The sequence below is a fragment of the Roseivirga thermotolerans genome (genome assembly GCF_014653175.1).
In the GTDB taxonomy this organism is placed as follows: Bacteria; Bacteroidota; Bacteroidia; order Cytophagales; family Cyclobacteriaceae; genus Roseivirga; species Roseivirga thermotolerans.
Window position 1 is genome coordinate 230,687 of record NZ_BNAG01000001.1, and the last position, 115,343, is coordinate 346,029.

108 protein-coding genes and 2 tRNA genes (2 of these 110 running past the window's edge) are annotated in these 115,343 nt (G+C 44.4%); 52 read left to right on the forward strand and 58 right to left on the reverse strand.

All coding sequences use genetic code 11. The annotated features are described in order from the left end of the window. The 8 genes from IE164_RS00995 to IE164_RS01030 form a co-directional block, all read right to left on the reverse strand. Positions 1–1,019 carry the 5' portion of a complex I subunit 4 family protein gene (locus tag IE164_RS00995; protein ID WP_189628319.1) on the reverse strand. 679 nt of this gene lie to the left of the window's left edge, so only the first 1,019 of its 1,698 coding nucleotides appear in the window; its start codon is at positions 1,017–1,019; the stop codon falls past the left edge of the window. A gap of 3 nt (positions 1,020–1,022) precedes the next feature. Then, entirely contained in the window at positions 1,023–3,155 is a 2,133-nt protein-coding gene (gene nuoL, locus IE164_RS01000) for an NADH-quinone oxidoreductase subunit L (protein ID WP_189628320.1), read from the reverse strand. Further along, complete coding sequence (gene nuoK, locus IE164_RS01005) at positions 3,152–3,454, reverse strand: NADH-quinone oxidoreductase subunit NuoK (RefSeq protein WP_189628321.1); 303 nt, start codon at positions 3,452–3,454, stop codon at positions 3,152–3,154. The genes nuoL and nuoK overlap by 4 nt, the downstream gene beginning before the upstream one ends. Then, the gene (locus IE164_RS01010; protein ID WP_189628322.1) at positions 3,444–3,971 is read right to left on the reverse strand and encodes an NADH-quinone oxidoreductase subunit J family protein; all 528 of its coding nucleotides are present in this window, start codon (positions 3,969–3,971) and stop codon (positions 3,444–3,446) included. Before IE164_RS01010 ends, nuoK begins: the two co-directional genes overlap by 11 nt. A gap of 1 nt (position 3,972) precedes the next feature. After that, positions 3,973–4,872, reverse strand: coding sequence for a 4Fe-4S dicluster domain-containing protein (locus IE164_RS01015; RefSeq protein WP_189628323.1), 900 nt, complete (start codon positions 4,870–4,872; stop codon positions 3,973–3,975). Beyond that, a complete protein-coding gene (locus tag IE164_RS01020; RefSeq protein WP_189628324.1) occupies positions 4,869–5,966 on the reverse strand; it encodes a complex I subunit 1/NuoH family protein in 1,098 nt (365 codons plus the stop codon). The genes IE164_RS01015 and IE164_RS01020 overlap by 4 nt, the downstream gene beginning before the upstream one ends. 193 nt (positions 5,967–6,159) lie before the next feature. Next, positions 6,160–6,960 carry a glutamate racemase gene (murI, locus tag IE164_RS01025; protein ID WP_189628325.1) on the reverse strand — a complete coding sequence of 267 codons (801 nt, stop codon included), beginning with the start codon at positions 6,958–6,960 and terminating at the stop codon, positions 6,160–6,162. 196 nt (positions 6,961–7,156) lie between these two features. Continuing rightward, positions 7,157–7,229 (reverse strand) — tRNA-Lys (locus tag IE164_RS01030). Positions 7,230–7,302: 73 nt separating this feature from the next. Here IE164_RS01030 and IE164_RS01035 point away from each other — a divergent pair. Further along, the gene (locus IE164_RS01035; protein WP_189628326.1) at positions 7,303–8,040 is read left to right on the forward strand and encodes an SH3 domain-containing protein; all 738 of its coding nucleotides are present in this window, start codon (positions 7,303–7,305) and stop codon (positions 8,038–8,040) included. 6 nt (positions 8,041–8,046) lie between these two features. Here IE164_RS01035 and IE164_RS01040 read toward each other — a convergent pair whose 3' ends face one another. From IE164_RS01040 to IE164_RS01090, 11 genes are all read right to left on the reverse strand, one after another. After that, on the reverse strand, positions 8,047–9,264 hold the full coding sequence (locus IE164_RS01040) for an NADH-quinone oxidoreductase subunit D (RefSeq protein ID WP_189628327.1): 1,218 nt from the start codon (positions 9,262–9,264) through the stop codon (positions 8,047–8,049). Further along, positions 9,264–9,746: an NADH-quinone oxidoreductase subunit C gene (locus tag IE164_RS01045; RefSeq protein ID WP_189628328.1), complete on the reverse strand. Its 483-nt coding sequence runs from the start codon at positions 9,744–9,746 to the stop codon at positions 9,264–9,266. The genes IE164_RS01040 and IE164_RS01045 overlap by 1 nt, the downstream gene beginning before the upstream one ends. After that, positions 9,736–10,257: an NADH-quinone oxidoreductase subunit NuoB gene (gene nuoB / locus IE164_RS01050; RefSeq protein ID WP_189628329.1), complete on the reverse strand. Its 522-nt coding sequence runs from the start codon at positions 10,255–10,257 to the stop codon at positions 9,736–9,738. Before nuoB ends, IE164_RS01045 begins: the two co-directional genes overlap by 11 nt. A 1-nt stretch (position 10,258) precedes the next feature. Further along, on the reverse strand, positions 10,259–10,723 hold the full coding sequence (locus IE164_RS01055; protein ID WP_189628330.1) for an NADH-quinone oxidoreductase subunit A: 465 nt from the start codon (positions 10,721–10,723) through the stop codon (positions 10,259–10,261). Positions 10,724–10,725: 2 nt separating this feature from the next. Next, positions 10,726–11,358 (reverse strand): LON peptidase substrate-binding domain-containing protein, encoded by a 633-nt coding sequence (locus tag IE164_RS01060; RefSeq protein WP_189628331.1) that lies wholly within the window; start codon positions 11,356–11,358, stop codon positions 10,726–10,728. Positions 11,359–11,403: 45 nt separating this feature from the next. Then, positions 11,404–12,630, reverse strand: a complete 1,227-nt coding sequence (gene icd, locus IE164_RS01065) for an NADP-dependent isocitrate dehydrogenase (protein WP_189628332.1) — start codon at positions 12,628–12,630, stop codon at positions 11,404–11,406. Positions 12,631–12,702: 72 nt separating this feature from the next. Continuing rightward, the gene (gene panB / locus IE164_RS01070; RefSeq protein WP_189628333.1) at positions 12,703–13,521 is read right to left on the reverse strand and encodes a 3-methyl-2-oxobutanoate hydroxymethyltransferase; all 819 of its coding nucleotides are present in this window, start codon (positions 13,519–13,521) and stop codon (positions 12,703–12,705) included. 66 nt (positions 13,522–13,587) lie between these two features. Continuing rightward, complete coding sequence (locus tag IE164_RS01075; protein ID WP_189628334.1) at positions 13,588–14,409, reverse strand: mechanosensitive ion channel family protein; 822 nt, start codon at positions 14,407–14,409, stop codon at positions 13,588–13,590. Between the two features lie 26 nt (positions 14,410–14,435). After that, a complete protein-coding gene (locus IE164_RS01080; RefSeq protein WP_189628335.1) occupies positions 14,436–14,939 on the reverse strand; it encodes a phosphoribosyltransferase family protein in 504 nt (167 codons plus the stop codon). 5 nt (positions 14,940–14,944) lie between these two features. Continuing rightward, positions 14,945–15,415 (reverse strand): Lrp/AsnC family transcriptional regulator, encoded by a 471-nt coding sequence (locus tag IE164_RS01085; RefSeq protein WP_370298768.1) that lies wholly within the window; start codon positions 15,413–15,415, stop codon positions 14,945–14,947. A 94-nt stretch (positions 15,416–15,509) separates the two neighbouring features. Beyond that, positions 15,510–16,754, reverse strand: coding sequence for a tetratricopeptide repeat protein (locus IE164_RS01090; protein ID WP_189628336.1), 1,245 nt, complete (start codon positions 16,752–16,754; stop codon positions 15,510–15,512). A 65-nt stretch (positions 16,755–16,819) separates the two neighbouring features. Here IE164_RS01090 and IE164_RS01095 point away from each other — a divergent pair, with 65 nt between their 5' ends. Both IE164_RS01095 and IE164_RS01100 read left to right on the forward strand, forming a co-directional pair. Next, a complete protein-coding gene (locus tag IE164_RS01095) occupies positions 16,820–17,464 on the forward strand; it encodes a hypothetical protein (protein ID WP_189628337.1) in 645 nt (214 codons plus the stop codon). A gap of 94 nt (positions 17,465–17,558) precedes the next feature. Then, the gene (locus IE164_RS01100; protein ID WP_189628338.1) at positions 17,559–20,549 is read left to right on the forward strand and encodes a glycosyltransferase family 117 protein; all 2,991 of its coding nucleotides are present in this window, start codon (positions 17,559–17,561) and stop codon (positions 20,547–20,549) included. A gap of 108 nt (positions 20,550–20,657) precedes the next feature. On the opposite strand, the gene IE164_RS01105 is transcribed toward IE164_RS01100, so the two are convergent. Both IE164_RS01105 and IE164_RS01110 read right to left on the reverse strand, forming a co-directional pair. After that, positions 20,658–20,960, reverse strand: a complete 303-nt coding sequence (locus IE164_RS01105; RefSeq protein WP_189628339.1) for a hypothetical protein — start codon at positions 20,958–20,960, stop codon at positions 20,658–20,660. Positions 20,961–20,984: 24 nt separating this feature from the next. After that, positions 20,985–21,188 carry a hypothetical protein gene (locus IE164_RS01110; protein ID WP_189628340.1) on the reverse strand — a complete coding sequence of 68 codons (204 nt, stop codon included), beginning with the start codon at positions 21,186–21,188 and terminating at the stop codon, positions 20,985–20,987. A gap of 174 nt (positions 21,189–21,362) precedes the next feature. On the opposite strand from IE164_RS01110, the gene IE164_RS01115 reads away from it, so the two are divergent. Then, complete coding sequence (locus IE164_RS01115) at positions 21,363–21,797, forward strand: helix-turn-helix domain-containing protein (RefSeq protein ID WP_189628341.1); 435 nt, start codon at positions 21,363–21,365, stop codon at positions 21,795–21,797. A gap of 7 nt (positions 21,798–21,804) precedes the next feature. Here IE164_RS01115 and IE164_RS01120 read toward each other — a convergent pair whose 3' ends face one another. Further along, the gene (locus tag IE164_RS01120) at positions 21,805–22,578 is read right to left on the reverse strand and encodes a class I SAM-dependent methyltransferase (protein WP_189628342.1); all 774 of its coding nucleotides are present in this window, start codon (positions 22,576–22,578) and stop codon (positions 21,805–21,807) included. 96 nt (positions 22,579–22,674) lie between these two features. Here IE164_RS01120 and IE164_RS01125 point away from each other — a divergent pair, with 96 nt between their 5' ends. Both IE164_RS01125 and rlmB read left to right on the forward strand, forming a co-directional pair. Then, the gene (locus IE164_RS01125; protein ID WP_189628343.1) at positions 22,675–23,886 is read left to right on the forward strand and encodes a GWxTD domain-containing protein; all 1,212 of its coding nucleotides are present in this window, start codon (positions 22,675–22,677) and stop codon (positions 23,884–23,886) included. Continuing rightward, positions 23,883–24,629, forward strand: coding sequence for a 23S rRNA (guanosine(2251)-2'-O)-methyltransferase RlmB (rlmB, locus tag IE164_RS01130; protein ID WP_189628344.1), 747 nt, complete (start codon positions 23,883–23,885; stop codon positions 24,627–24,629). The genes IE164_RS01125 and rlmB overlap by 4 nt, the downstream gene beginning before the upstream one ends. A 107-nt stretch (positions 24,630–24,736) precedes the next feature. Here rlmB and IE164_RS01135 read toward each other — a convergent pair whose 3' ends face one another. Continuing rightward, positions 24,737–25,807: a mannose-1-phosphate guanylyltransferase gene (locus IE164_RS01135; RefSeq protein ID WP_189628345.1), complete on the reverse strand. Its 1,071-nt coding sequence runs from the start codon at positions 25,805–25,807 to the stop codon at positions 24,737–24,739. A 2-nt stretch (positions 25,808–25,809) separates the two neighbouring features. Continuing rightward, positions 25,810–26,778: a KpsF/GutQ family sugar-phosphate isomerase gene (locus tag IE164_RS01140; RefSeq protein ID WP_189628346.1), complete on the reverse strand. Its 969-nt coding sequence runs from the start codon at positions 26,776–26,778 to the stop codon at positions 25,810–25,812. 73 nt (positions 26,779–26,851) lie between these two features. On the opposite strand from IE164_RS01140, the gene recQ reads away from it, so the two are divergent. From recQ to IE164_RS01160, 4 genes are read left to right on the forward strand one after another with little or no spacing between them, the layout of a single operon-like run. Next, the gene (gene recQ / locus IE164_RS01145; protein ID WP_189628347.1) at positions 26,852–29,050 is read left to right on the forward strand and encodes a DNA helicase RecQ; all 2,199 of its coding nucleotides are present in this window, start codon (positions 26,852–26,854) and stop codon (positions 29,048–29,050) included. Between the two features lie 35 nt (positions 29,051–29,085). After that, positions 29,086–30,378 (forward strand): phosphoribosylamine--glycine ligase, encoded by a 1,293-nt coding sequence (gene purD / locus IE164_RS01150; protein WP_189628348.1) that lies wholly within the window; start codon positions 29,086–29,088, stop codon positions 30,376–30,378. A 27-nt stretch (positions 30,379–30,405) separates the two neighbouring features. Beyond that, positions 30,406–31,680 (forward strand): PSP1 domain-containing protein, encoded by a 1,275-nt coding sequence (locus IE164_RS01155; RefSeq protein ID WP_189628349.1) that lies wholly within the window; start codon positions 30,406–30,408, stop codon positions 31,678–31,680. Continuing rightward, on the forward strand, positions 31,664–32,131 hold the full coding sequence (locus tag IE164_RS01160; RefSeq protein ID WP_189628350.1) for a gliding motility lipoprotein GldH: 468 nt from the start codon (positions 31,664–31,666) through the stop codon (positions 32,129–32,131). The genes IE164_RS01155 and IE164_RS01160 overlap by 17 nt, the downstream gene beginning before the upstream one ends. 74 nt (positions 32,132–32,205) lie before the next feature. On the opposite strand, the gene IE164_RS01165 is transcribed toward IE164_RS01160, so the two are convergent. The 3 genes from IE164_RS01165 to IE164_RS01175 form a co-directional block, all read right to left on the reverse strand. Further along, a complete protein-coding gene (locus IE164_RS01165) occupies positions 32,206–36,213 on the reverse strand; it encodes an AAA domain-containing protein (protein ID WP_189628351.1) in 4,008 nt (1,335 codons plus the stop codon). A gap of 102 nt (positions 36,214–36,315) precedes the next feature. Beyond that, positions 36,316–36,492, reverse strand: a complete 177-nt coding sequence (locus IE164_RS01170) for a hypothetical protein (protein ID WP_189628352.1) — start codon at positions 36,490–36,492, stop codon at positions 36,316–36,318. A 397-nt stretch (positions 36,493–36,889) separates the two neighbouring features. After that, positions 36,890–37,702 carry an SDR family oxidoreductase gene (locus IE164_RS01175; RefSeq protein ID WP_189628353.1) on the reverse strand — a complete coding sequence of 271 codons (813 nt, stop codon included), beginning with the start codon at positions 37,700–37,702 and terminating at the stop codon, positions 36,890–36,892. Between the two features lie 74 nt (positions 37,703–37,776). Between IE164_RS01175 and IE164_RS01180 the strand changes: the two genes are divergently transcribed. Further along, positions 37,777–38,670: a peptidase associated/transthyretin-like domain-containing protein gene (locus IE164_RS01180; RefSeq protein WP_189628354.1), complete on the forward strand. Its 894-nt coding sequence runs from the start codon at positions 37,777–37,779 to the stop codon at positions 38,668–38,670. On the opposite strand, the gene IE164_RS01185 is transcribed toward IE164_RS01180, so the two are convergent. The 3 genes from IE164_RS01185 to IE164_RS01195 form a co-directional block, all read right to left on the reverse strand. Further along, entirely contained in the window at positions 38,667–40,256 is a 1,590-nt protein-coding gene (locus IE164_RS01185) for a SulP family inorganic anion transporter (protein ID WP_189628355.1), read from the reverse strand. The two genes, IE164_RS01180 and IE164_RS01185, sit on opposite strands and share 4 nt — an antisense overlap. Before the next feature lie 227 nt (positions 40,257–40,483). Next, positions 40,484–41,884, reverse strand: coding sequence for a RagB/SusD family nutrient uptake outer membrane protein (locus IE164_RS01190; protein ID WP_189628356.1), 1,401 nt, complete (start codon positions 41,882–41,884; stop codon positions 40,484–40,486). A gap of 20 nt (positions 41,885–41,904) precedes the next feature. Beyond that, positions 41,905–44,922 carry a SusC/RagA family TonB-linked outer membrane protein gene (locus IE164_RS01195; protein WP_189628357.1) on the reverse strand — a complete coding sequence of 1,006 codons (3,018 nt, stop codon included), beginning with the start codon at positions 44,920–44,922 and terminating at the stop codon, positions 41,905–41,907. Positions 44,923–45,273: 351 nt separating this feature from the next. Here IE164_RS01195 and rlmD point away from each other — a divergent pair, with 351 nt between their 5' ends. From rlmD to IE164_RS01210, 3 genes are all read left to right on the forward strand, one after another. After that, the gene (gene rlmD / locus IE164_RS01200; protein ID WP_189628358.1) at positions 45,274–46,680 is read left to right on the forward strand and encodes a 23S rRNA (uracil(1939)-C(5))-methyltransferase RlmD; all 1,407 of its coding nucleotides are present in this window, start codon (positions 45,274–45,276) and stop codon (positions 46,678–46,680) included. Positions 46,681–46,734: 54 nt separating this feature from the next. Next, on the forward strand, positions 46,735–47,688 hold the full coding sequence (locus IE164_RS01205; protein ID WP_189628359.1) for an aldo/keto reductase: 954 nt from the start codon (positions 46,735–46,737) through the stop codon (positions 47,686–47,688). A 61-nt stretch (positions 47,689–47,749) separates the two neighbouring features. Then, on the forward strand, positions 47,750–48,574 hold the full coding sequence (locus IE164_RS01210; RefSeq protein ID WP_189628360.1) for a hypothetical protein: 825 nt from the start codon (positions 47,750–47,752) through the stop codon (positions 48,572–48,574). A 68-nt stretch (positions 48,575–48,642) separates the two neighbouring features. Here the strand turns inward: IE164_RS01210 and IE164_RS01215 are convergent, their stop codons facing one another. Next, positions 48,643–48,834, reverse strand: a complete 192-nt coding sequence (locus tag IE164_RS01215) for a cold-shock protein (RefSeq protein ID WP_189628361.1) — start codon at positions 48,832–48,834, stop codon at positions 48,643–48,645. A 73-nt stretch (positions 48,835–48,907) separates the two neighbouring features. Between IE164_RS01215 and IE164_RS01220 the strand changes: the two genes are divergently transcribed. Continuing rightward, positions 48,908–49,399, forward strand: coding sequence for a SixA phosphatase family protein (locus tag IE164_RS01220; protein ID WP_189628362.1), 492 nt, complete (start codon positions 48,908–48,910; stop codon positions 49,397–49,399). Positions 49,400–49,720: 321 nt separating this feature from the next. Here the strand turns inward: IE164_RS01220 and hslU are convergent, their stop codons facing one another. From hslU to lon, 3 genes are read right to left on the reverse strand one after another with little or no spacing between them, the layout of a single operon-like run. After that, positions 49,721–51,115 carry an ATP-dependent protease ATPase subunit HslU gene (gene hslU, locus IE164_RS01225; protein WP_189628363.1) on the reverse strand — a complete coding sequence of 465 codons (1,395 nt, stop codon included), beginning with the start codon at positions 51,113–51,115 and terminating at the stop codon, positions 49,721–49,723. Continuing rightward, positions 51,108–52,145, reverse strand: coding sequence for a type IX secretion system protein PorQ (gene porQ / locus IE164_RS01230; RefSeq protein WP_189628364.1), 1,038 nt, complete (start codon positions 52,143–52,145; stop codon positions 51,108–51,110). The genes hslU and porQ overlap by 8 nt, the downstream gene beginning before the upstream one ends. A 31-nt stretch (positions 52,146–52,176) precedes the next feature. Next, the gene (lon, locus tag IE164_RS01235) at positions 52,177–54,639 is read right to left on the reverse strand and encodes an endopeptidase La (protein ID WP_229838477.1); all 2,463 of its coding nucleotides are present in this window, start codon (positions 54,637–54,639) and stop codon (positions 52,177–52,179) included. A gap of 165 nt (positions 54,640–54,804) precedes the next feature. Here lon and IE164_RS01240 point away from each other — a divergent pair, with 165 nt between their 5' ends. Next, positions 54,805–56,820: an OmpA family protein gene (locus tag IE164_RS01240; protein ID WP_189628365.1), complete on the forward strand. Its 2,016-nt coding sequence runs from the start codon at positions 54,805–54,807 to the stop codon at positions 56,818–56,820. Here the strand turns inward: IE164_RS01240 and rseP are convergent. Further along, on the reverse strand, positions 56,817–58,118 hold the full coding sequence (gene rseP, locus IE164_RS01245) for an RIP metalloprotease RseP (RefSeq protein ID WP_189628366.1): 1,302 nt from the start codon (positions 58,116–58,118) through the stop codon (positions 56,817–56,819). The two genes, IE164_RS01240 and rseP, sit on opposite strands and share 4 nt — an antisense overlap. After that, positions 58,118–59,278, reverse strand: coding sequence for a 1-deoxy-D-xylulose-5-phosphate reductoisomerase (locus IE164_RS01250; RefSeq protein WP_189628367.1), 1,161 nt, complete (start codon positions 59,276–59,278; stop codon positions 58,118–58,120). Before IE164_RS01250 ends, rseP begins: the two co-directional genes overlap by 1 nt. A 344-nt stretch (positions 59,279–59,622) precedes the next feature. On the opposite strand from IE164_RS01250, the gene IE164_RS01255 reads away from it, so the two are divergent. After that, positions 59,623–61,086 carry a S1C family serine protease gene (locus IE164_RS01255; protein ID WP_189628368.1) on the forward strand — a complete coding sequence of 488 codons (1,464 nt, stop codon included), beginning with the start codon at positions 59,623–59,625 and terminating at the stop codon, positions 61,084–61,086. 231 nt (positions 61,087–61,317) lie between these two features. Here the strand turns inward: IE164_RS01255 and IE164_RS01260 are convergent, their stop codons facing one another. After that, positions 61,318–62,193, reverse strand: coding sequence for an AraC family transcriptional regulator (locus IE164_RS01260; protein ID WP_189628369.1), 876 nt, complete (start codon positions 62,191–62,193; stop codon positions 61,318–61,320). A 226-nt stretch (positions 62,194–62,419) separates the two neighbouring features. Here IE164_RS01260 and IE164_RS01265 point away from each other — a divergent pair, with 226 nt between their 5' ends. Next, the gene (locus tag IE164_RS01265; protein ID WP_189628370.1) at positions 62,420–63,013 is read left to right on the forward strand and encodes a T9SS type A sorting domain-containing protein; all 594 of its coding nucleotides are present in this window, start codon (positions 62,420–62,422) and stop codon (positions 63,011–63,013) included. A gap of 598 nt (positions 63,014–63,611) precedes the next feature. Here the strand turns inward: IE164_RS01265 and dnaA are convergent. Next, on the reverse strand, positions 63,612–65,042 hold the full coding sequence (gene dnaA, locus IE164_RS01270; protein WP_189628371.1) for a chromosomal replication initiator protein DnaA: 1,431 nt from the start codon (positions 65,040–65,042) through the stop codon (positions 63,612–63,614). A gap of 257 nt (positions 65,043–65,299) precedes the next feature. Here dnaA and IE164_RS01275 point away from each other — a divergent pair, with 257 nt between their 5' ends. The 5 genes from IE164_RS01275 (at position 65,300) to IE164_RS01295 (ending at position 71,033) form a co-directional block, all read left to right on the forward strand. Continuing rightward, the gene (locus IE164_RS01275) at positions 65,300–66,436 is read left to right on the forward strand and encodes a methylmalonyl-CoA mutase family protein (protein WP_189628372.1); all 1,137 of its coding nucleotides are present in this window, start codon (positions 65,300–65,302) and stop codon (positions 66,434–66,436) included. Further along, positions 66,436–68,547, forward strand: coding sequence for a methylmalonyl-CoA mutase (gene scpA, locus IE164_RS01280; protein ID WP_189628373.1), 2,112 nt, complete (start codon positions 66,436–66,438; stop codon positions 68,545–68,547). The genes IE164_RS01275 and scpA overlap by 1 nt, the downstream gene beginning before the upstream one ends. After that, positions 68,544–69,434 carry a hypothetical protein gene (locus IE164_RS01285; protein WP_189628374.1) on the forward strand — a complete coding sequence of 297 codons (891 nt, stop codon included), beginning with the start codon at positions 68,544–68,546 and terminating at the stop codon, positions 69,432–69,434. The genes scpA and IE164_RS01285 overlap by 4 nt, the downstream gene beginning before the upstream one ends. Further along, positions 69,424–69,834, forward strand: a complete 411-nt coding sequence (locus IE164_RS01290; RefSeq protein WP_189628375.1) for an NUDIX hydrolase — start codon at positions 69,424–69,426, stop codon at positions 69,832–69,834. Before IE164_RS01285 ends, IE164_RS01290 begins: the two co-directional genes overlap by 11 nt. A gap of 71 nt (positions 69,835–69,905) precedes the next feature. After that, entirely contained in the window at positions 69,906–71,033 is a 1,128-nt protein-coding gene (locus IE164_RS01295; protein WP_189628376.1) for a GNAT family N-acetyltransferase, read from the forward strand. Here the strand turns inward: IE164_RS01295 and IE164_RS01300 are convergent. Genes IE164_RS01300 through IE164_RS01310 form a run of 3 tightly spaced genes read right to left on the reverse strand, consistent with a single transcriptional unit; the run spans position 71,008 to position 74,505 of the window. Next, positions 71,008–72,342, reverse strand: a complete 1,335-nt coding sequence (locus IE164_RS01300; protein WP_189628377.1) for an MptA/MptB family glycosyltransferase — start codon at positions 72,340–72,342, stop codon at positions 71,008–71,010. The two genes, IE164_RS01295 and IE164_RS01300, sit on opposite strands and share 26 nt — an antisense overlap. Beyond that, positions 72,335–73,798, reverse strand: a complete 1,464-nt coding sequence (locus IE164_RS01305) for a cellulose synthase family protein (RefSeq protein ID WP_229838479.1) — start codon at positions 73,796–73,798, stop codon at positions 72,335–72,337. The genes IE164_RS01300 and IE164_RS01305 overlap by 8 nt, the downstream gene beginning before the upstream one ends. Before the next feature lie 23 nt (positions 73,799–73,821). After that, entirely contained in the window at positions 73,822–74,505 is a 684-nt protein-coding gene (locus tag IE164_RS01310) for a glycosyltransferase family 2 protein (protein ID WP_189628378.1), read from the reverse strand. A 577-nt stretch (positions 74,506–75,082) separates the two neighbouring features. On the opposite strand from IE164_RS01310, the gene IE164_RS01315 reads away from it, so the two are divergent. The 4 genes from IE164_RS01315 to IE164_RS01330 all read left to right on the forward strand — a co-directional run bounded on the left by IE164_RS01315 (position 75,083) and on the right by IE164_RS01330 (position 77,853). Next, positions 75,083–75,793 (forward strand): pirin family protein, encoded by a 711-nt coding sequence (locus IE164_RS01315; RefSeq protein WP_189628379.1) that lies wholly within the window; start codon positions 75,083–75,085, stop codon positions 75,791–75,793. Between the two features lie 172 nt (positions 75,794–75,965). Further along, complete coding sequence (locus IE164_RS01320) at positions 75,966–76,454, forward strand: DinB family protein (RefSeq protein WP_189628380.1); 489 nt, start codon at positions 75,966–75,968, stop codon at positions 76,452–76,454. Position 76,455: 1 nt separating this feature from the next. Then, the gene (locus tag IE164_RS01325; RefSeq protein ID WP_189628381.1) at positions 76,456–76,872 is read left to right on the forward strand and encodes a hypothetical protein; all 417 of its coding nucleotides are present in this window, start codon (positions 76,456–76,458) and stop codon (positions 76,870–76,872) included. 246 nt (positions 76,873–77,118) lie between these two features. Next, entirely contained in the window at positions 77,119–77,853 is a 735-nt protein-coding gene (locus IE164_RS01330; protein ID WP_189628382.1) for a hypothetical protein, read from the forward strand. Between the two features lie 9 nt (positions 77,854–77,862). Here IE164_RS01330 and IE164_RS01335 read toward each other — a convergent pair whose 3' ends face one another. Continuing rightward, a complete protein-coding gene (locus IE164_RS01335) occupies positions 77,863–79,290 on the reverse strand; it encodes a 4Fe-4S binding protein (protein WP_189628383.1) in 1,428 nt (475 codons plus the stop codon). Between the two features lie 10 nt (positions 79,291–79,300). Further along, positions 79,301–80,635, reverse strand: a complete 1,335-nt coding sequence (locus tag IE164_RS01340) for an NAD(P)/FAD-dependent oxidoreductase (RefSeq protein WP_189628384.1) — start codon at positions 80,633–80,635, stop codon at positions 79,301–79,303. Between the two features lie 183 nt (positions 80,636–80,818). On the opposite strand from IE164_RS01340, the gene IE164_RS01345 reads away from it, so the two are divergent. Then, positions 80,819–81,526: a head GIN domain-containing protein gene (locus tag IE164_RS01345; protein WP_189628385.1), complete on the forward strand. Its 708-nt coding sequence runs from the start codon at positions 80,819–80,821 to the stop codon at positions 81,524–81,526. 164 nt (positions 81,527–81,690) lie between these two features. Here the strand turns inward: IE164_RS01345 and meaB are convergent, their stop codons facing one another. Continuing rightward, positions 81,691–82,671, reverse strand: coding sequence for a methylmalonyl Co-A mutase-associated GTPase MeaB (gene meaB, locus IE164_RS01350; RefSeq protein WP_189628386.1), 981 nt, complete (start codon positions 82,669–82,671; stop codon positions 81,691–81,693). A gap of 248 nt (positions 82,672–82,919) precedes the next feature. On the opposite strand from meaB, the gene IE164_RS01355 reads away from it, so the two are divergent. The 8 genes from IE164_RS01355 to IE164_RS01390 all read left to right on the forward strand — a co-directional run bounded on the left by IE164_RS01355 (position 82,920) and on the right by IE164_RS01390 (position 88,082). Continuing rightward, the gene (locus IE164_RS01355) at positions 82,920–83,309 is read left to right on the forward strand and encodes a rhodanese-like domain-containing protein (protein ID WP_189628387.1); all 390 of its coding nucleotides are present in this window, start codon (positions 82,920–82,922) and stop codon (positions 83,307–83,309) included. Between the two features lies 1 nt (position 83,310). Continuing rightward, positions 83,311–83,922 carry a TIGR04282 family arsenosugar biosynthesis glycosyltransferase gene (locus IE164_RS01360; protein WP_189628388.1) on the forward strand — a complete coding sequence of 204 codons (612 nt, stop codon included), beginning with the start codon at positions 83,311–83,313 and terminating at the stop codon, positions 83,920–83,922. Continuing rightward, positions 83,919–84,743, forward strand: coding sequence for a hypothetical protein (locus tag IE164_RS01365; RefSeq protein WP_189628389.1), 825 nt, complete (start codon positions 83,919–83,921; stop codon positions 84,741–84,743). The genes IE164_RS01360 and IE164_RS01365 overlap by 4 nt, the downstream gene beginning before the upstream one ends. Next, complete coding sequence (locus IE164_RS01370; RefSeq protein WP_189628390.1) at positions 84,740–85,567, forward strand: MOSC domain-containing protein; 828 nt, start codon at positions 84,740–84,742, stop codon at positions 85,565–85,567. Before IE164_RS01365 ends, IE164_RS01370 begins: the two co-directional genes overlap by 4 nt. Positions 85,568–85,892: 325 nt before the next feature. Continuing rightward, entirely contained in the window at positions 85,893–86,435 is a 543-nt protein-coding gene (locus tag IE164_RS01375; protein ID WP_189628391.1) for a CopD family protein, read from the forward strand. Between the two features lie 2 nt (positions 86,436–86,437). After that, a complete protein-coding gene (locus tag IE164_RS01380; protein ID WP_308440952.1) occupies positions 86,438–87,073 on the forward strand; it encodes an SCO family protein in 636 nt (211 codons plus the stop codon). Next, on the forward strand, positions 87,063–87,506 hold the full coding sequence (locus tag IE164_RS01385) for a c-type cytochrome (protein WP_189628393.1): 444 nt from the start codon (positions 87,063–87,065) through the stop codon (positions 87,504–87,506). Before IE164_RS01380 ends, IE164_RS01385 begins: the two co-directional genes overlap by 11 nt. Positions 87,507–87,539: 33 nt before the next feature. Continuing rightward, complete coding sequence (locus tag IE164_RS01390; RefSeq protein ID WP_189628394.1) at positions 87,540–88,082, forward strand: hypothetical protein; 543 nt, start codon at positions 87,540–87,542, stop codon at positions 88,080–88,082. A gap of 39 nt (positions 88,083–88,121) precedes the next feature. Here IE164_RS01390 and IE164_RS01395 read toward each other — a convergent pair whose 3' ends face one another. From IE164_RS01395 to IE164_RS01410, 4 genes are read right to left on the reverse strand one after another with little or no spacing between them, the layout of a single operon-like run. After that, complete coding sequence (locus IE164_RS01395) at positions 88,122–88,550, reverse strand: hypothetical protein (protein WP_189628395.1); 429 nt, start codon at positions 88,548–88,550, stop codon at positions 88,122–88,124. After that, entirely contained in the window at positions 88,537–89,004 is a 468-nt protein-coding gene (locus tag IE164_RS01400) for a hypothetical protein (RefSeq protein WP_189628396.1), read from the reverse strand. The genes IE164_RS01395 and IE164_RS01400 overlap by 14 nt, the downstream gene beginning before the upstream one ends. Next, on the reverse strand, positions 89,004–90,248 hold the full coding sequence (locus tag IE164_RS01405) for an ABC transporter permease (RefSeq protein WP_189628397.1): 1,245 nt from the start codon (positions 90,246–90,248) through the stop codon (positions 89,004–89,006). Before IE164_RS01405 ends, IE164_RS01400 begins: the two co-directional genes overlap by 1 nt. Then, the gene (locus IE164_RS01410) at positions 90,245–90,880 is read right to left on the reverse strand and encodes an ABC transporter ATP-binding protein (protein WP_189628398.1); all 636 of its coding nucleotides are present in this window, start codon (positions 90,878–90,880) and stop codon (positions 90,245–90,247) included. Before IE164_RS01410 ends, IE164_RS01405 begins: the two co-directional genes overlap by 4 nt. A gap of 175 nt (positions 90,881–91,055) precedes the next feature. Between IE164_RS01410 and lepB the strand changes: the two genes are divergently transcribed. From lepB to IE164_RS01430, 4 genes are all read left to right on the forward strand, one after another. Next, positions 91,056–92,234, forward strand: a complete 1,179-nt coding sequence (lepB, locus tag IE164_RS01415; protein ID WP_189628399.1) for a signal peptidase I — start codon at positions 91,056–91,058, stop codon at positions 92,232–92,234. After that, positions 92,234–92,668 carry a hypothetical protein gene (locus tag IE164_RS01420; RefSeq protein ID WP_189628400.1) on the forward strand — a complete coding sequence of 145 codons (435 nt, stop codon included), beginning with the start codon at positions 92,234–92,236 and terminating at the stop codon, positions 92,666–92,668. The genes lepB and IE164_RS01420 overlap by 1 nt, the downstream gene beginning before the upstream one ends. Before the next feature lie 10 nt (positions 92,669–92,678). Next, complete coding sequence (locus IE164_RS01425; RefSeq protein ID WP_189628401.1) at positions 92,679–94,052, forward strand: M28 family peptidase; 1,374 nt, start codon at positions 92,679–92,681, stop codon at positions 94,050–94,052. A gap of 121 nt (positions 94,053–94,173) precedes the next feature. Further along, positions 94,174–95,178, forward strand: a complete 1,005-nt coding sequence (locus IE164_RS01430; RefSeq protein ID WP_189628402.1) for a DUF4407 domain-containing protein — start codon at positions 94,174–94,176, stop codon at positions 95,176–95,178. A 225-nt stretch (positions 95,179–95,403) separates the two neighbouring features. On the opposite strand, the gene IE164_RS01435 is transcribed toward IE164_RS01430, so the two are convergent. From IE164_RS01435 to IE164_RS01460, 6 genes are all read right to left on the reverse strand, one after another. Continuing rightward, entirely contained in the window at positions 95,404–95,901 is a 498-nt protein-coding gene (locus IE164_RS01435) for a hypothetical protein (RefSeq protein ID WP_189628403.1), read from the reverse strand. Between the two features lie 384 nt (positions 95,902–96,285). Beyond that, complete coding sequence (locus IE164_RS01440; protein WP_189628404.1) at positions 96,286–96,723, reverse strand: PaaI family thioesterase; 438 nt, start codon at positions 96,721–96,723, stop codon at positions 96,286–96,288. Next, the gene (locus tag IE164_RS01445; RefSeq protein ID WP_189628405.1) at positions 96,710–97,192 is read right to left on the reverse strand and encodes a hypothetical protein; all 483 of its coding nucleotides are present in this window, start codon (positions 97,190–97,192) and stop codon (positions 96,710–96,712) included. The genes IE164_RS01440 and IE164_RS01445 overlap by 14 nt, the downstream gene beginning before the upstream one ends. A 541-nt stretch (positions 97,193–97,733) precedes the next feature. After that, positions 97,734–99,365, reverse strand: coding sequence for an L-glutamate gamma-semialdehyde dehydrogenase (gene pruA, locus IE164_RS01450; RefSeq protein ID WP_189628406.1), 1,632 nt, complete (start codon positions 99,363–99,365; stop codon positions 97,734–97,736). A 77-nt stretch (positions 99,366–99,442) separates the two neighbouring features. Then, the gene (locus IE164_RS01455; RefSeq protein ID WP_189628407.1) at positions 99,443–100,138 is read right to left on the reverse strand and encodes a YjjG family noncanonical pyrimidine nucleotidase; all 696 of its coding nucleotides are present in this window, start codon (positions 100,136–100,138) and stop codon (positions 99,443–99,445) included. A gap of 2 nt (positions 100,139–100,140) precedes the next feature. Further along, positions 100,141–100,524, reverse strand: coding sequence for a metalloregulator ArsR/SmtB family transcription factor (locus tag IE164_RS01460; RefSeq protein ID WP_189628408.1), 384 nt, complete (start codon positions 100,522–100,524; stop codon positions 100,141–100,143). A gap of 139 nt (positions 100,525–100,663) precedes the next feature. On the opposite strand from IE164_RS01460, the gene IE164_RS01465 reads away from it, so the two are divergent. Continuing rightward, positions 100,664–101,305, forward strand: a complete 642-nt coding sequence (locus IE164_RS01465) for a peptidase associated/transthyretin-like domain-containing protein (RefSeq protein ID WP_189628409.1) — start codon at positions 100,664–100,666, stop codon at positions 101,303–101,305. 8 nt (positions 101,306–101,313) lie between these two features. On the opposite strand, the gene IE164_RS01470 is transcribed toward IE164_RS01465, so the two are convergent. Beyond that, positions 101,314–102,039, reverse strand: a complete 726-nt coding sequence (locus IE164_RS01470) for a DUF6503 family protein (RefSeq protein ID WP_189628410.1) — start codon at positions 102,037–102,039, stop codon at positions 101,314–101,316. A 172-nt stretch (positions 102,040–102,211) separates the two neighbouring features. On the opposite strand from IE164_RS01470, the gene IE164_RS01475 reads away from it, so the two are divergent. From IE164_RS01475 to IE164_RS01500, 6 genes are all read left to right on the forward strand, one after another. Further along, positions 102,212–102,928: a CPBP family intramembrane glutamic endopeptidase gene (locus tag IE164_RS01475; protein WP_189628411.1), complete on the forward strand. Its 717-nt coding sequence runs from the start codon at positions 102,212–102,214 to the stop codon at positions 102,926–102,928. Further along, positions 102,928–103,914: an SDR family oxidoreductase gene (locus tag IE164_RS01480; protein WP_189628412.1), complete on the forward strand. Its 987-nt coding sequence runs from the start codon at positions 102,928–102,930 to the stop codon at positions 103,912–103,914. The genes IE164_RS01475 and IE164_RS01480 overlap by 1 nt, the downstream gene beginning before the upstream one ends. Continuing rightward, positions 103,904–104,698, forward strand: coding sequence for an SDR family NAD(P)-dependent oxidoreductase (locus IE164_RS01485; RefSeq protein WP_189628413.1), 795 nt, complete (start codon positions 103,904–103,906; stop codon positions 104,696–104,698). The genes IE164_RS01480 and IE164_RS01485 overlap by 11 nt, the downstream gene beginning before the upstream one ends. Positions 104,699–104,855: 157 nt before the next feature. After that, the gene (locus IE164_RS01490) at positions 104,856–106,313 is read left to right on the forward strand and encodes a Na+/H+ antiporter NhaC family protein (RefSeq protein WP_189628414.1); all 1,458 of its coding nucleotides are present in this window, start codon (positions 104,856–104,858) and stop codon (positions 106,311–106,313) included. A 1-nt stretch (position 106,314) separates the two neighbouring features. Beyond that, a complete protein-coding gene (locus IE164_RS01495; RefSeq protein ID WP_189628415.1) occupies positions 106,315–107,493 on the forward strand; it encodes a trans-sulfuration enzyme family protein in 1,179 nt (392 codons plus the stop codon). Between the two features lie 3 nt (positions 107,494–107,496). Then, positions 107,497–107,847, forward strand: a complete 351-nt coding sequence (locus IE164_RS01500) for a hypothetical protein (RefSeq protein ID WP_189628416.1) — start codon at positions 107,497–107,499, stop codon at positions 107,845–107,847. Positions 107,848–108,095: 248 nt separating this feature from the next. Here the strand turns inward: IE164_RS01500 and IE164_RS01505 are convergent, their stop codons facing one another. The 3 genes from IE164_RS01505 to IE164_RS01515 all read right to left on the reverse strand — a co-directional run bounded on the left by IE164_RS01505 (position 108,096) and on the right by IE164_RS01515 (position 109,920). Next, the gene (locus IE164_RS01505; RefSeq protein WP_189628417.1) at positions 108,096–108,815 is read right to left on the reverse strand and encodes a pentapeptide repeat-containing protein; all 720 of its coding nucleotides are present in this window, start codon (positions 108,813–108,815) and stop codon (positions 108,096–108,098) included. Between the two features lie 214 nt (positions 108,816–109,029). Continuing rightward, positions 109,030–109,545, reverse strand: a complete 516-nt coding sequence (locus tag IE164_RS01510) for a DUF4920 domain-containing protein (RefSeq protein ID WP_189628418.1) — start codon at positions 109,543–109,545, stop codon at positions 109,030–109,032. A 63-nt stretch (positions 109,546–109,608) separates the two neighbouring features. Further along, on the reverse strand, positions 109,609–109,920 hold the full coding sequence (locus IE164_RS01515) for a hypothetical protein (RefSeq protein ID WP_189628419.1): 312 nt from the start codon (positions 109,918–109,920) through the stop codon (positions 109,609–109,611). Between the two features lie 107 nt (positions 109,921–110,027). Between IE164_RS01515 and IE164_RS01520 the strand changes: the two genes are divergently transcribed. From IE164_RS01520 to IE164_RS01540, 5 genes are all read left to right on the forward strand, one after another. Next, positions 110,028–112,679 (forward strand): WG repeat-containing protein, encoded by a 2,652-nt coding sequence (locus IE164_RS01520; RefSeq protein WP_189628420.1) that lies wholly within the window; start codon positions 110,028–110,030, stop codon positions 112,677–112,679. A 6-nt stretch (positions 112,680–112,685) separates the two neighbouring features. Further along, entirely contained in the window at positions 112,686–114,305 is a 1,620-nt protein-coding gene (pafA, locus tag IE164_RS01525; RefSeq protein WP_189628421.1) for an alkaline phosphatase PafA, read from the forward strand. Positions 114,306–114,310: 5 nt separating this feature from the next. After that, the gene (locus tag IE164_RS01530) at positions 114,311–114,913 is read left to right on the forward strand and encodes a hypothetical protein (protein WP_189628422.1); all 603 of its coding nucleotides are present in this window, start codon (positions 114,311–114,313) and stop codon (positions 114,911–114,913) included. Positions 114,914–115,062: 149 nt separating this feature from the next. Then, complete coding sequence (locus IE164_RS01535) at positions 115,063–115,302, forward strand: GIY-YIG nuclease family protein (RefSeq protein WP_189628423.1); 240 nt, start codon at positions 115,063–115,065, stop codon at positions 115,300–115,302. Further along, positions 115,293–115,343: transfer RNA gene (locus IE164_RS01540), tRNA-Ala, on the forward strand; it runs 23 nt beyond the window's last position. Before IE164_RS01535 ends, IE164_RS01540 begins: the two co-directional genes overlap by 10 nt.

The following is a 115,343-nucleotide window of genomic DNA, read 5'->3' on the forward strand; positions in this document are numbered from 1 at the left end:
AGCCAGGCGTAATGATAGGCTGCATCAGGAAACATGGCAAAGGCCGTTCTGATCAGGCCATATCCACCCACCTTTAGGAGTACTCCGGCCAGCACCACCGAAATGGGCGTGGGAGCTTCCACGTGAGCATCGGGCAACCAGGTATGAAACGGGAAAGAAGGCAACTTAATGGCGAACCCAATAAAGATTGCAAGAAAGGCCATCCAGCGGATAGGCTCACCAAACAAAGTACTTAACCCACTGCGCTCCAGCAATGAACCCGGAATGTAATTGGCCGGGTTAGCCATATAAAGCATATTGAAAGATTTGACCAATTGTCCCTCTTCAATTCGTCCCTCAGCCACCAGAGCCTGAACCTCTTCAATGCTTAGCTCTGTGCCGTTAATGCCCGCCAGCTCGGCCGTTTTCACAGGGTCATACACTGAGTTGTACAGCCCAATCATTACAATGAGTATTAGGATAGATCCTACAAGGGTATAAATGAAAAACTTAATGGCCGCATATTCTCTTCTGGGACCACCCCACAACCCCACCAAAAAATACATGGGCAAGAGCATAAACTCAAAAAAGAGATAGAACAAAAAGAAGTCTAAAGCCACAAAGCACCCCAACACAGAAGTACTTAGAAGCAAATAAAGCCCAAAATATGCCTTTTGTTTTTCCTTTATCTTCCAGCAGACTATAGCTCCAATAAACAATACAATAGAGGCCAGCAAAAGCATGGAAATATTCAGGCCGTCTGCCGCCAGCAAATAGTCTACTGAAAAAGTACCGAGCGACCCCAGACTAAGCCTAAACCACTCCACCTTCTCGACCAATTGCAGATTGGCTTCTCCCGATATTTGAGGCACAAGCCCCCCATCGAACATATGCACGGCATATAAGGTAAGTAAGAGTGATAAGCCTGTGAAACCAATAGCCAGCACTTTATACAAATGCTGATAGGCCTTTGGTGTAAGAAGCACTACCAGAGCGCCAACCAGAGGAATAAATACGATATATGATAGTATGTGCTCCATAGGCTAAAGTACTAGCAGCAAAATTAAGGTTAACAAAAATATAAAGGTCACGAGTATTTGCGCCTGAATGTTACCCGATTGGATACTTCGGGTTAATTGCCCCACTTTTCCAATAGAATGAGCTGTAAGATTAACCAGACCATCGACAAACACACGATCGAACCAGCGGGTAAGGTAGGCTATTACCACTTGTAACCTGGCCAACAGATTAACCGCTTCGTCTACAATCCACCTATCGAACCAGGCCACCCCTCTGGCTTTGGCCAAAATACCTTTTAGAATAATCTTCTCGTAGAGGGCGTTGAGATACCAATGATAGAACGACACTTGCCCAAATACACCCACAGGCTCTCTTTTCTCAATAAATGACTTTTGTAGCTTTCCTCCCGGCCTATACACCCAATAAGCCAACACTAAACCGGCCAAAGCAAGACCAATGGAAACCGCATTGACCAAACCATGTAAAACCTCAAAGGTTTCATGAGGAATATCCAGCAGGCTTTGTGCAGCATACGCGACCGGAACCACATACATTGGAGTAGGCAAAGCCTGCATAAGCCAGGAATCCTCAGGGTTTAAGGTAAACCCAAATGGAATGGAAAGCGATAGCAGGGCAAAAATAACAGCCGGCACAGTAAGCCACCCGTTGCCTTCGTGCAGTTCATTTTCCAACTGATTTCTACCCAGTATACCCGCCAGCCTAAACTCTCCGAAAAACACCAGAAGTATCATTCTAAAGGTATAGAAAGCGGTAAAAACCACCGTCATAAAGGCCAGTACTTCCGGAATGTAAAAGCCTCCGCCTTTCTCATCGGCCCACACTGCCAGGTCGAGCAATATGGCGTCTTTAGACAAAAAACCCGAAAAGCCGGGAAGCCCTACCAACGCCAAGGAGCAAAGCAGGAAGGCAAAAAATGTGACGGGCATTTTTCTACGTAAGCCTCCCATCACACGCATATCCTGGGGGTCAAACTTTTGTCCACCCTTTTCTAGATGGTGCAACTGATGAATAATAATACCGGCACTGAGAAATAGGCCAGCCTTAAAAAAAGCGTGAGTGATTAGGTGGAATATACCGGCACTAAAGGCCCCAACCCCCATGGCTAACACCATGTATCCCAATTGAGAAATAGTACTATAGGCCAACACCTTCTTTATATCGAACTGAGAAAGAGCGGCTATAGCCGCCATAAAAGCAGTTACCGCCCCCACAATAGCCACGACTTCCAGAGCTTGGGCATCCAGCAGCACAAAAATTCTGGCCAGCATAAATACTCCGGCTGCTACCATGGTAGCCGCATGAATCAATGCCGAAACAGGGGTTGGTCCCTCCATGGCATCCGGCAACCAAACTTGTAGAGGAAATTGAGCCGATTTACCCACTGCTCCACAAAAGAGGGCTATGCCTGCCGCACTCAACCAGCGCCCATCAAGGCTGGCCATTACTTCCTGACCCGCTTTTTTGAACGCTACCACCCAATTGCCATCTTCAATTTCAGAAATGGCCATTAAACTCTTTACTGCGTCCAAATCCAGGGTCTGAAATTGGGTGTACAGAATCATAAGCCCCGTAATAAAGCCCAGATCGCCAATTCGGTTTAGGATAAAGGCCTTATTGGCCGCCAGGGATGCCGACTTTTTTTCGAACCAAAACCCAATGAGTAAAAAGGATGAAAGCCCCACCAGCTCCCAAAAAATGAACATAAAGAGCAGGTTGTGAAAAAGCACTATGCCCATCATGGAAAACGTGAATAACCCCAAATAGGCAAAATACCGCGGTTTAGAGGGGTCTTCCCTCATGTATTCTATAGAAAACAGGTGCACCAGCAAGGCCACAAAATTGACTATGACAGACATAGCCAAAGCCAACCGGTCTAAAAAGAAGGAATAGGTAAAATCATTGCCTGCTAAACTAAACCATGAACCCCGAATACTGACCGGCTCATCCCATAGTGACAGGGCAAGAAAACCTGCTACTACAAGGTTTAGCCCAATCAGAAAGCTCGAACCATAGGGTGCCTGTTGTTTTAAGAAGGCAGAAATCAGACCTGAAAGCAAAGGCAAAGTCAGCAGAGCCACAACCCATAGGGTGTATTCCGACTGTTCTGGTGCTATGAGGTGGTCTAACTCAATCATCCCTTCATTGATTTTACTCGATCCAGATCGGAGGTCTTGAAGTACTTATACACCTTAACCACAATGGCCAAAGCCACGGCAGCCTCTGCAGCGGCCACAGTAATCACAAACAGACTAAATACCTGCCCTTGAAGAGCCTGCGGGTCGAAGCGGCTAAATGTAACGAGATTGAGGTTGGCTGCATTAAGCATTAACTCAATACCAATGAGCACCATTATGGTGTTTTTCTTGGTGAGTACCACAAACAATCCTGAGCAGAACATAAGCGCTCCCAATACCAGCATTGTGTTAAGCAGCATCGGCTCCCTCCTTTCTGGCATTTCCTGCCACACGAACCGCCCCTATCAGAGCTAACAAAAGCAATATTCCAATCACCTCAAAAGCCAATACATAGTCTGTCATCAGGCTCAGCCCAAAAGAAGACAGTTCTACCTGTTGGGTGTGTTCCTGGTCTACCCACGGTAGCTGGCTAAAGGAACCCTTATGAATAGTTTGTATCAGTAGGCCCAACAGACCTGAGGCCGTTAAAAAACCAAGCAATAGCTGATACCTGCCCGTTTGTACCCGCTGGCCTTTGAGCCTTTGGGTAAACATTACACCAAACACCAATAGAATGAGAATACCTCCTACATAAACCAATATTTGCGTAATGGCTATAAATTCTGCTCCCAAAAAGACAAACAAACCAGCTACTCCTATAAAAGTGAGTATAAGGGCGAATGCCGCATACAATATATTTTTGGTAATGGCCACAAAAAGAACCGAGCAACCTGTGAGCGCAGCAAAGAAGTAAAAAAGTATAGTTTCCAACTCCATATTACTCCTCCTCGTTTTTGTCTCTTTTGGGTTGAACTCTTGGCTTCAATACCGGCCTTGCCGCTTTTTTAGGAGCCTCATCTTTGGCCTGCTGTTCGTTCTCTTCTCCTGAAGGACGCCTGGGCTGCACCTTTGGTCTAAATACAGGTTTTGGCTTAGCTTTTGACTCTTCAGAACTGCCAGTCTCTTTGGGTTCTTCCGTTTTCTTTTGAGGTATTTGCGGTTTTACTGCCACTTTGGGCTTAGCCCCCTGCACTCTTGGCTTAAAGGCAGGCTTTGCACCTCCTATTTTCGGCTTGGCCGGAGTTTCCGCTTTGGGCACAGCCTCTTTGCTTAAGGCTTTAGCCGCCTCCTTTTGTTTATTAAACTCTTCAAGCTCCTTCTTTTTCTGCAGTATCTCCATGGGAGTCATGGTGGCAAATGGCACGTTATGCTCAGCAAAATCGAAAGCACTAAAATCATACTCATCGGTCATGGTAAGGCATTCGGTAGGGCACACAGTAGTACACAACCCACAGAAACAGCATTTGGCCATGTCTATATTAAACTTAGCCGCATAAATACGTTTTGGGGTACCATCCGATGTTTTGCCGATTTCCTCAACCGATCTGAGAGGTTCAATTTCAATGCAATTAACCGGGCATACTTTGGCACACTTATCACAGACTATGCAGTCATCGATCTCGTTGTGCAATTTGTATCTCCCATGATCCGGCACAGGGAGCTTCTCTTTAGGATACTGCGTGGTGAAAATGGCATTTTGCTTCTCAAAATAGTTCTCGGCCAGAGGAACTATGGCTGTACGCTGGTTACGGGCATCTTTCATATGCCGGGCAGTAACCTTAAGCCCTTCTTTGAGGGTTTTAGTAGCCGTTTTTATATTTCTCCAATAACCTTTCATAGCATGAGCAGCCTCCAAACTGCACATAACAATACCAAAAGTATAGATGCGGGAGTTAAATACTTCCAACTCAGGCTCATGAGCTGATCCAAACGCAATCGCGGGTAAGTCCAGCGTATCCACATTTGAACCGCCACTAAAAACAAAGCTTTGGAAATCATCCAAAAAGCTCCCCAAAGATGCCCCGGCCAGGTGCCCGGAATCCCGCTCGTCCACTCGGCAAGTCGTACGCCCCCTATATTGGGGAAAGGACTATTCCAGCCCCCCAAAAACAGAATGCTCGCCAAAAATGCCACCAGAAGCATCATTCCATATTCGGCCAGCATAATCATAGACCAACGAAAGCCCGAATACTCTACATGAAAGCCCGCCACCAGTTCCGATTCGGCCTCAGGAATATCGAAAGGAGCCCTGTTACTTTCTGCCAAAGAGGCAATAAAGAATATTACAAAGCCAATGAGAAGAAGTGGAGAACGCATAATGTTCCAGGTTAAAACTCCTCCAATATGAGTAGTTTCTATACCCAAAGCTTTTATGCCAAACAGGTAGTTGGCCGCCTCGGCCTTTTGATGCCCCCACCAAATGCCCTGCTGGTAAGTAATTTCCTGTAAGTTGAGTGTTTGGGCAATAAGCACCACACAAACCACCATGAGTCCAAGGGGTATTTCGTATGAAATTATTTGTGCCACAGAACGCATTGCCCCCCAAAGCGCATACTTACTATTGCTCCCCCAGCCGGCCATGAGTATCCCCACAACATCAAGCGACACAATAGCCAACAAATAGAAAATACCAATTTGGGCCGAAGAGCCTGAAAAACCGGAGGTAAGTGGCAGAACTGCGAATCCGGCAAATACTGCGGTGAAAATAATGACTGGAGCCGGCTTAAACAGTTTTCTGTCGGCCTTTAGAGGCACAATATCTTCTTTTTGAATAAGCTTTAGTAAGTCGGCCACTGTTTGAAGCAGGCCATAGTAGCCTGTTTCCATTGGCCCATACCGATCTTGAATAAAAGCAGATATCTTGCGTTCAGCATAGACGGCAAATACGGTATAAACCAGTAAAAAATTAAGGAAGAATAGAAATGCGTACACGCTGAACGAAGTCCTTGGTTAATGCAAATTAAACACTTAATTCTTAGATCGGATAATCAATAGCCTACCATTTTAATAGACTACTAACACCTGCTTGTAAAATTAGTTCATGGAATCTGTAAAGAACACTTTATAATCGCTTTTTTGAGCTTATAAAAGTCCTCCTTACCCAAGCCTATTCAAGGGTTACAACTTACTCCCAAAGGATATGTTTTTCCAGAGGCACCTTTCTGCCAAAGAACAGTTCGGCCGCTTTTTCAAAAGAGGGGGTAATGTCTGACACCAGAAACTCATGCTCTCCCTGCCGCTGAGCAGAAGCCAGCCCATGCTCGGCCAGGTAGTGAGCCAGGGCTTTAGCCACAATCATAGAAGAATCAATTACCTCTATACGCCCTTCATAAAACTTATCGATCTGACCTTTAATAAGTGGGTAGTGTGTACACCCTAAAATCAGCGTATCAATATTTTCCAGAAGCGGGTCGGCCAAATACTGCTCAATGATGGCCTCAGAAATATTATTGTTATGAAACCCTTCTTCAATCATAGGCACGAGCAGAGGAGTTGGCAAAGCGCAAAACTGTATGGAAGGATCTTTAACCTTTAGTTGATACTCATATACACCTGACCCCACTGTTTGCTTAGTGCCAATGAGCCCTACTTTTCGACCGGCATATTTGTGGGCCACATAGGCTACCACCGGATCAATCACATTGAGCACCTTGGCTTTGGATCCCACATACGCCTTCACCAGCTCATAAGCTGCTGCCGAAGCTGAATTGCAGGCTATAAGTATGAGCTTGCAGTGTTTTTGCAAAAGCACATCGCAAATTTTTACGGAATAGGCCTGAATGGTAGCGGCCGACTTATCGCCATAGGGCAAATGAGCGGAGTCTCCGAAATAAACCATGCGTTCGTTGGGGAGGTGCCTATACACGGCATTGGCCACGGTAAGGCCTCCTAGTCCGCTATCAAATATTCCGATGGGTCGATTCATTCTTGCTAAACTTGAAAAGTAGGTACTCAAAGAAAGCGTTAAATATTGTAAACGGTAAAACTAAAGCTAAAATGCTTTCTAACTTCGTGAACCATGAGACCCAGTTTCAAAAGGTGGGTAAAAATGAAAACCAAGGCAATAAAATCAACGCTTTTGAACATAAAAAAAGCCTCAGAAAATCTGAGGCTTTTGAGGGTGATCTGGCTGGGGCTCGAACCCAGGACCCTCTCCTTAAAAGGGAGATGCTCTACCAACTGAGCTACCAGATCAAGAAGTTTTTCATTGGGCAATTAAGGTCGTTTTCCTTAATTGCGGTTGCAAAGGTAAGACCTTAAAAACAAAATGCAAAAGAGAGGATTCAATTTTCTGAATTTAATATTTCTAGCTTTATTTTTAGCTCCACAACTATCTAATAGTCAAGACTTTAAAAAAGAGCTAGAGAAGGCAGATTCATTATTCAGCGTAAGAAAGTACACACAATCGCTAAGTATTTACGAGAAAATCTATCAAGAGCAAAATGAAGCATCGCCTGCCATGTTGCTCAAAATGGCCTATAGCAATGAAGCCATGGGCAACATTGCCAAAGCCCTGCTTTACCTGCACGACTATTTGCGGATTACCGGAGACGAAGAAGTGCTGGACAAGATGAAACAACTGGCCAGTGTTAACGGACTGGAAGGCTACAACATGAGCCAGTTTGAAAAAGCCAAAAAAGCAGTCGAAGATTATAAACTAGAGGTGCTGGGTGTACTCTTTGCCCTGGCGGTGTTGATCGTTGCCATGATCTATAGAAAAATCCAAAAGCACGGAGCGAAATCGCCCAGCCTGGCAGCCAGTTTGCTAATTGTTCTGGCCCTTATTTTTTATGTGGTGAATCTTAACCAAGCCAAAACCAGAGGGCTGGTAATGCAAAATAAAGCCTATCTCATGACCGGCCCTTCAGCTGCAGCCGAGTTGGTGGAAATCATCGATCAGGGGCACAAGGTAGAAATCATTGGCAAGAAAGACATCTGGTACGAAATTAAATGGAGAGGACAACGGGCCTACATTAGAGAAAACAACCTTAAAAAGTTGCTTTAACTGAAGCTATCGATCTACCTCTCCCAGCACAATATCTATTGAACCAATTACGGCAATAAGGTCGGCAATTTGCCCTCCTTTGGCCAACTCATTAATGATGGAAAGGTTCACAAAACTGGCCCCTCGTGCTTTGCAGCGCAAAGGGATATCAGACCTCCCATCGGCCCGGAAATAAAAGCCCGTCTCCCCTTTCGGGTTCTCTGCCCGAACGTACATATCTTGTGCCTTGGGGCGAATCTTTTTCGGCACCATAGCTCGTGGGTCAAAATCCCGATCTCTCTTGTGCTCCTTGGTAAGTTTTTCCAGAGCCTGTTCTATAATACGAATAGACTCATAGCACTCTTGCACCCTCACCCAGGTTCTATCCCAGCAGTCTCCCAACTGCCCCATTTGGCCTTTACCCACAGGAACATCAAAATCAATTTCGGGATACACAGAGTAAGCATCTACTTTACGTAAGTCGAACCGAAGACCGGAACCCCTCAACATCGGTCCTGTAATGCCATAGTTGATGGCCAAATCTAAGGGTAGTACTCCAACATTGGCCGTACGATTTACAAAGATGGTATTGTCAATCACCACTTGCTCCAGCTCTTTTAGTTTGGGCTTGAGGTAGTTTACAAACTCGAGGCAACGCTCTTCAAAACCTACCGGTAAATCATAAAAAAGCCCTCCAATCCAGATGTAGTTGTACAGCATACGAGCACCCGAGGCCCATTCCAGCAACCTGAGAATATGCTCCCTGTCGCGCATCATCCAGAAGAAAGCGGTTACAGCTCCCAGATCCATGCCATAGCTACCTAAAGCAACAAAGTGCGAAGCCAGTCTGTTAAGCTCGGCAACTACCACCCGAACATATTCTACTCTGGCCGGAATATCCTTTTCAATCCCCAACATTCGCTCAACTCCCATGGCAAAGGCATGCTCTGAATTCATCGCAGCCAGATAGTCCATGCGGTCTACAAATGGTATGGTTTGGTTGTAGGGCAGATTTTCCGCATGCTTTTCAAAACAGCGATGCAAATAACCAATATGCGGAACAACCTCTACAATCTCTTCTCCGGAGGTAATTACTTCAAGGCGAAGCACACCATGAGTAGAGGGGTGTTGCGGACCAATGTTCACAATCATTTCGTCTCGCTTCAGGTCTTCCGGCCTGAACTTCTGAGGCTCTGATTGCCTGAGATTCTTATTGTCGAATATGTATTGTACTTGATTAGCCACTAGTATTCTACTTTCATACCCCGGTAATAAGTTTGTTCCTTATAATCTTTGCGCAGTGGGTAACCTTCCCAATCGGCAGGCATTAGAATTCGCCTCAAATCCGGGTGATTGTTGAAATGAATTCCAAACATGTCGAAAACTTCCCGCTCTTGCCAGTCGGCCGTTTTCCACAAGTCTACCAGCGAATCAATAGTCGGTTTGTCTCTATTCAATACCACCTTCACCATAAGATGAATATTGTTAGGGATTGAGTAGAGATTGTAAATCACCTCCATAGTTCCGGTTTCGGGGCCATTATCGAGGCCCGTAATACAGGAAAGCATATCGAAGTAAAGCTGGTTATGGGTATGCAAAAAATCCATCACCTCTACCAGATCTTCGGCAGACACCGCTAAACCTTGAGGTGTAGCGTTTTCAATCAGCTCGAATGCCTTTCCCGGAAAGCTTTTTTCAAGGAGTATTTTTATTTCTTCAGCCTTCATGCGTACCAAGTATTTTTTCTACGGCTTTCGGGGCAACAATAGTCTCACTTCTTATTTTGTCCTGAAGTTTAATAAGTCCTCCAATCAATGCTTCGGGCCTAGGCGGACATCCGGGCACATAAACGTCAACAGGGATAATGCGGTCGACCCCTTTTACCACGTGATAGCCATGCTCCCAATAAGGGCCTCCACAATTGGAGCAGGATCCCATGGAAATGACATAACGAGGCTCAGCCATTTGCTCGTAGAGTCTGCGTACTCTATCGGCCATTTTGAATGTAACTGTGCCGGCCACTATCATTACATCGGACTGCCTGGGGCTTGCTCTGGGTATTACACCAAAACGGTCCAGATCGTATGGAGTGCTCTGCGCGCTCATAAACTCTATGGCACAACAGGCGGTACCAAACCCCATGGGCCACATAGAAGATAATCTGGCCCAATTGATAAGGTCATCTAACTTGGAGATAATTACCCCTCCGTGCGTAATCTTTTGGTCGAGCAATCCCATATTACAAATACTTCTTATAGGCTTCTGCCGGAATTTTTGACTTAAAGGAGGCTACCTTCTGTGGTGGGCGCACCCAATCGAGATAGCCCTTTCGCCAGGCATAGGCCAAACCCAGTGCCAAAACTCCAATAAAAATGAACATCTCTGTCATGGCAAACCAGGCCCATTGCCAGTCGGTTCCACGCACAAGGGCTTCATCGCCAAAAACCAGCGCCCAGGGAAACAGGTAAATAATTTCTACCTCAAACAGAATAAAGATGAGCGCAACAATATAGAATCTCAGGTTGAATTGCCCCCAGGCAGAACCTACGGTATCTTCGCCTGACTCATAGGTGGTGAGTTTCTCAAAATTCGGACGGTTGGGCCGAATGAACCGAGAGGCCAGAAGTCCAACTACAGCAAAGAGAAGTGCTCCTAATATGAAGATGAGCAAAACACCAAATTCAGAAAGATTGCTTTCTATCATGTTTAAAAATTCAGTGGGTCATGATGCTGAAAATGCCCATTCATTCGAATTCGTTCCTTAGCCCGCTCCATTTCTTTGACCAACGGAAGCGCACGGGTTAAATGGTTAATCATATAAGTCTGTCTTTGTGACTCTCTCACCATTTGCAGCATATCATACTCCTGCTCTAAAGATAAACCTAATTTATGAGCCAATTCAAACGAATCGGTGACCAAATCTACATCTAGTTTATCTTCCATTTTCAATACCTGCACTAATTCTTTGGCCAATGTTTTTAGCTCGTTCCACTGCTCAGTGCTCGGGTCGTTAATGTTTTCTAAGCTTTCTACCTCTCCTCCTGCATAAAGCTTGTCGCCCAGTTTGTCATTAAAGGATAAAACCTGCACTGCGCTAATACAACGGGTAATAATATCCATTTCGCCTGTGGTGTAGCGCTTCACCAAACTCACTATCTCCATTTCGCTACCAAAGTCTAATACCCTATTCTGAAAAACCGGAATGACAAAGGTGCTGCCGTTGTCCAGACACTCCTGGATTAACTGTTTGTAGCGTGGTTCGAAAATATGAAGGTTGACCTGTTCGCCAGGAAAGGCCACCAACTGAAGCGGAAAGAAGGGAACAACGCGTTTTACCATCGGAAAAAGCACTTTACTAAAAAAGCCCCTTAAAGGGGCTTTTGTTTACATGTTCTTTACAATTTCTTCTCCAAATTCGGAGCATTTGAGAAGGGTGGCTCCCTCCATTAATCGTTCGAAATCGTAAGTGACGCGTTTAGACGCTATGGCTTTTTCCAAACCGGAGTATATTAGGACTGCAGCTTCCTGCCATCCAAAATACTCAAGCATCATGGCTCCTGAAAGAATTACAGAACCCGGATTTACCTTATCCTGACCGGCATATTTTGGAGCTGTACCATGAGTTGCCTCAAAAATGGCGTTGCCCGTAGCATAGTTAATGTTGGCTCCCGGAGCAATACCAATGCCTCCTACCATGGCGGCAAGAGCATCAGAAACATAGTCTCCGTTGAGGTTGAGTGTGGCAATAACCGAGTATTCGGCAGGTCTCAACAATATTTGCTGCAAGAAGGCATCGGCAATCACATCTTTAATAATTACTTGATGACCATCCTTCTCAATAATTTGCCATGGGCCACCTTCATAGTCTTGCGCACCATACTGATCTTTGGCGAGGGCATAACCCCAAGACTTAAAGGCTCCTTCAGTAAACTTCATAATGTTGCCTTTGTGCACCAAAGTCACTGAATCTCTCTTTTGAGCAAAAGCATAATCAATAGCCGCTTTCACCAGTCTGTGGGTTCCTTCTTCAGAAACCGGTTTAATGCCGTATCCGGCCGTATTGGGGAATCTTACTTTTTTGAATCGGGCCGGGAAATTTTCCTTCAGAAGGGCTGCAAACTTATGGGCATCGTCTGAGCCTTTTTCGAACTCAATACCGGCATAAATATCTTCTGTATTCTCTCTGAAAATCACCATGTCGCATAAGCCGGGCTCTTTTACCGGTGAGGGTGTACCTTCAAACCAGCGCACCGGACGAACACAGGCATACAAATCGAGCTCTTGTCTTAGAGCAACGTTTAAAGACCTGATCCCTCCACCAACGGGAGTAGTCAAAGGCCCTTTAATTCCTACCAAATATTCTCTAAATGCATCTAATGTAGCCTCAGGCATCCATTCACCTGTTTCATTAAAGGCTTTTTCTCCTGCCAAAACCTCTTTCCACTGAATGGCCTTTGCGCCATTGTAGGCTTTGGCCACTGCACTGTCGATCACGTTTTTGGCGGCAGGCCAAATGTCTACACCAGTTCCATCGCCTTCAATAAAAGGAACAACGGGTTGATCGGGAACATTTAGCACACCATTGCTAATGGTTATTTTTTGTTCACTCATGGTTAAGTTTTTGAATTTTCTTCACTAAAAAATATGGATGCGCAATGTAATAAAATCTACTTTTTTGATAGACTAATAGCTTTCCTTTTCATTGGGGAAGTCGCCCGACTTTACATCTTTGATGTAATGACCTACCGCATTGGTAATTACCGTCCCCAAATCGGCATATTGCCTTAAAAATCGAGGCTTAAACTCGGCATTAATGCCGAGCATATCGTGCATTACCAATACCTGACCATCGCAATCAGGCCCGGCTCCTATACCAATGGTTGGTATGTTAATTTCTTGCGAAACTTTTCTGGCCAGCTCGGCCGGTATTTTTTCCAGCACTATGGCATAGCAGCCACACTCTTCCAGCAGTTTGGCATCGGCAATGAGCTTTTCGGCCTCCTCTTCTTCCTTGGCCCTTACCGCATAGGTACCAAACTTGTATATGGACTGTGGAGTGAGTCCCAGATGACCCATTACGGGAACCCCGGCACTAAGCACGCGTACTATGGACTCTTTTATTTCGGCACCGCCCTCCATTTTTACAGAGTGGGCTCCGGACTCTTTCATTATACGAATAGCAGACCTCAGCGCTTCGGAGGAGTTTCCCTGGTATGAACCAAACGGAATATCTACTACCACAAATGCTCGGCTAACCGCTCTTATTACTGAACTGGCATGGTAAATCATTTGATCCAGAGTAATGGGGAGTGTGGTTTCGTGGCCGGCCATGACGTTTGAGGCAGAGTCGCCCACCAGTATTATATCCACCCCGGCAGCATCTATAAGTTTAGCCATTGAAAAATCGTAAGCCGTGAGCATAGATATTTTCTCTCCGCGCTCTTTCATGGCCTGCAACTGATGTGTGGTTACCTTCTTTATTTCAGATTTATGGATGGACATGTCAGGTAAAATTAAAGGGGTAAATATAAGCATTTACCCCTTGGTGATACGTTTTGAATGGACTATCTACTTTTCGTTGTAGATGTGTACATCTCGCTGAGGATATGGAATAGAGATTCCTTGTTTGTCGAATTCTTTCTTCACTTTTTCGATCATATCCCAGTTAACGTTCCAGTATTCTGAGCTATCTACCCAGGCCCGAACCGTAATATCTACACTGCTGTCGCCAAGATTGCCCACTCTCACAAAAGGAGCGGGGTCTTTATGCACTCGTTCATCGGCTTGCAAGAAGTCTAAAATGATTTGCTTGGCCTTATCGAAATCATCGTCATAACCAATACCAAAAACCTTATCCCATCTTCTTTTGGGCTCCAAAGTAAAATTGGTAATGTTGGCTCCGGCCACAGCTCCGTTGGGCAAGAAAATGGTTTTGTTATCGGGGGTTTTTAACACGGTATTAAAAATGGTTACTGAGTTTACTGTGCCCGACTGACCATTTACTTCTACAAAATCTCCCGCCTTGAAGGGTTTAATGGTAAGGATTAGAATTCCTCCTGCAAAATTCGAAAGTGACCCTTGAAGTGCCAAACCTATGGCCAAACCTGCAGCTCCAAATACTGCAATAAAACCGGAAGTTTCTATACCTACCTGTTTTACAAAAGCCAGAATAAGGGCCGCCCACAAGGCTACTTTTACTACGCCTTTTAGCGTAGGAATAAGTGTGGGATCTACCCCTTTTTTGGTGAGTGTTTTGCCAAAGGTTTTTACCAGTTTTTTAATAACCCACGACCCAATAATGAGGGTAATTAGTGCTCCTAATACCTTGAGGCCGTAGATTAAGACTGCTTCATTAATACTATTCCAAAGTTCCTGTAAAGAGGTTTCCATAATTCGTTTTTAGTTAAGAAATGGGTTTAATACAAGTAAGCTGAATAGTCCTCGTCTGTCAATTGCACGTGGATATGCTCTTCGATGGTTGTGCCAAGTTCAAACCCTTTGTAGTCTACTGCAATAGGAAACCTTTTGTGGCTTCGGTTCACTAAAACGGCTGTCTGGATTTTCCTCACTTTCATTTTCAAAAAAGGATCCAGAGCATAAATCATGGTTCGGCCGGAGTTAAGCACATCATCTACCACAATAAGGGTAAAATTGGGCACATCGGGCTCTTTGGAGAAGCTCACCGTAGGCTGGCTTTGAGCCTCTTTGTCTATATCGATTCTAATAAGCTCGACAGGAATCTCTGAAATGGCTCTCACCTCACGGGCCAGCATTTCAGAAATTTTTACTCCGTTGTTATCAATACCGGCCAGGAAGATTTTCGAGGCATCGTAGTTTTGCTCGTAAATCTCGTAAGCCATTCTCCGTATGATCTGCTCTATTTGAGCTTTCTCCAGAATGCGTTTCTCAGTTGTTTGCATAAGGTCTATTCAGGGATTGGCATCACCTTACTATCCTTAAAGGTAGAGAGGATCACCATCGACTGCAAATTATCAACCACTGAGATATCGCTCACTTTTTCTAGCATAAGCTGCTGATAGGAGGCAATATCTTTGGCAATAATTTTCAAAACGAAATCGCCAGACCCGGTCACGTGGTGGCACTCTATTACCTCGTTAATCTTATTTATGGCCTCCAGAAATATCTCTATATTCTGCTTGTTGTGGCCTTTAAGGGTAACGTATACAAAAGTGCTCACTCCCATACCAATCTTATCTGTATCGAGCTTGGCATGGTAACTTTTAATAATTCCGGAGTTTTCCAGTTTTTTCACCCGCTCCAATGTAGGTGCAGGAGAAAGACCAATTTCTTTAGAGAGCTGCGCGTTAGTAATCTTCGCGTTCGACTGAAGAATATCAAGAATCTTCCGGTCGATTTTATCAAGTTTGAGGTTCACAATACTTAAGATTAACTGCAAAATATAATTCGGCACAAATGTACAAAGATCAAAGAATATTTTACCAAAGAATCTAAAGAAAGCTTAAGCCGAATTATTTCCGTTTTCTTATTTCTTTTTTCAATTCCCTGGCTTGTTCGTTGACACCGTCTCTACGTTTGGAGTTGTCCCGAATGATATCTATTCTTTCGAGGGCCTCCTCAAAACGACCGGCCTGTGCAGCATACTGTGCCAGATACAGTTGAGCGTAGAGATAGTAGCCCGACTCTTCCTCATCGACCAACTGCTCTGTAAAGCGTATTGCTTGCCTCAGATACTTCTCTGCCTCTTGGTGACTTCCCCTTTTTCGGTGAATGTGCCCCAGAAAAAAGCTGGCGTATCTTCCGCTTACTTCTTCATAACCAACCTGTCCCTTGTCTATTCTGTTTAGAATTTCTTCAGATTCTTGCTGAGCCTGGGCGTCCTGCCCCAAAGTGTATAACATTCGGGCATAAAATCTGTGAAAGTAGGGGTTGTCAGGATACTTTTTATAAACCATTTCGGCCAGTCGGAGCGCATCAAACGTTTCGTTGGTTTCAAAAGCCTTGATGCGCATCAGGAAATAAGTAGCTTCTATTCGGGTATAAAAAGCGTTTCGGGAAACCTCATTGAGCTGCCGAAGCCCCAATTCTTTATCGCCTTTGGGAAAGAACACCAGCATGGGTCGGAGCATCGGATAAGTTTCGCGAATCCAAATGGAGTAGTAGTTAAAAAGGGCATCTCCGAACAGAATTTCCGGGCTAAAACTTTCGTTGCCCTGGGTTATCTCCAGGTACTTGAGGGCGTTCTTTCCGGCCCCGGCTGCTCTGAACCAATTTTTCTTCTCTGAATGGTAGCGCCCTACAAAGCCATGAGCACCAGCTAAAAAGAAAGCAGCTTCTATGTTGTTTTCATCGGCCTTAAACATGGCCTCAGCTTTAACAATGGCCGTATCCATATAAGCCAAAAACTCATCTCCCAGCGGGCTTTCTTTGTCCAGATTGGGCATCATTTGCCACCAGGTGCTAATGCCAAACAGAAAGTATGGCAATGGGTGATCAGGGTAGTTGAACTTCATCCAGTTGAACTCAATTTCTGCTTCCCTGAATTTAAAATTGTACATGTTATCTACCGCATCTGTAATTTGCAGCTGCAGTGCCATGTTCAACAAAAGGTATTGAGTACTATCGGCCTTTGCCTGGGTGGCTTCTGCCCTGGGTAAGGCTACAAAACAAAACAGCAGGAGCCCTAAAATTTTGGTGTTCAGAAATTTCATAAGTGCAGTTGAAGCAAAATTACTGCCGCTTAGTCCAATAGCCATGCATTGATACAATTTAATTCTAAGCTTCGTCCTTAAATCGTAGTTTTACTCAAAATAGTTTCCCCATGCCCAGAGAATTCAGCAATCTTGAGCTTCAGGCCCGAAGTTGGTTTGGCTTTAACAAGCCATTGTTTTTTATACTTCTCTGTGTTGTATACCTACTGCTTTTTTATGTTCAGCAAAACTTTATTGTAGACGAAATTGCGGCTTTCAAGTTTCTGGAGGGACCTCAGGCCCTCATATTTAAAATAATCGCAAGCCTTAACATGCTGTCCATCCCTGTGGTTTATGCAATCAAGTTTACCATTGTGGGCTTTGTGCTATGGGTTGGATGCTTTATGTGGGGCTATAATGTAAACTTTTACAAATGCTGGAACATTGCCATGATTGCCGAACTGGTCTTTTTTGTACCTACAATTATTAAAATTTTCTGGTTTATGTTTATTGAAACTGACCCCACCTACTGGGAATATGACAGTTTTTACCCCCTTTCACTCATGAATTTTTATGAATACAGTGAGGTACCCAAGAAGTACTGGTATGTAAACCAACAACTCAATGTGTTTGAGTTGGCTTATTGGGTTGTGCTCACCTATGGGGTCGACTTTACGGCCAGAAAAAAGAAATCAGTAGCCAATGCCATTGTGGCCACCTCATATGTACCGCTCTTTTTGCTTTGGCTATGGTTTTATTTGGGCGTTGCGGAGTAATTTTCAGCCACAGACAAGAGGCCATGGCTATTAATAAAAATTAACCGTTGCCCTAGTATATTTTTACTATTTTCACGCCTCAAATTGGTGTTAAATGACAGATTTTAAGAAGATAAACAACCTTACCGGGTGGGCTGTATTTCTGGTTTCTCTGATCACATATGTGCTCACTGTAGAAGAAACTGCAAGCTTTTGGGATTGTGGTGAATTCATAGCCATTGCCTTTAAATTAGAAGTATCGCACCCTCCGGGGGCACCACTCTTTATGCTGATTGGCCGCTTATTCTCTTTCCTGTCGTTTGGAGATGTTACCAAAGTGGCCTATTGGGTAAATATGTCGAGCGTATTGGCCTCGGCCCTTACTATTCTTTTCTTATACTGGTCTATTGTAATGCTGGGCCGCAAAGTGCTGCAGGCCAAAGTTGGCGAAGAAACCGATCTGCAAAAGATACTATTGGCTGGTGCGGGTGCTGTAGGTGCTCTTGCCTTTACTTTTACAGATTCTTTTTGGTTCAGCGCTGTAGAGGGTGAGGTATATGCCATGTCTTCTTTCTTCACGGCTGTGGTTTTCTGGGCCATTCTAAAATGGGAGCTGGTAGAAGATGAAAGCAGAGCCAATAAATGGCTTTTATTCATTGCCTATATGATGGGTCTTTCTACCGGGGTTCACCTTCTCGGCTTGGTTACTCTACCCGCTATGGGCCTTATTTACTACTTCAAAAAATATAAAAATCCAACTTGGCAAGGTGTATTAGTGGCCTTGGGCTTCAGCTTATTCCTTGTACTGTTTATCAACTCATTTATTATTCCCGGACTACCAACAATTGCGGGTAAATTCGAAATTACCTTTGTCAATACGTTTGGGCTTCCATTTGGCTCAGGAGCTCTTTTCCTTACCATTTTGGTGATAGCCGCTATTGTTTTTGGGTTACGCTTTACCGCCAAAAAAGAGATGGTAAAGCTCAATACACTTATTCTTTCTATGGCCTTTGTGCTCATTGGTTATTCTTGTTATGCCGTCATTCTTATTCGTTCGCGAGCCGACCCACCTATCGACCAAAACAATCCGGAAGATGTAATGACTTTTGTTTCCTACCTGAAAAGGGAGCAGTATGGTAGCCGCCCACTCTTGCACGGACAGTACTTTAATGCTCCAATAATCGACTACATTGAAGGAGACCCTATTTATTATAAGGCCGAAGACAAGTACAAAATAGCTGACTATAAAATTGGCTATGAGTATGACCCGGAATATACAACCCTGCTACCAAGAATGTATAGTAGCTCCCCGAGCCATGAGAGAAAGTACATGGAAGTAACTGGCCTAAGACCTGGAGAAAAACCCACTTTCTCTGATAACCTGCGCTTTATGTTCCTACACCAAATTGGGCACATGTACCTGCGGTACTTCATGTTCAACTTTGCCGGTAGAGAAAGTGACATTCAGAATGCCAGTTGGCTTAAGCCTTTTGAAACCGATAAGAATGTGCCGGAGACTATAGCAAATAACAAAGGACGTAACCAGTATTACATGATTCCTCTGGTGCTGGGGCTAATAGGCTTATTCTTCCAATTTAACCGAGATCCTAAAGGGTTTTCGGCTACATTTATGCTCTTTATCCTCACCGGGGTGGCGCTGGTTATTTACCTGAACTCTCCCCCTATAGAACCTCGCGAAAGAGACTATATCTATGCCGGTTCTTACTACGCATTTGCCATGTGGATTGGCCTATCGGTGCTGGCACTGGGTAGCGCAGTAGCGAAAAAAGGAAAAAGCCTTGTAGCAGGAACCATTGCTTTGTGCATGATTGCTCCTGTAATTTTAGCTAAAGAAAACTGGGACGACCACGATCGTTCGGGCCGTTACTTCTCTGTAGATTCGGCAAGAAACTTTTTGGCCTCTTGTGCCCCCAATGCCATACTCTTTACAGGTGGTGACAATGACACCTTCCCACTATGGTATGTGCAGGAGGTTGAAGGCTTCCGTACAGACGTGCGTGTGGTCGTGTTGAGCTACTATGCCACCGACTGGTATATTGACCAAACGGCCACAAAAATGAACGACTCTGAGGCCTTTCCTTACTCACTCACAATAGACAACTATCGCCAGGGCACCAACGATGTGCTCTATGTACAGGAATTACCTCAGTTTCAGGGACAAGCCATTGACCTGAGGGAATATTTGGATGTGGTGCGCAGAGATGTGCCACAATTCAAACGCACCTTTGCTTCCGGTAGCGAAGTAATGCTTATTCCGGCCGAAACCTTAACCATGCCGGTAGACACGGCTGCTGTATTGGAAAAGGGTATAATACCGGATGAACTTAAGCCCTACCTGGTAGACCGAATGTTCTTTGACTTTAAACGCAACGATAACGGTGAATTACTGTCGAGAACGGTAGACAAAGGGCAAATGATGCTTCTCGATTTAATTGTACAGAACAACTGGGAACGCCCCATTTACTTTAACTACACTTCTGTAAATGCGCTGAGCTGGAATGCCGACCCTTACCTGGTGCAGGAAGGAATGGCCTACAGACTTTTGCCGGTTCGTAAACCATCGGGTATGAGGGAGCTGGTAAACACTGAGGTGATGTATGACAATGTAATGAACAAAATGCAGTTCAGAGGACTGGACAACCCAGATGCCAATCTGAACGAAGATTACAGAGGCTTTGTACAAAATCATCGCTCTATGATTACCAGCCTGGCCGATGCGCTGGTACTAAAAGGAGACACCGCCAGAGCAAAAGAGGTGCTTGATTTTGGAATGGAAAGAATGCCGGTAGAAGCCGTGCCATACGATGTTTCTTCAATAGGTTTTGTTCAAGGCTATTTCGATGTGGGCGAAAAGGAACTGGCCGCAAAAATGGCTATGGAACTGGCCGAGCAATTCAACTCAGAGCTCAGCTACCTTCAGAACAAGCAACGATGGGGCGACTACAACTTTAGCAACAAGCTTAGAGGACTGCGCTACTTACAATTGGTATTGCAAGAAGAAGGCAAAAATGATGAAGCCAAAAGAGTAGAAGAAATGCTGAACGAGCAAAACATAAGGCTCAACATAGACCGAAGTAATTTCTAACAACATGTAAAGGCCGCCTGAAAACAGGCGGCCTTTTTTCACACACACTTGCTCGGTTATTTGCCTCTGCGAGTCTCTTCATCTCAAGACAGTACAACCGTGCCGCAATCAGTCTTCTTTGCGTGCTTTGTAGTAAATTGCAGCGTAGCACTTCGTATGCACCCAGCCATTGTAATTGCTTTTTCTGAATAACTCACGAGCCGCCTCTATGGGCTTTTTAGTTCCCATTTGCCTCATTTCTGCCTCAATGAGTTTCCAGGTTTCTTCCATTTGCTCTTGCGCCTGCTCTTCGCCCAGAGTGCGAATGAGCTGCTCGTAGCAGTCTTGTTGCAAAAACTCTGTAATGGTAGACTCAAATGGTTTGTCATTGGAGCGGAGCCTCCTTTGAGGCCATGCTTTAAACGTGTTCATGTGTGTAGTATTAACATCTGATCATTAGCTTTTTTGAATGGCCTTTAACCCCGCCTCGAAAATTTGCCTTACATATTCCGATGAATTTTTGGGAGGCAAACCCTCATTGACCAATCGCTTATTTTCATCCCTTACAAACTCATCCAGCCTCTGTCTTTGGTCTTCAAATAGCCTAATAACCAAAGGTTTACTCAGGTTACCATTGTGTTCTCTAACGTGCTTATTCATAGGCTTTGCTTTCCTGGGTTAAATGACACAACACATATCAAAGACCCTTTGGAGCGAACATCACTTTTGTGCCGCCAGTTTTGTATCATTGTATGCGTGTATTCACATAACAAAAATATAGATAATTATCTATGTTTTCAAAACTATTGTAGATTTTTTTCTAAATAAATTTCAATGTCTCAAATCGTCAGTCGGCTGAGTGACTACATAAAACATAAAAAACTGTCGGTCAGACAGTTCGAAAAGAGTGCCGGAATGTCCAACGGATCACTCGGAAAGGCGATTAAGAACGGAACAGACATTCAGACGAAATATTTGGATAATATCATTAAAGAGTTTCCTGACCTTAACCCAACCTGGTTGCTCACGGGCGAAGGAGACATGTTGCTCCCACCAACAGCCAATGAGCCTGAGCCCCAGTATACCAAGGGAAGCTCATCTACTGAAAACTTGGTACAAATTCTGGCCAGCCCAAGCCAAACTGGGCGCGAACAGATTTTAAAAGAAGAGGTATTAAGACTTAAGCAAACCCTGGAAGAAATTCGGGAATTGCATGACAAAGGCATTATGGATACCCTAAAGGATTTGCTTCGAAAATCAGATCATTGATTACGCACTACTTCTCCACCACAAGAAATAAATCGAGTGCCTCATCGGCCTCATCTATCAGTACATAATCCGTATGCTTTATTTCAGCAACAAGTCCTGTATTGGCCGTATTGAGCTTGTTTCGGTTCAGGCGATTGAGTATATCGTACGGTATTCTTAACAAAGGAGCGGGCAGCCTGTACTGCAGATTGAAAATATCGAACCGGGTTATTTTTTCCACGGCCTTCTTATTCTGCTCGTAGTAGGCCATAACCTTATGGTTGCCGCCAACCCCCTTCATGGTGACTTTCGGAAAAATGGTCTGTGCCAATTGGGTTAACTCCTGAGCCGTATATTCTCTCACATGCCAAGGGTTACGAGTGAGGGTTTTCTTAATATTTGGGGTTGTCAACACGGCTTTGCCCCCCGGCTTCAGCACCCTGTATATCTCTTTTAAAAAGGCTTTATCTTCTTTTACATGTTCAATTACCTGAAAACTCACTATGGTATCGAAACTATTGTCGGCCAGGCCTTTGAATGGCGGAAAAACGGCTTGCCTAAAATCTACTCCGGGATATTTCTGCTGCAGACGTTCGATCACCTCACCAATCTTATCCAATGCCACATATCCATCAGCCAGTGGACTTAGCAATTCTACTCCACGTCCTTCGCCACACCCCAGTTCCAGCAACTGTCCTTTTATAGACGGCATGGCCAAATAATAGGCCTGAAGCAATCGTTGGTGAATGGGATTGTCTGAAGGAATTTTGTCAGAGGCAATTTCTGTAGTGTAAGTAGCCATGTGTAAAATTTGGCCAAAATTAGGGGAATATCCCGAATTCGTTCAAATTTGTTCCGGCTAAGCACATATCTGCTATTTTTGATGGAAAGCAACGGCATGAAAACGCTATGTTCGGCACTACTACTCCTATGGAGCAGCCTGGTCTGGGCTCAGGGAAGGATGAGCTCATCAGACCTCAGCTTTCTCTATGATGAGGAGCATGAGTTTCTCGTTCGACACAAAACAGTGTCTCAGGGCAACCAGTTTAAGGTATACTTCAACTTCATGCTCAACAGTGGCAACGTGCGCATCTCGGATTTTCAGCTTAGCTATGATGTTCGCGGCAGCTACATCGATGAAAAGTCGGTAACAGAAAACACCCGAATTGATACCAGCCAGGTGGTTGACATTGCCTTTAGACAGTATACTTACGAGCTAAACTTCGAACGAGAAGAAAACGACAAGCTTCTGGTGGTAGATGTGTACAACATCATTAAAGACACCCACTACTACATTGATATTCCCTTGATTGAGGCAGATACTCCCCCACCATCTTTTTTATTGATGGAGGTAGACAAAGACATTCCTTACTTTGCCCGTTACCTGAACCGGAACAGAGCGGTGCGGCTGGTAAACCCTTTTGGTACTCCTCTCAATTACGAAATCAGTGGCATTGAAAACAACAAAGCGGTGGCTATGCCTCCGTTTGACGAAACGGAACAACCCCAACCTTCCGAAGTATTGCTAGACACACTGTATGGTGTAAATGAAGGTGAGGTTTTTGAGTTTTACAACGAAGGTTTTTACACCATCAGAGCAGCACAAGCTCCCAACCAATCGCTCAAAATTCTTGTGGCCGATGAATTTTATCCCTATTTCAATGATTACTCAGAGCTTGTTCAACCCCTTATTTATGTGACAACCAACGATGAATACAAAGCATTGAGAGGGCCGGAAGAAACCCGGTTGGTATTCGAAGAGTTTGTAAACAATACCATTTCGGCTAACGAAAGAATAGCCAAAGACTTCATAAAGTTCTACTACAGAAGAGTTAGAAAGGCAGCCAGGCTCTTTACCGAGAATAAGGCCGGTTGGAAAACCGACCGCGGAATGGTCTACATAATTATGGGAGATCCCATACAGGTATTTCGTAATGAACGGACAGAACTTTGGGTTTTTCCGGATAGTGAAGGAGGCCGAATACGTTTTATATTCGATATAGTGCAGGAAGACGGAATTACAAAGCACAAGCTCATTAGGGGCAAAAGATATAAGGAAAACTGGCTATTGGCCGTATCTCAGTGGCGCAACGGAAGAATAATTGAATGAATCAGCAACATAAAACAGACTACATCTATGGCACAAGGGCTGTCATAGAGTCCATACAGGCAGGCAAAGAAATCGATAAGTTGCTCGTGCAAAAAGATTTGCGAAACGAATTGATTTTGGAGCTGTTGCAGCTGGCAAAAGGCCACTCTATTCCCGTTCAGAAAGTGCCGGTAGAAAAACTGAACCGCATTACCAAAAAGAATCATCAGGGGGCAATAGCCTACTTATCATCGGTAGTCTATGCCTCGCTTGATCATGTGATTTCCGAAGCTTACGCCAAAGCAGAAACCCCATTGCTGATTATTCTCGACAGGGTTACGGATGTGCGCAATATTGGAGCCATAGCCCGAACGGCCGAATGTGCCGGTGTTGACGCCATTGTGGTACCCAGCCGTGGTACCGCCCAACTGGGTGCTGATGCCATGAAAACTTCGGCAGGAGCACTCAATCATATACCTATTTGCCGGGTAGAGAATCTAAAAACTACCATTCGGGAAATTCAGGATAATGGCATACAGGTGGTTGCCTGCTCAGAAAAAGCAGATGCATTGGTGTATTCGGCAGACTTAAGTGTACCTCTGGCTATTCTCATGGGTTCGGAAGAGGATGGTATTTCGCAAGAATATTTGAAACTGGCCGATAGCCATGTGAAACTGCCTGTAGTAGGCCAAATTGAGTCTCTTAATGTTTCGGTGGCCACGGGAGTGATTGTTTACGAAGTACTGCGCCAGCGGTTAAGCTAGGGGGTAGGTGGTCCACTGTTGGTATACCCAAGACAAAACAAAGCCCTGGTTTGGCTGTAATCATTACCAGGGCTTTATTATTCAGAGCCTCAATTCAATGATCGACCTCAGGCAAAACCTGCTCCCCGCTCTTTGGCGTCACTTAAGAACTCTCTGAATTTCTTTTCAGCATCTTTTTTACAAATGAGCACCACGTTGTCTGAGTGGGTAACCAAATAGCCATCGAGCTCCTGAGCTACAATTAGCGTATCCTTTGGTCCTTTTATATAACAGTTGGTAGAGTCATACAACAAGGCGTTGGCATCTACCACATTACCATTTTTGTCTTTTTCTTTAATCTCGTGAAGTGAATCCCAGCTACCAAGGTCAGACCAATCGAACTTTCCCTTAACCATGTATACCTCATCGGCCTTCTCCATTATTCCATAATCAATGGAAATACTTTTGCACAGGGTGTAAGCCTTATCGATAAACTCCTGCTCTCCGGCAGTATAATACTTATCGGCTCCTTCTTCAAAAATGACAGCAATATCTTCCAGATACCGATGAAAGGCGTTTGTAATAGCTTCTATAGACCAAACGAAAATGCCTGCATTCCACACAAAATCGCCACTTTCAATAAACTTTTGAGCCAACTCCAGCTCTGGTTTTTCTGTAAAGGTTTTTACCTTCTTAACCTTCTTTAGCGGGCTAGAGTGGTATTGTATATAGCCATACCCCGTTTCCGGTCGGCTAGGTACTATACCCAATGTTATCAGTTTTTCAGAGCCTTTGGCCGCTTTGGTAGCAATGGCAATATTCTCTTCAAAAATCTTTTCCTTAAACACCACGTGATCGGAAGGAGCCACAATCATAATCCCTTCAGGGTCTCTCTGCTTAATCTTAAAAGCCGGATAAGCCACCGCTGCAGCCGTGTTTCTCCCAATGGGTTCCAACAAAATCTGATCGTCAGACAAGTCGGGCAACTGCTCCTTCACCAGGTTGTAGTAGCTCTTGTTGGTAATTACATAAATGTTTTCATTGGGGCATATATTCAGAAACCTGTCGTATGTCATCTGAATTAACGACCGGCCTGTGCCCAGTACATCCAGAAATTGTTTGGGTTTATTTGCACGGCTATATGGCCAGAATCTACTGCCGATTCCGCCCGCCATGATAACTACATAATTTTGTGCCATGATTATACTATTCCTTCATTCAGCAGGTCACTGATGTGCAAAAAGCCTACTACCCGCTTCTGATCTACTACTATTAATTGGTTAATATCATGCTCACGCATTTGATTGAGTGCCCGTAGGGCATACTCCCCTTTCGCAATGGTTTTAGGGTTGCGCGTCATTACTTCTGCAATAGTCAGTGCCGAAAAATCATCGTACTTCTCGAGCATCCGTCTCAGGTCGCCATCGGTAAAAATACCCACCAATTCGTTCTGTGCATTGACCACTGCAGCGGCTCCCAGCCTCTTTTTTGAAATTACTAAAATACTGGCTTTCACCAAGTCAGTTTCTTGAACAACGGGCAATTCGTTCTTTGGATATATATCATCTACCTTTAAGTAGAGTTGTTTACCCAGCGAGCCACCGGGATGATACCGCGCAAAATCTTCTGAAGTAAATCCTCTGGCCCACAACAAGGCCACAGCCAGAGCATCGCCCACAGCCATATGTACCGTTGTGCTGGTGGTTGGCGCCAGGTTGTTAGGATCGGCTTCTTCGGCCACTATGGCTTTCAATACATAGTCGGCATGTTTGGCCACATAACAATCTTCATTACTCACCAGCCCTATTATTTTGGCTCCAGTGCGTTTCAGGAGAGGAAGCAACACTTTTATTTCTTCCGTATTTCCGCTTTTGGAAATACACATCACCATGTCTTCCTCCCTTATCATTCCCATGTCGCCATGAATGGCATCGGCCGCATGCATAAAAATGGCCGGAGTACCCGTAGAGTTGAGTGTGGCCACAATCTTGTTGGCAATTATGGCGCTTTTTCCCACCCCGGTAATCACCAACCTACCTTTCATGGAAAGTATTTCGTGAACTACTTGCTCAAAATCTTGGTCTATATACTCAATAACCTTAATTATGGCGTCAGCTTCTTTGCGAAGCGTCTCTTTGGCTATTGTTTGAATATTTTTATTTAAATTCAATGGAAGCGCACATTAATTTTGTGCGACAAATATAAGTAATGGTCTCATTCCAAATGGGTTTAGCCTAATTAATATGGTAAGTGTTGATGTACTACGATCTAAGCTGAAGGAGGTATTCGGCTATGATCAATTCAGGGGGAATCAGGAAAAAATAATACTGAACTTATTAGCAGGTAGAAACACCTTTGTGATTATGCCTACAGGCGCAGGAAAGTCCATGTGCTACCAGATGCCTGCTATTGTGCAAGAGGGCACCGCTATAGTTATTTCCCCGCTTATCGCCTTAATGAAGAATCAGGTAGACCAGCTCAATGCGGTTGGCATCAAAGCCCGGTTCCTCAACTCAACACTCTCAAAATCTGAGATAAACAAAATAAAAAAGGCTACCCTTGCCGGTGAACTCAAGTTACTATACATAGCCCCTGAGTCGCTTACTAAAGAAGAAAATGTAGACTTCCTCCGCCAGGCCAAAATATCGTTTGCGGCTATCGATGAGGCCCACTGTATTTCTGAATGGGGCCACGACTTCCGGCCTGAATACAGGCGAATAAAGTCTATAATCGACCATCTGGGCCAAATCCCTATCATAGCCCTTACGGCCACAGCCACCCCTAAAGTACAGCTTGATATTCAACGCAACCTGCAAATGGAGGGAGCCGATTTGTTCAAGTCTTCTTTTAACCGGGAAAACCTTTACTATGAAGTTCGCCCCAAAAAAGGCATTAAAAAACAGCTTATTAAGTTCATCAGGGAGAATCAGGGCAAGTCGGGGATTATATATTGCCTGAGCCGCAAGAAGGTAGAAGAAATTGCCGAGTTCTTGCGGGTGAACGGATTTAAGGCGGCTCCATATCATGCCGGCTTCGACCCGGCCGTTCGAATGAAGAATCAGGACGATTTTCTCAACGAGGAAGTGGATGTGATTGTGGCCACCATTGCTTTCGGCATGGGAATAGACAAACCGGACGTACGGTTTGTAATTCACTACGATGTGCCCAAGTCATTAGAAGGATACTATCAGGAAACCGGTAGGGCAGGTAGAGACGGACTGGAAGGTCAGTGCATCATGTTCTACAGGTACAACGATATTCTCAAACTCGAAAAATTCAACAAAGACAAGCCTGTTACTGAAAAGGAAAACGCCAAAATATTGCTTGAGGAGATGGCTTCCTATGCGGAGTCGGCCGTATGTCGTAGAAAGCAACTCCTCCACTACTTTGGTGAGGAGTATGACGATACACACTGCAAAGAATCGGGAATGTGCGACAACTGTCGCTATCAGAGAGAAAAATATGATGGGCAACAATATGCCCAAACGGTTATTGAAGCCGTACTGCAAACGGAAGAACGTTTTGGCATGAGTCATCTGGTCAACGTGATCAGAGGCTCCAGCAACCAGTATGTAAAAAGCTACAAGCACGACAAGTTGCCCGTTTATGGCAAAGGAAAAGGTGAAGACGAAAGCTTTTGGAAGTCGGTAGTAAGACAAACGCTACTCAATGAGCTTATTGAAAAAGACATAGAAAACATAGGTCTGCTCAAATGCACGCAAAAAGGCCGAAAGTTTGTTGAAAAGCCCGAATACATTGAGTTCACCAAAGACCTGGATTTTAGCGATGTAGACGAAACGGAGGATGAAAGCAATGAAACTCCTGCTTCGCCAAACCCCGGTAGTTCTTACGACAAGGTGCTTTTTGACCTTTTGAAAGCTGAAAGAAAGAAAATAGCCAAAGAGAAAAATCTTCCACCCTATGTGATTATTCAGGATCCCTCGCTGCAGGAGATGGCTACCACCTACCCCACCACTCCGGAAGCTCTGGCCAACGTAAATGGCATTGGCATGGGCAAAGTACAAAAGTTCGGAGCCTCATTCATGCGACTCATTAAACAGTATGTAGAGGATAATGAGATTGACATTGAAGATGTAGTAGTTATTAAATCTTCGGGCAATAAGTCCAAAAACAAAATTTACATTATTCAGCAGGTAGACCGAAAAATAGACCTGGAAGAAGTAGCCGAACAAAAAGGGTGGTCTATGGAAGAGTTGATAGACGAAATGGAAATTATCTGTTTTGCAGGCACCAAACTCAACCTGGACTATTACCTGGATCAAATTATGGACGAAGACCTGCAGGACGACATAATGAACTACTTTATGAATGCCGAGTCTGACGACATTAAAGAAGCCATGGACGAATTTGATGGGGAAGACATTACTGAAGAAGACCTACGATTGATGCGTATTAAATTCCTTTCAGAATACGCAAATTAATTACCTTTGAGGCTTTCAAAAAATCCTTATAATCTATGAAAGTCCTTGTTCTTGGTAGCGGTGGCAGAGAACACGCCCTCAGTTGGAAAATTGCTCAAAGCAAACAATGCGAAGCCCTGTTTATTGCTCCCGGCAATGCGGGCACAGCACAAGTAGGGACTAACGTGGCCCTGACCGTGACGGATTTTGAAGGCATTGGCCACTTTGTAAAACAAGAACAAATTGATTTGGTAGTTGTAGGGCCAGAAGACCCTTTGGTAAAAGGTATTGCCGACTACTTTGCCAAAGATGATGAACTAAAGAAGGTCGGACTGGTAGGCCCTTCAGCTAACGGGGCTCAACTAGAGGGGAGCAAGGATTTTTCTAAGCGCTTTATGGAACGACACGGCATACCCACCGCCCGTTCCAAAACATTTACCCGCGAAAATCTTGAAGAGGGACTCAATTACGTTTCGAGCCACCCACTGCCGGTAGTGCTCAAAGCTGACGGACTAGCAGCCGGTAAGGGAGTAATTATTGCAGAAACCACCGAGCAGGCCCGCGAAACCCTACAAGAGATGCTGGTGGAAGCCAAGTTTGGCGATGCTTCCAGCAGGGTGGTTATTGAGCAATACCTTCAGGGTATTGAATTGTCGGTTTTTGTACTTACCGATGGGCATAGCTACAAAATTCTGCCCGAAGCCAAAGACTACAAACGCATAGGAGAAAACGATACGGGGCTGAACACTGGCGGTATGGGAGCTGTAACTCCAGTACCCTTTGCAGCAGGAGACTTTATGCAAAAAGTAGAAGAGCGCATTGTAAAGCCAACCGTAAAAGGCCTGAAGGAAGAAAATATCGACTACAAAGGCTTTATTTTCATTGGCCTTATGAATGTTGGTGGAGACCCTTATGTAATTGAGTATAACGTTCGAATGGGAGACCCTGAAACCCAGGTTGTCATACCTAAGATTAAATCGGACTTATTGGAACTACTGCAAGCTACTGCACAAGAACGGCTGGCCGAGGTGGATTATACGACACACAATGAAGCTTTTACTACAGTGGTAATGGTTTCCGGTGGCTACCCAGGCAGCTACCCCAAAGGTCACCCCATCAGCGGATTGAACGAGGTAAATGGGGCTTTGGTGTTTCATGCAGGAACCAAGCTGAACGACTCGCAAGACATCGTTACCAATGGTGGTCGGGTGCTGGCCATTACCGGAAAAGGCGAATCGGTAGAAAAAGCCCTCGAAAATGCTTATAATGGTGTCAGCAAAATTTCCTGGACAGATGAGTATCATCGTAGAGACATTGGCCAGGATATTCTAAGATTGCTTAAACAATAGACTTCTGGCCTTGGGCTTAGTAAATATATGAGTTGTAGTTGTGGAACAAGTGTAGCAGGCAAAACAGCAGGATGCAATAACAATGGTGGCTGTGCCACGGGTGGTTGCAATAAGCTGAACGTTTTTGATTGGCTCTCCAATATGGACGTGCCGGTTCAGGAGAAGTTCAACATAGTGGAGGTACGTTTTAAAAACGGCCGCAAAGAGTTCTTTAAGAATGAAAACCACCTGGATCTTGTTACCGGAGAGGCCGTAATTGTAGATGTTCCCGGAGGGCATCATCTGGGGCACGTATCCATGCAAGGCGAACTTGTAAGACTTCAAATGAAAAAGAAGAGTGTTGAAGTCAACGATGAAATTCGCCAAATCTATCGCAAAGCCACACTCAAAGACCTCGAAAAATTTGAGCAGGTGAGAAAGCGCGAAATGCCTGCCCTCTATCGCACCCGAAACATTATTCTGGAACAAAAGCTGGAAATGAAACTCACCGATATTGAGTTTCAGGCCGACAACACCAAAGCTACTTTCTACTATTCTGCCGATGACCGGGTAGATTTTCGGGAGTTGATTAAAGTGCTGGCAGCCGAATTTAAAATTCGGGTAGAAATGCGACAAATAAGCCTGAGACAGGAGGCTGGTCGCCTTGGTGGCATAGGATCTTGCGGACGCGAACTGTGCTGTTCTACCTGGCTCAGCGAGTTTAAAAGTGTATCTACAGCCGCAGCCCGCTACCAAAACCTTAGCCTCAATCCGAGTAAACTTTCCGGCCAGTGCGGCCGACTCAAGTGCTGCCTTAATTATGAGCTGGACACTTATATGGAAGCTCTGGAAGATATTCCTGAAGTGACCAAGCTTAAAACCAGTAAAGGGGAAGCGCGACTACAAAAAACTGATATTTTCAGAAAAATAATGTGGTTTAGCTATGGCGATGAAAACAGCTGGCATCCCATACCCACAGCGCGTGTAAAAGAAATTCTTGCCCTGAATCAGAAAGGTGAAATCCCCGAATCGCTAACCGAAGACAAAGCGGCTGTAAGCCCGGTAGAAGCTACCATTAATAGTGACCTGGAGCGCATGGACGAGCGGTTTAAGAAAAAAGATGCTCGAAAAAAAGCCAAGAAGCGCAGAGGCCCCAGAAACGACAAAGGCAAAACAGGTGCCCAAAAAGGCCCGAAAAAGCCCGAGGCAAAAGCGGCTCCACAAAGCGGCACAGTAGCAGCCAAAGGCAAACCAAAGCCCCCTCGTAAAAAGAACCGAAACTTTAAGAAGCGGAATCGCCCGGACAATGACCAGAAAAGCTAAGTTAGCCATTGCAACCCTTCTCCTCTTCGTGTGGGCATGCGATGCCCAAAGGGTATTTGAAGACGACCAAAGCTTTGAACAGAAAAGCTGGCACATGAACGAAATGCCGGAGTTCAGCTTTGAAATAGAGGATACAACTCCCAAAAACATTTACTTCAAGCTCAGAAATGACCTTGAATATCCGTTTCAAAACCTTTATGTGACTTACTACCTGCTCGATGAACAAAATGAGCAGGTTACCTCCGACCTCATTAATATTTCCCTGTTCGATGAGGTAAGCGGCAAACCTCTTGGTAAAGGCAGCAGTATTTACCAGTCTTCTGAGCGCATTTTGGAAGGATACTCCTTTCCCCAACCTGGTAAATACACTTTTAGGGTGGCTCAATATATGAGAAGTGAATCCCTGGCAGGTGTGCATTCGGTGGGGGTAAGAGTAGAAGAAGCCAATTAGATCTTAATCCTTGCTAAATCAAGAATAGAGGTCTACAGCCCCCTAAACCTTATACCGTGCAGCAAGATGTGTGCTTACCTCACACTATCTACCAACTCAATAAATCGGCTGATTTTATCTTTTACATTGGTACCATTTTGCCAATAGTCGCGAGAGTGCATTAGGCGATAGGGCCAGGCTTTAGCACTAAGCAGTGCCGGTCTGTAAACAAAACTTTCTTTCACTGAGGTACTCACGTAGAAGGAATTATCGTCCGTAAAGATCAGGCCCAGATACTTATTCCTACGCATCAAGGCAATATCTGCATAAACAGAATCGGACTTCATTTTTACGGGCAACTCCCCTTCCAGTGCTATAAGCTTATTCTTTAAATACCACTCTTGTTCAAACCCCTTATCTATAGTAAGTGTAATATCCATTTCTTTGTCAGAGACCTGCTTGGCATATTTTAAATAGGCCTTTAACATTTTGGGGCCTTCATTCCTGGTATCTTCTACCTTGAGCTGCGAAGGCAAAATAGAAGTAACGATCACCACCTTTTGTCTGGCCCGGGTAATGGCCACGTTCAATCTGTTTTCTCCCCCCACCTGATTGAGGCTACCAAACTGTACATTCATCTTGCCATTCGCGTCTGGTGCGTAACCCGTACTGAAAATGATCACATCGCGTTCATCGCCCTGAACATTCTCTATATTTTTCACAAACAGGGATCCTTTATCCATTAACCCTTCTTCTTCCAGTAAGTCTATTATCAGTCCTTGCTGAACCCCATTGAATGTAACCACCCCCAAACTGTACTCTGTCTTCTTTCTCAGAAAAGACTTTACCACTTCTACCACTTCGCTGGCTTCCTCAAGATTACTTTGTTTTTCCCACCGGCCTTTCACCTTGATATATTCTATGGCAGGTTCAGTTCCATTGGCCACATCAAAATGAGGAAGCATAGTGAGTTTATTTTGGTAGAAATGCTCATTAGAGAATTGAATTAGCTCTTGAGACTGACTTCTGTAATGACCTCTCAGATGCACCTGCATAAGGAAATTACGGCTAAGCTCTAAAAGCGATTCTACCTCCAGAGCCATCTCTTCCGAATCGTCTTCCCAGCGCACTCTGTACAAATCGTTGGGTTTCAATTGCTGATCGTCACCAGCCACCACCACTTGCTTACCTCTGTAAATGGCCGGCAAACCTTTCTCCGCAAAGCATTGGCTGGCCTCATCAAAAATCACCAGATCGAACACAGACTCCATGGGAAAAATAGCCGAAACAGATTCCGGAGAAGCAAGCCAGCAGGGCACCAGGTTGAACAACTCTTGATAAAAGTGATTAATAACTCTGCGAACAGGCCATATCTTTCGCTTTTTGGTCACCTGATGGAGCAACTCGCGATAAGTGACCATGTTATTCAAGCGATTGAATTCAATACCCTCATAAGTTCTTTCACGCGCCTTTTGTAGTAATATCTGATTGCTGGCTTCAGCCTTTTGTTCCACAGCCTCCCGGAGTTCAGAAATAAGTCGGTCGAACTTTAAAGTGGATACAGCTCTTAGAATGGGGTTTTTACTCTCAATATGGTCTATCCATGCCAGTCGCAAGCTGTTATCAAACACTTGCAGTACTTCTTTTTTGTGGGCAAGGTGCAAATCAGCCAACCGATCTACAATGGCCAACTCTTTATCTGAGAAGGACTCCCTCAGTTTATCTAACTCACAGAGAGTCTCAAAATCTCGTTTCACACTTTTTCGCAAAGCCTTCAAAAAATCCTCATCAACGAGAAGTCTGTCGATTTGAGGCGGCTCAATGTACTTGTTCCACCGGCTGCGCCTAGCCGGCAGTGGCTCAAGAGCCTTTCTTAGCTCTTTAATTTTAGACCGGAACTCTTTAGCAGAAAGCTTATTGAGCTTAAAATACTCGTTGAAATTGGCAAATGAATTGAATCGCAGTTTACCGTTTACGGCCATCTCCAAATGGTCGATCCATTGATTTATTTCTTCCTGAGACAAGGTCTTGGGTACAGAATTTATCCAGCCCACGCTGCGAAGCTTGGTAAGCTGATGTTGCAGATTGAGGCGATTATCGATTCGCTCTGTGAGTATTCTAAGGGCGGCCTTATCATCTCGCAAACCATTGGCTACCAGTATTCTGGCCAATCGCAGTTTTTCTTTTGAGAAACGCCATTTAAACGATTTCCAAGCCGAATTTTTGGCATCGGATCTCTGCTTAAGTATTTGCTGTACCTCTCCTATTTCATTGGCCGGAATGGTCTGCTCTACGCCATTTCCCTCAAAACATTTGTTCAGAAGGTTACGGGTATTTTTTAACCACAGCAATTCTGTCTGAGCGTTTGGGAAAGCCGTCATTGGCCTGAAAAGCCTGTAAATTTCCTCGTTTTTTAAGTAGGCGTTTATCTCTCTAAGGCGCTCAAGGTTTTCACTAATGGTTCGGCAGGCATCGTAGTCTACTTCTTCTCCTATAATTTCAGAGACCTGCCTGGCAATAGCTCGCGCCTCTTTAGGGATTTCATCCAAGCAGCTCAAAATTTCCTGCAAATCGCTCGCCCTGAAACCGGCAAAGCTTACCCGATCGGACCAGGGGTGCTCATCACTGTCCAATTCATTGGCATAGTCAAAATAAAGCTCCAGTTTCTTTAAAAACTTATCGAGCTTCTTAAAGTGAAAATCGGAATACTCCTGTACCATGGATATGTGAGCAGCCTCCGGACTCGAAGTGAGGTATAGTTCCTTTACCGAGAGTCCACATTCCGAATTATCGAACAAAGCCGCCTTGTATTCCTCCAGTTGCTCTACATTCTCCTCAATGGTAAGGCTGGCCTGCCTAAACTGCCGGTCGAGTTGAAGGGCATCCAGATTGTTGTTACTCCTTTTGTATTCTTGAAGCCGATCGATTTGGCGAGCAATTTTATCGTAAATGTCTTTTCTGTCGGCTTTAAAATCATGAACAAGGGCTGCAAATTCATGAATTTCGTGTTCTTTAAGCCGGTGATATACTACATCCAGAGCGGCTCTCTTTTGGCTGACTACAAGCACTTTTTTGCCCCGGGCTATAAAATCAGACACCAGGTTACAAATGAGTTGTGACTTGCCAGTGCCGGGAGGGCCCTGAACTACTATGGAGCCACCTTTCTTAACAGCCTTTAGGGCATTTTCCTGATGAGCATCGAGCGGAAAGGGAGTGTAAGTTTCGTCTTCTTTTACTGAACTTAGAAAGAAAGTTTCGGGGTCAAAATTGGCAGAATCGGGTGTCTCGGCTCTGAGAACACGATCTTCGAAGAATTGCTCTAACGACTCATACGGATTGGTTTCCAAAAGAAAATCATAATCGGGAACCAAGTACGAATCGGCCTGAGGAAATAGTCCAAGAACAGCCTGCATTTTTAGACTTAACTCACCTACATCGTAAGTTTGCTCTAATTGATCTTTGACTTTATTGGGGAATGGTTCTAACTGTTCTGCATAAAACTCCCGGCTAAAAGGAATATCTATACTACTGGCTGAAATCTGCTCGTATAGCTGGTTTTTGAAGGTGGTGGCATGACGGTCGTAATCATCGAAACTATGTTCCACCAATTCTTCTTTAACCTCAATTTGATTGTAATGGCTAAAAGCCAACAGTAAGCTTTTGTTGAAACTGATGTTTACATCTTTCTTTAGGCTCAATGCCCAATGGTCCTTTTCAAGTTGAAGCTCTACCGGAAAGAAGCAAAGCGGAGCACGAAGGATGGTACCATCATTGAACTTGCCTTCCACAAAAGGCCAGCCTACATACATGTCTCTGGCACCGGATTCCTCAAACAAAAACTTTTCCCTGCGATTAAGCTTCTTAAGTCGAGCTGCGATTTTATTGGAAAGCTCATCCCTGGCGTCCGACTGAGGCACCAGTTTTACCTGACTTTTTCTGGTAATTAAGTGCTCCATAATTTGCCAGGAAGGCACTCCATTCACATGATCCAGATCGTGCAGGTCGATAAACTGCTCTACATTCAGCTTCAGCAAAAGCAACGACCTGTTGTTACCTGAAAGGTTAGTGAGCCGTTTGAGGTATGATTGGAGGATGTCCTTCATTGGTGCTGTTAATGGAGTTACAGACTTATCCGAAAATAGAGAAAAGTGATTAGTTATCAGTATAACAGTGATCAGTTAATCGGAAAATAGAAAGAGGTTGATCTATCCTACTTTTTTACTATTTAAATAATAGGAATAATATCCTCCTATAATCTGAGCTGTCTTACGAACATCTGGCCCAACTCCAGTTAAAAGCACCTGCCTCTTTTCTCCATACTTATCAATGGCTGTTAACCTATAGTCTTTGCCATATTTAGTAGGCACCTCTTCGATATACATATTGACAACATATTTGAAAGATATATAAGTATTCTTCGATTCAATACCCAAATGACCTTAGGCCTTTTGTCCAGTAAGGGAAGTGCAATGAGTCCGCAAATACCCAGCATAATTAGCCCTAGCCAGACCAAATCAATTAAAACCACATTATGCCCCAGAATAAATTTCGCCAAAAAGAAAACCACGGCAAATAAATAAATTGCACCTATGACCTTTACTCCATTAAGTATGTACTTCTTTGAATTATATAGTCTTATCTCTTCAGGTTTAGAATCTACTGAAAGATCAACTGGGATTTCTAGATACTTGACCCCATTTATCTTATCCCAAAAGTTTCTATTCCTTCCCTCTAGCACTGATTTCTAATTGACCGTTCACTGATTCTCTGTTCAACTGTTTACTCTCGCCCAAAGGGCGAGTCCGGTTCTTTTGCGAAGACATTGAAAACGATCTTGTCCATTCGGCCGGGCATCCATTTATTAAGGAAAACAGCCAGTTTACCTTGAGTGGTGAAGACAATGTCTCTCTTGCGCTTTTTGACGGCTTTGATAATACCATCAGCCACTTCTTCTGCTGTCATCATTTTGCCTTCATCGCGAGGGGACTCTCCTTGAGAAGTGCCGTCTGCCGTGAGCGCAGCATTACGGATATTGGTTCCGGTAAAGCCTGGGCAGGCCACCAAAACATGAACGCCTCTATGCATCACTTCTGTACGCAACGATTCAAAGAAGCCGTTCATCGCATATTTAGAAGCCGTATAAGCCGTTCTGGCCGGAGTTCCACGGTAGCCATTGATGGACGAAATACCCACTATCGAACCTTTAGATTTAAGAATATGAGGCAGTGCATACTTGGTGGCATAAAGCGTTCCATAGAAGTTAATGTCCATCACCTTTTTGAAGACATCGAGCTCAATTTCCTCTAACAAAGCACGCATGCTAATGCCGGCATTGTTGATGAGGATATCCAGACTTCCGAATATCTTCACGGTCTCATCAATAAGGAATTTATTGTCCTCCTCGCTGGCCACATCCAGCTTCAGGCAAAGGTTAGGCGCCTTGAGCTGATCTAGCTCTTCGGCCACCTCATTGAGCCTGACTTCATTGCGCCCGGTGATGACCACCTTGCTGCCCATTTTGGCGAATGCCATAGCCAGGGCCTTTCCAATTCCCGATGATCCCCCTGTGATAATGACTACTTTGTCTTTCATGGTTTGTAGTTGATTTACAAAGATATTGTCAATCTTTAGACTCGGGCCATCTCGGTTAAAGTTGTTCTTCTAATATGCGATTGAAAATCCTGACTTGCTTCATTTTTATTCTTCTTGCTCAGGAGGCGATGGGTCAGGGAAATATTAATGGAAGAGTTTTTGATTTAATGGACAGCCTCTATTTGCCCTATGTTACCATTATAAACCTAGACACAAAAGATACCACTAAGTCCAACTTGGAAGGCTATTTCTATATAAAAGCCGACAATGGGGATCAATTGCTATTTCGTTATCTTGGTTTTGTTGAAAGGACTATTACATTACAGAACCTAAAATTCCTTGAAGTAGGACTTAAACCGTGGTCAAGCGAAGATGATTTAGGACAAAATAGAATTCACATATATGCGGGAGTAGAAATAAATTACAAGCTGATCGGGGGCAAGCTTAAGTATGTATCAGACTACTTCGGATCATTCACCTTTGAATCATCAGCTTCCTATTTTTTCAATACTGAGACCAAGCTTACTGATGCAAAGATTCGGTTCCCGAGACTGATTTATTCCTATCCTAACGTCAGTATCGGAACGTCAATAGCTTATCAAAATCTTACTTTTGAAGATAACAGTGGATACGAGAGCTACATGCTTTCTTTTCAACCCAGGCTGAGATATTTTGAAGCAAATATTGGTGTAGGCAGAAACCACTTTGAACTTGACTCTAAAAAGACCTTTGGTGTCTTAGTTGGCATTAAAAAAGAAGTCCCTTTAGGTAATTATAATTACCTGCCATTTGAATCGTCTGTAACCTTTTGGGGTAAAAACCTTCAATTCAATACAGCTCTAAATTATCGCATCTTTAAAAGATTCGAGATCGAACTCGGCTACCAGTACTTCAGAGGTATTGATTTGATTCAATTCACACTAGGAAATTCCATCAGGCTCTGGAGATACAATAAAAACGAATACTAACCCTCCACAGCCTTATACTTATTGAAGTTATCGATGGCCACAAAGTAATCCGGATCTTCCAGCACGTTGACATCGCAGATGCTTTCTGCCTTTTTGATCATACGGATACAGTCTTTACTCAAGTGTCTCAGATGGATATTCTTCCCTTCTTTCTGATACTTCTCAGCCAGTTTGTTGATGGCTTCTATAGCCGACTGGTCCATAATTCTGGACTCTTTGAAATCGATGATCACTTCTTGAGGGTCTTCCTTTACATCAAACTTCGAATTAAAGAGGCTTACGGAACCGAAGAAAAGCGGGCCATAGATTTCATAGTGCTTAATACCATGCTCATCGATAGATTTTCTGGCACGAATTCTCAGCGCATTCTCCCAGGCAAATACCAAAGCCGAAACAATTACTCCGGCAAATACGGCTATGGCCAAGTCAAAAATTACGGTCAGACCTGTTACCAAAACGATCACAATCACATCTGATTTCGGTACTTTATTCACAATCTTGAAGGTACTCCAGGCGAAGGTGCCAATTACCACCATAAACATTACTCCCACCAAGGCCGCGATGGGAATCATCTCGATATATTCCGACCCGAAAAGAATGAAGGCTAGTAGAGCCACCGCTGCGACTACACCTGAAAGCCTCCCTCTACCACCGGACTTTACGTTGATGATACTTTGACCAATCATAGCACAACCTCCCATACCTCCGAAGAATCCGTTAGTCAGGTTGGCCAGTCCCTGCGCCACGCATTCACGGTTACCACTACCTCTTGTTTCTGTCAGTTCATCGAGCAGGTTAAGGGTCATTAAGGATTCAATCAGACCAATAGCAGCTAAAATCAGTGCGTATGGAAATATAAACCGGATGGTCTCCCAATTGAGAGGAATAACAGGTACATTGAAAGTTGGCAGACCGGCTTTGATGCCGTCTCCGCCACCATCCTGAATAAAGCTTTTTACAGTGGCTGTTTCCACTCCACCAAATATTACAATGGCCGAAACCACCAAAATAGCAACCAAAGCGGCTGGAATTCCTTTATTAATACGCGGCAAGAAAACCATTATAGCCATGGTGAGCAGTACCAGGCCTAGCATAATGAAGAGAGAACTGCCTGTCAGCCATTCGCCCCCCGATTTGAACATGCCCAATTGCGACATGAAGATCACAATGGCCAGACCATTCACAAAGCCCATCATTACCGGATGAGGCACCATTCTGATGAACTTTCCTAGCTTCAGAAAACCGGCAGACATCTGGATAATTCCCGTAAGAATGAGCGTAGCAAAGAGAAACTGCAATCCTTGCCCTTCTCCCATGGCTTCACCTTCGGCCACCAAATGAACCATTACCACAGCCAATGCTCCCGTAGCACCGGAAATCATACCCGGCCTCCCCCCGAAAATGGAGGTAATAAGCCCCATCATAAAGGCTCCGTATAGACCAATGATTGGAGAAATACCTGCCACAAAAGCAAAGGCAACTGCCTCCGGCACCAAAGCCAAAGCCACTGTTAAGCCTGAAAAAATATCGCTCTTGGTACTTACTCTATTCTTATCAATAATGGAAAAAGCCTCTCTGAATGTCATGCCTTCGAATTTGAGCCTGCAAAGGTAGGGCTTCTCATGAAAATTACCCGACTGAGTAAAAAGACTTTATGAAAACTATTGGGCAAAAAGAAACCGTTCCGAAGCTTTCTAACTCTCTCATAGTTAATGGAAGAGAAAGAATGAACCTTCGGAACGGCTGTTAAGGAGTTGGGCTCCCTAGGTTGTCGGGCTTAGCTCTTCAACCTGAGGAACCCAGTATTTACCTTTTAGTATCCGGGGTTTGGCTGCATGTTTGGATTCGCATCCAACTCAGCTTCCGGAATAGGCAGAATGAATCTGTTGTTCGGGTAATTGATAGTACAGATAGAAGATGTACACTGGTTTCGAACTACATCTTGCTTATATCTCATCAAGTCCCAAAGTCTTTGTCCTTCAAAGGCCAATTCCTTTCTTCTCTCCAAAAGCACCTCATCCAAAAGCGCAGGTCCCACTGCAGTTACAGGAGGGGCCGTTGCATCGGCACGCTGGCGTATGGCATTCACATCGGCCTGGGCAGTATTATCGCCCTGATTGGCCTTAGCTTCTGCACGAATAAGGTAAACTTCTGACAAGCGGATTACTTTGGTATTGTCTGTACCGTTAATGCTCGGGTATTTATTCACTCGATAAGGAGCATAGTCTCCGGTCAGGAAGTTATCTTCCTTAAACCATCCTCTTCTCACATCATCATTAGAATAAAGAGAAACCACATCGTTAGAAGGAAGGTAGTCTCCATAACCTTCTACAATGTACATTCTACCGAGGGCATCAGAGCCTCTATTGTCATTTTCGGTCATTGCAATCTCAAAAATCGATTCTGACGAGTAATCAGAAGACCATGAGCTCAGGTAGTTTCCGTTAGAAACCAAGGTATACTCTCCACTGTTAATCACTTCTGTAGCCAAAGCCTCGGCATTGGCCCAGTCTTCTTTATACAGATACACTCTGGCTAGCAAAGCCTTGGCAGCTGTATTGTTAAGCGTTGAAGTTCTACCGGTTCTAGGGTTGTTGCTCAACATGGAAATACCCTGATTCATATCGGCAATAATCTGGTTATACACCTCCTCTACCGTATTTCTGGATGGCTCATTGAACTGATCGAACTCTAACACCAACGGCACACCCAAATGCGAGGCATCGCTGGTATAAGTATAATGCTGAGCAAACATGCGCACCATATCGAAGTACACCAACCCTCTGAGAGCGTAGGCTTCACCAACAATATGGTTTCTGTCGGCCTCAACTGCAGCAGGCAGTTCTACATCTGCATTGATAATGGCGTTCAGGGCATTGATGTTTTGCCACATCTCTTGCCACATACCCAGTGCAATACCATCGCCTACTGTGGCAATGTACTCTGCATAATCTTTGGCTCTGTTGGCCGAAGGGTGCTGCTTTACATCGTCAGACATTACATCTGGAACTAGTAAGAAGTATCGTCCATAATAGTTGGCAGAAGACAAACCGTTGTATACTGCCGTAATGGAAGAATTGTAGTCATCTATTGTGGTCAATGCTTGTTCGTTGGAAACGGACTGATGTGGAGTCAATTCCAAAAATTCGTCAGAACAAGCTGCTACAGCCAGTAGTAAAAATGCTGCAATATTTATTTTATATATAAGTTTCATTTGTTCTTCTTTTTTCTCTCTTAAAATCCGAAATCTACACCAATCGATACAGTTTTGATGGCCGGGGTAAGACCACCCGCCACACCATTGATAGCCTGCTCAGGGTCAAGGAACAAGTCTTTTTCTCTGGTAATGGTTAGTAGGTTGGTACCTCTAACATAAGCTCTCAATGAACGGATCTTCATCATTGTGGCTACGCTGGAAAGATCGTAAGCAAGGGTTACGTTACGCAGTCTGATGTACGATGCATCGTGGAGATATCTTGTGCTGTTGGCTGCTTGCCCTCCTTTGGTATCTCCCCATACGTGCTGAGGCAGCTTAGCATCGGTTTTGCCCGGAACCCATCTGTTTTCGAATGCCCAAACGGTGGTACTTCTTGGGGTCAATCGGCCGTCTCCATGAATAAACCTTCCGTTAGCATCGTATATGTAGTTTCCGTAAGAGTAATTGAACTGAGTGTTCAAGGTAAACTTCTTGTAAGCAACCTCTATGTTAAAGCCTCCGAAGAAATCAGGAGTAGCACTTTTATCCTGGAAGTATCTCTGCGCCTGATTGATATCATTAGTTACTTCAGACTCTGTTTCATCGGTATAGAATAGTGGGTCACCATTGCTTTGGTCTACTCCTGCCCATCCGAACAAGTAGTACGCCTGATAATCTCTACCTTCTTCTCTTCGCTTAGTGCCATCGGTATACGGCTCATTAAGTTTAGTGAGTCGGTTTTTAAGCTTGGTAATGTTAAACCCGACATTAACCGAAAGATCAGAGCTGGTGTAGGCTGCATAGTTCAATGAGAACTCCCAACCTGAGTTTTTCATTTCCCCAAAGTTTTGAGTAAGGCTTGAGAAACCTGTAGTCATTGAAATTGGCACACTCAGAATCAAATCTTCAGATACTCTGGAGAAGTACTCTACGGTACCATCGAGTTTATCCATTAGGTTAAAGTCAAGACCAATGTTAAAGTTGGTTTGGCTCTCCCATGTCAAAGCCGGATTGGCAATTTGAGTGGGCTCACCACCCGGTTGGCCATCATAATCTCTGCCATATCCGTAGAGTCCTACAGAAGGGAAGTTACCAATTCCGGCATTACCTGTTACCCCATAAGAGGTTCTCAGCTTCATGTAGTTAATAATTCCGGAGTTTTGCAAGAAGCTCTCTTCTGTAAGGGCCCAGGCCAAACCTATGGAATAGAAAGTACCCCAGCGGTTATCGGCTCCAAATCGTGACGAACCGTCTCTTCGAATACTTGCTGTGGCAAAGTACTTCTCTCTAAAATCATAATTGAAACGAGAGAACATTGAAGCAAAGGTGTATTCTGTAATGGTAGAAGAGGCACTGTAGGCCGCAGCTGCACTGGCAAGGGTTCTTAACTTATCGTTCGGAAACTCCTGGCCATAGCCATAGGTGGTTTTACGAATAGACTTTTGAGCCTCGTAGCCTAAAAGTGCATCGAAATTGTGGTCTGAACCAAAGGTTTTAGTGTACTGCAAAGTTTGCGTACCCACCCAGTTTCTGTCTTGTAAGGTAGACACCTGGGCATATCCTCCGGAGTTTCTACCATCTCCATAGCGTCTGTTCTTATACTGCGACTCATTGATCTGGATTACATCGAAGTTCCATTGCGAACGGAACAAAAAGTCGTTGGCAAACTTCACATTTACAGAGAAGTTATCCGTAACTCTCATTTGTTCTGTCAGTCGGGAATCATCACCACTTAAGGCACCCACAGGGTTGTTACCTCCCATTGGGAAATAGTTTTTATGGTCGGCATTGAACCTGCCTTGTGCATCTCTTATAGGAATGAGCGGAGAAAGCAGATAGGCATTGTAAAGCGGATTCGCCCAGGCAGAACCGTCAACAAAACCATTTTGGTCGAAGCTACCTACACTCAGGTTATTGGTAAAGCTAATGTTATCTGAGGCTTTAAAATCGAGGTTTACACGACCTGAAATACGTTCAAAGTCACTACCAATAATATGGCTCTCCTGGTCGAAGTATCCTCCTGAGAAGAAGTATTTGAGCTTGTCCGTTCCTCCCCTGGCACTCATGTTATAACTCTGAGTAACTCCTGTGCGGGTAATGGCATCCAACCAGTTGGTATCGGTAGGCCTTCCCGTAACGGGATCAGTTAACTGCTGAAACCTGTTGGTAAGGTTTTGCTGTGCATCGGCCAGCGATACACCTCTGTTGGTATAGCCTTCAATAAACAACTGGGTATACTGCTCGGCATTCAGCGGCTGCAACAATTTGCTCGAAGCCACGCTGTTAAAACCTACCAGAGTGTTCAGGTCTATTCGGGCCTCTCCTGTCTTACCCGATTTTGTGGTAATGAGTATTACACCGTTGGCACCTCTTGAACCATAAATGGCTGTAGAGGCTGCATCTTTCAATACCGTTACCGACTCAATGTCGTTGGGGTTGAAAGAGGCCATTACGTTACCACTTCTACCTCCGTTACTATTGAGTTGGGTAATGTCTCCGGACTGTACCGGAATACCATCTACTACATAAAGAGGTTCACTGGAGGCACTAATGGAGCCAATACCACGAATACGTATTTGCTGGTTGGCCCCTGGAGAACCGTCAATACCCGTAGCCTGAAGACCGGCCACATTTCCCTGGAGCGATTGCTCAAAAGAGGTCATAGGAATTTGCTCCAGCTTTTTGGAGTCCAGCGTTCCTACCGATCCGGCTATTGCCTCCATCTTTTGAGTACCGTACCCTACAATAATTACCTCACCGGCATCTGACTCAGCAAGTTCCATCTGCACATTAATGACCGTACGGTTTCCAACTCTCTCCTCTTTGGTAACAAAACCTACGAATCTGAAGATAATCACATCATTATTGGCAGCATCGATGGTATATCTACCATCCAGGTCTGTAGAAGTACCATTTAAGGTACCTTTAATCAGGACTGTTGCCTGCGGCAAAGGTTGTCCTGTGTCATCGAGCACACGCCCCGTAATGGTTCGTGTTTGGGCAAAAGCACCCCACGCCAGCAGCAAAGCCGCCAGCGACAGTAGCATTTTTCTCATTTGATATAGATTAAGTGGTTGACAAAAAAAATTATTCGGTTGTTTTAGCGGGTAGTCAATAGCCTTGGAAAAATACCTACCCCTCTCTCAACCACAACAGACCACTGATTTGAAAGCTATATTGCAACTAATGCCAAACATTACGCAACTAGCCAGACCCTTTATTGATATTTTAGTTTCCAAAATAAAACTACGTCAGAATTTTACTAACCTCAAATTTTGTAAAGATAAATTGACATAAAAATTCAGTTTCACCAATAATGACCCATAAAACGTCTATAATTCGCCCCTCAACAAGGCCTCAAATGGCTCTGGCAACGGAAGTCCGCTCAAATCAATTACATTTGCGCCATGGCAAAATACAGGGGTAAAAAGAAGATTATTGAGCAGGTAGAAGTTCAGGGAATTGCCGCGGAAGGCAAGTGTATTGCTAAAGTAGATGAGCAGGTAATTTTCATTGAAAAGGTGGCTCCTGGCGATGTAGTTGACGTTCTTATCACACGCAAAAAGCCCAACTTTATGGAGGGTACCCCCGTGCACTTTCACTCCTTTAGCCCCGATAGGGTAGACCCGTTTTGTGAACACTTTGGTACATGCGGTGGTTGCAAATGGCAACATATTCCATACCCTATTCAGCTTAAGTATAAACACCAACAGGTAGTAGACAATTTGCAACGCATTGCCAAAGTTGAGCTGCCTGAGATTCACCCAATATTGGGTTCATCTAAAACCCGGCATTACCGCAATAAGCTGGAGTACACTTTCACAAACTGGAAGTGGCTTACTCAAGATGAAATTGAAAGTGATAGAGCAATTGATCGTAGGGCTCTGGGCTTCCACATTCCGGGCCGATTCGATAAAATATTACAGATTAAAAACTGCTACCACCAGCCAGAGCCTTCTAACCAAATACGATTGGCTGCCGAAAAATTCTGCAAAGAAAATGATATTCAGTTTTACGACCTGGTCAAAAAAACCGGCAACGTAAGAAACCTCATCATTCGCAATTCAGTGAAAAATGAGTGGATGGTGATCGTACAATTTGCCTGTGAAAATGAGAAGAACGCACAGCTTTTGGACTTCTTGAAAAATGAGTTTCCGGAAATCACCTCACTGCAATATGTAATTAATAATAAACCGAACGAGACCTTCCATGATTTGCCGGTAGAGGTTCATCATGGCCACGACTATATTATGGAAGAAATGGAAGGTATTCAGTTTAAGGTAGGCCCCAAATCTTTTTATCAGACCAATGCTCTGCAAGCCTATGAACTTTATAAAGTAGCCAGAGATTTTGCGGGGCTTACAGGCCAGGAGGTAGTATACGACCTTTATACCGGCACCGGCACCATTGCTAATTTTGTGGCCAAAAAGGCCAAAAAGGTAATAGGCATAGAGTATGTAGAAGCCGCCATTGAAGATGCCAAAATAAATTCTGAGATAAACGGCATAGATAATACTCTCTTCTATGCAGGAGACATGAAAGATATACTCAACGATGCCTTTATCGCTGCTCATGAAAAACCCGATGTGATCATAACAGATCCTCCACGGGCAGGTATGCATCCGGATGTGGTAGACATGCTTCTGAAGATTGAAGCCAGAAAGATTGTTTATGTGAGTTGCAACCCGGCCACTCAAGCCCGTGATATTGGCCTCTTAGATGCTAAATACAAGCTAAGCCAGGTACAACCTGTAGATATGTTTCCACAGACCCATCACGTAGAAAATGTGGTGTTGTTGGAATTACGAAATTGATTTTTTTTGAAACTGCTCCAGCCCTCAATTGGTTGGGTAAACAAAAGCTAGATTATGAACCAACTTACTTTTAGAAACGGAGACAAAATAGACGCTATAGGTTTGGGCACCTGGAAGTCTGAACCGGGAGAAGTGTATAAAGCAGTAAGAGAGGCCATAAAAATTGGTTATCGACACATTGATTGCGCCTGGATTTATAAAAACGAAAAAGAAATTGGCCAGGCCTTTGCCGATGCCTTTGCCGAAGGTGATGTAACCCGCGAAGAGTTATTTGTTACTTCCAAATTATGGAACACCTACCATCACCCTAACGATGTAGAGGAGAACATTAGAGAAACGCTTCAGGACCTACAGCTGGACTACCTGGACCTCTATCTTATGCACTGGCCTGTAGCCGTAAAAAAAGGGGTAGGCTTTCCTGAAAAAGCCGATGATTTCATTAGTCTGGAAGAAATTCCTCTAATTGATACCTGGAAAGCCATGGAAAAGCTGGTAGACCTTGGGCTTACCCGCCACATTGGGGTTTCTAACTTCAACATCCCTAAACTTCAGGAGCTTATTAAAGAGGCGCGCATTGTGCCAGAAATGAACCAGGTAGAATCACACCCCTTGTTGGCCCAAACCGAACTACTGGAGTTCTGCAAGAAACATGACATTCTCTACACGGCCTATTCTCCTTTGGGCTCTCGCGATAGAAGCGCAGGCATGAAGAACAACGATGAGCCAGACATGTTCGAATTACCGCGTATTCAGGCTATCGCAAAAAACCATGGAGTACACCCTGCACAAATTCTAATTAAATGGGCAGAAGCGCGTGGCACATGTGTAATCCCTAAGTCGGTAAATCCCCAGCGACTCAAAGCCAACCTTGAATCGGCCAACATTCCTTTGAGCGATTACGAAATAATGGAAATCAACAAACTAGATATGGGCTATCGCTATATCGATGGTAAGTTCTGGGAAAGAGAAGGAGGCCCATACACTGCCGAGAGCCTTTGGAATGACTAACTGGTGCAGTATGGCATAGGGTTTGGATTTTCTAGGAAGAAAAATCAAACCCTATTCTATTATGAAACCTATTGGAAAAACGTATTTCAGCTTTTTAGTGGCCGCCACGCTCGTTTTTGTGGCCTGCGACAATGCTAATGAAGATGCCAGCCCAACAGCACCACAGCTGCCTCCGGCCGAATCTATGTCGGCTGAAATGGGGGCTTTTCCCTCAAATGGAGAAAATTCTTCTAAAAATGATAATCAAGACAGAGAACACTTTACTTATGCCGCTGCCAATGTGGTATTCTGGCAAAGTATTTTAAAACTGCAGCTGGCCGTTCCCGTGGCCGCCTTCAAGGAGTCTTTCAACCATCCTTTTATATACCTTCAGGATGAACAACGCTGGAAGTCGTCATACTCCGTTACAGTAGGTGACAAAACTTACGAAGCTACCTTGTATGGAGAGCGCGAAGAAGATGAAATTGAGTGGGAGATGTACCTTTCAGCAGAAGGGCAGTTTGAGAACTTTCTGTGGTTTACCGGAGAATCTGAATTAGACAACACTGGCGGAAGTTGGACCCTGTATAAAAGTCCTTCTGAGCCAAGAGCTGTTTTGACCATTGAATGGGAGAAAGAAGGAAACGAAGTAGAAGCGGCCTATACCCTGGTAGACGAGCAAGCCGATAAGGTAGACAGCTACATTGAATACGGAACCACTACTGAAAATGGCTTTACCCATTTCTACGAAGTTTCTATTGAAAGCAAAACTGAAGAAGATTATGAGGTGTTTATTCTCTACAATGCTAACACTCGTGCCGGCAAAGTAAAATCAGAATCACGCTTTGGAGACGATGCCTTTAGATGTTGGGATAGTAATTTCATAGACACCACCTGTTCTAATTAAAAAGTAAAAGCCCTGATCGGATTCATCCGATCAGGGCTTTGGTAATCAAAAATCTATAATTCTTTTAACTATATTTTCTTGACATTCACGGCATTAACGCCTCTTCTGCCTTCCTCAGTATCAAAAGAAACTTTGTCGTTCTTTTCGATGGCATCCACTGTACCTGACACGTGAACGAAGACATCTTTTCCATTTTCGTCATCAACGATAAAGCCGAAGCCTTTCTCATCGTTGAAGAATTTTACGGTACCTGTTTTCATTGTAATTTGTAATAATAGTATTAAATAATGCGTCAAAGCTAGCAATTAGTTTGACACTCTCTACTACTTACGTATGAAAAGACTGTTAATTGTGCGGCATGCCAAGTCGAGCTGGGGCTTTCCGGAACTCTCTGATTTTGAGCGACCTCTTAATCACCGGGGAGAAAAAGACGTTCCGGACATGGCTACCCGGATAAAAAAATTGGGACTAAAGCCGGAGCTAATGATTTCTTCTCCGGCCAACCGAGCCATAACCACGGCTCGTGGATTTGCCTCCGTTTTGGGCTATCCTGAAAGCCACATTGTAGAAGACAAGCAACACTATCATGCCTCGAGCCAGGAGTTAAGGCAGCTGATTAGGAACTTTAGCGATAACTATGGTGTGATTATGCTGTTTGGTCATAACCCCGGCCTCACCTATCTTATCAACGAATTGTCTGACTTTAGACTAGACAATCTACCCACGTGTGGCATCTGTGGTATTGACTTCTTTATAGACTCATGGAGTCAGGCAAAGAGAGGAACCGGGAAGAAGTTTTACTATGATTTCCCTAAAAACAAGTGAGTTAAATATATTCGTCTAAGCACAAGCGATGAAAACACCTCTTTTAAAACCTTATGCTGTTCTTCCATCTTTGATGGTCCTTTTTGTCTTTTTAGGACTGGTTATTTACAAACTAGCCTTTGAGTTTAATGAACTTGAAAAATGGAGAGTTCTATTTCTTGCTATGGGAGGTACTTTGATTTTTTGTTTGTTACTCACCTACCTAATTGCACACATCTATTTTAATAAAAGAACCAAAAGATTAGAGAGTCAATAAAATAAAAAGAGAGAGAAGAACACCAGCTCAACTCCCTCTCAATACTTAATACCCAATACTCCGTACTAAAGAATAAACTCGCTCAAGTCTTTATTCTGTACCAGACCATTTAACCTTTCCTGTACCATTTCTTTGGTAATTAACACTTTAGCATTGGGCGGTATTTGCTCGGGAATGTCGAAGAGAATATCATTGAGCAACTTGCTCATTACCGTATGAAGTCTTCTGGCGCCAATATTCTCCACTTCGGCATTGATATGAAAAGCTATTCGGGCTATTTCGTGCAGCGCCTCATCGGAGTATTCCAGGCTCACCCCTTCAGAAGCTATCAGGGCCTCATACTGTTTAGTAAGGGCATTCTTTGGTTCTTTCAGAATTTGGTAAAAATCGGCTTCCGTAAGGCTATTTAGTTCTACCCGAATGGGAAATCTTCCCTGAAGTTCCGGAATAAGGTCTGAGGGTTTAGCCACATGAAAAGCCCCCGCAGCTACAAAGAGAATATGGTCGGTGTTAATCACTCCATATTTGGTATTCACAGCACTACCTTCTACAATGGGCAGCAAATCGCGCTGCACACCTTCTCGGCTCACATCGGGGCCACCTCCATTTTTCTTTGAGCCCCCTGCAATTTTATCTATCTCATCAATAAAAATAATACCGGTGTTTTCTGCTTTTTTAATAGCCTCTTCTTTCACCTCATCCATATCAATGAGTTTGGCACTCTCTTCTTCCAGCAGCAGTTTCTTGGCTTCGGCAATAGTCACCTTGCGCTTTTTAGTTCTTTTAGGCAACATATTCTGTAGCATGTCTTGCAGGTTGATCATAGATGCTTCGTCCATACCACCGCCAATCATGCCTATACCATTTCCCTGAGGAGCTTGTACCGAAACCTCAATCTTTCGGTCATCTATTTCACCTGACCGTATTTTTTCTCTGAATCGCTCCCGGGTTCTTTCATTCAACTCCGCATCGCTCATCTTGGAGCTATCTTGCGCTTCTCCCACCTCGGTTGTACTTACTGTTCCCCGATTTCTAACCGGAGGAATGAGGGCATCGAGAATAATATCTTCCACTGCCTGTTCAGCCTTTACTTTTACTTCTTCTTTTTTGGCCTGCTTTACCAGGTTTACAGACTGCTCCACCAGATCACGAACCATGCTCTCTACATCGCGACCCACATAGCCCACTTCGGTAAATTTAGAAGCCTCTACTTTAGTGAATGGCGCATCGGCAATTTTGGCCAACCTTCTGGCAATTTCGGTTTTACCCACCCCGGTTGCCCCAATCATAAGTATGTTGTTAGGCACAATCTCTCGTTGCATGTCGCTTTTCACATGCATTCTGCGCCATCGGTTTCGCAAAGCGATGGCCACGTTTTTCTTAGCCTCTTTTTGTCCGATAATGTATTTATCCAGTTCGGCAACAATTTGCCTTGGGGTTAATAGATTTTGATCAATCATTTGTTTTCTTTTTTAGAAGTTGATTCAGATTTATATTCATCTGAAGCATATTGCTGCCTCCTGCGGCATGATACAGAGCCCTACTATAAGCAAACTCCAATCGTTTGGTATTGAACATAAAACCAAACGAAAACCCTGCCCCACCGCTGGCAGCATTCTGATTTTTTAATTCCTGACGTAATAAGTGGTTATACCCTAGCCTAAGCTGAAAATTGGGAGAAAGCAAGAGTTCTGCCCCAAAAACCAAACGCCTGAGTACCTGCTCCGAAAAACCCGGCTCATTGTTCTGCCCAAATAATTGGTTGGTTGAAGGGTCATAGTATACCACATCATCGCGGTTCAGGTTCCGTGCTGTCATCGAAAACCTGAACGGCATATGCTCCGGCTTAAAAGACACTCCAAGTTGTACGTCTAAGGGCAGGCGGCTGTTGTTTTCATCGATATAGTCAGACAGCAGAACTCCCAGATTTCTCACTAAAAAACCAATGGTTAATTGTTTTTCCGGATGCTCAAAGCCCCCTCCCATATCGAAGAGCAAGGCACTGGCCGTATAGGACGAAAGGTCCGAAACAGCCAACTTTAAATTGGCACCCACAGAAAAGGGCCCAAACTGGTGGGAGTTTCCCACCGACCAAACGTATTCATGCACCCTGAATGAGCCATTGAGAAACCCTGCCTCATCGAAACTCTGGATGTCTCCATAGTTAAGATAGCCCATTTGCAAGGCCCAGACACCTGTTTTTTCAAACTCGCGAGCATAACCCACCATTAAGTGGCTGATGTCGGCAAAGTATCCCAACCTTGAAATAACAAGGTGGTTGTCCATGCTTCCGTTTAACAACGCTGGGTTGTAAAGGGCTTGTGAAAGGTCTCCTTTTCCGGAAGTGAGGTTGGTTCCTCCTAAAGCCATGAGCCTGGTATTCCCCGGCACATTGAGATACTCGAAAGCTCTGCTACCACCCAATTGGGCTTGTAATGGTTCGGCAAAACCCAACACTGACACTATGAAAATAAGCAAACGAAGTTTCATGAATTTAGTATCAGTGCAAAATACGGCTTTATCAGTCTTCTAACACAAACTCTATAGCATTGGCTACTTTTTGATCCAACAGGGCAATCTCAAGCACCTCTTCGGCTTTTTCAACAAAGTGAAACTGCAGCCCTTTGAGGTATTGTTCCCCAATTTCCTGCACATCTTTTTCATTGCGAACAGAAAGAATCACCTCTTTGATACCGGCTCTTCTGGCGGCCAGTATTTTCTCCTTAATTCCACCCACAGGGAGCACATTGCCTTTAAGAGTTATTTCCCCCGTCATGGCCAATTTGCTACGTACCTTACGCTGGGTAAACAATGAAGCAAGAGCTGTGAGCATGGTAATGCCCGCACTCGGGCCATCTTTGGGAACTGCTCCGGCCGGAACATGAACATGCAAATCGTATTTTTCGAACACCCGATAGTCTATACCTAAACTTTCTGCATTGGACTTGAGGTAGCTGATAGCCGCCATGGCAGACTCTTTCATTACATCGCCCAACTGACCGGAAAGGGTTAGCTTTCCTTTCCCTCTGCTAAGGCTAGATTCAATAAAGAGTATTTCACCCCCTACGGCCGTCCAGGCCAGGCCCGTAACCACTCCTGCGGTGCGGTTGTCCTGATAAATTTCTTTATCGAAACGCCTGCCTCCGAGCACCTTCTCTACAAACTCTATGGTGGCCTTCTTAGGGTAATCTTCTTCCATAGCAATAGACTTAGCCACAGAACGCACCACCGAACCAATTACGCGCTCAAGATTTCGAACTCCGCTTTCGCGGGTATACCCTTCTATAATGAACTGTATGGTTTTCTTATCGAGCGTAAAGTCTTTGGTTTTAAGCCCGTGCTCTTTCTTCTGCTTGGGTACCAAATGCCTTTTGGCAATCTCAATCTTCTCTTCGATGGTATAGCCGGAAACTTCAATTATTTCCATACGATCGCGCAGGGCAGGCTGAATGGTATCGAGAGAATTGGCTGTGGCAATAAAGAGCACTTTTGAAAGGTCGTACTCTACCTCCAGATAGTTATCGACAAACTCACCGTTTTGTTCTGGGTCGAGCACCTCCAACAAAGCTGAAGATGGATCGCCCCTAAAGTTGGAGTTCACCTTATCTATCTCGTCTAGTACAAACACCGGGTTAGAATACTTAGACTTCTTAATATTTTGAATCACCTTTCCGGGCATGGCTCCCACATAGGTTTTTCTATGCCCTCGAATTTCGGCTTCATCGTGCACTCCTCCGAGTGACATTCTGACATATTGTCTACCCAAAGCTTTGGCAATGGAACGCCCCAAAGAGGTTTTGCCCACACCGGGAGGACCATACAAACAAAGTATAGGACCTTTTAGGTCGTTCTTTAGCTTAAGCACGGCCAGATACTCCAGAATGCGGTCTTTTACTTTCTCTAAACCAAAATGATCATCGTCCAGAATCTTTTTGGCTTTTTTGAGGTCCAGATCATCTTCCGAGTATTCTCCCCATGGCAGCTCAACCATCATTTCTGCATAGTTCATGGCAATAGGATACTCGGCAGCCATGTGATTCATCCGCAAAATTTTATCGAGCTCCTTGTTGAAGTGAGCAGCAACTTTTTCGGGCCATTTTTTATTTCTTCCTTTTTCGCGCAGAGCTTCTACTTCTCGTTCGGGTCCACCTTCGCCAAGCTCATCTTGCAATACTTTCATTTGCTGTCTTAGAAAGTAATCGCGCTGCTGCTGATCTATATCGGAGTGAACTTTGTTTTGTATTTCACTCTTGAGTTCAAGCATTTGCATTTCTTTCATTAGATACTGCAAAAGCTTAGTGGCTCTTTCTACCCCATCGTTAATCTCCAGCAACACCTGTTTTTCTCTGGCCTCTGCATTGATGTTGGACGAAAGGAAGTGCACCAAAAAACTGGCCTTCTCAATATTTTCCAGCGCCACCTGAGCCTCTTTGGGAATTTCAGGATTAAGCGCCATAATTCGGTTGGCCGTATCTCTGATTGACTGAATAATAGCCTTAACCTCTTTGCTTGGGCGTTTAGGAAAGTTCTCTGTGAGAAACTCTACCTTGGCTTTAAGCACAGGCGACTCAGCCACAAACTCTTTTACTAAAAAGCGTTGCTTACCCTGAACAATAATGGTAGTGTTACCATCGGGCAGTACCAGCATTTTTACAATTTTTGCCACCGTTCCAACCTGAAAAAGGTCGCTACCGACCGGATCGTCTTGCTTGGGGTTTTGCTGGGTTAATACACCAATTATTTTATCGCCCTTATAGGCCTGTTTTACTACCCGAATGGATTTCTGACGCCCAACGGTTATTGGAATTAAGACTCCGGGAAAAAGTACTGTGTTTCTTACAGCCAAAATGGGGAGCTCTTCCGGCAAGGCATCATTTTCTACGGCTTCATCCTCATCGGGGGCTATCATCTGAATTAACTCCCCTCCTTCTTCACTCATTTCTGCAGCCAGGATGGTACCGATCATTTGTCTATCTATTTTCATACGCAAGTGTCAAGATGACACATTATGTCACAATTTTACAGGGCTATAGGGAATTGCAAGCCCTATGCCAAAGCCTATTTGGCAGCCCTCTGGTTTTTGATTGTTATAAAATGCTGCGTAACTTACTGTTTATTCTTTCACCGACACTCAACTAAGTGTATGCTCATGTATAAACGAGGCCTCCTTCTCTCGCTCGTTATACTTTGTTGTTGTTATTCAGCAGCTCAGGGACAACTATTCGGTAAAAAGAATAAGAAAAACAGGGGTGCCGAAAAGTTGGAACTCAGTTCAGACTCTGTTCATATTGAAATTACTGACCTCATCTTTAAGAATATTAATGGCGACCCGGTTTATCTAAATCCCAAACTACAACGCAAAATTGAAGAACTGGACCAAGCCAAAGATTGGGAGGCGCTTTATCCATTGCTCAAAGAGTATGTATCTAATTTCGGCACTCAAAACTTTGCCCACCAAACCTATTACCTCTGGCGCCTGGCCAAACTCACCGAAATATTCGGGTCTCCTGAACAAGCCAAACCTCTCTACGCACTGGTACTGAAGCACCACCGCAAAGGCCTTGATATTCCTAAAATTCTTGCCCGCTACGACTCCATCAACAAAAACAAAAAGGAGTACTATGTTCCGCTCGACTATTATTATGAGCTGGTTGAATTCAGAAGACAGGTAGACACCCTTATTCCCCCTAGAGGAGTGCTTACCTCTATGGGAGGGCTGGTAAACTCTAACCATGAAGACTACGCGCCCATGGTAACCAAAAACGACTCGGTACTCATATTTACCTCTAAACGCAACTCCGTGAATACGGGAATAAATAAATATGTGAACGAAGATATATTCATTACCAAACTGGAAAATGGTAATTGGGGAAAAGCGCAGATGTTTGAGAAAATAAACTCGCGCTATAATGAAGGTTCGGGCTATCTGACGAGGGATGGAAAAACCCTTTACTTCTCGCGTTGCGAATCGCCCGATGGCCTGGGCAATTGTGATTTATACTCTTCCACTTTTCAGGGAGACACACTCTGGACGGAACCGGAAAACCTGGGTAAACTGGTCAATTCTGATGGTTGGGACTCACACCCCACCTTAAACGTTACGGAGGATACGCTGTATTTTTCATCAGACCGAAGGGGCGGCTTTGGGTTGGCCGACCTGTACTACTCTGCAAAAGACCCTAAGGGCAAATGGGGTCAGGCCAAAAACCTAGGCCCCATAATCAACACCCGAAACAATGAGGTGAGTCCTTTTTTTCACCCCGAACACAACGTACTCTATTTTAGCTCAAATGGGCATTTGCTCAATTTTGGCGATTACGATATTTATAAGAGCTACAAAATTGGAGGAGCCTGGTCGGAGCCCATCAACATTGGCCCCTTGGTGAATGGTAAAGGCACTGAGTTTTATTTTTCCATAGACCAGCAGTCTAACTATATTTACTATGCCCGCTCTGAAGAGGAGAGTATGAAAAATCTGGATCTGTACTCTTTTCCGCTTCCCATGGAAGGGCAGCCTTTGGCCACTACACGCTTTTCGGGAAAAATAAAAACGCTTACGGGTAAGATTCCGCAAAACGCAGTGGTCTCTATTATAGACCTGGACGAAGGCGTAGAGGTGGCTCCTAAGTTTGCGCGAGATGATGGTACGTTTGAATTCGACCTGATTAACAATCGAAATTATCTACTCATTGTTCAGGGCGATGAATTTTTTAGGCTGGAAAAGCTCTTCTTTCTCGATGGCGACATGGAATATGAGGGGGTGGTAGAGCGAGTGGCCAGTACCATTGAATTTGCTTCTTTAGAATTTGCCAACGGAAGCGCGGAAATATTACCCCATATGCATGCCGACCTGCAAAAGGTTATTGACTTTCTTATTGATCACCCCACCTTTAACCTGAACATCTCCGGTCATACGGATTCCAGTGGAAATGCAGTACTCAACCTGAAGCTCTCCCAAGAAAGAGCCAATGCCATAAAACGCTATATAGTGAACAAAGGCAACATTCAGGAGAATCGGATTTTTGCCATTGGATACGGCAGCGAAAAACCGATTGTTCCGGAAGAAAAAACCGAGGAAGACAAAAAATTAAACAGGCGGGTAGAATTCGAAATTTATCGTGACCCGCCTAAGAACAATAAGGAATTGGGCTCTACGGGCAACTAAATCCCGAAGATCTTCAAAATATCGTTTCCGAATACAAAGACCATTAGCAAGAGCAAGATAACCATGCCCACCTTTTGTGCTCCTTCAAGAAACTTGTCGGAAGGTGCCGAACCGGAAATCATTTCGTAGAGCAAGAACACCACATGCCCACCATCGAGAGCGGGAATAGGCAGTAGGTTCATAAAGGCCAAAATCATTGAAATAAATCCGGTGGTGTACCAAAACTGGTTCCAATCCCAGGTTTTAGGAAACATATTCACAATACCTATGGGGCCGCTTAACGAGCGAGGGTCTACGTCTCCATCAAACATCTTACCCAGAGCCTTGGCATTGAGTATTACTGCGCCAAAAGCCTTGCTGGCTCCTCTTGGAATAGCTTCTCCCAAGGTATAGTCATCTCTTCTAAAGGGGTTGGTGAGCACAAAGCCAATTTGCCCTCTTTCATCAACCGGCAAATCAAAGGAGAGTTCCTGCCCCCCTCTTTGAACTTGCACCGTTGCCGTTTGCCCCATAAGCGTTTCCAGTTCTGTCCTTAACTCATCGAGGTACTCCACATTGCGGCCATTGATGCCCACAATTCTATCGCCCTTTTGTAAGGGAATGTCGAACCCTTCCTGAAGAGCTTCTACTTCTATTGGCCTTCTGGGAACAATAAAGTTTATCTCGAAGGTATCATCGTTGAGCTTATTGATAAAGCCACTTGGCACGGGTAAGTCTATAACTTCTCCGTTACGTTCGATGGTCCAGAAAGCTCCGGAAGCCAGAAGAGTTTCTCCGCTCCATATATCTGAAACCCGGTCATAATCTTCGCCATTTACTTTGAGCACCTTATCGCCCGTTTGAAAACCAACCTCCTGAGCAATCTCTCCGGCTACAATACCCTGCTCTTTGGTAAGCTCGGCCGGTAGGTAAGTTTCTCCCAGATTATAGGTAAGAATAATAAAAGCTATTACCCCGGCAATCACATTGACAATAATACCTCCTAGCATAACAATAAGCCTTTGCCAGGCAGGCTTAGATCTAAACTCCCAGGGCTGCGGAGGCTGAGCCATTTGCTCTTTGTCCAGAGACTCATCGATCATTCCTGAAATTTTGACAAACCCTCCCAGGGGTATAGCTCCCAGGCCGTACTCAGTTTCTCCCTTTTTAAAAGAAAAAAGGGTGGGCGGAAACCCTATAAAGAACTTCTCCACCTTCATTCCAAACATTTTAGCGGTAAGCATGTGCCCCGCTTCGTGTATCCCTACTAATATTGATAACGCCAGCAAGAGCTGTGCGACTTGAACTATGGTTTCCATTAATATTTAAGTGCTTTTGCTAATTCTCTAGTTTCCAGGTCCGAGTGGACGTAATCTTCATACGAAGGCTTTTCTATAAAAGATACCTTGTGCATGCAGTCTGCAATCAAGTCAGACATTTCCAAAAAGCCAATATCATCATTCAAAAACTTCTCAACAGCCACCTCATTTGCCGCATTAAGTATACATGGCATGTTTCCTCCTTTGTTCATGGCATCGTAGGCGAGTTGTAAATTTCTGAATGTTTCTATATCGGGCTGCTCAAAGGTGAGCTGAGGATAATCCAAAAAGTTAAACCTGGGAAAATCTGAACTCAGACGCTGCGGATAGGCCAGGGCATACTGTATGGGCAGCTTCATATCGGGCAATCCCATTTGAGCCTTCATACTTCCGTCTTTGAACTGCACCAGCGAATGAACAATGGATTGTGGGTGTACAATCACTTCAATCTGCCGGGCCGACAGTGCAAACAACCATTTGGCCTCTATAACCTCCAGCCCTTTGTTCATAAGGCTGGCCGAATCGATGGTGATTTTGGCCCCCATGTCCCAATTGGGATGTTTCAAGGCCTGGGCTTTCGTAACACGAGCCAACTTATCTTTATCAAACCCTCTAAAAGGCCCTCCCGATGCGGTAAGTACAATTTTTTCAATTGGGTTATGAAATTCCCCTACAAGGCATTGAAAAATAGCCGAATGTTCGGAGTCTACAGGATAAATATTCACAGCATTTTCCCGGGCCAGAGAGGTTATCAGATCTCCGGCCACAACCAAAGTTTCTTTATTAGCCAGCGCTATGTGCTTCTTAGCTTCAATGGCAGCAATAGTAGGTTTCAACCCGGCATATCCCACCAGAGCAGTCAGCACCATATCAATTGTATCCATTTGCACTACAGAGCAAAGGGCAGCCGTTCCGGCATATACCTTTATATCCAAAGGATCCAGAGCGGCAAAAACATGGTCATACAGCTCTTCATTTCCAATAACCACCACATTGGGGTTAAACCTCTGAGCCTGCTCAATAAGCAGTTGTGCATTGGAGCCTGCCGTGAGTACCTCCACCTCAAACTGATCCGGATGGCTGGCAATTACCTCAAGGGCCTGTGTCCCAATTGATCCTGTTGAACCTAAAAGGGCTATGTGCTTTTTTGCTGAAGTCAAGGAGAAGTATTTAAATCTTAAAGACTGCCAAGGCCGGCAAAAGTTTGATAAGTGCCTGAGCAGCCCTGCAAATTTATGCCTTTTTCAAAGTGAACCAAACCCACCTAACCTGCCGGCCAACATATGGGGTTGCTTAGTAGTTAGTGTGTTAACCATAATTAACACAATGCAGAAATCCTTACTAATGTGGCTACGTATTTTTGATGTGTGGAAGGCAAAACGTACAAAATGACAGTCCCGTAAGGCATTGCACGTTTTTTGTCTGTCCGTTCAAATAAGCACACCCAACGGTATTGAATTACCCTGAGCCTATTGGTTCGAGTTCAAAAACAAAGCAGAAACCCATGAAAACTAATTTTAGAATAGTACTCATAGCATTTCTCAGTGGTCTTGGAGGAGCTTACCTCTACCAGCAGGTAGTTCAGCCAACTCCGGTTACCGAAATTATTAGAGAAGTTCCGACCTATCAGCGCGCCAACAACTTTAGCAACTATAACGATGAAAGCAACGCTGCGCTTCCTGTAGACTTTCGAAGAGCGGCCGAAAAAAGTGTACACAGTGTGGTTTATATTAAGAACCTGCAACGCAGCCGGAGAAGCCTTTCTTTCCTAGACTACTTTTACGGACGCGAAGTACCCAGCAATGAGGTAGCCATCGGTAGTGGCTCTGGGGTCATCTATTCGGAAGACGGTTATATTATCACCAACAACCACGTAATAAAAGGGGCCGATGAAATAGAAGTACAACATGAAAAACGAACCTATAGAGCCACTCTGGTGGGCACCGATCCTGACATGGATATTGCTGTACTGAAAATAGAGGCAAACAACCTTCCGGCAATCAATATTGCCAAAAGCAGCACGGTAAAAGTAGGCGATTGGGTGTTGGCTGTAGGAAACCCTTTTAACCTCACCTCTACCGTTACAGCCGGTATTGTAAGTGCCCTTGGGGGAGAAGCGAATGCTCTGCGCGAAAACTTCCCCATTGAGCAATACATTCAAACCGATGCTGCCATTAATCCCGGTAACTCAGGAGGTGCTCTGGTAGACATTAACGGCAACCTGATAGGCATTAACACTTCTATTATTTCTCGTACCGGTTCTTATGCAGGCTACGGCTTTGCTGTACCCTCAGACATTGTGGTAAAGATTGTAGAAGACCTCAAAAAGTATAAGGTGGTTCAAAAAGCATTTACCGGTGCCGAAGTGTTGGATATTGATGAAAATCTGGCCAAAAAAGCAGGCATTAAAAACCTGAATGGCGTATTGGTAGAGAGCATTAGAAGACAGGGGGCGGCCGACAATGCCGGGCTGGAGCCTGGCGATGTGATTAAACGCATTGATGGCAAAAATATCAGCAGTAAATCCAGCTATGATGAGGTAATCGGATCCAGATCACCTGGCGATAAAATCACTGTACAATACGAACGCAACGGCCGACTGTTTGAGACTGAACTGGTGTTGGAAAACGTTTACGGAAACACCGAAATTTTGGGCGAAGAAGCCTTAGATAAAGACGATATTTATTTCTCTAACTATCTGGGGGCAGAGCTACGCAAATTAACACCTGGCGAGAAACAACGCATGGGGCTCAAAATTGGGGTTGTAGTTAGTAAAATAGATAAGGAACGAGGTTTTATGCGCAGACTGGACCTGGAAGAAGGCGATGTGATTTTGGCCATAAACAGAAGAGGAGCGCAAGACCCTGAAGCTGTAGCCAAGTACATTCAAAACTACTACGGTCGAATTTACTTTGAGATAATCGATAAGAGCGGAACACAACGCACCTTAACCTACCGATTTCAATAAACTTGAGTAGGTTACCAAAGCCTATCTGAAAGACCATGCCGGGAGGTAACTCTTCCCGGAGGGGGAACCCTTAAGAGGGGGCAAAACCTCCCGATGGGTAGAAACACTCTACAGAGTTAGCTCTTGAGATAGGCTTTGGGTTTTAACTACCACCCCTAACTGGTCATGTTTAGGCATTTGGATTTAGTCATCCATTCAAAAGCGCACGAGTAGCTCCACTCCTCCGGCCAATCATTCTTCCGCAATAATATTCTTAAACTCCTTTCTATAAGCTGAAGGGCTCTTGCCGGTAAAGGATTTGAACGATTTATTGAAGTGCGAGAAGTTGTTAAACCCACTTTCAAAACTCACCTCTGTAATGGACAGGGAGGTTTCCGCCAACAGCTTTGACGCATGAACCACCCTATACTCGTTGACAAACTGCGTAAAAGTTTTGCGTGATATTTTCTTGAAGTAACGGCAAAAAGCCGGAACCGTCATATTCACCTTATCGGCTATCTGATCTAGAGAGATATGCTCCTTAAAGTGCGAGCGAATGAAACTGTATATATCATTCATACGGTCGTTGTCTTTCGTGTCAACCGCCATAGCTACCCCCTCTGCATTCAGTACAGTATATTCTTTGGACTGCGCCAGGTCATTCAGAATCTCAATAAGCCCTAAAAGGCGGCCAAATTGGCTCGCGAAAGCCAGCGACTCAATCTTTTTGCCTACCTGCTCTTTGGTGCTTCCATAAAAGGCAATTCCCTTTTTCGCCAACTCCAACAATTGCTTCACACCGTTCATTTCGGGAATATCAAAAAAAGACTCTCCCAGAAAATCTTGCTTAAACTGAACCACTGTTTCAGAACTATTGCCTGTAAGCCTGTCAGTAAAACCATAGTGAGGCAAATAAGCCCCCATAAGAATAAGATCTCCATCATTGAAGTAAGAGAGGTGCTTACCAATATGCCGCTTGCCGGTACCTCCCTGAACGTAAACTAGTTCTACTTCCGGATGAAAGTGCCAATTGGCCAAAATATTTTCGCACGATTGAGAGTAGCGCCTTACCAGAAAGCTGCTCCCAACGGTGGGTACTATTTGTTCCAGTGCCGGTTTGTTAAGCATAAGTTAGTATTAATGAACAGGCTAATAAGACAAAAATACTCCATAGAGTTCCTCAACACCTCCACAAAATTAGCTCTATTATATGCTATACTATCTAAATAAGCGAAACACTTACTCTATTAGGTTAAAATAGCACACAAACTTACAAATCTGGTAGTAGTGAAGGCCTTAGGCCAAACATACCTTTGTACTCGTAATTGGTTTAAAACAGAAAACAATTAGCACTATGAAAACAATAAGAAAAGCAATGTTGACACTTGCGATAGTCGCAACATCAACTTTTGTAATGGCTAATGACAAACCAAAAGTGAAGGTTGAAAATGTTGGTGCCAAAACAGTGGCCGTAGTAGCCTTTGGTCTGGGCAATGCCAACACCGGAATCCAGCTTAGAAACGAACAAGGTAAAGCACTCTATAAAGAATCAGTAAAATCGGGAGAACACTTTGCCAAAAGACTGGAACTGGCAGCCATCGCTAATGGGGAGTACATTCTAGAAATTGAAAGCGCAGATAGCTTTACCGCCATTCCGGTGGTACTTACCTCTGACTCAGCCTTGGTTAAAACAGCCGATCAGGTAACCATTGTCAAGCCTAAGCTGGCCATGAATGGAGACAAGCTGGATGTAATTATTGCCGATGAATTTACAGATGAAATATGGGTTTCCATATTTGATGTAGATTCCAATCGGTTGGCCTTTGAACGAATTTCTTCTGAAAACCTGAAACGATTCGATCTTTCAAGGCTTAAGAAGGGAAGCTATACCATTCAAATGACCACCAGAGGCAAAAGATTCATACAATCCGTTTCCCTGGATAAATAGCGCGTAGGGAATGTCGATGAAGGGGGCCAAGGCCCCCTTTTTTCGTTTATATCGGCTACATTTTCTTTTGGTCCGGGGGCATGAGCAAAATTACACCGCAAACTGTAACTTCACAGTCGTTTTGAAGAGCCAATTGATAAACCATATGAAGAGGCAGGACATTTGGTAACGAAGATTAGAAGCAAGAAAATTATAAGGAACAGTACCAGAAGAGAGATACTCATAGAAATTGAAGATCAGTTTATAAACTTCAATTGCACAGAACCTGGTGGTGGCATTAAAACTAACCCAATTCGGAAAAGAATTGGATTGGACAGGGCTAACTATTTAGATCACACAGAAGTAAATAGGCAACCTGAGCAACAAGCTGTGTCTTCATAGCGGGCTATAGAAGCCATTTGTGAAGACACAAATGGTGGCAAAAGTCCCAAACTACCTCTCTGGCGAAATTTATCTGATCTTTTTTGATTTATTTTCCGAGCTGGAAACTGAGATTCGAAAATCAGAAAACTTCAAACACACTCTGGAAATCACTGTAGGGCAACATGACGAGGAGTCGTTTCTGCTACTGAAAACGGAAAACTAGTGAACGGAAGTCCTAAACCAACTTCATTTTCATCTTCTTCTTCAGCTCTTCTATGGCCTGAGCAAATTTTTGGTCGATATCCATCATATCACTCACCGATTGCACCGCATGAATTACCGTGCTGTGGTCTCTTCCGCCAAAGTGGTAGCCAATAGATTTTAAGGAATGGTTGGTGTACTCTTTGCAAAGATACATGGCTACCTGGCGGGCAATTACAATCTCCTTCTTTCGGGTTTTGTCTTTTAGGTCTTCAACACTAATCTGAAAGTATTCGCCCACCGTTTTCTGGATGTAGTCAATACCTACTTCAGACTCTATATCGTGCACAATGTTTTTGAGCGTTTGCTTAGCCAGTTCCAAGTTAATATCGGTCTTGTTGAGCGTAGCATGCGCAATGAGCGAAATAAGCACGCCTTCCAACTCCCTCACATTGGTATCTACCGAGTAGGCCAGGTACTCCACCACATCGTCAGGAATATAAATTCCATCGGACTGCATCTTACGCATAATAATGGCCATCCGGGTTTCAAAATCAGGCATCTGAAGATCGGCCGTAAGCCCCCATTTAAAACGTGAAAGCAAGCGGTCTTGCAATCCCTTTAAATCGCGCGGAGCTCTGTCCGAAGACATTATAATTTGCTTACCGTTCTGGTGCAGATGATTGAAAATATGGAAGAACATTTCCTGAGTTTTTTCCTTTCCGCTAAAAAACTGAACATCGTCTATAATTAGCGTATCTACCTGCAGGTAGTAGTTGGTGAAGCTCTGAATGCTATTGTTCTTAATGGCATCGGTAAACTGGGTTGTAAACTTTTCGGAAGAAACATACAACACAAAGTTGTTTTTGCCCTCTTCACCAATTTTATTACCAATGGCCTGCACCAGGTGAGTTTTACCCAGCCCTACACCACCATAAATCATCAAAGGGTTAAAGGAGGTAATGCCAGGTTTCTCTGCTACCGCTATACCTGCCGAACGTGCCAGCCGGTTGCAGTCGCCCTCTATGTAGTTGTCGAAGCTATAGTTAGGGTTAAGGTTAGAATACCTCGAGTTTTTATCCAGCGAAGGCATCTCAAAAGGATTCAGCACTTCGGGCGAGTCAGCCCCTTTACCCCATCCGTTGTTAGCACTTTTGTGCTGTCTTTGATTCGGCAGCGTTACCGCATACGCCTGATTCTTCACGCTTCCGCTGTCTACAATTACAGAATACTCCAGCTTGCCACCGGGGCCCAGCTCATTTTGTATGCATTGCCTCAACAAGTGCACATAGTGCTCTTCCAGGTATTCATAAAAAAACTGACTTGGAACCTGAATGGTAAGCGTGTCGTTCTCAAGCTTTATGGGTCTGATCGGCTCAAACCATGTTTTAAAGCTTTGATCACCCACCTGTCCCCGAATCAGATCGAGGCAGTCATCCCATACAGAAGTTTCGCTTTTCACCATCAACAATTCAAAAATTGACCCTTACTTTGCCAGAGGAGGGGAACAAAAATGAAAAAAAACACAGACAATGGAAAGCCTAAGAACTGTAAGAGGAGAAAATAGTTTTCCCCACTAATCCACACGTTATCCACACTCTTTTCTGTTGATAAGTTGACTAGTCTCTGATAGTCAAGCCCTAACTGTACTCATTTTAGATACCAGAAAGATTTAGGCTCCAAGACGAAAAAACGTATTTTCGCACAAGTAAACCGTAATTTATGGAGAATAGCTTATTCGAGGATTTTTCTAAACATTCCGCTCAAGACTGGATGGCTCAGCTGGAAAAAGATCTGAAAGGCCAACCAACAGATTCGCTTTTGTGGAAAACCGGGGGAGTGAAAGGAAAGCCATTTTACACGGCTGAAGACCTTGATTTCGAAAGGTTTGACTACACTCATTTCAGCCAAAACACCGCCTTACTGGGCGACCGGTTTTGGGTGAATTACCAGCCCGTAGAAGTTGTGCATGAGTCAGAAGCCAATAAAGAGGCGCTAAATGCTTTGGCAGGTGGTGCCAGCGGCATACTCTTCGAGTTGAGCGAAACTCCCGACTACCAGGTGTTGCTCAAAGATATAGAACTGAAATACTGCCATGTGGCATTCCATTTTGAGCGTCAAAACCTGGCCCAAACACTCGTTGAAAAATACCGCGAGTACCTGAAAGCTAAAAACATACCACTGGACGAAACCAACGGCTTTATACATGGCCCGGGAGCACCACTTTTGAGCACAGGTCCTAAGTTGCTGATGGCTATGATGAACAGCGAGAGCGACACTCCTTTAAACCTGGCCCTTACCATAGGCCGATTAATAGATCGGGTAGATACGCTCACTGAACAAGGACATGGTGTGGAAGATTGCCTTCGTCAGGCAGTACTTCAGATAAGGTTGAGTAACGACTTCTTTTTAGAAATAGCCAAACTGCGGGCACTCCGCAGACTCTTCAGCACGGTTGCTACAGGCTATGGCCATGAAAGCGCAAACCCAACCCTTGTTGCAGAAGCCGGCCCCTGGACCGGTGAAGAGGCCGATCCGCATAGTTTTCTGCTGCATGCCACCACACAGGCCATGTCCGCAGTTATCGGAGGAGTGGATGCCTTGTTGGTTCGACCTTTTTATAATGTATTCCCAAGCAAAAAATCACTGGCACAACGCATAGCCAGAAACATCTCTACTATTCTTAGTGAAGAGTCTTACCTGAATAAAATGGTAGATCCGGCTGCCGGCTCCTACTATATAGAACACCTTACAGAAGAACTCTTCCATCAGTCGTTCAATATCTTGCAACAAATAGAGCAAGAGGGTGGAGTGTCTAACCTGGACCTGACTAGTTTTCAACCTAAAACCAGCCGTTAATGAGACCGAAATTAGCACCAGCAACCCCAAACAATAATCAAAACCAAAGCGGCCAAACCTGGAAGTCGGCCGAAGGCATAGAAATACCGGCCAATCCCAACACCTTAAAACCAGAAACACCGGAACATCTGGGTTTCGCAGCCGGTATGCCTCCATACTTAAGAGGCCCCTACAGCTCCATGTATACCGTTAGGCCATGGACCGTAAGACAATATGCCGGTTTTTCTACAGCCGAAGAGTCCAATGCCTTCTACCGAAGAAACCTGGCTGCCGGCCAAAAGGGTCTGTCTGTAGCTTTCGATCTGGCCACACACCGTGGCTATGACTCCGACCACCCGCGCGTGGTGGGCGATGTAGGAAAAGCAGGCGTAGCCATAGACTCCATTCTCGATATGCAGGTGCTTTTCGATCAGATTCCGCTAGACAAAATGTCCGTTTCCATGACCATGAATGGTGCCGTAATTCCAATCATGGCCTTCTATATAGTGGCAGCCGAAGAACAAGGCGTGAATAAAGAGCAACTAAGCGGAACCATTCAAAACGACATTCTCAAGGAGTTCATGGTACGAAACACATACATCTATCCTCCTGCTCCCTCCATGAGAATTATAGGTGATATTTTCGAATACACCTCCCGATACATGCCCAAGTTTAACTCCATCAGCATTTCGGGCTACCATATGCAAGAAGCCGGAGCCACAGCCGATCTGGAACTGGCCTACACCCTGGCCGATGGACTGGAATACCTTAGAACAGGTATCAATGCCGGCTTAGATATCGATGACTTTGCCCCACGGCTATCCTTTTTCTGGGCCATTGGAATGAACCATTTTATGGAAATTGCCAAAATGAGGGCCGGCCGATTGCTTTGGGCCAAACTGGTCAAGCAATTCAACCCAAAAAACCCGAAGTCTATGGCTTTAAGAACGCACTGCCAGACTTCCGGTTGGTCGCTTACAGAACAAGATCCGTTCAATAATGTGACCCGGACCTGCGTAGAGGCTATGGCTGCCGCCATGGGTCACACACAATCGTTGCATACCAATGCGCTCGATGAAGCCATTGCCCTACCAACCGATTTTTCGGCTCGCATTGCTCGAAACACACAACTTTTCTTACAAAAAGAAACCGGCATAACCCGGGTTATCGACCCCTGGGGAGGTTCACATCATGTAGAGCACCTCACCGATCGGCTGGTAAAAAAAGCCTGGTCGCTCATTCAGGAGGTTGAAGAAATGGGGGGTATGGCCAAAGCTATAGAGCAAGGCTTGCCCAAGCTAAGAATTGAAGAAGCTGCCGCCCGAAAGCAAGCCAGAATAGACTCTGGGAAAGACGTTATTGTGGGCGTGAACCAATATGCGGTAGAGGAAAAAACAGACATTGAGCTATTAGAGGTAGACAATACGGCTGTATTGAAATCGCAAATAGCCCGATTGGAAAAACTACGCAACGAAAGAAACCGCGAAGCTGTTCAAGGCTCATTGAAAGCCCTTACCGAATGTGCACGCTCCGGCCAGGGCAACCTGTTGGAACTAGCTGTAGAAGCAGCCCGCAACAGGGCTTCTCTAGGCGAAATATCCATGGCTATGGAAGAAGTTTTTGGCCGACACAAAGCTGTGACGCAAACAATTTCGGGTGTATATTCGAGTGAAGTGAAAGAAAATGAAGACTTTCTGAAAGCCAGAGCGCTGGCCGATGAATTTGCCGAACTGGATGGACGGAGACCTCGCATTATGGTGGCCAAAATGGGTCAGGACGGCCACGACCGTGGGGCCAAAGTAATTGCGACTAGTTTTGCCGACCTGGGATTCGATGTAGACATAGGCCCGCTTTTCCAGACTCCGGAAGAAGTAGCCTTGCAGGCCGCAGAAAACGATGTACACATTGTGGGGGCCTCCAGCCTGGCCGCAGGTCATAAAACCCTCATTCCGCAGCTAATTAACGAGCTAAAGAGAATAGGAAGAGATGATATAATGGTGATAGCCGGGGGCGTAATTCCGCCAAACGACTATGAGTTTTTATACAATGCCGGAGTAGCAGCCGTATTCGGACCGGGCACCGTTATTGCCAAAGCTGCTCAGGAGATACTCCAAAAACTGATTGAGGAGTGAACAAAGCTTTAGTCTTAGTTGGTCTGGTGGTCTTCCTTAATCTGGGTTGTGAGCAAAAAAGAACCCTCGCCAGTTTTTCCGATGAAGAATTAGAGAAAGTATCTTTTAAAATTGGCACAGCACTAACCCAAAACAAACCGGAAATTCTATCGGCACTCATTGGGCTTTCTCATCTGAAAGACAGTTGTGTTCGGCTGGCTAAGACCAAAGGCTACAGTGATTATCAGCTTGAATCCATTGGATTGGAGAATCCGAAAGTACTTAATGATGGTCTAAGAACCACATTAAATTGGCTTTGTTACTATTCTTCCATAGATGGCCGGGTAACGCTTACTTCAAAAGAATTACAGAAAGATTCTTACCGGCTCACCTTCGTGTATACCCACCCGTTCAGTATTTTCGAGGTATTGGAGTTTAAACTCATTACCAACGGATACCAGCTGTTTATTGGCGACATAGACCTTGTACACAGAAATATGCCTCTTTCTAAAATGGCTTTTCAAAGCATTACATCACCCGGCTATTTCGAGCTGCTTTCCGAACTTGCCAAAAACCTGGAAAAAGCATACAATGAAGCCAGCATGAACCGATGGGAAAGAGCAGAATATTTCTACAACCGCGTGCCAGAAGAGTTCCTATTTGAACCTCTTTTGGCCGACTACTCCATAGCCTCCACCTCGCTGATTGATCCTGACATGACTCTTAAAGTCTTCAATGAGCTGATAGTTTCGTGCGACAATGAAAAAAGTAAATTATACTGGCGTTTAAGGAAAGAAATATACTTCCATGAAAATGATTCTCTGGAAATCCTGGCCCATCAGTTAGAAAACCTGATAGGTAAAAACAGCATCACAAAGATAATCTCAGAAAAGCTCTATGGAAACTAAAACTACGATCATAGACAAACTGGCCTGGCTAGAGATTGTTGATGGCAAAATTCTGGTTGCCCGCAGTAAAGGGAAAGATACCTTCTATATTCCGGGCGGAAAACGTGAACCGGGCGAATCGGACGATGAAGCCTTAATGAGAGAGATTGAAGAAGAACTGTCGGTTGCCTTGCTTCCCAATTCTTTAGAGTATTATGGTACATTTGAGGCACAAGCCCACGGGAAACCGGAAGGTGTTGTGGTGCAAATGACCTGCTACTGGGGCAAGTATCAGGGTAAAATTGAGCCCGCCTCGGAAATAGAAGAAATTCGTTGGCTTAACTTTGCCGATAAGCAACTTGTTTCCCGGGTAGACCGTCTCATTTTTGACGATTTGCTGAGCAAAGGGTTATTGAGCTAAATATTAGCCCTTCTGTTTTCAAGATTGCCAAATAAAAGATTTCTTTGTCCCATGCTTGAAAAGCCGTTTGTATGCAATTAATAGAGGTAAAAAATAGAAGCGAAGAACTAGCCTTTTTAGATGTGGCCCGGGAGCTCTATAAAAATGATCCCGAATGGGTTTGCCCTCTGGATACAGACATTGAGGCGGTTTTCAACCCTGAAAAAAACACCTACTATCAGCATGGTGAAGCTACCCGTTGGATTCTTAAAAACAGCTCCGGCAAGCTCATTGGCCGAGTAGCCGCTTTCATCAACGAAAAAAAGGCCAACTATAACAATAAGCGCATTGGTGGCATTGGTTTTTTTGAAAGCATAAATGATGAAACCGCCTCCAAAATGCTGTTAGACGCTGCCATTGGCTGGCTCAAAGAGCGAAAGGTGACTACAGTTGACGGCCCCATTAATTTTGGAGAGAACGACCAGTACTGGGGCCTGTTGGTTGAGGGCTTTACTCAACCATCGTACGGAATGGCCTATAATCATCCGTATTACAAGCAACTTTTGGAAAGCTATGGTTTCCAAAAGAAAATGGAGCAAATCACCAATGAGTTTACCCTGGAGAATGGCCTTAGCCCCCGATTTGTAAAAATTGCGGAATATGTGATGCAGCGTAGGCCTAACCTCGAAATTCGTGAGTTCAAGCCAGCTCTAATCGATGGGTTTGCCGAAGACTTCATGAACATATACAACAGCGCCTGGGCAGAGTTCGAAAACTTCACTCCTATTAAAAAGGAGTATGTGATTGAAACCTTCCGAAAAATAAAACCCATAGTAGACCCCGGTCTGGTGCAGTTTGCTTATGTAGATGGTGAACCGGCTGCTTTTGTAATGTGCCTGCCCGATGTAAACCAGATATTCAAAAAGTTCAACGGCAAGCTAAACCTCTGGAACAAGCTTCGGTTTGTGTGGCTAAAGAAAACCAAATACATTACCCGGGTACGCGTGGTAGTCATGGGAAGCAAACCCAAGTTTCAGAACATGGGGCTGGAGTCAGTACTTACCTATTGCTGCTTTAAGCACACCATTACCAACACCAATGTCAATGAAATAGAGCTCTCGTGGGTGGGCGATTTCAACGAAAAAATGCTGGCTATTCATAGAGGCTTGGGAGCCAAACCTTCCAAAAAGCACATTACTTATCGTTTAGAGTTGAATTAAAAATCAGCTTATCCCCTTTTAACCCCAGCAGCTCTGCCACAATGATTAGAGCCAGAAGGCCATATTCAACAATTACAACATCCAACCTGTCGACATATTGTCCGCCAGAATAGTTGATGTAGGTGAGGAAAATGAGGTACGACCACACTAGCGGAAACCGAAACCTGGAGAACACACTTAACGCCAACAGAGGAAGAACATACCAAGGATGAACCGTTGTGGCAAAAAGCAAATAAAACAACCATACCCAAACCATTTGCCGCGGCCATTGGCCTTTCTTTTTGGCCAAAAGAGAGTAAATCATTATTGAGCCAAGGGTAGCGTACATCATCCATTTGCCCGATTTAGCAATAATGTTATGCCCCTCTGTTTCAAACCCATACCACCGGGCCAGGTAGTAAAAGCTGCCATTGAACTCAAATTTTTGATAGTACAGTTGAAGACTTTCCCAAATAGCCCAAACATGAGCCGTATTAATCAATGGCAAAAAGGTCACTGCCAAAGTACCCGTCACAATCAATCCATAGATAACGGTCTTTTTCACACCTAATTTGCGAAGCAGCAAAGGCAAGGCAATTAGTGGGATAAATTTGGTGGCTACTGACAGCCCAAAGAAAATGGCTGAAATATGGAGTCTGCCTTTTTCGTAGTGCCAAATGGCCTGTAACAAAAAGAAAATAAGTATTACTTCAAAATGAAGATTGCCACTGAATTCCAGTACCACCAAAGGGTTGAGCACATACAAAAGTCCGTAGTGTTTGGGTAATTTATAATGGGCCAGCAGGCGCTGAATTAGCTTTAGGTTTCCCCAATCGAAAACGAGCAACACAATGCGCATTACTACTATAGACCAAAATACCGACTGTGGAGAAAACAGAGCGCCAATAAAAAACACCAACTGATTGAGTGGCGGATAAATGCTAAAATACTCTTTGGAATTGAGTTTTTCGTACAAACCCGCATCAACACCCTCCACTCCGCGGTTGAGAAAATAATTTGGTAAGTGTTTGTAGGGGTCTTCCAGTGCGGTTAGCAGGCGACCATCCCATATAAACCGATAGACATCGTCTGACAACTTGGGAATGGAAGCAATTAGCAGCAAACGTAACAACATGCCCCAGTAGTAGGCCAGGTCTTCTTCGCCCGGCTCTAGTTTTTTGATTATCAACACTACCGAACCAAAGAAAAGTGTGTAGCCAGCGATCAGTGGTAAAGTGGCTTCGCGAGGCACAAAATACCCCAGATAGATGGTTAGGGCTGCACTGAGAATAAACCCCAGGTTGAGCCAATAATTGTGCTGTCTAGGCATGTCTTGTATGCTGTACCGAATAGTAGAACACCAACAAGAAACCTAAACTAAGCAAGATATGAAAGGGCAGAAGGGCAAAATCGTTGAAATAGAAAGCCAACGCCAGGCCTGCCGAAAAGTAGAGGCTCAGCAAGCCTTCTACCAGAGTAAGAGGGTTTACCTTCCTACTAAAGTATTTATTCCCATGCCAACTGTCTTTGGTGGTCTTTATATTGAATTTCGGAGTTCGGATAAAAGGACTTTTCTTACCAATCAATCCTTCAAAAACAGCTACAGCATTGTGTACTGAAAGTCCCAGAAAAACAGAGAGGAGCATAAACATTTGAGGCACAAACTGTCGCAAGTTTTGCCAAAAACTTACCCCATCGTTCTTAAATCCATTCCAATAAAAAATGACCAAAAACACATAGCCCATCAGGAATATCATGGAAATATTGAGCAGCATGCCCCAACCATCGGACAGGTTGCGAATAAAAAGCACCGGAACACTGAGCAATGCCGTAATAACAATGCAAATAAACACAGCCGAGTTTAGCAAATGGAAAGCCGCATGAAACTTAGTTCCCCAGGGCAGCTGAGCTTTTAACACTTGCGGAAGCAGCTTTCTGCTTGTTTCAGCAGCCCCTTTGGTCCAGCGGTATTGCTGTGATTTTATGGCCCCCATAGCGGCAGGCAATTCGGCCGGAGCTACAATTTCGGGGGTATAGAATATTTTCCATCCTTTGAGTTGAGCCCTGTAGCTTAAGTCCAGATCTTCTGTCAGTGTATCGGCTTTCCAGCCTCCTGCATCTTCAATACAGGTCTTTCGCCAAACGCCTGCAGTACCGTTGAAGTTGAGAAAGTGCCCGCCCTGAAATCGGCCGTTCTGTTCTACCCGAAAATGAGTATTGAGCCCAAAGGCTTGCAGACGAGTAAGCAACGAATACTTTTCATTGATGTGCCCCCAACGTGTTTGCACTACCCCAATATCTTTGGATTGATTAAAGTGTGGCACCGAGCCTTTCAGAAAATCGGGTTGAGGCACAAAGTCGGCATCGAAAATGGCGATAAACTCGCCTTTGGCACGGGCCATTCCATATTGCAATGCACCTGCTTTAAAGCCTTTACGCTCCGGACGTCTAACGTGCTCAATGGCTACCCCTTGCTGCTGCCAGTGGCTTACTTTCCGGGCAATAAGCTCAACGGTTTCATCGTCAGAATCGTCCAACACCTGAATTTCAAGACGCTCTTTCGGCCAGTCGAATCGGGCAACGGCATCGATAAGGCGCTCCACCACATACAGCTCATTATACACCGGCAGCTGCACCGTAACCATGGGGTACTCATAGTCAGGACCAACGGTAGCCGGTTGCTTTATTTGACCCTTTTTAACTGCTTTTTTGTAATGATACACCAGGCTTAACTGCGAAATACTGTAGGCAAAGATGAACAGCAGCGCCCCTGTGTAAAGTGTCATTATCAGTAGTTCCAGCCAGTACATTACAAATACTTAAATATGGTATATAAAATTTTATAACCTGCCATAACAGTGCCCTTCACAGTACCCGACACTTTGCTAACCCCTATTCTCCTTTTATAGTTTACAGGCACCTCTGTACAGCGTAGGCCCTGCTGAGCAGCTTTCAGTTGCATTTCAACCGTCCAGCCATAATTTCTATCCGTCATATTCAAGGCCATAAGACGCTTGTACTTAATGGCTCTAAAAGGCCCCAAGTCAGTAAAACGAACTCCATAGAACCATCGCAAAAGAGTGGTGGCCAACCAGTTACCAAACACCTGCGGAAAAGTCATCGATCCGGACTCTCGTGTACCCAAGGCTCGGGAACCAATCACCATATCGAAATTATCCTCTACAATTGGGTGCACCAGTTCGGGTAATTGTGTGGGGTAGTCTGAATAATCGCCATCAATAAACACTACAATATCTGTTGTATCATTCAGGCCTTTCAGATATTCCAGTCCCTTTAAACAGGCGTTTCCATAACCCGGGGTCATTTCATTCAATACAGTGGCTCCGGCCTGCCGGGCTACTTCCACCGTATTGTCGGTAGAAGCATTATTCACCACAATTACCTCCTTAACCATGGGCTTGGGAATATCCCTTACCACCAGCGCAATAGATTTTTCTTCATTAAATGCCGGTATAATAACCCTGATGTTCAACAACTCCCTTTTCAAAACAAAGCGCAAAGCTATGAAATATCAACTTCATCAAAGCCAAACACCTTGCTCGAAGTTCCATCTTTGACCAATTAGCTCTCCAGTTGTCAGCTATCAAACACTTTAGAAGGCAAGCCACCAGCCCGTCACTATATATCGTGAGGAGACGGCTGCCAGATTCAGCGGACTTCAGACAATTTACCACCTACATTAAAATAACCTGAGTTCGATGTAAGTAAGTAGTAAAATATCCCCTCTTAGGAGGTCATTGCGGAACATTTCTCTGAAAACTTCACATACGCAAAGGAAAATATCCGCAATCTCATTTAGGCTCTGTTGAGATACCGGATAAAACAGCCCTTTTTGAGAGTTTAAGGCCTGTTTTTCCGGCATGACGTTCTTTTCGTACATCGAACTCAGGTTAAAACACATGAGGAATGATGGTTTCAATATACAGTGCTATTCTCGTTGGCTACTGTAACTTCGCACTAAACACCTGAAAGATGAAAGATTGAACCGAAAATCAAATCAATCAGTTATTTTTCATGTACATACATATAAATTCAAGAAAGGACATATAATGAAAACCGTAGTACATAAATCTGAAAGCCGTGGCTTTGCTGATCATGGTTGGTTAAAGAGTCATCACTCCTTTAGCTTTGCTGGATACTATAACCCTGAAAGGGTACATTTTGGAGCATTGCGAGTGCTCAATGATGACCAGGTAGCCGCGGGCATGGGCTTTGGCACACATCCACACGACAATATGGAAATAGTGTCCATTCCTCTATTTGGAGATTTGGAACATAAAGACAGCACCGGGCGCCATAAAGTAATCCGCCAGGGCGATGTACAGATTATGTCGGCCGGAAGTGGAATAAGTCATTCGGAGTATAACCATAGCCGGGAGGAAGAAGTACACTTTCTACAGATTTGGGTATTTCCTAAGGAAAAGAATATTGAACCGCGCTACGAACAAAAGACCTTCCATGCCGAAGATCGAATGAACCGGTTCCAAACGGTGGTATCTCCTGACGCGGGCGATGCTCTCCGGATAAATCAAGACGCCTATTTTAGCCTGGCCAATCTGGATGCCGGCACCACTCTGCACTATCCAATAAAGACGGCCGGCAACGGAGTATACTTATTTGTGCTGAACGGAGACCTTCAGGTAGCAGGTGAGTCGCTAAGCACGCGAGATGCTGTAGGCATTATGGAAACTGAAAGTGTTGAAGTAAAGGCCAAATCGTATGCCGAAGTATTGGCGATAGAGGTACCAATGCAGTTTTAACCAGCTGCAGGAAGGCTCACCAGACCCGGAAGCACCAAAACCAAATAAAACTTTGTCTAATCCGACCAACTTTTACCAGTTGGTCGGTTTTGCTATACATTGGCCTATTAAAAAATTTCTGTCTGGCCAAGAGCTCCATAGGACAGAGGCATTCCAAACATTATATTGCGGTATGAGAACTGACTTTAACCTGCGCGAAATTACCCTTCAGGCCTTCGAGGAGTTTATACTTGTAGACGACAAAGACACAGCCGTAAAACCTGCACCTGACAAATGGTCGGCCAAGGAGGTTTTAGGCCATCTGATCGACTCTGCCTCCAATAATCATGGACGTTTTGTACGTGCACAATTTGAAGAAAACCTTAGCATTGAAGGCTATAAGCAAAACGAATGGGTAGACGCTCAGGATTATCAAAATCAGGAATGGCAAGACCTGCTCATTATGTGGAGACAGTTTAACCTTCTTCTTTCCAACCTCATGTTTAATACCTCTCCCTCGAAGAGGGAGAAAAAACTCTCTATTCCGAACGCATTTCAACCCTCGGGCCCCGACCTAAAAGAAGCTCCAGGAACCCTCGGTTATTTAATGGAAGACTATGTGGTTCACCTTAAGAAACATTTGGGGCAGATTAGAAATTTATTGAGCCAAACTAATGATTAAGATGAACGCACTATTTCGGCTAGGTTCATTCCTTGTTTTAATGCTGTTGACCCTGCCATTAGTTGGTCAGTCAGAATCAAACCAACCCTTTTCTCCTGTTATTAAATCGCCCGACCCAAACCTTGTTTTCGCTCAGTTTAAAGGAGGCAAAAAGGGCCTGGATGAATATCTGAAAAAGTCTGTCAGGCTGCCAGACTCCCTATCTACAGTGAACAAAGAAGGAGTAATTGTTTTACACTACACTGTGGGTACCAATAATAAAGTAGTTCTGGTGAATGTAGTCACACAGCACACCACTTTGCCGGAAGTATTCCACCCATACATTACAAAAGTTCTATTGGCATCAGGCCCCTGGAAATGTGCCACCAGAAAAGGTAAGCCAATCAAAAGCCTGCACGAAGTAAGTTTTTCGTTTTGACTTCTATTGGTCCTATTAATCTTCATTTGTTTTAAATGCAAAAGACACTAATGAAGATCCCATGGAAGTAAAATATAACTTCCATCATATGTTGGGGTCTTCACAGGGCTTTATAAGAGCCTCTTGTGTTTTCACAAATGGTGCAAAGGGTAGAATCATGCGCCATACGGACTTAAGCAAGTGAACCTAAAATACAAAAACCCAGAGTGGCATTTTGTTTGATAGGCAATGAGCAAAGTCAAAACCATGAATAGACAACTACTTACCCTTCTCCTTTTATCTGCATTGGCCTATTCTTGTGCCTCACCTATACCCATTAGTAAGCTTTCGGCCAACGATAACGAAGGCAAATGGATAGCCGGTAGAAAGTTCATTACCAAAGAATTGAATGGCCATTACATAACGCTCAGTTACTATCGAAACGATGGTGATATGTTGATATTCGATGTACTATATGACAATCGCTCTTCAGACACGCTCATATTCGATCCGAGTAATGCCCTTATTTCTGCCTATGCTCCTGATATGTTCCATTTGAGCACACAAAAGGCAGTAGATCCGGAGCTGAAAATTTTAGAATATGATCGTTCAGCCGCTCGTGAAGAAGCCAGACTCGTCAACGATAGAATCTCTGAACTTTTTATTAATGCCACCGACCTTGCTACTACCATTGTAGAGTCTACCGATCCGAGAATTTCTCAAGAAGAAGCAGATGCCCGTTTTATACAGCGCAATCAAATGAGCGATAGCCGGCAATTGGCACTAGACCGCAGAGAAGCCTTTCTGCAGGAAATAAAAAACACCCGGGTATATTGGGAAGAAACACCGGTTAGAAAAACTACCGTTCTCACCAACGAATACATAAGCGGCCTGCTCTTTTTTGAGCGAAACCGAGATGCTCAGTTCTATACGGTAAGTTTTACCATCCCTAAACATGGCACCATCGACTTCGAATTTGAGCAGGCATTGATAAAACCCTAGCCGAAACGGTTACTGATTAAGGCTTACACTATCGTTGCCCACAATAATGGCCGGAGCATCCATGCGCTTTTCATCCGGCCCATTCTCTAATTTCAGCACTCCCCTTGGACAAACAGCCGAACAAATTCCACAGCCAACACATGAGGCCCTCACTATATTTTGCCCTCTTTGGGCATACCAGCGCACGTCAATTCCTTGCTCGCAATAAGTAGAACAGTTGCCACAAGAAATACACTGGCCACCATTGGTGGTAATTCTAAAGCGCGATTTGAACCGTTGAATAATGCCCATATATCCGGCCATAGGACAGCCGAAACGACACCATACCCTTGAGCCCAGCATAGGGTAAAACCCTACGCCTATGACCCCTGAAAATGTAGCGCCTATTAAAAAGCCATAGGGCTTTTGAAAATTGTTGTAAATATTCAGCCCAAAAACCTCTCCTGTATTCCAGAAGTAACCATAGAGCGTTGCGGCCGTCATCACAAAAACAAAAATCATCACTCCATGAATAAGCCAGCGTTCCAGTTTCCAGGCACTAAGTTTTTTTGATGATAAATGTCGAAAAGGATCTCCTGCCGTTTCGGCCAAGCCCCCACAACCACAAACCCACGAACAGTACCAGCGCTTGCCAAAGAAGTAGGTAAACACCGGAGTAAACACTAGAAACATGGCTATACCAATAACCAGATAAAGCATACCCACCGGCTGATAGGCCTTTTGCTGCATGGCATCCAGGTGCCAGTCGTAAAAGAAGTCATAGTCGAGCGGCCAGGTGTTTTTAATGTCGGTATCATAATAGCCCAGGTATTCTCCCTGAGGGTTGGTGGCATCGTTATAATTCAAGCCGGCCAATATTTCGGGTATGAGATAAGCGAGAAAAAGTTGTGCGGCAATTACTACCAGAGTGCGCTTTATCTGATACGCATTGTGCCTGTATTTAAACAAAAACTTAATGCCCAAAGCCAAAATGGAAACGGTATACAGGGTGCCATATAAAAACCACTGACTGGCGGGTTTTCCTTTAAAAAACCGGCTCAGCGGGTCGAACAAGGCCACAAAACCTTCGTTGGCTCCACCAGGCTTATAACCAAGGTATTCTGGATACCAGTAGATAAGGACGTAGAAAGCCGTAAGCACTACTCCGGCCACCCAACCCAAAACACCTCTGCTGGTAAGACTTTTAAACATGACCCCATTATTTTTAACCCCTTCGGGCTGTTTCATGTAAAGTCTCCAGGAGTAAAGGGTTGTACCGAAAATAATACCTCCAAGAGCAAAGGCCAGACTTAAGGTTTTTGGAAGAGGTACATTGCCCCAGGCCAAAAACAGAGTAAGTAAGCCCAGGCCCGCCAGAGCAAGTCCTGCTTTTTGAATAGCATCGGTCTTATGAGGATGCGGATTGGCTATAGATAAACTAGGGTCTGCTGCAGACATAGGAATGTTTTTATGAAACCAATTGTAAAATACGTTGCCAACTCTTTTTTCTGAGTTTCAACTGGGTGCCATTTTCGGCATTGAATCGGGCAATAATTTCTTCTTCATGCTGGCGGTAAAACTCAGGGTCGAAATTGGCATCTCTCAAGTGTTCCAGCACATAGTGCACCGTCTTTTCTTCTTTAAACCATTTATCAAAAGCCTGATGCCTGAGTCTAAAACCAAAATTGTTTACTCCCACCAACTGCCCGTTGCTCGATTTCCATCGCAACCTCAGGCAAATTTTTCCTTTAGAATGTTCCCAGTAAAACTCAGACTCATCTGCTTTTTTCTCTGGCCAAACCCAACCATAGGTTTGATATTCTATATCGAAAAACTTAGCCGAATTAAACCAGTGACCCGGCTTATAGGCTGTTGGTTTACCGGCCAATGTTCTGCCAAGAGCCTCCCCCATCATTCTACCGGTATACCAAACCTGTTCAATAGACTTTCGCTCGCCAATAGGCTTCCGAAACTCTGCACAATCGCCCGCTGCAAAAACATTGTTCATGTTGGTTCTCAGGTATTCATCTACCAACACTCCACGATTAAGCTCAATACCGGAAGACTTCAGAAACTCTACATTGGGAGAAACTCCTGCGGTAAGTCCCACAAACTGACAGTCTATAAGTTGCCCTTCTTTGGTTCGTACAGCCTTCACTCGGCCTGTGTCGTCAGCCAAAATTTCATCGAGCTCTGTATTTAGGCGTAAGTCTACTCCATGCTCGTGTATGTGTCGGTTGATCATGGCCGATTCTTCTGCAGGCAACACATTGTTCCAAAAGCTTTTTTCACGTACCAAAAAAGTTACCGGAATGTTTCTGGACAAAAGCATTTCGGCCATTTCTATACCAATCAGGCCTCCTCCTACCACTACAGCGCGCCTAATACCCTTGGTGTTAGATTCCATAAGTTCAAGGTCCTGATAACTATATAGCCCCTGAACTCCTTTAAGGTCTTGCCCGGGCCAGCCAAACTTATTGGGCTTAGAACCTGTAGCAATTACCAGTTTATCGTAGGTCATGGTAGACCCGTCTTGGAACGCTAACCGGTTACTTTCCACATCAACGGCCTTTACGTAAGCCCTCTTTAATTCTATCTTGTTCTTCTCCCAAAACCAGTCTTCATAGGGTTTCGTATGTTCGTACTTCATGTGCCCCATGAAAATGTACATAAGGGCTGTTCTGGAAAAAAAATGATCGGTTTCGGCAGAAATCACGGTAATCTTGTCACTGCTCAGTTTTCTGAGGTGCCTGGCAGTAGTAATACCGGCAATGCCATTGCCGATTATAACAATGTGCTGCATATAATGGCTATTACGCTCAAATTGTAAAAACAAGTTCTGCTACACTGTCGTGTTCACGACTTGCATGCAATGTTAGAACAAGTTAAGCCTTTTCCTAAGAAGGGCCGAAACAAGAATATTTTAGCGAGCATGCAACCTTTAATTCATTGGGCTATCTTTAGAGCACATTTTAAGTTTAATACAATGAATAATTTTGTGAGCAAACGACTTCTAACTCTTTCTATCGCGGCCGTTTTTATCATAGCCGGTCAGGCCCTGTTGGGACAAACGCGCCAGAAACGAGAAGTAAAAAACTTCAATGCCCTTTCGGTAAGCAGCGCATTTGAGGTAGAAATTAGTGTGGGAAACCAGGAGTCGCTGGAAATTGAAGCCGAAGACCGTTTCATTGATGATATAGTAACTGAAGTAAGAGGCGGAACGCTGATTATTAAAATACAGGACTCTCGCGAAACCAGAAGAATGCGACAATCTCCAAAAGCCTATTTGACAGTAAAGTCACTTGAGCGAATCAATGTGAGTGGAGCGGTGACTTTGAAAACCAGAGATGTATTGAAAGGCAAAAAACTGGATCTGGAACTATCGGGTGCTTCGGTTCTTAATATAGAAATGCAGGTAGAAGCATTGTATCTGGAAGCATCGGGTGCGTGCGTAATTAATCTGGAAGGCGAAGCCCGTGAGCAAGTGATAAAAACCAGTGGTGCCACCGTGTACCGGGCCTACGATCTGGAATCGGTAAATGCCGACATACGGGTTAGCGGAGCAGGATCGGCCCATGTATATGTAACAGGAAGACTGGAAGTTCATGCCAGTGGTGCTTCTAGTGTACGATACCGTGGAGGAGCCTCTGTAAGTGCTGACTCTTCTGGTGCTTCAAGCATAAGAAAAGGATAGAACAGCCTCTAAACCACGATTTACAATACAACCAAGGGGTGTCTCAAAAGACTCAAATCAGCTATTACGAACTATTTTACTACTAAAGAAGGCTCGGAATAGCAATAAGCGAGCTCTTGAGACACCCTCTTTTTTTGTCTTATCAGTTCAATGAATATACGGTACTAGATAATACTAATCACCTCTCGGGCGGCATTCAGTGCAGGAGTTTTCCCCGACTGAACCTCTTTAAGTTTCTCCTCGTAGCGTTGTTTCACTTCGGGCTTCTTAAAAAATGATGTCCGCAATAAATCAGTCAGATTTTCTTTAAACCAACTCACCTGTTGATCGGCCCTGTTTTTGTCGAAGTAACCATTGCTCTTTACCTTACGCTTAAACTTGTCGAGCATCTCATATACTTCTTCCAAGCCGCTTTTTTCCAGGGCTGAGCAGGTCTTTACCTGGGGTATCCAACCACTAAGATTGGCCGGAAAGAGGTGCAGGGCATTTTGATATTCTACTTTGGCCCGTTTTGCCGGTTTCAGATTATCTCCATCGGCCTTGTTAATTACCACAGCATCGGCCATTTCCATTATGCCTTTTTTAATACCCTGAAGCTCATCTCCAGCTCCTGCAAGCATTAGCAACAAAAAGAAATCGACCATGCCATGAACCAACGTTTCGGACTGGCCTACGCCCACTGTTTCCACAATTATAAAATCGAAACCGGCCGCCTCACACAATAGCATTACCTCTCTGGTTTTGCCACTCACTCCTCCCAAGGTACTTCCAGAAGCAGAAGGTCTAATGAAGGCATTGGGGTTACGGGCCAGCTCTTCCATGCGGGTCTTATCGCCCAGAATACTGCCTTTGGAGCGCTGACTGCTTGGGTCTATAGTGAGCACAGCAAGCTTGAGTCCCTTCTCTGTTAAAAGCGTACCAAAAGCCTCTATAAAAGTGCTTTTACCGACTCCTGGCACACCCGTTATGCCCAACCTGAACGATCTCCCTGTGGCAGGCAAAAGGGTTTGCAAAAGCACCTCAGCTTGTTCCATATCCTCGGGCCGCTGACTTTCCACCAGTGTAATGGCACGGCTTAGTACCAGACGGTCGCCCTTTCTGATACCATTTGTCAATTCTTCTGTACTAAGTTTTTTTCTTCGCATGCTTGTAAACAAAGAAAATGAATTCGTGCTAAAGCACCCATAAGATACCCTTCTTGTTCATGAAATTCTTCTCTGTTAGGCTCCAACTATGCTAACCATAAATGAGTAAGCCATTAGGTGCTGCCAATGGCTTTGGTTAATTTGCCATAGTGAAATCCGTAAAGCCAATTCGTATCGTAATTTTTGTAGCCACGGTCAGTCTATTGGCCGGGTTTCTTTTTTATGAAAGTGGCATATACACGTGGAGAATGACAAAAAAAGTGCAGCGCATCAAAGCCAAAGAGGCTACTCAAATAATTGCCCACCAGACCCCCACCATTCTCGATGCGCGTACGGAAGAAGAGTTTGCTTTGAGTCATATTGAGGGAGCCTTGCGCTTTGAAGAATCACTCCTGGACTCTCTGCCCAAAAACCATCCTGTTTTGGTGTATTGTACCATTGGAGTAAGAAGCAACCGAGTGGCCCGGCAGCTCCGCAATGCAGGGTTTAGTCTGGTTTACGACATGAAAGACGGAATTTTAGGGTGGGCCAATAGCGAATTGCCCGTAGTTAACTCGGCAGGACTACCTTCGGATAGTATTCATACCTACAACAAAAGTTTTTCTCTGCTGTTGAGAAAAGGAAAAGCGGTGTACTGAAATGAAAGAAAGGCTGATCATCTTTGTGAAAAACCCGGCTCTTGGAAGAGCAAAAACGCGCCTGGCGGCCACCGTGGGAGACCTCTGTGCTCTGGAGGTTTACAAGCGTTTGCTGGAGAGAACCCGCGATATCTCTGTTCAGGTAAAGGTAGAAAGAGTGGTTTATTACGATCAGTTTATAGACCGGTCGGACGTATGGTCCAATGCAGATTTTCTTAAAGCCATACAGACAACAGGGAATCTGGGAGTGAAGATGAAAGCCGCTTTTGAAGAAGCTTTTGATGCCGGAGCCGCAAGAGTATGCATAATTGGTAGCGATTGCTACGACCTGAACCCGGACCTAATTGCACGGGCTTTTGAAGAACTGAAGCAGCATGACGTTGTCATTGGCCCTTCGTATGACGGTGGATATTACCTGCTGGGAATGAATCAGCCGATATTCGAAATATTCGAAAATAAAGAATGGAGCACTTCCTCGGTTTGCGCGGCTACCGAAGCCGACTTGAACCGCTTGGGTTACAGCGTAGCCAAATTGCAAACCTTAAGCGATGTAGACACCGAAGCCGATCTGGGCGAGTGGGCTGCTGACATACTTAAAGTACATAGAGCATGAAAACGCGACTGCTATTCTTAGCCCTCATATGCCTCGGTTGTGGTAAACACAAAACTAAGGAGGCCCCTTATGCCAACAGCCCGGTATTTAATCATGAATGGGCCATGCAGAGCCTTTGGGAAGATGGCCAGGCCGAAGTAGCTCAATACCATGCACAAAGAAGGGTTTACGGAAAAACAAGAAACTTTGAATACACCTATATTACCGTAAAAGAAGAGTTTAACAAGGCATACAATGTAAAGACAGATGACTACTCCAGAACCGACCTGTTCAGCGTAATGAAGGTGAACAAGTTTGCCCGCTTTGAAACAGACAACTACCCCTATCACTACCTAACCAGCTTGTTCTACAAAAGAGCCAAACCGGAGCAGCTGCACAAAATGACTCATACCGGCCAGGAATGGTGCGGCAATACCTTCAAGCAATTTACTCTTTCACCCACAGGCTATCAGTACGACTACAATAGCTATTTCGATGGTTTTGGAGATGGTCAATCTTTTTTGGAAGGAGCTGATTTAATCTGGGAGGATCAGTTGAGTTACTTGCTTAGGGCTCTTCGGTTCGAGGATGGCCTTACATTTGAAAAGCAAGTTGTAGAATCGCAGGTGAATACCAAAACCTTTGAGCCCAAAGTTTATCGGGCACAGTTTCAGGTAATTGATGGAGATTCACTTTGGCAAGTCAATGTTCAGCTGGACAAGGAAAAAAAGAACACTTACAGTTTTTCGAAAGAATATCCCAACATAATGCTGAGTAAAATAGGTTGGGATGGGTTCAACCTGACCTTAAAAAGTGTAAGCCGATATAAATACTGGCAATGAAAAGTATCTACGTAAAAAACATCTACATATACCCCATTAAATCTTTGGGAGGAATTGAACTAACCGCAAGCCCTGTTGAAAGAAGGGGACTAAAATACGACAGGCGATGGATGTTGGTTGATGAAAATGGACGGTTTGTAAGCCAAAGGGAACATCAGCAACTGGCCCTTCTGCAACCGCGAATAGAAAACCACAGCATGGTAATTGAAGACCGAAGCGGAAAACTGCAGCCACTAAGCATTGACCTTGAAGCACCAATTGCAGACCCCATAGAAGTAACCGTGTGGGACGACTCGTGTCAGGCCCTTCCCTCACCCGAGCCCATAAATCAATGGTTTTCTAGCGTATTGGGTTTTGCCACAAGGTTGGTGTATATGCCTGAAAGCAGCCTGCGAATAGCCGATCAGCGTTATGCCCCTGCGACTGACGATCATGTGAGCTTTGCCGATGGATATCCCATACTCATCATCGGCCAGGCATCGCTTAATCTTCTGAACCAAAAGCTGGGTTATGAACTTCCCATGAACAGGTTCAGACCCAACCTTGTTCTGGAAGGGCTTGCTCCACATGAAGAAGATACTCTGGCCGAAATCATGATTAACCGTCTGACCTACAGAGGGGTTAAGCCTTGCGCTCGCTGCGTTATGACCACTATCGATCAAAATACGGGTGAGAAAGGTGCAGAACCTCTCAGAACATTGGCCGGATATCGCAAATCAGGAAATAAAATTCTTTTTGGCGAGAATTTTATACCTGAACATTCAGGAGAAGTTTCTGTGGGGCTCCGGGTAGAAACAATCCATCGAAAAGACCCTGCTATCTAACCGGCAATGCAAATACCGGTTAGTACCCTTCTGGTTATACTTAATTCTACTGACCTTTTATGTATTGGAGCGTACCCTAAATGAAATCTTTCGGTCATTGATCAACCATATTTGCTAAGGCATAAAACTCAGGCTCAACAATACCATTTTTATCATATTTATTCTCCCGGTTGCTTGGATATCGCTGGGTATTGAATGGCTTTTGAATAAAAAATACCTTAGGAAAAGAAAGTAATTACTCCAGAGTCAAGTCTAGTTCGTCAATAGGCCTATCAAAAGCACATTTACGGTCGGCCAATTGTGTTTTAGTGACTAAATTGCGCCCATGGCCAATTTATACATAAAGGCACTTCACATTATATTCATAGTTACCTGGTTTGCAGGCCTTTTTTATATTGTTCGCCTTTTTGTATACCAGACAGAAGCACTGGATAAACCGGAGCCGGAAAAAAGCATTTTAGGTACTCAGCTTGCCCTAATGGCCAAAAGACTCTGGATCATCATTACCTGGCCTTCTGCGCTCATAACACTGGCTCTGGGCATTAGCATGATCATTCAATATCCGGATATGCTGCAACTGCCCTTTATGCAAATAAAGCTTTGCTTTGTATTGCTTCTCTACGGATACCACCTGTACTGTCACCGTTTGTATAAAGAGCTACAAAACGGTGTGGCCAGGCTCAACTCCATCCAACTACGAATTCTCAATGAAGTAGCCACTTTAGTACTTATCTCTGTGGTGTTCTTAATTGTGTTAAAAAATCAATTAGACTGGATCAAAGGAACAGCTGGCTTCGTATTGGTAACTGTGGCCCTCATGTTGGGCATTAAAGGGTATAAAAAACTTCGAGAACGAAAGAAGAAATGAAGATGTGGAAACGAGTTTGCTTGTGGCTTGTGGCTTGGGTTGCCATAGCCTGTTCATCGCCAAAAAACAGCCGATTGCCCATATTGGGGATACCTGAATACAAGGAGGTAAACGGAAAAATAGATACTCTATACCATACCGTTCCCAACTTTCAATTTGTAGATCAGGATAGTGCCCTTGTTACAGAAGCAACGGTGGCCGATAAAATATATGTGGCAGACTTTTTCTTTGGTACTTGCCCCACCATTTGCCCTGTAATGAAGCAACAAATGCTGAGAGTATATGAGCAGTTCAAAGACACTCCCAATTTTGCTATTCTTTCGCACACCATAGACCCCGAGCACGACACCGTAGCCTACCTAAAGGACTACTCCATGCGATTAGGTGTTCCAGACAATAAAACCTGGCATTTTCTCACGGGAGATAAGGATAAAATTTATCAGATAGGAAGTGGAGAAGGATACATGGTTCCTCTGGGGGAAAACGAAGATGCTCCGGGTGGCTTTATTCATAGCGGAGCATTCTTACTGGTAGATAAGGAAAGAAGAATAAGAGGTAAGTATGACGGCACCAACCCCAAAGAAGTAACTGCACTGATCAATGATATTCCGAAACTGCTTGCCGAGTATGAGCAGTAAACTAATTGTACCCATACTGTTCGCTCTGGCTACTGCCACGGCCTGTGGTGGTGGCTCCTCTGAAGGAGAGCAAGTATTGAATCGCCTCAACGATACTGAAATCAAATATTTCACTAATGGAAAGAGGCTATACAGCACCCATTGCGCCAACTGTCATATGGAAAACGGTGAGGGACTAGGACAGCTGATTCCACCTCTAAAAGGGGCCGACTACCTTCTCAACGATGTGGGTAGGGCAGCGCGAATAATAGTAAATGGTGCAAAAGAGCCTCTGATTGTCAATGGTATTGAGTACAGGCAACCAATGCCGGGCAATACCAGCCTGAATGCTTCTGAAGTAACCGAAATACTTACCTACATAACCAATGCCTGGGGAAACAGTTATGGAGGGGTGAGCTTGAATCAAATAAAAACGGCACTTTCTACTAACTGATTCACATTATGGGCAATAGTCAGAGTAGCTAACATGAAAAAAACAATATTAATAATAATTCTATCAATTGGCTGCTTTAGTGTCAATGCCCAGCAAGATGATATAATTAGCATATCAGAATTTCAGTCCATTAAGTTTAACAGCCACACCATGAAACAACTTATGGAAGTGACTGACTATGAAGCCTTCCTGAAACAGCACTATGGTAATCCAACCCAAAAACGGTGCTCTGATAACCCAATGATGCCTTATGGTTGCGACCTTTATTACAACGGCTTTCAGCTAGGCTTTGACTATGATGACGTTTTAATGGATATTATCATTGATGGGGGAAGCAACTCATTTACCTACAACGATAAAGTGCTAAAGCCGGGCATGAGCATTTATGAAGTCAGAAGTTTATTCCCTAACTCATACAACAACAGGTATAAAATTAAAAGGGCCAATAACACCGAAGACACTTTTGTGCGGGTAATGGTAGGGCATAATGAATCTCCGAGTGCCATCCTATTTAAACTGAACACAAATTTTAATGTGGTCTCAGAAATATCCATTGACACTGGAGGGGAGCAATAAAATTAACCTTGGCCAGCTGATGCTACTGCCTAAGTACTCCTAAAGTGCTTTTTTGGCTTCTGCAATTGCTCCGTTAATGGCTTCTTTCACTTCCGTTACCCGTTCCATTTCTTTCTTCAGATATTCCACCTGTTCAGAAGCTCCGGCTTTCATCTCCATATATTTCTGAGAGTTTTTGCTCCACTCGCGCATCCAACTCATCATGCCGTTATTGGCTTGTTCCAGTTGTTGAGCAAGCGCTCTGAGTTGAGCCGCTCGATCGGCCTCCTTTTCAGCAATCTCTGAAGCCTTTTGCAGGGCTTTTCTCCGCAGCTCCATCACCTCTCCAATCTTAGGCATTACCTCATCGTGTACTTTAAAAATGGCATCACGCTGAGCCTTCGGATTGTAAGCATTGCCACAACCTACAACCAAAAGAAAGAAGAACAATATGAATGAAACGTACTTGAGGGGTTTAATAACTATCATCGGCCAAACCTAAAAATTCACTATCCACCAACTGATACATCAATTTGTCGGGATTGGTTGCGTTCAGCACCAGTTTTCCTCTAAACTTTAGCCGCTTGGAGTTATACTTGTACTTCTCTCCTTTCTTTAGGTGAATTTCCATCACCGTCTCCGGTCCGCCTGAGCCACAGAAGAAACACTCACTTATAGGTAGCGAAGAAATAATTAGATAATCATTGACAAAAGTAATGTCTGAAGGAATTACATAGCCTTCTACCTCTACCAGCTGATCTTTAATAGCCTGTATGTCTTCTCCAAAAACAGGCACATACACATCGCCATATTCGTCTTTTTGAATTTCATACTTCACATCGGCCAGGGTTTTCCAGAGCTTTGGGCCTTTAGCCTTTACCTCCTGACCGAACAAGCCGGTCCCCCATATACTCAATACAATCAGTACAACTATCTTCTTCATTATTCTTTGGCTAATACGTCTGAAATATCTGTTTTGTAGGCATTGACAGCCGGAATTACCGAAGCCAACAAACCTATACCTATACTAATTACTACAACCCACCATTCTTGTTTCACAAAAACCAAACCGGTAAGCCCCATGGCTTCTGATTTTTCGTAAAGGCCTGCCAAAAACTCTGTTAGTCCGTGACCCAGCACAAATCCCAGAGCTCCGCCCAACACGGTAATAATTACCCCTTCGAGTATTACATGTACAAATAGTTTGGTTTTTGAAGCTCCCAACGAACGCATAATGGCCAAGTCATACTTTCGGTCTTTCAATGCATTGTACAGCGAAATGAATATGCTCAAACCGGCTATAATGATAATGATATAGGCAAAACTTCTGAGCAACTCTACACCAATTCCCAGCAGAGAGAACAAACGCTGCGTTTCAAAAGCCGGTGAGGCTGCCTGCATGTTAGTATTGGAATTAATCATTCGCGGAAGGGTGACAGCCCCCATGGGCGACCTGAACTTAAGCAACATGGAGGTGATTTCTGCATCCTCATCGCCCTCGGGCAAACCACTCTCATAGGCCGAACCCAACTCCGGTTCATCCGCATGTTCACTATGCTCATGCTCCTCTTCATGCTCATGAACTGCCCAAACACTTTCAATATTGGTAAGGATCAGATTATCTAAAACAGAGTTATTTCTGCCCAGCACCCCCACTATCTTATAAGGACGCTCTTCATGCTCCATATCGGCAACGGAGAGCCCATGTGCTCCAAAAAATGTATCTCCCGGCTTCAGGTTCAATCGTTCGGCAACATTGGCACCAATAACACTTTCCATGTTTCGTTTCCACAATTGGCCGGAAGTAAGGGAGCCTTCATAGAGTTGTACATACTCGTGGTTGGTTCCCACAATTCTAAAGCCCCGGTAATTATCGCCCAAAGCCAACGGAATAGCTCCTGCTATGAGCCTGTTTCTGGTGAGCGCACGGGCTTCTTCCAGTTTTATATTGCCTGTAGGAAAGTCTATGTGGTATACGTTGGCCAAAATAAGCTGTAAAGGGCTGCCCTTGGCACCAACTACAAGATCTACTCCGCGCTTGTTTTTATTGAGGTTTTCTTCTAGCTGAGAGCTCAGCAGAATAAGTACCAAAATAATGGCAATACCCAAAGCCATAAGCAGCATATTCAGCAGCGTATTGAGAGGCTTAGACCTAATGTAATTCCAGCTAAGTATAATCAGGTTCATAGGGTAGCCAGGTTTAGTTGAAGTTCAAACTGATCTTTTACACGTTGATCGTGGGTGGCAATGAGCAACGAGGCATTGTTCTGTTCTGCCTGACTTTTCAAAAGGTCTATGACTTTGTGCGCATTGGTATCGTCCAGACTGGCTGTAGGCTCATCGGCCAAAATTACACGGGGTCTGTTAAGTAATGCGCGAGCAATAGTTACCCGTTGTTGCTCACCCTGGCTCAGTGCCTTAACTTTCTTGTATAGCTTATCTGCAAGCCCCAGGCTAGTAAGCACTTCTTTTACACGCCCCCTGTCTTGCGCCATTCCGGCTAAATACTGAGCCAACAATAAATTATCTTGTACACTTAGTGCACTAATGAGATGCGCCTTTTGAAAGATGAGCCCAATATTCTGCCCCCGGTATTTATCGCGTTGCGCACCACTCAAACGGTACAAGTCGGTTTGGCCAATCCTTACCGTTCCCTCTTGCGGTGCCAGAAGGCCTCCCAAAATATGAAGAAGGGTTGTTTTTCCGCTGCCCGAAGCCCCAAGAATAAGAAGGTGCTTACCTTCCTCCACCTGCAACTGCGGAATAGAAAGCACCTTGTGCGAGGCATAACCAAAAGCGAGGTCATTTATAATGATCATAGTGCCTGTTTGGCCTCAAAATAAGCGAAGGAGAGCCAAAAACTGAAACCGCCCAACAGATAAGTCTCAACCTATACATACATTCGCCCGTTAGGCATTTCATCTACCGGGTAGAAATACCCATAATTCGCAGATTTATAATACCTTTAAAGCCGACCATTTATAAGACTCTATTATGCTCGATTTCTTAAAGAGAAAGAAAAAAGAAGAGAAGCCGGAAAAAAAGAAAAAAGGCTTTTTTAGAGAACTATTCAACGATATACTTTTTGCGCTCATAGCGGTTACCATCATACGCGGACTGTTTGTGGAAGCCTTTGCCATACCCACAGGTTCCATGGAAAACTCTATGCTCATTGGTGACCATCTCTTTGTAAGCAAGTTTCACTACGGAGCCAGAACGCCTAAAACGCCCATCCAGTTTCCACTGGCCCACCAAACTTTCTGGGGCATAAAACTTTTCGGAAAAGAAATTCCATCGTATTCAGACATTATCCAACTGCCCCAGTACCGCCTGCCCGGCCTTAGAAAGCCAAGAAGAGGAGAACCCGTAGTGTTTAACTACCCTCCTGATTATGAAAAAGGCTTTCCTGTAGACATGAAGACCTTCTATGTAAAACGCTGCATGGCCGTTCCCGGAGATACCTTTGAGGTGCGTAATAAGCAAATTTACATTAACGGAAAGCCGGTAGATAACCCACCCAACATGATGACCAGCTACCTGGCTGCTACCGAGCGTGGTGTACACGCCCGGTACATGCGAGAGTTGGGTATTACCGATTACCAGGACACTAATCCTTTTGACACCTATGCTACCAGTGCAGTGCCCAACAGTGCCTACAATGGTAAAGTTGGCTTTGAGGTGAACACCACGCCCGAGAAAGCTGCCGCATTGGAAAAATTGCCTTTTATTGACAGCGTGGAAGAAATAGTTTACGAGCTCGGAGAAGACCGCGGTATTTACCCCGGTGACCCGCTATTTAACTGGAGTCGCGATTTCTTTGGCCCTCTGGTAATGCCTGAAAAAGGCATGACCATTGAACTCACCAAAGAAAATGTGGCTCTGTATGGCGAGGTAATAAGGGAGTATGAACACAACGACAATGTGAACATTAAGGACTACGAAGTATTCATTGACGGGAAAAAAATAGATAGCTATACCTTCAAGCAAGGATACTACTTTATGATTGGTGACAACCGACACAATTCGCTCGATTCACGGTCGTGGGGTTTTGTGCCATACGACCACATTGTGGGCAAACCGCTTTTTATCTTCTGGTCGGTAGACCGAACAAACCCCGATGCAGGCTTTTTTGAGCGTTTGCGTTTCAACCGAATGTTTGATCTCATTAAATAATGCGAAAGCACAGCCTACTACTTATCGGTCTGGTTCTTGGACTTACCACTTTTGGACAAGACTTCAATGGATGGAAAACGCTTTCTAAAGTCACTGTAGAAAAGCGATTCGATGAAACACTCAATTTTGAAATCGACTACCCTACTTTTAGCGATGAGGTTAAAAAACTGGATGGTAAAGTAATCGAACTGGAAGGCTGGATGATCCCCCTGGAAGAGCTCCAGGGAGAGTCCTATTTTGTGCTTTCTTCTTTGCCATTTGCCAATTGCTTTTTTTGCGGAGGTGCAGGTCCCGAAACGGTGGCCGAAGTATTTGCCAAAGAGAAAATCAAATTCACCGAAAAGAGAATAAAGGTAAGGGGCAAGCTTAAAATCAATGCCGATGATCCCTTAAAACTCATGTATATTTTACAGGAGGCAGAGATTGTAAACTGACCGAAATGCCATGAAAAGAATAATGCTCCTTTCCCTTTTACTGCTTTTAGCCACAGCCGTACATGGCCAGGAAAAAGACGCAGCCTTTATTCGAAAAATATACGATGAAGCCCTTGCAAAGGGAGAGAGCTATGAAATGCTCCGATACCTTACCAAAAACATTGGCGGCCGGTTGAGCGGCTCTCCGCAAGCGGCCGCAGCCGTAGAGTGGAGCAGGCAACAGATGATGACCTACGGGTTCGACACCGTGTACCTGCAGCCCGTAATGGTGCCTCATTGGGAAAGAGGGGAGGTTGAAAAAGGAAGAATTGTTAACTCCAAAAAATATGGGTCAATGCCCATTGAAGTAACAGCCCTTGGCAATTCGGTAGGTACAGGCCCAAAAGGAACACTGGGAAGGCTTATAGAAGTCAAAGACTTTCAACAACTGGCAGAACTGGGAGAGAAAACCATCAAAGGAAAAATCGTCTTCTTTAATCGCCCTATGGATCCGCGGCTATTGGATACCTTTTCGGCCTATAGTGGAGCTTCAAACCAACGAGGTAGTGGCCCGACAGAAGCCGCCAAGTATGGTGCCATAGGGGTTATTGTGCGCTCACTAAGCTCTTATAAAGATGGTGTTGTGCATACCGGAAGTACCAACTACGGCCTAAACGTGCCTAAAATTCCGGCCGTGGCCATAAGCACTGCCGATGCCGATTTTCTGAGTGATTTGCTCCATGACGACCCCGAACTGCAGTTCTATTTCGAGACTCATAGCCAGATGCATGAAGATGTACTCTCATACAATGTGGTGGGAGAAATAAAAGGAACGCAGTTTCCCGATGAAATCATTGTGGTGGGTGGTCATCTGGACTCATGGGACTTATCGGAGGGTGCTCACGATGACGGTGCCGGATGTGTACAGTCCATAGAAGTGCTCAGACTGTTCAAAGCCCTTAACTACCGACCCAAGAGAACCATACGAGCCGTAATGTTCATGAATGAGGAGAATGGATTGCGAGGAGGAAGGAAGTATGCCGAATTGGCAGCAGAGAACAACGAAAAGCACATTGCGGCACTCGAATCAGATCGTGGCGGCTTTTTACCGGTTGGTTTTGGTATTACCGGCACCGAGTCCCAACAGAATAAATTGCTGGGCTGGGCATCTCTTTTTGAACCATATGGGCTTTTTCAGTTTAAACGTGGTGGTGGTGGTGCAGACATAAGCCCGCTTAGAACCCAAGATGTACCAACTATTGGCTATTTGCCCGATAGTCAACGATACTTCAAATACCACCACACTCCTATCGATAACTTTGAAGCCGTTAATCAGAGAGAACTGGAACTTGGAGCCGCATCCATGGCTGCACTTATTTACCTGATTGATCAGTATGGTTTATAAGTAACCCCATAGCACTTATGTGATGTGCCTATATTAGCTACCTTGCATAAAAAGGTACTAATTATTACAACATATTAAAACGCGTTCCGTTATTGACTACACCAAGTCAAAAACTCAACGTATGAAATCCCTCAAGCATTTCTTTTGGTTCTGCTCCGGAGCCAACCAATCGCTTTTAAAGCGCTGCCCTACCGAAGCCTCAAAATTTACCGGCATTGGAGCCACCGTATTTTTTACCGGCCTGCTTGCTGCACTTTCCGGAGGTTATGCCTTTCATACCATTTTCTCTCACAGCGGATGGGCCATTGCATTCGGGCTTCTTTGGGGTTGTGTTATCTTCAACCTCGATAGGTTTATTGTATCTACCATGAAGAAAAACCGTAAGGGTCGGTGGCATGAGTTATTCATGGCTAGTCCAAGAATTTTGTTGGCGGTTATGCTGGCCATCGTAATTTCCAAGCCACTGGAACTCAAGATTTTTTCTAAAGAGATCGACCGAAAACTGGTGCTGTTGGAAGAAACCATTTACCAGAAAGAAATAGCCACCATAGACCAGCGCTACCAGCAACAAGCATCACTTCTGCAGGAGCAGATCAATACTTTGAAAGCAGAAATAGAAGCCAAACGGGCTAAACGCAACGAACTTGCAACCCTGGCCAGACAAGAAGCCGATGGTACGGGAGGCTCTATGCAAAGAAATGCAGGGCCAATTTATCAGTTAAAAAAGGCCGATGCCGACAGGGCACAGACCGAACTGGAGTTGAGCATTGCTACCAACTCTCCCAAAGTAGAAGCATTGCAAGGTGAGCTCACCGCGCTGAGGCAAAAGCAAAACATGGAGTTGGCCGGTATTCAACGAAACCCCTGGAATGGTATGGCAGCCCAATTGGAGGCACTCCGGCAGATTAGTCTGGAAAACAAAGCCATCTATTGGGCCAACATATTTATTATAGCTCTGTTTATAATGCTGGAATGCTCGCCCGTAATTGTGAAAATACTGGCTCCCAGGGGGCCATACGATGAGCTTTTAGAGATTAGAGAACACTTCTTTAAAAACCACAATCTCGAAAAGATTGCACAAATGGATTTTGATACGCGAGAGCGGCTAAGTCCGCTGGTTAGCTAACTCCCTCAAGCTTTGCAACCGAGGTCGGCCAACAAGTTACAGGTGTAATTCTGTACTGTGTATTCGTCTAATAAGTACTTGAGTAAACACAAGCATACGGCCATATCTTGATGGCAGGGAGTTGGCTTTGCTTGTGGATTTGGTACTTTCTCCAGGTTCTTTGGCTAATACAAAAAAAGCTGCAACCCCATGGCCGGAGTTGCAGCAAGATATTTTGGGGAGTTATTACCAGTCTTTCTTAACCTTCTCCAGATAAACATCTCCTCGCTCCAATCGGCCCCTTGAGCCTCTTTCATACTGAACAATTTTTCCCTTGTCCATCAGCCACACGTCATCGTCATGGCCAAAGTTTACATGCCTGTTCTTCCAACGCCTGTCGTCATTGTCAAAGATTTCTAATTCTCCTTCGCGCGTTATTCTCCATTCGGCATACTCCACCTCTCGTTCTCCAAATGCCCTGACCATTATTTTGACCTCTCCATTATCGCGAAAGTCCATCTTGATATCAATCTCCTTCAGAATGTCAGATACTAAACCAGTGACAGAACCTGCAATTCTTCTTGCCAGCCAGTTTTCATCCTCCAAATCGCGCTCTATTTCATCTAAGTCGATGTCTATGACCATGCGCCATTCTCCAAGAAGTTCCTTTTCGGTAATTTTAGATTGTGCCAATGAGGTGGTGCCCACCAGACAAAGGCAAAAAAATGAGATGAGTTTTTTCATGATGACCTTATAGTTTGTTGATGACTTAAAGACGCAGCCCGACCTTTAAAGTTACAGGCTTTGTGCGTTTACATGCCTAAAGGAACATACTCTGGCTCAACGGAATATCTTAACAATCAATTCATTATTCATTGAATTCTGATTGATATTGAAACAATACCTTTCCCTATCAATACGGCTATGGAAGTAAAGTTGATAAGGGCCCAATCGAACGATCGATGGTACTCGGAGGAGAATCTCAATCTACTAGGGAAAACATTCAAGGTTCATTTTTGTGAGCTGGCTTCTAAAGAGCTAAAAAGAAATGTTTACGAAATATTGACCGGCTGCCACAAAGGCAAATTATTAGACGTTAAGGACACACGGATAATGGTTAATCTTGAGCTATGATCCCTGTATATCAGAAAAGCGCTGGCGGCTACGCACAAACAGCCCTTGCCCTTTTCCTACCACCTTTCCGTGCTCATTTATAATCTCTGACTGCGCCAGCCATTCTCCTTCTCTGGCTTCAATCACCGTGCCTCTGGCGGTAAGCTGCCCTTCAGTAACCGGACGAACAAAGTGAATCTCATAGCTCTTGGTAACAATGAAGTATTCCTGCTCAAGCGTAGCTGCCGCAAAATACGCGGCATCGTCCAGCATCTTAAAATATACGGCTCCGTGCATGGCCATGGCCGCATGAAAGAAGTCTTCTTTTACTGCCAATCGATACTCTGCCGAGCCCTCTGAAAGCCTGAGCTCAGAGCCACTAAAAATTCTCTGGTTGATTGGGGCAGCCTGAAAAACCTCTGCCAAAAATGTATAGTGTCTATTGTTTGACATAATCCTCAATTAGTCCGAATTGAATAAAGTGGTGCTTGAAATGCTTGCGATGAAAAAGTAGCCATTCGCTGGCTTTCATAGGCCCTCCAAAAGGATGGTTGGCTATAAAATCGGGCTGTTCCCGTGCAAATTCCAGAAAAGATAATGTTTCTTCGAGCAACTTGGTCTTAGCCGTGTGTAAGTCGGGAAACCTCAAAGGCAACAGCTCATTGTTTCCTACCGGAGATGGCACATTCCTGCGCATCGGGCTATCTTTCATTAAGTATGCCTTGGTGGCCGGCCATTCTTCTTCTTGAGTTACAATGGGAATATTGATTTTACCCACCGACATCTTAAACGTAATAATAAGATGCTCCACCATATGCTGAGGTGTCATTTTGCCCCATGTAGCCGCACTTTCTTCCGTGAGGTCAGCCAAATGAATAGGCGCATCTTTTTTTAAATACTGTTCTGCCCGGGTTATTTCCATACTTATCTACTTCAGTTCTTGAACTGCCCTCACAATTCGATGTTTAGCCTTTCTCAAGGCTTAGAATTGAAAGGTTAAGGCAATGGCTCTTTTCAACATCCTCAATATAGCTGAATGACCTGAGTAAGCGAAAGCGATTTTCTTCTCAGTATTTTAAGAATAGAGCTCTATTGATTCTTCGGACGAACAAGGTCATAGGTATTTCTGGTTGCAGGCTCAACTACATTTCTCTGAAGCACCTTAATTCAGAAACGCTCACTCATAAGTACTCCAACCTCTTTTCATGAAAACCCACACAATAATGAAGCCTTTATGCTTTTATCAAGATAAGTCGCCTCCGCCCAAGTTTCAAAAAAAAAGGCTTTGCCCTAAATGCATTGGAAAAGTTATAAAAGAAAGAAGGCCGTCTTAAAAGCTTCAAACCTCATCATTCTGAATTTATTTCAGAATCTGTTAGTTTGATTGTCAGCTATCTAGAGACCCTGAAACAAGTTCAGGGTGACGCTAATCAGGCTTTTAAGACGGCCCTACTTATTCGTTATTAATCTTCTCCTAAGAAAGGATATCTATAGTCTACCGGTGGAACGAATGTTTCCTTGATTAATCTTGGAGACACCCATCTGAGCAAGTTGATCATTGAACCGGCCTTGTCGTTGGTTCCTGAGCCTCTGGCTCCACCAAATGGCTGCTGACCTACAACTGCTCCTGTTGGTTTATCATTGATGTAGAAGTTACCCGCAGATTGCTCCAGGGCCTTCACCCCTACTTCTAGCGCATATCTGTCTTGCGAGAAGATGGCTCCGGTCAATGCATATGGAGAAGTCTCATCAACCAGCTTCAAAGTGGCTTCGAAGTCTTTTGGCTCATACACATAGATGGTAATTACCGGGCCAAATATTTCTTCGCACATGGTGGTGTACTTCGGGTCGGTAGTTAACAATACGGTTGGCTCAATGAAGTAACCCTTAGATTTGTCATAGTTACCACCGGCAATCACTTCTACTTTATCGCTTGCCTTGGCATCATCAATATACTTAGCAATTTTGTCGAAAGACTTTTCATCGATTACTGCATTGATGAAATTGGTAAAGTCTTCTGTACCTCCCATTTTGAAGGTTTTAAGGTCTTCTATTACATAACCTTTTACCTCTTCCCACATGTTGCTCGGAATGTAAGCTCTTGAAGCAGCCGAACACTTTTGCCCCTGGAATTCAAAAGCACCTCGTGAAATAGCCGTAGCAACGGCCTTGGCATGGGCAGACTCGTGGGCGATTATAAAGTCTTTTCCGCCTGTTTCTCCCACTATTCTTGGGTACGACTTGTACTTATAAATATTCTCACCAATAGTTTTCCAAATGTGCTGGAATACGCCTGTGCTACCGGTAAAGTGGATACCACCAAAGTCCTGATGTTTAAAAATCACATCTCCGGCAGTGGGTCCGTCTACATAGAAAAGGTTAATGACCCCCGGAGGTACACCCGCTTCGGTAAACACCTCCATAAGCACATGTGCAGAGTAGATTTGTGTGTAAGCCGGCTTCCAAACTACCGTATTCCCCATCATGGCCGGAGCTGTTGGCAAGTTACCGGCAATGGCTGTAAAGTTGAATGGAGTAAGTGCGAACACAAAGCCTTCCAATGGTCTTTGCTCTACGCGGTTCCAGATACCTGCTGAAGACTCTGGCTGTTGCTTGTAGATCTCCGTCATGTACTGCACGTTGAACCTCAAGAAGTCTACAATCTCACAAGCCGAATCAATTTCGGCCTGAAAAGCGTTTTTAGACTGCCCCAACATGGTAGCTGCATTCATTTTATAACGGTACGGACCGGCAATCAACTCGGCAGCTTTCAAGAAGATGCTGGCGCGATTTTCCCAACTCATGTTGGCCCAATCTTTTTTGGCTGCCATGGCAGCATCTATCGATGCCTGAACGTGTGAGGCATCTCCTTCAGAAAAATACCCTAAAATGTGCTGATGATCGTGGGGAGGAGAAAGCGGCTTCTTTTTATCGGTGCGCACTTCTTTCCCATTGATGTACATGGGAATATCTATTTGTTTTGAACGCGCCTCTTCAATAGCTGCTTTGAGCTTGGCTCTTTCTGGAGAGCCCGGAGCATAGCTATATATAGGTTCGTTTTTTGCTACTGGAACGTTGAAAAATCCGGTTGCCATAGTTTACTTTTTAGGGTTATACATTTCTATAGCGGCAAATATAAGAGTTCGCCTACGGAAGCAAAACCTATCCGTGATTAGAGAATGCTTTTAAGCTCAAGAAGGTTCGATATCTCGTGTTGCACTGCCACATTTGTAGCCATTCGTGTTGGGTTAAACCAAACATGGTCCATGTCTACCCGCTTAGCCCCTGCTATGTCCGAGTCGAGGTTATCGCCAATCATAATGGAATTGAAGCAATCGGCTCCGGTAAGTTCAAAGGCCACCTCAAAAATTCGGGGATTAGGCTTCCGCGCGCGCGAAGACTCAGAGGTTATAATACGTTGAAAATAAGGTGTAAGATTGGAAGATCTGAGCTTGGTATGTTGAATATCATCGAAACCATTGGTGATAAGGTGCAGCTTATACCTGGCCGATAAATAGTCGAGCACTTCTGTGGCATAATCGAACAACCTGCTTTTGGTGGGTGCCAGTGCCACGTACTCTTCTTCAAAAGTTGCGGGTAAATGTTCGGGACTCACCCGCAGTTTATGAAAAATCTCAGGAAACCTGCGCTTTCTAATATCTGCTCTTCCAATGCGGTGGTGATTATACAAATCCCACAACTTGTGGTTTACCTCAAAAAACATGGCCACAAGATCTTGTTTTGTAAAGGCTTCAAGCTGTTCCAGTTTGTGCACCTCATACAATTCATGCAAGGCTTCTGCGGCATTGGCATCATAATCCCAAAGGGTATGATCCAGATCAAAAAAAATATGCTGGTACTTACTCAAGGTTATTTATAGAAGACTCTGTTTTGAAAACGGTTTTGAGCCAGCTCGCGATTAGATGCCAAAATTTCATACGTTTCCTGGTCTTTTTGCAGCGTAGTATCTTTCACCAAAAACTCAAAAATGCGATGTACTATTTCTTCTACCTCTTCGCGCAAACTATAAAAGACCCATTGGTCTACTTTGCGCGCACTTATTATTCCGGAGTTCTTTAAATAGGTTACATGCCTTGAGGTTTTGGTTTGAGTAAACTCCAAAATATGCTCCAAATCGGAAATCGTCAGCTCTCCGTTACGGTACAGTAAATGTAAGATACGAATCCTCGATTCTTCCGAAACGGATTTAAATATCTGGCTGCCAAAGGATAAGCTAAAATTCTTAAGTCGCATGGCCGGTTAATTCTTGTTAATTTGGGGAGAATTAATCGAATACACCAATCAATTTTCCTCAACTGCTTGTTAAGTTTGTAAAAGCAAGGGAAGTGAAGAGTCATATCTAATTGGCTATCTTTACGTTTGAAACAATATTATGCTGCTGCAAAAATCTTCTTACTACAAAGTTCTATTCATCATTGCCGGTTTGTTCATGCTATCCTTGCAAAGCAAAGCGCAACAGCCTTCTGAGTTACATGTTGTTCAGGTTTCGGGTTTGGTGATGAACGCAGACAGTACCATTACCATACCCGGGGTTCATATTTATGACGAACGTGGCCGGGGTATTCCTACCGACTTCAGAGGCTGGTTTAGCAAGGCCTTTGTGGCCGGAGATACGCTTACTATTAGTGCTATTGGTTTCAAAAACCGAAAAGTGGTAGTACCCGATTCGGTGGGTGATAGAGTAACCGTAATTTTCGCCTTAGAAGAAGAAGTTACCCAACTGGCCGATATTGAGGTTAACCCATTTCCAACGGAAGAACTTTTTAAAGAGGCCATTCTCGCCATGAACCTTACCCGTGAGCAAGAAAATGTACTGAACAGCTATGAGCCTGAAATTATTCGGGAACTGGTGAGAACCATGCCTTTGGAAGGTTCTTCGAGCATGAACTACCGTTACATGATGAATCAGCAATTCCAGAATTTGCAATATTCATCGGGGCCAAGAACCAACCCATTGCTCAATCCTTTTGCATGGGCCAACTTCATCAATTCCTTAAAGAAAAAGAAGAACTAGGTATAAGCCTACTTCTCGTTCACCTTAAGATCAACCAGGTAATCTGTGCCTAAAAGTGTATGATCTGCATTGGTGTACCAGGTGCGGTTTTTAGGAATACGCAGGCCATTTTTAATCTCCATGCCTTCCAGCACAATGTATTCTCCATCATTGGCTGTCTCATTGTGGTAAAACCGATAGCCAACCATCTCATAAGTTTCGGGCTTAAAATAAAAGTACCAGGTGTCTTTACCCACTTGGGCATCATAACTAACCTTTAGCTGCAAAGTTTCCAGGCCGGCAAACTGGGTTCTTAGTACCGTAGGATCGATCCGGGTACCCGGGTCTTTCAACTTCATGGGTAGTCCATAGAGATAGGAATAATAATTCCTCCACCTTCTGGCTCTTTCAGGAGTCAAACTTAGGGAATCGGCCTGAAGAGAGTCGGCCGGAGGTAAAAAGTCTACCCGAAAATCAGTGGAGTCGCGCGCGTCTACCATCCACTCCAAAAGCTGTCCTCTTTGCAACATTCGCAAGTGAAATGAGCCTTTCGAGTTGTTAATAGATACCTCACTTCTTCGTACGGGTCGGTTAGGGGCTTGCATATCTATGATGAGCTTAACAGAAGCGGTGGACCAACGATTGCCCGGATCATGAAACTGAATGGCCCGCTTTAGTAATTCTTCGCCACTAATTTCCTGCGCCCTAACAACTCCTACACTTAGCAAAAGTAGTATGCCAACAATTATTCTCATAGTCTGCAATTATCTCTTCAAATTAAGTGCAATAAAATCAATTTGTCGCTGGTTTCGGTGCTCACCAGTCATTTCGCAGTCCTTACACTGCCTCTTCAATGTTAATTAGCGCCTCAGGCTGCCTTAATCTATCAGATGTTATTATTTTTGCCCACTATCTGAACCCGACTTCATGAATATTCCCGCCTGGAACCCACAATATTTGGAACCTATTCTTGCCTTTGTGCTGGTTACTATTGGTTTTAGTCTTTATCACTTTGTATCGATATCCCCTAAAATTAAAAACAAGTATCAGGGCCGTTTTGGAGCCGAAAGAGGCAATACCAAATTCTTATGGATGACACGCTACCTGGGAGCTATGAGCATAGGTGTTGTTCCGGCTATTATAATGATGATGGTTATGGGAAAAACACCTGAAGACTATGGCGTGGCCTTTAAAAACCACGGCACCAGCCTGGCCTGGATTTTGGGACTAGCGACCATTATTATTCCCATGAATTTTTTTAACTCCAAAAAGGAGAAGAATCTGGCTTTTTACCCCAATGTGCGCGAAAAGGAATGGACCAAGCCAATGGTGGCTACCAATGCTTTTACCTGGGTGGCCTATCTTTTTGGCTACGAGCTCATGTTTAGAGGCTTGTTGCTCTTTGCCACCGTGCCGTTATTGGGTGAGTGGCCTGCTATAGTGCTCAATGCTGCCATATATGCATTGGTACATGTACCTAAGAATTTAGAAGAAACCATTGGTGCTATTCCGTTGGGTATTGTGCTTTGCCTTATTACCCTAACTACCGGAACCTTTTGGGTGGCTTTCTTCGTCCACATAACGTTGGCCTTGTCTAACTTCTTTTTCTCTTTGAAACATCACCCTGAAATGAAAGTGATCTAATGCCGAAAAGAATCTTCATTACCGGAAGCACTGGCTTTATAGGCCAGAAATTAGCCAAAAACCTGACCGATGAAGGGCACGAGGTAGTAGCTCTAATTCGTTCGAAAGCAAAAGCCAAAAATCTGGAGCACGACCGTATATCTATGGTTGAAGGCGACTTGTTTGCTAAGGAAGCCCTATTGCAAGGTATGGAAGGCTGCGATGAGGTGTATCACCTGGCGGCTTTTGCCAGTGTATGGGCCAAAGACAATACCTTTGAGCGGGTGAATATAGATGGTACCCTGAACATACTGGAGGCTGCAAAAACACAAGGTGTTAAAAAAACCCTGGTCACTTCTACGGCAGGAGTTATCGGACCGGCCATAGATGGCCCGGTGAATGAAGACACTCCACGCAAGGTAGATTTCTTTACGCCTTATGAAAGCTCCAAGTATGAATCGGAACTGCGAATAAAAGAGTATGTACAAAAAGGGCAGCACGTGGTTATAGTAAATCCCACCCGTGTATATGGTCCGGGCCCGCTCAATGTGAGTAACTCTGTGACCAAACTGGTGAAGCAATACATTGAAGGCAAATGGAAGTTTATGCCTGGCGATGGAATGAGCACCGGAAACTACGTGTATGTTGAAGATGTAATTAATGGCCACAAACTGGCCATGGCCAATGGCAGGCCTGGCGAACGCTACCTGCTTGGGGGAGAAGATGCTACCTACCATGAGCTATTCGACACCATTGCCGAAATTGGTGGTAAGAGACACAAGCTCTATAAAATGCCACTGGGAGCCATGCTCACCTTTGGCAAAATCCAGCTGTTTATGGCCGAAAACTTTGGGCGTCAGCCAATGATTACTCCGGGCTGGGTAAAAAAATACCTCTATGAATGGAGGGTCTCCAGCGAAAAAGCACAAAAGGAACTGGGCTATGAGATTACTCCGCTAAAAAAAGGAATTGAAGAAACTGTGAACTGGCTAAAGAATGGCAAATAAAACATATGCCCTAATTACAGGGGCTAGCAACGGAATAGGAAAAGCCTTTGCCGAAGAATGTGCCGCAAGAGGTAAAAACGTACTTTTGGTGGCTTTACCTGAACCAAAGCTTGAGGAGGTAACCAACCAGCTAAGCAGCCAATACACAGACCTATCTTTCCATCACCTGGGCATTAATCTTATGGAACAAGGAGCTCCAAGACAGATTCTCAACTGGTGCCAGGAAAAAGGCTACGTTGTAGACTTACTGATTAACAATGCCGGCCTGGGCAACTCTGGCCCTTTTGTGAGCCGACCTTCAGAATTTTATGAAGGGCAAATGCAGCTAAACATGGTTTCGCTGGTTAGTTTAACCCACCTGTTTCTTCCTATGATGATGAGCCTTCCGAAGGCCAATATCATTAACGTAGCCAGTATGGCCGCCTTCTACGACATCCCCTTTAAAGGAATATACTCGGCCAGTAAAAAGTTCGTGCTTTCCTTTTCGCGCTCTCTCAACAAAGAGCTGGAAGGTTCATCGGTGAGCATTACAGTACTATGCCCGGCATCGGTACCTACCAATCCGGATGTGATGTTGCGCGAAAAGGAACTGGGACTAATGGCCCGACTCTCCAGCCGAAGCCCGCAGCAAGTGGCTCAATATACCCTAGACAAAATGCTTCAGGGCCGGCAAGTGGTTATTCCCGGTTTCTTTCCCCGGCTATATAAGCGTATTGGCACTGTAGTGCCTTATCGTGCCAGGCTAAACATACTCGCCAAACAGTTTATTAAAAACAGTAAGTAACCACTGATCTCCCGCCCGGTGGGTTACTCTGCATTATCCTACTCGGCAATTACTGATCTGTGATTTTATCTTTGCTTCGGCAGCAAGGTATAACCGATTCCGGCTTAGCAATTTTTATTCTTAGGCAGTCTCACTATCTTCTCGGCACTTTTTGCTTATGAATTCTACAAAAAAGCCCGAGGTTAAGTTTTATCATGCCGTTTTGCCTGTAGCATTTCTTTCAATTATGATTGGCTATGGGCTTATTCTCAGGCCCCAGTTTCTCAATCAGGAGGCCTTCCCCTTAGAAATTGTGTTTCTCATATCTTCGGTTTTTGCCATCGCCCAATTGCTTATTATGGGCTTTAAGTGGGAAGACATCCTTCAGTCCATTGTCCGAAAGCAGGCAAAGGGGCTACCTGCGCTGCTTATTTTGCTGGCCATAGGTATTATCATTGGCTCATGGATTATTTGCGGAACCATACCTATGTTTATCTATTACGGTATAAAACTCATTAACCCGGACTACCTCTACGTGCTGGCCTTTCTGATTCCGATTATTTTCTCCACACTCACCGGCACCTCCTGGGGAGCCATTGGCACCATAGGAGTAGTGCTGATTGGTATTGCACAGGCAGTAAATGCCGATTTGGCCATAACTGCTGGAGCCATTGTTGGGGGTGCCTTCTTCGGAGACAAAATCTCTCCACTTAGCGACACCACCAACCTGGCCGCTATGGCCGCTGAAACCGATTTATATGCACACATCCGATCTATGATGAACACGACTTTACCGGCAGCTCTTTTCGCTCTGATTGTTTACTTCATTATGGGGCTGGTTAACCCGATTGATTCCGGAGAAGTGGATAATGCAAAGGTTGAAGAGACCTTATCGGCCATTGAGCAAATGTTCCATTTTAGCCCCCTGCTGTTTATTCCTCCCCTCATTGTACTGTATGGCTCAATAAGGAAAAAAGGCACTTTGCCAACCCTGTTGTCATCTTCTATTGTAGCAGCATTACTGGCTATCATTCTACAAGACTATAGTCTGGAAAATGTGATTAAAACCTTAAACACAGGCTTTGAAACTTCTATGGCTGGCTGGATGAAAGAGATTCCGGATAGTATTGTAACCCTTTTTTCGCGCGGTGGACTTTACGAGTTGAGCTTCGCTTTTATGATCGCCATAATAATTTTTGTATTCGTGGGATCCATAGATATGATTAATGCCATGCCAAGAATTGTAGACAGACTTTTTTCTTTTGCTAAAAACAGGCCGTCTGTCATTATCTCTTCTTTAGTCGCTACAGGTTTCACCAATGTGACTACTTCTAATCAAACAGCCACCAGCTTTATTATTGGCGATGCTTTTGCCAAAAAGTATGACCAGCACCGCATTCCACGAAAAGTGCTTTCCCGTTCGATTGAAGATTACGGAACCATGCTTGAAAATAGTGTTCCCTGGACCACAACGGGGGTCTTTATAGCCGCTACCTTGGGGGTTGCCGTTGAGCAATACTGGTTCTGGCAACTAACCACCCTGGCCAACCTGATTATTGCTCCGTTGCTGGCCATTACCGGAAAAGGCTGTTTTTATAATGAAGTTGATGCCGAAAAAGACCCAAAAAATGAGTGAGATGAACAAAGCAAATATAGAAACCCTGCTGGCGCATGATTCCGAAAGAAACCCTAATGGGGCCGTTGTGCCTCCCATCTTTCAGAACTCACTTTTTACCTTCGAAAACTGGGATGCTATAGATGAAGCCTTTGACCACCGAATGGACAGCTTTATTTATACCCGAGGAAGAAACCCTACGGTAAAGTTGGTTGAAGAGAAGTTGGCTGCACTCTGTGGTGGAGAAAAAGCGCAGTTATTTCCTTCTGGAATGGCCGCCATTTCTGCCGCTATTTTACACTGCGTAAATGCAGGCGATCACATAGTGACCATAAAAAATCTGTATGGCCCGGCCAACAACTTCATATCTTCCTACCTCAAGCCCAAGTTCAATGTGGAGGTAACTTACGTTACCGGTAAAGAAGTCTCTGACTTTGAACATGCCATTCGGCCAAATACCCGATTAATATACCTGGAAAGTCCTTCTTCGGCCGTTTTTTCTCTACAAGACATTGAAGCGATCGCCCAACTGGCGAAAGACAGGGGTATTAAAACCCTGATAGACAATACCTGGGCGAGCCCTATTTTTCAGAAACCGCTGGCTATGGGCATTGATTTGGAAATGCATTCTTGCTCAAAATACATTGGCGGCCATAGCGATGTGGTGGCCGGATTGATTGTTGGAACCAAAGAAGATGTGGAGTCTATTTCGCTGAAGGAATTTGAGTGGATTGGAGCCAAAATAGCTCCTTTCGAAGCCTGGCTGCTCCTGAGAAGCCTGAGAACATTACCTATTCGAATGAAACAGCATCAGGAAAATGCACAGGCCGTGGCTCGTTTTCTGGAAAACCACCCTAAAGTTCAGTTGATTCGTTATCCCGGAGCCAATTCGTTCGATCAGAAAGAATTGGCCAAAAAACAAATGACAGGCTTTACAGGGCTAATGAGCTTTCAGCTAAAAACCAATGATTTGGAAAAAATCAAAGCTTTTGTGAATAGCCTGAAATACTTTCATCTGGGAGTGAGCTGGGGCGGACACGAAAGCCTTATTTATGCTCCCGCCATTAGCTATCTGAAAGAGTTGAGCCCGGAGCAGTTTACAAGTCTGGGTATTTCGCTCGGAGACATGCGCATTTCGGTAGGCCTGGAGAATAAAGAGGATTTGATTGGAGATTTGGATAGGGCTCTTGAATTAGTTTAGAAAATGGAAAGGGTGAAAACCATACCTCTCATACTTACCATTCTGGGTCTATTATTGGGCTGCTATCAAAAAGAAGAGCTAATCTTTGCCGCTAGTGATGAACTTCATTTTATTGGCCTGTATAAAAAAGAAAATCGTTTCCGCATACTGTACAATGGCTTCAATACAGCTGTGGGTAGCTTCGTACTCAGAGGTGATTCAATCTTGCTCGATTATGACGAAAACCAGTTCAGGAACTTCAATGCGGGCGATCAACTAACAAAATTACTAGTCATTGATAGCCAGCTAAATAGGATACGCTCTGTGGACGAGCATCGAAAATTCTGTGCTGAGATCTATCTGGATAATCGCTAAAAATGAAGCTAACTCTATAAATTCCTGATCATCTCCTATTCGTAGATTAACGCTCTCAACCACTACACAGCCAATATCCTGGACGGAGCAGAAGTGCTCTGCAAGAACATTATATCTCAACATTTACCATCATAGAAGCGATATGTACTCCCTCTTTCCCTGGATCTTCTAAAGAGAAAAAGCATCTACCAAAAGAAAAAGCCATCCCGATTGTTCGGAACGGCTCTTCGCATTTCTATTTAGGCAAACTAGTTGTCTAGTAAATATCTGGAGAAACTTCGCCCATTTACTTCCGCATACTTGGTAATAATATCCCAGCGTACTTCCATATCCTTCACGTCCAGGTTGCCACGTACTTTGGTGTATTTCATATCGAGCGATCGCTCAAACCTGGCTGCATTAAAATTGGCTCCATCTCTAAACTTAGTATATTTAAACATAGCGTCTTCATCGAACACTGTTTTAGAAAAATCGGCTCTGTTCTCAAATTCCGCGTATTTAAAAGTGGTTTCTTCTTCAAAAGTAGAGCCGGCAAAAATAGCCTCACCTTCAAAATTGGAATACTTGAACATGGCATCACGGCTAAAAGTACAATTCTCAAAGCGCACATCTCTTTCAAAATCGGCCGTGAAGGTGTATTCCGTTCTTCTGTCGTGATAGTATGCAATTACAGCGTCTTTGAATGTGCAGTTTACAAAAGACACCTTGCTCTCTATGGATTCGTTGACGGTGTTATCTCCGCCATCGCGCCACCATCGCCTTTTTGTTGGTAGTTCCGGTAGTTTTTCTTCCATAAACGTAAAGTCGAGCACACCTTCAATGGTGGCATTGGAGTAGCTCACATCTTCACCGCGTTTCAGGGCTTCCATTATATCAGAAGCCTTTACTATGGTTTGGGCGTTGCCCTGAACCACCAGAAGTAAAGCAAATAAAGTAAGGGTAATAGTTTTGAGTTTGTTTGTTGACATGACCTTCGGGTTATAATGCTGTAGTTGTTAGACTTGCGAACTATGAAATCGTTACAAGTATTTCTAAGATGAACTTAAACCCGAAGGGGTTGCATGAAAACAAAAAAAATGTCTCGCAAACCCTGTTCACATCCTCCTGAGCCAACCTACACCAGGTAGGTTCAGTACGACATCAATTCTGGTTTACGAGACAGCTGTACGGGGCTACTATTATTTATTCAGAAGCGGCTTGCTCTCCTTTGTAAATAATTACACCATTGGCAACAAAAGAAAGTTCGTCTTTTGGTTCAGTAATCGCCAATATTTCTTCTTCCGGCTTGCCGGCATCAGCGGCATAATGCTTCAATGTTTCTACATCGGTTAGGGTGCGGGTAACAACTCCTTCAATCAGGGCATAGTTGCCCTCCATTCCCTCTTTTGGCACAAAGAAACCGTAATCTTTAAAGGTTACTCTCATTTCTTCTCCGTTGGGCAACACTAGGTTCATCCAGCAACCTTTCATGGCGCATGTGGCTGTAATTTCGCCTTTTACCTTCACCATCACCGAATCGGAAGTTTCCAGTTTGGCCATCATAGACTCCACAGAAATGGCTCCTTCTTCTGAGATTTCGGCACCGTAAGTCCCTACTACATCGGCCTTATCGGCTTTTACCTCTGTCTGCTCCGTTTTCTTATCGGCACAAGCCCAAACAGTGGCCAGCATTACTACAGCTAAAAATATCTTTTTCATGTTGTTTTAGTTTGTTTCAAAATTAACAAGTCATTCAATGCCAGACTAATAGGCAACGGCTAATTATTTTTCCTTTTTCAATTCATCGATCACCTCTTTCAGATAATCAAGGGCCTCTTCCGGGCTTCTAAACCCACTGCCCGCTGCAAACATTTCGCCTTCTCCACGCATGAGCCATTCAGCCGATATGCGCTGGCCGTCAAGTTCCAAGGACAACAACTTTTCCAATACCGGGCCACTGGGGTAGCTTAGTCTTCCCTTAGGGTTCACCAAATTGAACATCACCGATGAGCTTACCTCCATGCGCTTGGCAAAAGCGCTTTCACTGTCGCCAAAAGCCTTAATTATTTCTGCTATTCTGGAATTGATTGACATACCTGAAGCAAAGAAAAACGTTTAAGCCTAAAATCCATGAATGCAAACACGACCAATAACGAGTCATATGCCAAAGGGTTTATTATTTTTGCTGCCGTGGTGTGCTTATGAGAACTGAAAGCCCAAAACTATTTATATCTGCGCTGCTTCTGGCCGTTTCTTTTTGGAGTTTGGAAATTCCCAAAAGAGCCTTCCGATTTTATGAGAAAGGCGAGATAACCAAAGCCCTGGAAGCATTGGCTAAGTCGGTTGAAAAAGACAGCCTTAACCCAGCCGCCTATTTCCTATATGCTCAGATTTATAGCCAACCAAACCTGGAACACTATGATACGGACAAAGCCTATGACCAGGTGAACAGATCCATCAGGCAATTCAAAACCATTAAAAACCCTAAAGACCTGGAAAGTCTGACCGATGTAATGGTGGATTCGGCAAGGCTTGAACAGCTCAAAGACAGAATTGACAGCCTGAAATTTGAAGAGGTAAAAGGTGTACATACTATAGAAAACTACAACGCCTTTATTGCTCGCCACAACGATGCTTCGCAAGTAACACAGGCCATAGATTTGCGCAACTCCATTGCCTTTTCTAAAGCCAGCTCGGAGCATTCATGGCAAGCCTATAAGGAGTTTATGGAGCAATATCCGAAAGCCAAAGAATATGCCAGAGCCGACTCGTTATACCGGCTGCTCATTTTTAAGGAGCGCACCACCGATGGCAAGCTGGCTTCTTACAAAACTTTTCTGGAAGAATTCCCCGACACCCCTTACTTGGACAGTATTGTTTATGAAATCTTCCGAATAAGTACTGCCACTAACCGCCTCGATGACTATGCTGCTTTCTTTAGAGAGTACCCCTCAGAAGAGTTGCTGGCTATAGCCTATAAGCGCATGTATCATACGTATAAACAAAAGTTTGGCACTGACGACTTTCTGGATTTCTACCCCTCGCCATTGTGGGGAGATTCAATCAGGCAAATTCAGCTATTGGAAAAGGGCTATTGGATACCCAAACTCACGGAAAACACCATAGAATTTCTAAATGCTCAAGGGCAATCTCAGTTAAAAACCCTGTACACAGATATTCCGCAGCGTTGTCTTTGTGAACCCATAACTACCGATTTTGTGATTGGGCAATACAACGGCAGCGGGGCCATTATTGCGCGAAATGGAAAACTGCTTTATTCAGGCAACATTAGCGATGCCAAAGATGCCGGCTATGGCTTTATAGTGCTCTATGGCGATGAAGGGCAAACCCTCCTGCACAAGTCGGGGCAATTAATCATTGACCAGCCCAAAGAAGAAATTGCGGTTTTAAACGAGTCATTCATTCGTACCCAAAGCGAAGGTCTGTACGGACTCACAAGCATTAATGCACTCAGTTATCTACCTCATGCTTACACACGAATAGACACCCTGGCAAGTCTTATTCTGTTAGAAAAAGATGGACGCATGGCCTTGGTGGCCCCGGAAGTACTGCACCCCGCTCTTGATGGCGAAACACCTTCTATTGAAATGGCTTATGATGAAGTTGAACTGCTGGAGAATGGCCGCATTTGGGTAAGCAGCAAAGGACAAGAAGCCATATTAGACGAACGCCTAAGGGTCATTATTCCTTTTGGTAATTATGAAATATATGACGAACCCTATGGCTGGAAACTGGTAAGCTCCAAAGGTATTCGTGTATTGCACGACCGATACCCTCAATTGGCTACTCAGGAATTGCAGCAGGTAAAAGAAAGTGAACAATGGCTGGCTACGAAGCTCAACAACCAATGGGCTCTCTACGATCAGGTTGGCGATCTGCCCCCTATGACCAACCTGGACTCCCTTCAGCTTTTAGGCCAAAACATGGCACTTATATGGCAGGGAAACAAAAATTGGGCTCAGTTTAAAAATGGAAAACGCATAGCTCTTGAAAAAGGCTGGGAACCAAAGCTACTTATACCACAAACTTATATTAAAACTGGAGATCCGGCTGTGAACGACTTCTTTATGCTCTCCAACGAAAAGAAGTATCGGAAAATATATAATCAGTTCGGCAGAGAAATTCTCTCCTCAACTTTTAATGAAGTAACGGCACTTGGCCCTAACCTCATCCGCCTGCAAAAAAGAAATGCCGCACTAGCCGATAGCACCGGCCACTACCTGCTCAATTTTGTGTACGATGGCATTGGCTCTAACGAAAGTGGCTATGTAAGCCTCTTAGACAAAGGAAAGTTTGGTGTTATTAACCCTACCAGAGGAATTAACATTGGCCCCAAGTTCGATAAGTTGCTCGAGCCATATTCGGATACTGTATTGGTGGCCACTCAGGGACGGTACAAAGGCTTTGTAAACAAAGAAGGCAAAGCCCTCACTGCCTTTGAGTTCGATGAGGTAACTTACTTCAACGATTCCATTGCCCTGGTAAGAATAGAAAACGAGTGGATGTTGGAAAACATCAGGAATGAAGACCTGCTCTACGAACAGATCGAATCGTTCGAAATCATCGATGTGGGCGAAGAAGATAAAACCCTTTTTATAACCACCGTAAACGGGCAAGGTATTTATAGTGAAAGCATGGGCGAAGTAATTCAGCCCACCTACACCTTTATACGCCTTCTGGGAACTCCGGCCAACCCCGTTTATTTTGCTGTTAAATTGGTGAAGGAAGCCAACATTTATGTAGTTATATACTACGACAAAAAGGGTAATAAACTCTTTACACAAAGTTTCCGCCAAGAGGAATATTATAAAATAGCTTGTCCTACAAATTAATACTTCATGAAAAAAATTACGCTGAGCCTTCTATGCTGCCTTTCATTGGCTACACTTAAAGCACAAAACACCAATCCCAAACTTGTGGTGGGCATTGTGGTAGATCAAATGAAGCAAGAGTACCTATGGCGGTTTGAAAACGATTTTGGTACCGGAGGTTTTAAGCGACTGATGCACGAAGGCTTTATGGCCAAAAACGCACATTACAACTATGCCACTACCAGCACCGGACCAGGGCATGCTTCAATCTATACGGGCACCACTCCATCAATACACGGCATTGTAAACAACAGTTGGTATAGCCGCCTGTTAAAGCGAGGAGTATACTGTGCTGAAGATACCACGGCCAATGCCGTTGGCGGTAGTGTAAGAAACGGACGCATTTCACCAGCCAACCTTTATAGTTCAACCATTACCGATGAACTCAAAATGTTCACCCAGCAACAAGCCAAAGTAGTGGCCATGTCTATTAAAGACCGAGGTTCGGCTCTTCCGGGAGGCCATCTTTCCGATGGCTCGTACTGGTACGATAGCCAAACCGGCAACTTTATGACATCTACCTACTACATGAAAACCCTCCCTGAATGGGTAAGCCAATTCAACGATCGAAAATTGGCCGATGAATACCTCAACAACACATGGGCTTTGTTTCTCCCCGAAGAAAACTACACTGAGAGTGGAGAAGATAATTCTAAATACGAAGGTGGCTTTCGAGGCAAGGAAAACCCTACTTTTCCGTATCATCTGGCACAACTTCGCGAACAAAACGGAAACTTTGGCATGCTGCCAAGCACCCCCTGGGGAAACACCATACTCACCGAGCTGGCTCTGGCTTCTTTGGAAGGCGAAAGCCTCGGAGAAGATGAAGCCACTGACTTTTTGGCCATAAGCTACTCGAGTACCGATTACATTGGCCATAACTTTGGCCCACAATCCAAAGAAGTGCAAGACACTTATGTTCGTCTGGATCGGGAAATTGAGCGTTTGCTGAACAAACTCGATGAAAAGTTAGGCAAAGGCAACTATGTGGTTTTTCTTTCGGCTGACCATGCCGTGGCAGAAAACTCTATCCGAATGAAAGATCTGGGCTTCCGGGCAGACAATTTTGGCAGCCGTAACTTCTCAGAGTACCTTTCCCAAGCTATGAACGAGCGTTTTGGAGAAGCGGAGTGGTTCGAGAATACAGGAATGGACATCTTTTTCAACCATTCCACCCTAAAGACCAAAGGTGTAGACTTGTATGAAGCGCAACTTTTTGTTGCTCAACACGCCATGCAATTTCCAGGTATATACCTGGCTGTTCCGGGCATAGACCTTACTCGCAATAGCTATGAGAGCCATGTGCAATCATTGATTCAGAATGCCTATCACCCCAAAGAAAGTGGCGATGTAAAAATGGTGATGGAACCTGCCTGGCAATGGGGAGGTGCCAAAGGTACAGGTCATGGCAACCCATGGGCATACGACACACACATCCCCATAATGTTCTATGGTTGGGGCATTGAGCCCGGTACATCCGTTAGGCCTATACACATTACCGATATTGCGCCCACCATCAGTATGCTACTCAACATACGAATGCCTAGCGGCACCACTGGGCAACCCATAAGTGAAGCCTTAAAATAAACAGCATGAAAAGACTTGTACTGATTGCCGTATTTAGCTGCAGTCTATGTTTCACAAATGGCTGGGCACAAAGTAAAGCCCGGGTAAAAGAGGCAAAGAAAGAATTTAAAGAGTACTTGCAGCTTATTGGAGAGTCGGACTGGGACGCTGTTATGGATAGAATTTACCCACAGCTGTTTACAGTGCTTCCAAAAGAAGCTATGACAAGCGCCTTCGAAGCCATTTCGTCCATGGGCTTTAAGATTCAGTTCGACAAAATGAAGGCGTTTGAAATAACCCATCTTGGTCTTGAGGAAAATGGCGATCGAAGTACTGAAGTTTACTTTGGCACCTACAAGGCCAACATACAGGTATACTTTCAGCAAGACATGTACTCTACTGAAGACTTTCCTACCCTTAAGGCGGTATTTGCTGCTAACCCAAAATACAAGTCGGTAGAATTTGTAGAAAAGGGCAGGTATTTCAAGATAGAATCAGAAAGTCATCTATTAAGCCTCTATACGAATAACCGGTGGTATTTTTTAGAGTTAGATACGAAGCAGCTACCACTACTGAAGCAACTGCTTTCTGCTCCGATTTATAGCACAATCGAAGCGACTCTTAAGTAAGCGGTGTGGTTCAAAAGCATTTTTTCTACAATCTATTTTCAGTATTCAGTTCAACCACTATATTTGCGTTCCGTTTGGGGGTTTAGCTCAGCTGGCTACCCGCCCGAGACGTAACGCTCGGTACGGACGGGGAGCGCTACTACGAGAGAATGTACGTTTACATACTCAAAAGTAAAAAAGATCAATCCCAATATGTGGGAATGAGCCAAGAGCCCGAAAGACGGCTCCAAAAAGAACATAATGCAGGAAAGGTAAAGTCGACCAAATCAAAAATGCCATGGGAGATTGTTTACACCGAGTACTACCATACAATAGCCGAAGCTCGTCAGCGAGAAAAGTACCTTAAAAGTGCTGCTGGCAGAAGGTTTCGCAAATCATTGGGGGTTTAGCTCAGCTGGCTAGAGCGCTACACTGGCAGTGTAGAGGTCAC

What these genes read in the sequence shown, in the direction of transcription:
- nuoL (WP_189628320.1), bottom strand. Translation starts at nt 3,155, where the DNA reads ATGATTGAGTTAGACCACCTCATAGCACCAGAACAGTCGGAATACACC.
- nuoK (WP_189628321.1), bottom strand. Translation starts at nt 3,454, where the DNA reads ATGCTGCTTAACACAATGCTGGTATTGGGAGCGCTTATGTTCTGCTCA.
- IE164_RS01010 (WP_189628322.1), bottom strand. Translation starts at nt 3,971, where the DNA reads ATGGAGTTGGAAACTATACTTTTTTACTTCTTTGCTGCGCTCACAGGT.
- IE164_RS01015 (WP_189628323.1), bottom strand. Translation starts at nt 4,872, where the DNA reads ATGAAAGGTTATTGGAGAAATATAAAAACGGCTACTAAAACCCTCAAA.
- murI (WP_189628325.1), bottom strand. Translation starts at nt 6,960, where the DNA reads ATGAATCGACCCATCGGAATATTTGATAGCGGACTAGGAGGCCTTACC.
- IE164_RS01035 (WP_189628326.1), top strand. Translation starts at nt 7,303, where the DNA reads ATGCAAAAGAGAGGATTCAATTTTCTGAATTTAATATTTCTAGCTTTA.
- IE164_RS01045 (WP_189628328.1), bottom strand. Translation starts at nt 9,746, where the DNA reads ATGAAGGCTGAAGAAATAAAAATACTCCTTGAAAAAAGCTTTCCGGGA.
- nuoB (WP_189628329.1), bottom strand. Translation starts at nt 10,257, where the DNA reads ATGGGATTGCTCGACCAAAAGATTACGCACGGAGGGGTAATTATCTCC.
- IE164_RS01055 (WP_189628330.1), bottom strand. Translation starts at nt 10,723, where the DNA reads ATGATAGAAAGCAATCTTTCTGAATTTGGTGTTTTGCTCATCTTCATA.
- IE164_RS01060 (WP_189628331.1), bottom strand. Translation starts at nt 11,358, where the DNA reads ATGGTAAAACGCGTTGTTCCCTTCTTTCCGCTTCAGTTGGTGGCCTTT.
- icd (WP_189628332.1), bottom strand. Translation starts at nt 12,630, where the DNA reads ATGAGTGAACAAAAAATAACCATTAGCAATGGTGTGCTAAATGTTCCC.
- panB (WP_189628333.1), bottom strand. Translation starts at nt 13,521, where the DNA reads ATGTCCATCCATAAATCTGAAATAAAGAAGGTAACCACACATCAGTTG.
- IE164_RS01075 (WP_189628334.1), bottom strand. Translation starts at nt 14,409, where the DNA reads ATGGAAACCTCTTTACAGGAACTTTGGAATAGTATTAATGAAGCAGTC.
- IE164_RS01080 (WP_189628335.1), bottom strand. Translation starts at nt 14,939, where the DNA reads ATGCAAACAACTGAGAAACGCATTCTGGAGAAAGCTCAAATAGAGCAG.
- IE164_RS01090 (WP_189628336.1), bottom strand. Translation starts at nt 16,754, where the DNA reads ATGGCTATTGGACTAAGCGGCAGTAATTTTGCTTCAACTGCACTTATG.
- IE164_RS01095 (WP_189628337.1), top strand. Translation starts at nt 16,820, where the DNA reads ATGCCCAGAGAATTCAGCAATCTTGAGCTTCAGGCCCGAAGTTGGTTT.
- IE164_RS01100 (WP_189628338.1), top strand. Translation starts at nt 17,559, where the DNA reads ATGACAGATTTTAAGAAGATAAACAACCTTACCGGGTGGGCTGTATTT.
- IE164_RS01105 (WP_189628339.1), bottom strand. Translation starts at nt 20,960, where the DNA reads ATGAACACGTTTAAAGCATGGCCTCAAAGGAGGCTCCGCTCCAATGAC.
- IE164_RS01110 (WP_189628340.1), bottom strand. Translation starts at nt 21,188, where the DNA reads ATGAATAAGCACGTTAGAGAACACAATGGTAACCTGAGTAAACCTTTG.
- IE164_RS01115 (WP_189628341.1), top strand. Translation starts at nt 21,363, where the DNA reads ATGTCTCAAATCGTCAGTCGGCTGAGTGACTACATAAAACATAAAAAA.
- IE164_RS01120 (WP_189628342.1), bottom strand. Translation starts at nt 22,578, where the DNA reads ATGGCTACTTACACTACAGAAATTGCCTCTGACAAAATTCCTTCAGAC.
- IE164_RS01125 (WP_189628343.1), top strand. Translation starts at nt 22,675, where the DNA reads ATGAAAACGCTATGTTCGGCACTACTACTCCTATGGAGCAGCCTGGTC.
- rlmB (WP_189628344.1), top strand. Translation starts at nt 23,883, where the DNA reads ATGAATCAGCAACATAAAACAGACTACATCTATGGCACAAGGGCTGTC.
- IE164_RS01135 (WP_189628345.1), bottom strand. Translation starts at nt 25,807, where the DNA reads ATGGCACAAAATTATGTAGTTATCATGGCGGGCGGAATCGGCAGTAGA.
- recQ (WP_189628347.1), top strand. Translation starts at nt 26,852, where the DNA reads ATGGTAAGTGTTGATGTACTACGATCTAAGCTGAAGGAGGTATTCGGC.
- purD (WP_189628348.1), top strand. Translation starts at nt 29,086, where the DNA reads ATGAAAGTCCTTGTTCTTGGTAGCGGTGGCAGAGAACACGCCCTCAGT.
- IE164_RS01155 (WP_189628349.1), top strand. Translation starts at nt 30,406, where the DNA reads ATGAGTTGTAGTTGTGGAACAAGTGTAGCAGGCAAAACAGCAGGATGC.
- IE164_RS01160 (WP_189628350.1), top strand. Translation starts at nt 31,664, where the DNA reads ATGACCAGAAAAGCTAAGTTAGCCATTGCAACCCTTCTCCTCTTCGTG.
- IE164_RS01165 (WP_189628351.1), bottom strand. Translation starts at nt 36,213, where the DNA reads ATGAAGGACATCCTCCAATCATACCTCAAACGGCTCACTAACCTTTCA.
- IE164_RS01170 (WP_189628352.1), bottom strand. Translation starts at nt 36,492, where the DNA reads ATGTATATCGAAGAGGTGCCTACTAAATATGGCAAAGACTATAGGTTA.
- IE164_RS01175 (WP_189628353.1), bottom strand. Translation starts at nt 37,702, where the DNA reads ATGAAAGACAAAGTAGTCATTATCACAGGGGGATCATCGGGAATTGGA.
- IE164_RS01180 (WP_189628354.1), top strand. Translation starts at nt 37,777, where the DNA reads ATGCGATTGAAAATCCTGACTTGCTTCATTTTTATTCTTCTTGCTCAG.
- IE164_RS01185 (WP_189628355.1), bottom strand. Translation starts at nt 40,256, where the DNA reads ATGACATTCAGAGAGGCTTTTTCCATTATTGATAAGAATAGAGTAAGT.
- IE164_RS01190 (WP_189628356.1), bottom strand. Translation starts at nt 41,884, where the DNA reads ATGAAACTTATATATAAAATAAATATTGCAGCATTTTTACTACTGGCT.
- IE164_RS01195 (WP_189628357.1), bottom strand. Translation starts at nt 44,922, where the DNA reads ATGAGAAAAATGCTACTGTCGCTGGCGGCTTTGCTGCTGGCGTGGGGT.
- rlmD (WP_189628358.1), top strand. Translation starts at nt 45,274, where the DNA reads ATGGCAAAATACAGGGGTAAAAAGAAGATTATTGAGCAGGTAGAAGTT.
- IE164_RS01205 (WP_189628359.1), top strand. Translation starts at nt 46,735, where the DNA reads ATGAACCAACTTACTTTTAGAAACGGAGACAAAATAGACGCTATAGGT.
- IE164_RS01210 (WP_189628360.1), top strand. Translation starts at nt 47,750, where the DNA reads ATGAAACCTATTGGAAAAACGTATTTCAGCTTTTTAGTGGCCGCCACG.
- IE164_RS01215 (WP_189628361.1), bottom strand. Translation starts at nt 48,834, where the DNA reads ATGAAAACAGGTACCGTAAAATTCTTCAACGATGAGAAAGGCTTCGGC.
- IE164_RS01220 (WP_189628362.1), top strand. Translation starts at nt 48,908, where the DNA reads ATGAAAAGACTGTTAATTGTGCGGCATGCCAAGTCGAGCTGGGGCTTT.
- hslU (WP_189628363.1), bottom strand. Translation starts at nt 51,115, where the DNA reads ATGATTGATCAAAATCTATTAACCCCAAGGCAAATTGTTGCCGAACTG.
- porQ (WP_189628364.1), bottom strand. Translation starts at nt 52,145, where the DNA reads ATGAAACTTCGTTTGCTTATTTTCATAGTGTCAGTGTTGGGTTTTGCC.
- lon (WP_229838477.1), bottom strand. Translation starts at nt 54,639, where the DNA reads ATGAAAATAGATAGACAAATGATCGGTACCATCCTGGCTGCAGAAATG.
- IE164_RS01240 (WP_189628365.1), top strand. Translation starts at nt 54,805, where the DNA reads ATGTATAAACGAGGCCTCCTTCTCTCGCTCGTTATACTTTGTTGTTGT.
- rseP (WP_189628366.1), bottom strand. Translation starts at nt 58,118, where the DNA reads ATGGAAACCATAGTTCAAGTCGCACAGCTCTTGCTGGCGTTATCAATA.
- IE164_RS01255 (WP_189628368.1), top strand. Translation starts at nt 59,623, where the DNA reads ATGAAAACTAATTTTAGAATAGTACTCATAGCATTTCTCAGTGGTCTT.
- IE164_RS01260 (WP_189628369.1), bottom strand. Translation starts at nt 62,193, where the DNA reads ATGCTTAACAAACCGGCACTGGAACAAATAGTACCCACCGTTGGGAGC.
- IE164_RS01265 (WP_189628370.1), top strand. Translation starts at nt 62,420, where the DNA reads ATGAAAACAATAAGAAAAGCAATGTTGACACTTGCGATAGTCGCAACA.
- dnaA (WP_189628371.1), bottom strand. Translation starts at nt 65,042, where the DNA reads ATGGTGAAAAGCGAAACTTCTGTATGGGATGACTGCCTCGATCTGATT.
- IE164_RS01275 (WP_189628372.1), top strand. Translation starts at nt 65,300, where the DNA reads ATGGAGAATAGCTTATTCGAGGATTTTTCTAAACATTCCGCTCAAGAC.
- scpA (WP_189628373.1), top strand. Translation starts at nt 66,436, where the DNA reads ATGAGACCGAAATTAGCACCAGCAACCCCAAACAATAATCAAAACCAA.
- IE164_RS01290 (WP_189628375.1), top strand. Translation starts at nt 69,424, where the DNA reads ATGGAAACTAAAACTACGATCATAGACAAACTGGCCTGGCTAGAGATT.
- IE164_RS01295 (WP_189628376.1), top strand. Translation starts at nt 69,906, where the DNA reads ATGCAATTAATAGAGGTAAAAAATAGAAGCGAAGAACTAGCCTTTTTA.
- IE164_RS01300 (WP_189628377.1), bottom strand. Translation starts at nt 72,342, where the DNA reads ATGCCTAGACAGCACAATTATTGGCTCAACCTGGGGTTTATTCTCAGT.
- IE164_RS01305 (WP_229838479.1), bottom strand. Translation starts at nt 73,798, where the DNA reads ATGACACTTTACACAGGGGCGCTGCTGTTCATCTTTGCCTACAGTATT.
- IE164_RS01315 (WP_189628379.1), top strand. Translation starts at nt 75,083, where the DNA reads ATGAAAACCGTAGTACATAAATCTGAAAGCCGTGGCTTTGCTGATCAT.
- IE164_RS01320 (WP_189628380.1), top strand. Translation starts at nt 75,966, where the DNA reads ATGAGAACTGACTTTAACCTGCGCGAAATTACCCTTCAGGCCTTCGAG.
- IE164_RS01325 (WP_189628381.1), top strand. Translation starts at nt 76,456, where the DNA reads ATGAACGCACTATTTCGGCTAGGTTCATTCCTTGTTTTAATGCTGTTG.
- IE164_RS01330 (WP_189628382.1), top strand. Translation starts at nt 77,119, where the DNA reads ATGAATAGACAACTACTTACCCTTCTCCTTTTATCTGCATTGGCCTAT.
- IE164_RS01335 (WP_189628383.1), bottom strand. Translation starts at nt 79,290, where the DNA reads ATGTCTGCAGCAGACCCTAGTTTATCTATAGCCAATCCGCATCCTCAT.
- IE164_RS01340 (WP_189628384.1), bottom strand. Translation starts at nt 80,635, where the DNA reads ATGCAGCACATTGTTATAATCGGCAATGGCATTGCCGGTATTACTACT.
- IE164_RS01345 (WP_189628385.1), top strand. Translation starts at nt 80,819, where the DNA reads ATGAATAATTTTGTGAGCAAACGACTTCTAACTCTTTCTATCGCGGCC.
- meaB (WP_189628386.1), bottom strand. Translation starts at nt 82,671, where the DNA reads ATGCGAAGAAAAAAACTTAGTACAGAAGAATTGACAAATGGTATCAGA.
- IE164_RS01355 (WP_189628387.1), top strand. Translation starts at nt 82,920, where the DNA reads ATGACAAAAAAAGTGCAGCGCATCAAAGCCAAAGAGGCTACTCAAATA.
- IE164_RS01360 (WP_189628388.1), top strand. Translation starts at nt 83,311, where the DNA reads ATGAAAGAAAGGCTGATCATCTTTGTGAAAAACCCGGCTCTTGGAAGA.
- IE164_RS01365 (WP_189628389.1), top strand. Translation starts at nt 83,919, where the DNA reads ATGAAAACGCGACTGCTATTCTTAGCCCTCATATGCCTCGGTTGTGGT.
- IE164_RS01370 (WP_189628390.1), top strand. Translation starts at nt 84,740, where the DNA reads ATGAAAAGTATCTACGTAAAAAACATCTACATATACCCCATTAAATCT.
- IE164_RS01375 (WP_189628391.1), top strand. Translation starts at nt 85,893, where the DNA reads ATGGCCAATTTATACATAAAGGCACTTCACATTATATTCATAGTTACC.
- IE164_RS01380 (WP_308440952.1), top strand. Translation starts at nt 86,438, where the DNA reads ATGTGGAAACGAGTTTGCTTGTGGCTTGTGGCTTGGGTTGCCATAGCC.
- IE164_RS01385 (WP_189628393.1), top strand. Translation starts at nt 87,063, where the DNA reads ATGAGCAGTAAACTAATTGTACCCATACTGTTCGCTCTGGCTACTGCC.
- IE164_RS01390 (WP_189628394.1), top strand. Translation starts at nt 87,540, where the DNA reads ATGAAAAAAACAATATTAATAATAATTCTATCAATTGGCTGCTTTAGT.
- IE164_RS01395 (WP_189628395.1), bottom strand. Translation starts at nt 88,550, where the DNA reads ATGATAGTTATTAAACCCCTCAAGTACGTTTCATTCATATTGTTCTTC.
- IE164_RS01400 (WP_189628396.1), bottom strand. Translation starts at nt 89,004, where the DNA reads ATGAAGAAGATAGTTGTACTGATTGTATTGAGTATATGGGGGACCGGC.
- IE164_RS01405 (WP_189628397.1), bottom strand. Translation starts at nt 90,248, where the DNA reads ATGAACCTGATTATACTTAGCTGGAATTACATTAGGTCTAAGCCTCTC.
- IE164_RS01410 (WP_189628398.1), bottom strand. Translation starts at nt 90,880, where the DNA reads ATGATCATTATAAATGACCTCGCTTTTGGTTATGCCTCGCACAAGGTG.
- lepB (WP_189628399.1), top strand. Translation starts at nt 91,056, where the DNA reads ATGCTCGATTTCTTAAAGAGAAAGAAAAAAGAAGAGAAGCCGGAAAAA.
- IE164_RS01420 (WP_189628400.1), top strand. Translation starts at nt 92,234, where the DNA reads ATGCGAAAGCACAGCCTACTACTTATCGGTCTGGTTCTTGGACTTACC.
- IE164_RS01425 (WP_189628401.1), top strand. Translation starts at nt 92,679, where the DNA reads ATGAAAAGAATAATGCTCCTTTCCCTTTTACTGCTTTTAGCCACAGCC.
- IE164_RS01430 (WP_189628402.1), top strand. Translation starts at nt 94,174, where the DNA reads ATGAAATCCCTCAAGCATTTCTTTTGGTTCTGCTCCGGAGCCAACCAA.
- IE164_RS01435 (WP_189628403.1), bottom strand. Translation starts at nt 95,901, where the DNA reads ATGAAAAAACTCATCTCATTTTTTTGCCTTTGTCTGGTGGGCACCACC.
- IE164_RS01440 (WP_189628404.1), bottom strand. Translation starts at nt 96,723, where the DNA reads ATGTCAAACAATAGACACTATACATTTTTGGCAGAGGTTTTTCAGGCT.
- IE164_RS01445 (WP_189628405.1), bottom strand. Translation starts at nt 97,192, where the DNA reads ATGGAAATAACCCGGGCAGAACAGTATTTAAAAAAAGATGCGCCTATT.
- pruA (WP_189628406.1), bottom strand. Translation starts at nt 99,365, where the DNA reads ATGGCAACCGGATTTTTCAACGTTCCAGTAGCAAAAAACGAACCTATA.
- IE164_RS01460 (WP_189628408.1), bottom strand. Translation starts at nt 100,524, where the DNA reads ATGCGACTTAAGAATTTTAGCTTATCCTTTGGCAGCCAGATATTTAAA.
- IE164_RS01465 (WP_189628409.1), top strand. Translation starts at nt 100,664, where the DNA reads ATGCTGCTGCAAAAATCTTCTTACTACAAAGTTCTATTCATCATTGCC.
- IE164_RS01470 (WP_189628410.1), bottom strand. Translation starts at nt 102,039, where the DNA reads ATGAGAATAATTGTTGGCATACTACTTTTGCTAAGTGTAGGAGTTGTT.
- IE164_RS01475 (WP_189628411.1), top strand. Translation starts at nt 102,212, where the DNA reads ATGAATATTCCCGCCTGGAACCCACAATATTTGGAACCTATTCTTGCC.
- IE164_RS01480 (WP_189628412.1), top strand. Translation starts at nt 102,928, where the DNA reads ATGCCGAAAAGAATCTTCATTACCGGAAGCACTGGCTTTATAGGCCAG.
- IE164_RS01485 (WP_189628413.1), top strand. Translation starts at nt 103,904, where the DNA reads ATGGCAAATAAAACATATGCCCTAATTACAGGGGCTAGCAACGGAATA.
- IE164_RS01490 (WP_189628414.1), top strand. Translation starts at nt 104,856, where the DNA reads ATGAATTCTACAAAAAAGCCCGAGGTTAAGTTTTATCATGCCGTTTTG.
- IE164_RS01495 (WP_189628415.1), top strand. Translation starts at nt 106,315, where the DNA reads ATGAACAAAGCAAATATAGAAACCCTGCTGGCGCATGATTCCGAAAGA.
- IE164_RS01500 (WP_189628416.1), top strand. Translation starts at nt 107,497, where the DNA reads ATGGAAAGGGTGAAAACCATACCTCTCATACTTACCATTCTGGGTCTA.
- IE164_RS01505 (WP_189628417.1), bottom strand. Translation starts at nt 108,815, where the DNA reads ATGTCAACAAACAAACTCAAAACTATTACCCTTACTTTATTTGCTTTA.
- IE164_RS01510 (WP_189628418.1), bottom strand. Translation starts at nt 109,545, where the DNA reads ATGAAAAAGATATTTTTAGCTGTAGTAATGCTGGCCACTGTTTGGGCT.
- IE164_RS01515 (WP_189628419.1), bottom strand. Translation starts at nt 109,920, where the DNA reads ATGTCAATCAATTCCAGAATAGCAGAAATAATTAAGGCTTTTGGCGAC.
- IE164_RS01520 (WP_189628420.1), top strand. Translation starts at nt 110,028, where the DNA reads ATGAGAACTGAAAGCCCAAAACTATTTATATCTGCGCTGCTTCTGGCC.
- pafA (WP_189628421.1), top strand. Translation starts at nt 112,686, where the DNA reads ATGAAAAAAATTACGCTGAGCCTTCTATGCTGCCTTTCATTGGCTACA.
- IE164_RS01530 (WP_189628422.1), top strand. Translation starts at nt 114,311, where the DNA reads ATGAAAAGACTTGTACTGATTGCCGTATTTAGCTGCAGTCTATGTTTC.
- IE164_RS01535 (WP_189628423.1), top strand. Translation starts at nt 115,063, where the DNA reads ATGTACGTTTACATACTCAAAAGTAAAAAAGATCAATCCCAATATGTG.